The organism is Flavobacterium tibetense (assembly GCF_003293845.1).
In the GTDB taxonomy this organism is placed as follows: domain Bacteria; phylum Bacteroidota; class Bacteroidia; order Flavobacteriales; family Flavobacteriaceae; genus Flavobacterium; species Flavobacterium tibetense.
This window is the reverse complement of record NZ_QLST01000011.1, coordinates 1-115,343: the sequence shown is the minus strand read 5'-3', so window position 1 is coordinate 115,343 and position 115,343 is coordinate 1. Positions and strand designations below refer to the sequence as shown.

116 protein-coding genes, 1 tRNA gene and 1 pseudogene are annotated in these 115,343 nt (G+C 33.6%); 91 read left to right on the top strand and 27 right to left on the bottom strand.

Features of this window, described 5'->3' with window-relative positions:
• Nucleotides 1-209: 209 nt before the first annotated feature.
• Nucleotides 210-1,352, bottom strand: a complete 1,143-nt coding sequence (locus DPN68_RS09865; RefSeq protein WP_113989495.1) for an acyl-CoA dehydrogenase — start codon at nt 1,350-1,352, stop codon at nt 210-212.
• Between the two features lie 96 nt (nt 1,353-1,448).
• Between DPN68_RS09865 and DPN68_RS09860 the strand changes: the two genes are divergently transcribed.
• The 8 genes from DPN68_RS09860 to DPN68_RS09825 all read left to right on the top strand — a co-directional run bounded on the left by DPN68_RS09860 (nt 1,449) and on the right by DPN68_RS09825 (nt 8,908).
• Nucleotides 1,449-2,519 (top strand): anhydro-N-acetylmuramic acid kinase, encoded by a 1,071-nt coding sequence (locus tag DPN68_RS09860; RefSeq protein WP_113989487.1) that lies wholly within the window; start codon nt 1,449-1,451, stop codon nt 2,517-2,519.
• Between the two features lie 80 nt (nt 2,520-2,599).
• The gene (locus tag DPN68_RS09855) at nt 2,600-3,826 is read left to right on the top strand and encodes a Glu/Leu/Phe/Val dehydrogenase dimerization domain-containing protein (RefSeq protein ID WP_113989486.1); all 1,227 of its coding nucleotides are present in this window, start codon (nt 2,600-2,602) and stop codon (nt 3,824-3,826) included.
• 24 nt (nt 3,827-3,850) lie between these two features.
• Nucleotides 3,851-5,197, top strand: coding sequence for a sodium:proton antiporter NhaD (nhaD, locus tag DPN68_RS09850; protein WP_113989485.1), 1,347 nt, complete (start codon nt 3,851-3,853; stop codon nt 5,195-5,197).
• Nucleotides 5,198-5,252: 55 nt separating this feature from the next.
• A complete protein-coding gene (locus tag DPN68_RS09845; RefSeq protein WP_113989484.1) occupies nt 5,253-5,957 on the top strand; it encodes a MotA/TolQ/ExbB proton channel family protein in 705 nt (234 codons plus the stop codon).
• Complete coding sequence (locus DPN68_RS09840) at nt 5,957-6,352, top strand: ExbD/TolR family protein (protein WP_113989483.1); 396 nt, start codon at nt 5,957-5,959, stop codon at nt 6,350-6,352. Before DPN68_RS09845 ends, DPN68_RS09840 begins: the two co-directional genes overlap by 1 nt.
• 230 nt (nt 6,353-6,582) lie before the next feature.
• Nucleotides 6,583-7,386 carry an energy transducer TonB gene (locus DPN68_RS09835; protein WP_113989482.1) on the top strand — a complete coding sequence of 268 codons (804 nt, stop codon included), beginning with the start codon at nt 6,583-6,585 and terminating at the stop codon, nt 7,384-7,386.
• 148 nt (nt 7,387-7,534) lie between these two features.
• Entirely contained in the window at nt 7,535-8,749 is a 1,215-nt protein-coding gene (locus DPN68_RS09830; protein ID WP_113989494.1) for a bifunctional folylpolyglutamate synthase/dihydrofolate synthase, read from the top strand.
• Between the two features lie 81 nt (nt 8,750-8,830).
• Nucleotides 8,831-8,908 (top strand) — tRNA-Val (locus DPN68_RS09825).
• Between the two features lie 320 nt (nt 8,909-9,228).
• On the opposite strand, the gene DPN68_RS09815 is transcribed toward DPN68_RS09825, so the two are convergent.
• Nucleotides 9,229-10,509 carry a UDP-N-acetylmuramoyl-tripeptide--D-alanyl-D-alanine ligase gene (locus DPN68_RS09815; protein WP_113989481.1) on the bottom strand — a complete coding sequence of 427 codons (1,281 nt, stop codon included), beginning with the start codon at nt 10,507-10,509 and terminating at the stop codon, nt 9,229-9,231.
• Nucleotides 10,510-10,573: 64 nt separating this feature from the next.
• Nucleotides 10,574-12,268 carry a gliding motility lipoprotein GldJ gene (gldJ, locus tag DPN68_RS09810; RefSeq protein WP_113989480.1) on the bottom strand — a complete coding sequence of 565 codons (1,695 nt, stop codon included), beginning with the start codon at nt 12,266-12,268 and terminating at the stop codon, nt 10,574-10,576.
• A 209-nt stretch (nt 12,269-12,477) separates the two neighbouring features.
• On the opposite strand from gldJ, the gene porU reads away from it, so the two are divergent.
• The 10 genes from porU to DPN68_RS09760 all read left to right on the top strand — a co-directional run bounded on the left by porU (nt 12,478) and on the right by DPN68_RS09760 (nt 25,776).
• Nucleotides 12,478-16,398 (top strand): type IX secretion system sortase PorU, encoded by a 3,921-nt coding sequence (gene porU, locus DPN68_RS09805; protein ID WP_113989479.1) that lies wholly within the window; start codon nt 12,478-12,480, stop codon nt 16,396-16,398.
• Between the two features lie 37 nt (nt 16,399-16,435).
• Nucleotides 16,436-17,647, top strand: a complete 1,212-nt coding sequence (porV, locus tag DPN68_RS09800) for a type IX secretion system outer membrane channel protein PorV (RefSeq protein WP_113989478.1) — start codon at nt 16,436-16,438, stop codon at nt 17,645-17,647.
• Between the two features lie 67 nt (nt 17,648-17,714).
• Nucleotides 17,715-18,197 (top strand): cytidine deaminase, encoded by a 483-nt coding sequence (gene cdd / locus DPN68_RS09795; protein ID WP_113989477.1) that lies wholly within the window; start codon nt 17,715-17,717, stop codon nt 18,195-18,197.
• A 156-nt stretch (nt 18,198-18,353) separates the two neighbouring features.
• On the top strand, nt 18,354-19,352 hold the full coding sequence (pdhA, locus tag DPN68_RS09790) for a pyruvate dehydrogenase (acetyl-transferring) E1 component subunit alpha (RefSeq protein WP_113989476.1): 999 nt from the start codon (nt 18,354-18,356) through the stop codon (nt 19,350-19,352).
• A 5-nt stretch (nt 19,353-19,357) separates the two neighbouring features.
• Nucleotides 19,358-20,971, top strand: a complete 1,614-nt coding sequence (locus DPN68_RS09785) for a pyruvate dehydrogenase complex dihydrolipoamide acetyltransferase (RefSeq protein WP_113989475.1) — start codon at nt 19,358-19,360, stop codon at nt 20,969-20,971.
• A gap of 71 nt (nt 20,972-21,042) precedes the next feature.
• A complete protein-coding gene (locus DPN68_RS09780) occupies nt 21,043-22,002 on the top strand; it encodes a M28 family peptidase (protein ID WP_113989474.1) in 960 nt (319 codons plus the stop codon).
• Nucleotides 21,992-22,678: an SDR family NAD(P)-dependent oxidoreductase gene (locus DPN68_RS09775; RefSeq protein ID WP_113989473.1), complete on the top strand. Its 687-nt coding sequence runs from the start codon at nt 21,992-21,994 to the stop codon at nt 22,676-22,678. Before DPN68_RS09780 ends, DPN68_RS09775 begins: the two co-directional genes overlap by 11 nt.
• Before the next feature lie 52 nt (nt 22,679-22,730).
• On the top strand, nt 22,731-23,333 hold the full coding sequence (locus tag DPN68_RS09770) for a SprT-like domain-containing protein (protein ID WP_113989472.1): 603 nt from the start codon (nt 22,731-22,733) through the stop codon (nt 23,331-23,333).
• 59 nt (nt 23,334-23,392) lie between these two features.
• On the top strand, nt 23,393-24,445 hold the full coding sequence (locus DPN68_RS09765; RefSeq protein WP_113989471.1) for a mannose-1-phosphate guanylyltransferase: 1,053 nt from the start codon (nt 23,393-23,395) through the stop codon (nt 24,443-24,445).
• A 5-nt stretch (nt 24,446-24,450) separates the two neighbouring features.
• Entirely contained in the window at nt 24,451-25,776 is a 1,326-nt protein-coding gene (locus tag DPN68_RS09760; RefSeq protein WP_113989470.1) for a DUF389 domain-containing protein, read from the top strand.
• Nucleotides 25,777-25,780: 4 nt separating this feature from the next.
• On the opposite strand, the gene DPN68_RS09755 is transcribed toward DPN68_RS09760, so the two are convergent.
• From DPN68_RS09755 to DPN68_RS09740, 4 genes are all read right to left on the bottom strand, one after another.
• Complete coding sequence (locus DPN68_RS09755; protein ID WP_113989469.1) at nt 25,781-26,551, bottom strand: ABC transporter ATP-binding protein; 771 nt, start codon at nt 26,549-26,551, stop codon at nt 25,781-25,783.
• On the bottom strand, nt 26,551-27,297 hold the full coding sequence (locus tag DPN68_RS09750; RefSeq protein WP_113989468.1) for an MlaE family ABC transporter permease: 747 nt from the start codon (nt 27,295-27,297) through the stop codon (nt 26,551-26,553). The genes DPN68_RS09755 and DPN68_RS09750 overlap by 1 nt, the downstream gene beginning before the upstream one ends.
• Nucleotides 27,298-27,364: 67 nt before the next feature.
• The gene (locus tag DPN68_RS09745; RefSeq protein ID WP_113989467.1) at nt 27,365-28,276 is read right to left on the bottom strand and encodes a hypothetical protein; all 912 of its coding nucleotides are present in this window, start codon (nt 28,274-28,276) and stop codon (nt 27,365-27,367) included.
• 2 nt (nt 28,277-28,278) lie between these two features.
• Nucleotides 28,279-29,127 (bottom strand): glycosyltransferase, encoded by an 849-nt coding sequence (locus DPN68_RS09740; RefSeq protein ID WP_113989466.1) that lies wholly within the window; start codon nt 29,125-29,127, stop codon nt 28,279-28,281.
• Nucleotides 29,128-29,206: 79 nt separating this feature from the next.
• Here DPN68_RS09740 and DPN68_RS09735 point away from each other — a divergent pair, with 79 nt between their 5' ends.
• Both DPN68_RS09735 and DPN68_RS09730 read left to right on the top strand, forming a co-directional pair.
• Complete coding sequence (locus tag DPN68_RS09735) at nt 29,207-29,731, top strand: methyltransferase domain-containing protein (RefSeq protein ID WP_113989465.1); 525 nt, start codon at nt 29,207-29,209, stop codon at nt 29,729-29,731.
• A gap of 58 nt (nt 29,732-29,789) precedes the next feature.
• On the top strand, nt 29,790-31,208 hold the full coding sequence (locus DPN68_RS09730; protein ID WP_113989464.1) for an MATE family efflux transporter: 1,419 nt from the start codon (nt 29,790-29,792) through the stop codon (nt 31,206-31,208).
• Here DPN68_RS09730 and DPN68_RS09725 read toward each other — a convergent pair.
• The 10 genes from DPN68_RS09725 to DPN68_RS09675 form a co-directional block, all read right to left on the bottom strand.
• On the bottom strand, nt 31,192-32,250 hold the full coding sequence (locus tag DPN68_RS09725) for a 3-oxoacyl-ACP synthase III family protein (RefSeq protein WP_113989463.1): 1,059 nt from the start codon (nt 32,248-32,250) through the stop codon (nt 31,192-31,194). The genes DPN68_RS09730 and DPN68_RS09725 overlap by 17 nt on opposite strands.
• Before the next feature lie 133 nt (nt 32,251-32,383).
• A complete protein-coding gene (locus tag DPN68_RS09720; RefSeq protein ID WP_113989462.1) occupies nt 32,384-32,758 on the bottom strand; it encodes a group III truncated hemoglobin in 375 nt (124 codons plus the stop codon).
• 119 nt (nt 32,759-32,877) lie between these two features.
• A complete protein-coding gene (gene gcvP, locus DPN68_RS09715) occupies nt 32,878-35,721 on the bottom strand; it encodes an aminomethyl-transferring glycine dehydrogenase (protein WP_113989461.1) in 2,844 nt (947 codons plus the stop codon).
• 910 nt (nt 35,722-36,631) lie between these two features.
• Entirely contained in the window at nt 36,632-37,114 is a 483-nt protein-coding gene (locus DPN68_RS09705; protein ID WP_113989459.1) for an SRPBCC family protein, read from the bottom strand.
• Nucleotides 37,115-37,162: 48 nt separating this feature from the next.
• On the bottom strand, nt 37,163-38,068 hold the full coding sequence (locus DPN68_RS09700; protein WP_113989458.1) for a TIGR01777 family oxidoreductase: 906 nt from the start codon (nt 38,066-38,068) through the stop codon (nt 37,163-37,165).
• A 144-nt stretch (nt 38,069-38,212) separates the two neighbouring features.
• The gene (locus DPN68_RS09695) at nt 38,213-38,716 is read right to left on the bottom strand and encodes a GbsR/MarR family transcriptional regulator (protein WP_113989457.1); all 504 of its coding nucleotides are present in this window, start codon (nt 38,714-38,716) and stop codon (nt 38,213-38,215) included.
• 111 nt (nt 38,717-38,827) lie between these two features.
• Nucleotides 38,828-40,852, bottom strand: coding sequence for a M3 family metallopeptidase (locus DPN68_RS09690; protein ID WP_113989456.1), 2,025 nt, complete (start codon nt 40,850-40,852; stop codon nt 38,828-38,830).
• 160 nt (nt 40,853-41,012) lie between these two features.
• Nucleotides 41,013-41,495 (bottom strand): 5-(carboxyamino)imidazole ribonucleotide mutase, encoded by a 483-nt coding sequence (purE, locus tag DPN68_RS09685; RefSeq protein ID WP_113989455.1) that lies wholly within the window; start codon nt 41,493-41,495, stop codon nt 41,013-41,015.
• 74 nt (nt 41,496-41,569) lie between these two features.
• Complete coding sequence (locus tag DPN68_RS09680; protein ID WP_113989454.1) at nt 41,570-42,730, bottom strand: 5-(carboxyamino)imidazole ribonucleotide synthase; 1,161 nt, start codon at nt 42,728-42,730, stop codon at nt 41,570-41,572.
• A gap of 74 nt (nt 42,731-42,804) precedes the next feature.
• Complete coding sequence (locus tag DPN68_RS09675) at nt 42,805-43,341, bottom strand: hypothetical protein (protein WP_133256591.1); 537 nt, start codon at nt 43,339-43,341, stop codon at nt 42,805-42,807.
• Nucleotides 43,342-43,449: 108 nt separating this feature from the next.
• On the opposite strand from DPN68_RS09675, the gene hpt reads away from it, so the two are divergent.
• The 6 genes from hpt to DPN68_RS09645 all read left to right on the top strand — a co-directional run bounded on the left by hpt (nt 43,450) and on the right by DPN68_RS09645 (nt 50,511).
• Complete coding sequence (gene hpt / locus DPN68_RS09670) at nt 43,450-43,980, top strand: hypoxanthine phosphoribosyltransferase (RefSeq protein ID WP_113989452.1); 531 nt, start codon at nt 43,450-43,452, stop codon at nt 43,978-43,980.
• A gap of 65 nt (nt 43,981-44,045) precedes the next feature.
• Nucleotides 44,046-44,618 (top strand): adenylate kinase, encoded by a 573-nt coding sequence (locus DPN68_RS09665; protein WP_113989451.1) that lies wholly within the window; start codon nt 44,046-44,048, stop codon nt 44,616-44,618.
• Between the two features lie 368 nt (nt 44,619-44,986).
• On the top strand, nt 44,987-45,988 hold the full coding sequence (gene obgE, locus DPN68_RS09660) for a GTPase ObgE (RefSeq protein ID WP_113989450.1): 1,002 nt from the start codon (nt 44,987-44,989) through the stop codon (nt 45,986-45,988).
• A gap of 148 nt (nt 45,989-46,136) precedes the next feature.
• A complete protein-coding gene (locus DPN68_RS09655; RefSeq protein ID WP_113989449.1) occupies nt 46,137-48,287 on the top strand; it encodes a S46 family peptidase in 2,151 nt (716 codons plus the stop codon).
• A 111-nt stretch (nt 48,288-48,398) separates the two neighbouring features.
• Entirely contained in the window at nt 48,399-49,085 is a 687-nt protein-coding gene (locus DPN68_RS09650) for a tetratricopeptide repeat protein (protein WP_164496745.1), read from the top strand.
• 70 nt (nt 49,086-49,155) lie between these two features.
• Nucleotides 49,156-50,511 (top strand): UDP-N-acetylmuramate--L-alanine ligase, encoded by a 1,356-nt coding sequence (locus DPN68_RS09645; RefSeq protein WP_113989448.1) that lies wholly within the window; start codon nt 49,156-49,158, stop codon nt 50,509-50,511.
• 116 nt (nt 50,512-50,627) lie between these two features.
• On the opposite strand, the gene DPN68_RS09640 is transcribed toward DPN68_RS09645, so the two are convergent.
• Nucleotides 50,628-51,233: a hypothetical protein gene (locus tag DPN68_RS09640; RefSeq protein WP_113989447.1), complete on the bottom strand. Its 606-nt coding sequence runs from the start codon at nt 51,231-51,233 to the stop codon at nt 50,628-50,630.
• 53 nt (nt 51,234-51,286) lie between these two features.
• Nucleotides 51,287-51,922: a DUF1287 domain-containing protein gene (locus DPN68_RS09635; protein WP_113989446.1), complete on the bottom strand. Its 636-nt coding sequence runs from the start codon at nt 51,920-51,922 to the stop codon at nt 51,287-51,289.
• A 327-nt stretch (nt 51,923-52,249) separates the two neighbouring features.
• Here DPN68_RS09635 and radC point away from each other — a divergent pair, with 327 nt between their 5' ends.
• The 6 genes from radC to DPN68_RS09605 all read left to right on the top strand — a co-directional run bounded on the left by radC (nt 52,250) and on the right by DPN68_RS09605 (nt 56,840).
• Complete coding sequence (gene radC, locus DPN68_RS09630) at nt 52,250-52,933, top strand: RadC family protein (protein ID WP_113989445.1); 684 nt, start codon at nt 52,250-52,252, stop codon at nt 52,931-52,933.
• Between the two features lie 95 nt (nt 52,934-53,028).
• The gene (locus DPN68_RS09625) at nt 53,029-53,658 is read left to right on the top strand and encodes an ABC transporter ATP-binding protein (RefSeq protein WP_113989444.1); all 630 of its coding nucleotides are present in this window, start codon (nt 53,029-53,031) and stop codon (nt 53,656-53,658) included.
• Nucleotides 53,655-54,920, top strand: a complete 1,266-nt coding sequence (locus tag DPN68_RS09620; RefSeq protein ID WP_113989443.1) for an ABC transporter permease — start codon at nt 53,655-53,657, stop codon at nt 54,918-54,920. The genes DPN68_RS09625 and DPN68_RS09620 overlap by 4 nt, the downstream gene beginning before the upstream one ends.
• On the top strand, nt 54,913-55,404 hold the full coding sequence (locus DPN68_RS09615) for a hypothetical protein (RefSeq protein WP_113989442.1): 492 nt from the start codon (nt 54,913-54,915) through the stop codon (nt 55,402-55,404). The genes DPN68_RS09620 and DPN68_RS09615 overlap by 8 nt, the downstream gene beginning before the upstream one ends.
• A 30-nt stretch (nt 55,405-55,434) precedes the next feature.
• Nucleotides 55,435-56,124: a YjjG family noncanonical pyrimidine nucleotidase gene (locus tag DPN68_RS09610; RefSeq protein WP_113989441.1), complete on the top strand. Its 690-nt coding sequence runs from the start codon at nt 55,435-55,437 to the stop codon at nt 56,122-56,124.
• Complete coding sequence (locus DPN68_RS09605; RefSeq protein WP_113989440.1) at nt 56,124-56,840, top strand: hypothetical protein; 717 nt, start codon at nt 56,124-56,126, stop codon at nt 56,838-56,840. Before DPN68_RS09610 ends, DPN68_RS09605 begins: the two co-directional genes overlap by 1 nt.
• A 10-nt stretch (nt 56,841-56,850) precedes the next feature.
• On the opposite strand, the gene DPN68_RS09600 is transcribed toward DPN68_RS09605, so the two are convergent.
• Nucleotides 56,851-58,128 carry a replication-associated recombination protein A gene (locus DPN68_RS09600; RefSeq protein WP_113989439.1) on the bottom strand — a complete coding sequence of 426 codons (1,278 nt, stop codon included), beginning with the start codon at nt 58,126-58,128 and terminating at the stop codon, nt 56,851-56,853.
• 306 nt (nt 58,129-58,434) lie between these two features.
• On the opposite strand from DPN68_RS09600, the gene DPN68_RS09595 reads away from it, so the two are divergent.
• A complete protein-coding gene (locus tag DPN68_RS09595; RefSeq protein ID WP_113989438.1) occupies nt 58,435-59,187 on the top strand; it encodes a rhomboid family intramembrane serine protease in 753 nt (250 codons plus the stop codon).
• 18 nt (nt 59,188-59,205) lie between these two features.
• Here the strand turns inward: DPN68_RS09595 and DPN68_RS09590 are convergent, their stop codons facing one another.
• The 3 genes from DPN68_RS09590 to DPN68_RS09580 form a co-directional block, all read right to left on the bottom strand.
• Nucleotides 59,206-59,826, bottom strand: a complete 621-nt coding sequence (locus DPN68_RS09590) for a hypothetical protein (protein WP_113989437.1) — start codon at nt 59,824-59,826, stop codon at nt 59,206-59,208.
• A 45-nt stretch (nt 59,827-59,871) separates the two neighbouring features.
• Nucleotides 59,872-60,606 (bottom strand): 23S rRNA (guanosine(2251)-2'-O)-methyltransferase RlmB, encoded by a 735-nt coding sequence (gene rlmB / locus DPN68_RS09585; RefSeq protein ID WP_113989436.1) that lies wholly within the window; start codon nt 60,604-60,606, stop codon nt 59,872-59,874.
• Between the two features lie 126 nt (nt 60,607-60,732).
• Nucleotides 60,733-62,328, bottom strand: a complete 1,596-nt coding sequence (locus DPN68_RS09580) for a BamA/TamA family outer membrane protein (protein ID WP_239987076.1) — start codon at nt 62,326-62,328, stop codon at nt 60,733-60,735.
• A gap of 355 nt (nt 62,329-62,683) precedes the next feature.
• Here DPN68_RS09580 and rpsL point away from each other — a divergent pair, with 355 nt between their 5' ends.
• The 38 genes from rpsL (at nt 62,684) to ctlX (ending at nt 86,557) form a co-directional block, all read left to right on the top strand.
• Nucleotides 62,684-63,091, top strand: coding sequence for a 30S ribosomal protein S12 (rpsL, locus tag DPN68_RS09575; protein ID WP_113989434.1), 408 nt, complete (start codon nt 62,684-62,686; stop codon nt 63,089-63,091).
• A gap of 24 nt (nt 63,092-63,115) precedes the next feature.
• A complete protein-coding gene (rpsG, locus tag DPN68_RS09570) occupies nt 63,116-63,592 on the top strand; it encodes a 30S ribosomal protein S7 (RefSeq protein ID WP_113989433.1) in 477 nt (158 codons plus the stop codon).
• A 10-nt stretch (nt 63,593-63,602) separates the two neighbouring features.
• Nucleotides 63,603-65,759 (top strand): elongation factor G, encoded by a 2,157-nt coding sequence (gene fusA / locus DPN68_RS09565; protein ID WP_113989432.1) that lies wholly within the window; start codon nt 63,603-63,605, stop codon nt 65,757-65,759.
• Nucleotides 65,760-65,770: 11 nt separating this feature from the next.
• Nucleotides 65,771-66,076, top strand: a complete 306-nt coding sequence (rpsJ, locus tag DPN68_RS09560; protein WP_010251699.1) for a 30S ribosomal protein S10 — start codon at nt 65,771-65,773, stop codon at nt 66,074-66,076.
• Between the two features lie 234 nt (nt 66,077-66,310).
• Nucleotides 66,311-66,928: a 50S ribosomal protein L3 gene (rplC, locus tag DPN68_RS09555; RefSeq protein ID WP_113989431.1), complete on the top strand. Its 618-nt coding sequence runs from the start codon at nt 66,311-66,313 to the stop codon at nt 66,926-66,928.
• On the top strand, nt 66,928-67,557 hold the full coding sequence (rplD, locus tag DPN68_RS09550; protein ID WP_113989430.1) for a 50S ribosomal protein L4: 630 nt from the start codon (nt 66,928-66,930) through the stop codon (nt 67,555-67,557). The genes rplC and rplD overlap by 1 nt, the downstream gene beginning before the upstream one ends.
• 7 nt (nt 67,558-67,564) lie before the next feature.
• Nucleotides 67,565-67,855: a 50S ribosomal protein L23 gene (gene rplW / locus DPN68_RS09545; protein WP_113989429.1), complete on the top strand. Its 291-nt coding sequence runs from the start codon at nt 67,565-67,567 to the stop codon at nt 67,853-67,855.
• Between the two features lie 6 nt (nt 67,856-67,861).
• Complete coding sequence (gene rplB, locus DPN68_RS09540; protein ID WP_113989428.1) at nt 67,862-68,686, top strand: 50S ribosomal protein L2; 825 nt, start codon at nt 67,862-67,864, stop codon at nt 68,684-68,686.
• Nucleotides 68,687-68,696: 10 nt separating this feature from the next.
• Nucleotides 68,697-68,975 (top strand): 30S ribosomal protein S19, encoded by a 279-nt coding sequence (gene rpsS / locus DPN68_RS09535; protein WP_113989427.1) that lies wholly within the window; start codon nt 68,697-68,699, stop codon nt 68,973-68,975.
• A gap of 9 nt (nt 68,976-68,984) precedes the next feature.
• Entirely contained in the window at nt 68,985-69,395 is a 411-nt protein-coding gene (gene rplV / locus DPN68_RS09530; protein WP_113989426.1) for a 50S ribosomal protein L22, read from the top strand.
• 8 nt (nt 69,396-69,403) lie between these two features.
• On the top strand, nt 69,404-70,132 hold the full coding sequence (gene rpsC / locus DPN68_RS09525) for a 30S ribosomal protein S3 (RefSeq protein ID WP_113989425.1): 729 nt from the start codon (nt 69,404-69,406) through the stop codon (nt 70,130-70,132).
• Nucleotides 70,133-70,151: 19 nt separating this feature from the next.
• Entirely contained in the window at nt 70,152-70,571 is a 420-nt protein-coding gene (rplP, locus tag DPN68_RS09520) for a 50S ribosomal protein L16 (RefSeq protein WP_113989424.1), read from the top strand.
• A 12-nt stretch (nt 70,572-70,583) separates the two neighbouring features.
• Nucleotides 70,584-70,775 carry a 50S ribosomal protein L29 gene (gene rpmC, locus DPN68_RS09515; RefSeq protein ID WP_113989423.1) on the top strand — a complete coding sequence of 64 codons (192 nt, stop codon included), beginning with the start codon at nt 70,584-70,586 and terminating at the stop codon, nt 70,773-70,775.
• A 17-nt stretch (nt 70,776-70,792) separates the two neighbouring features.
• Nucleotides 70,793-71,050, top strand: coding sequence for a 30S ribosomal protein S17 (rpsQ, locus tag DPN68_RS09510; RefSeq protein ID WP_113989422.1), 258 nt, complete (start codon nt 70,793-70,795; stop codon nt 71,048-71,050).
• A gap of 2 nt (nt 71,051-71,052) precedes the next feature.
• Entirely contained in the window at nt 71,053-71,421 is a 369-nt protein-coding gene (rplN, locus tag DPN68_RS09505; RefSeq protein ID WP_007803649.1) for a 50S ribosomal protein L14, read from the top strand.
• Nucleotides 71,422-71,432: 11 nt separating this feature from the next.
• Nucleotides 71,433-71,747 (top strand): 50S ribosomal protein L24, encoded by a 315-nt coding sequence (gene rplX, locus DPN68_RS09500; RefSeq protein ID WP_113989421.1) that lies wholly within the window; start codon nt 71,433-71,435, stop codon nt 71,745-71,747.
• A gap of 2 nt (nt 71,748-71,749) precedes the next feature.
• On the top strand, nt 71,750-72,301 hold the full coding sequence (rplE, locus tag DPN68_RS09495) for a 50S ribosomal protein L5 (protein WP_113989420.1): 552 nt from the start codon (nt 71,750-71,752) through the stop codon (nt 72,299-72,301).
• Nucleotides 72,302-72,304: 3 nt separating this feature from the next.
• Nucleotides 72,305-72,574: a 30S ribosomal protein S14 gene (gene rpsN / locus DPN68_RS09490; RefSeq protein WP_113989419.1), complete on the top strand. Its 270-nt coding sequence runs from the start codon at nt 72,305-72,307 to the stop codon at nt 72,572-72,574.
• Nucleotides 72,575-72,682: 108 nt separating this feature from the next.
• On the top strand, nt 72,683-73,081 hold the full coding sequence (gene rpsH / locus DPN68_RS09485; protein WP_113989418.1) for a 30S ribosomal protein S8: 399 nt from the start codon (nt 72,683-72,685) through the stop codon (nt 73,079-73,081).
• A 15-nt stretch (nt 73,082-73,096) separates the two neighbouring features.
• Nucleotides 73,097-73,639, top strand: a complete 543-nt coding sequence (gene rplF, locus DPN68_RS09480; protein ID WP_113989417.1) for a 50S ribosomal protein L6 — start codon at nt 73,097-73,099, stop codon at nt 73,637-73,639.
• Nucleotides 73,640-73,650: 11 nt separating this feature from the next.
• Complete coding sequence (gene rplR, locus DPN68_RS09475; protein ID WP_113989416.1) at nt 73,651-74,001, top strand: 50S ribosomal protein L18; 351 nt, start codon at nt 73,651-73,653, stop codon at nt 73,999-74,001.
• Nucleotides 74,002-74,007: 6 nt separating this feature from the next.
• A complete protein-coding gene (rpsE, locus tag DPN68_RS09470) occupies nt 74,008-74,532 on the top strand; it encodes a 30S ribosomal protein S5 (protein ID WP_113989415.1) in 525 nt (174 codons plus the stop codon).
• A 13-nt stretch (nt 74,533-74,545) separates the two neighbouring features.
• Nucleotides 74,546-74,728 carry a 50S ribosomal protein L30 gene (gene rpmD, locus DPN68_RS09465; protein WP_113989414.1) on the top strand — a complete coding sequence of 61 codons (183 nt, stop codon included), beginning with the start codon at nt 74,546-74,548 and terminating at the stop codon, nt 74,726-74,728.
• A gap of 11 nt (nt 74,729-74,739) precedes the next feature.
• Entirely contained in the window at nt 74,740-75,192 is a 453-nt protein-coding gene (gene rplO / locus DPN68_RS09460) for a 50S ribosomal protein L15 (RefSeq protein WP_113989413.1), read from the top strand.
• Between the two features lie 13 nt (nt 75,193-75,205).
• Nucleotides 75,206-76,552: a preprotein translocase subunit SecY gene (gene secY, locus DPN68_RS09455; RefSeq protein WP_113989412.1), complete on the top strand. Its 1,347-nt coding sequence runs from the start codon at nt 75,206-75,208 to the stop codon at nt 76,550-76,552.
• Between the two features lie 5 nt (nt 76,553-76,557).
• The gene (gene infA / locus DPN68_RS09450) at nt 76,558-76,773 is read left to right on the top strand and encodes a translation initiation factor IF-1 (protein WP_113989411.1); all 216 of its coding nucleotides are present in this window, start codon (nt 76,558-76,560) and stop codon (nt 76,771-76,773) included.
• Between the two features lie 10 nt (nt 76,774-76,783).
• Complete coding sequence (gene ykgO, locus DPN68_RS09445; RefSeq protein WP_002987490.1) at nt 76,784-76,900, top strand: type B 50S ribosomal protein L36; 117 nt, start codon at nt 76,784-76,786, stop codon at nt 76,898-76,900.
• Between the two features lie 2 nt (nt 76,901-76,902).
• Nucleotides 76,903-77,277: a 30S ribosomal protein S13 gene (rpsM, locus tag DPN68_RS09440; protein ID WP_113989410.1), complete on the top strand. Its 375-nt coding sequence runs from the start codon at nt 76,903-76,905 to the stop codon at nt 77,275-77,277.
• A gap of 11 nt (nt 77,278-77,288) precedes the next feature.
• The gene (rpsK, locus tag DPN68_RS09435; RefSeq protein ID WP_113989409.1) at nt 77,289-77,672 is read left to right on the top strand and encodes a 30S ribosomal protein S11; all 384 of its coding nucleotides are present in this window, start codon (nt 77,289-77,291) and stop codon (nt 77,670-77,672) included.
• Nucleotides 77,673-77,758: 86 nt separating this feature from the next.
• Nucleotides 77,759-78,364, top strand: coding sequence for a 30S ribosomal protein S4 (rpsD, locus tag DPN68_RS09430; protein ID WP_113989408.1), 606 nt, complete (start codon nt 77,759-77,761; stop codon nt 78,362-78,364).
• 20 nt (nt 78,365-78,384) lie between these two features.
• Nucleotides 78,385-79,377, top strand: coding sequence for a DNA-directed RNA polymerase subunit alpha (locus DPN68_RS09425; RefSeq protein WP_113989407.1), 993 nt, complete (start codon nt 78,385-78,387; stop codon nt 79,375-79,377).
• A 62-nt stretch (nt 79,378-79,439) separates the two neighbouring features.
• Nucleotides 79,440-79,928 (top strand): 50S ribosomal protein L17, encoded by a 489-nt coding sequence (rplQ, locus tag DPN68_RS09420; protein ID WP_113989406.1) that lies wholly within the window; start codon nt 79,440-79,442, stop codon nt 79,926-79,928.
• Between the two features lie 128 nt (nt 79,929-80,056).
• A complete protein-coding gene (gene carA, locus DPN68_RS09415; protein WP_113989405.1) occupies nt 80,057-81,166 on the top strand; it encodes a glutamine-hydrolyzing carbamoyl-phosphate synthase small subunit in 1,110 nt (369 codons plus the stop codon).
• A 7-nt stretch (nt 81,167-81,173) separates the two neighbouring features.
• A complete protein-coding gene (gene eno / locus DPN68_RS09410; protein ID WP_113989404.1) occupies nt 81,174-82,466 on the top strand; it encodes a phosphopyruvate hydratase in 1,293 nt (430 codons plus the stop codon).
• Nucleotides 82,467-82,633: 167 nt separating this feature from the next.
• A complete protein-coding gene (locus tag DPN68_RS09405) occupies nt 82,634-83,917 on the top strand; it encodes a citrate synthase (protein ID WP_113989403.1) in 1,284 nt (427 codons plus the stop codon).
• A 292-nt stretch (nt 83,918-84,209) separates the two neighbouring features.
• Entirely contained in the window at nt 84,210-85,124 is a 915-nt protein-coding gene (locus tag DPN68_RS09400; RefSeq protein ID WP_113989492.1) for a dimethylarginine dimethylaminohydrolase family protein, read from the top strand.
• Nucleotides 85,125-85,173: 49 nt separating this feature from the next.
• Nucleotides 85,174-85,542, top strand: a complete 369-nt coding sequence (locus DPN68_RS09395) for a four helix bundle protein (protein ID WP_113989402.1) — start codon at nt 85,174-85,176, stop codon at nt 85,540-85,542.
• A gap of 79 nt (nt 85,543-85,621) precedes the next feature.
• Nucleotides 85,622-86,557 (top strand): citrulline utilization hydrolase CtlX, encoded by a 936-nt coding sequence (ctlX, locus tag DPN68_RS09390; protein WP_113989401.1) that lies wholly within the window; start codon nt 85,622-85,624, stop codon nt 86,555-86,557.
• 45 nt (nt 86,558-86,602) lie between these two features.
• Here ctlX and DPN68_RS09385 read toward each other — a convergent pair whose 3' ends face one another.
• Together DPN68_RS09385 and DPN68_RS09380 are read right to left on the bottom strand one after the other, a co-directional pair.
• On the bottom strand, nt 86,603-88,024 hold the full coding sequence (locus DPN68_RS09385; protein WP_113989400.1) for an SDR family oxidoreductase: 1,422 nt from the start codon (nt 88,022-88,024) through the stop codon (nt 86,603-86,605).
• A 73-nt stretch (nt 88,025-88,097) separates the two neighbouring features.
• The gene (locus DPN68_RS09380; protein ID WP_113989399.1) at nt 88,098-88,721 is read right to left on the bottom strand and encodes a MarC family NAAT transporter; all 624 of its coding nucleotides are present in this window, start codon (nt 88,719-88,721) and stop codon (nt 88,098-88,100) included.
• A 167-nt stretch (nt 88,722-88,888) separates the two neighbouring features.
• On the opposite strand from DPN68_RS09380, the gene DPN68_RS09375 reads away from it, so the two are divergent.
• On the top strand, nt 88,889-89,245 hold the full coding sequence (locus DPN68_RS09375) for a CoA-binding protein (RefSeq protein ID WP_113989491.1): 357 nt from the start codon (nt 88,889-88,891) through the stop codon (nt 89,243-89,245).
• Here the strand turns inward: DPN68_RS09375 and DPN68_RS09370 are convergent.
• The gene (locus DPN68_RS09370; RefSeq protein WP_113989398.1) at nt 89,222-90,664 is read right to left on the bottom strand and encodes a sodium:solute symporter; all 1,443 of its coding nucleotides are present in this window, start codon (nt 90,662-90,664) and stop codon (nt 89,222-89,224) included. The genes DPN68_RS09375 and DPN68_RS09370 overlap by 24 nt on opposite strands.
• Nucleotides 90,665-90,743: 79 nt before the next feature.
• Between DPN68_RS09370 and recR the strand changes: the two genes are divergently transcribed.
• The 19 genes and pseudogenes from recR (at nt 90,744) to DPN68_RS09280 (ending at nt 113,717) form a co-directional block, all read left to right on the top strand.
• Complete coding sequence (gene recR, locus DPN68_RS09365; protein WP_113989397.1) at nt 90,744-91,364, top strand: recombination mediator RecR; 621 nt, start codon at nt 90,744-90,746, stop codon at nt 91,362-91,364.
• Between the two features lie 82 nt (nt 91,365-91,446).
• Nucleotides 91,447-92,238 (top strand): polysaccharide biosynthesis/export family protein, encoded by a 792-nt coding sequence (locus tag DPN68_RS09360; RefSeq protein ID WP_113989396.1) that lies wholly within the window; start codon nt 91,447-91,449, stop codon nt 92,236-92,238.
• 10 nt (nt 92,239-92,248) lie between these two features.
• Nucleotides 92,249-94,705 (top strand): polysaccharide biosynthesis tyrosine autokinase, encoded by a 2,457-nt coding sequence (locus DPN68_RS09355; RefSeq protein ID WP_113989395.1) that lies wholly within the window; start codon nt 92,249-92,251, stop codon nt 94,703-94,705.
• A complete protein-coding gene (locus DPN68_RS09350; RefSeq protein ID WP_113989394.1) occupies nt 94,690-95,667 on the top strand; it encodes an SDR family oxidoreductase in 978 nt (325 codons plus the stop codon). The genes DPN68_RS09355 and DPN68_RS09350 overlap by 16 nt, the downstream gene beginning before the upstream one ends.
• A 3-nt stretch (nt 95,668-95,670) precedes the next feature.
• Nucleotides 95,671-97,059 carry a UDP-glucose 6-dehydrogenase gene (locus DPN68_RS09345; protein ID WP_113989393.1) on the top strand — a complete coding sequence of 463 codons (1,389 nt, stop codon included), beginning with the start codon at nt 95,671-95,673 and terminating at the stop codon, nt 97,057-97,059.
• Between the two features lie 10 nt (nt 97,060-97,069).
• On the top strand, nt 97,070-98,368 hold the full coding sequence (locus DPN68_RS09340; protein WP_113989392.1) for a nucleotide sugar dehydrogenase: 1,299 nt from the start codon (nt 97,070-97,072) through the stop codon (nt 98,366-98,368).
• Nucleotides 98,369-98,378: 10 nt separating this feature from the next.
• Nucleotides 98,379-99,785 carry an oligosaccharide flippase family protein gene (locus DPN68_RS09335; RefSeq protein ID WP_113989391.1) on the top strand — a complete coding sequence of 469 codons (1,407 nt, stop codon included), beginning with the start codon at nt 98,379-98,381 and terminating at the stop codon, nt 99,783-99,785.
• Nucleotides 99,773-100,891: a glycosyltransferase gene (locus tag DPN68_RS09330; RefSeq protein ID WP_113989390.1), complete on the top strand. Its 1,119-nt coding sequence runs from the start codon at nt 99,773-99,775 to the stop codon at nt 100,889-100,891. The genes DPN68_RS09335 and DPN68_RS09330 overlap by 13 nt, the downstream gene beginning before the upstream one ends.
• Nucleotides 100,892-100,893: 2 nt before the next feature.
• Nucleotides 100,894-101,895 carry a glycosyltransferase family 2 protein gene (locus DPN68_RS09325; RefSeq protein WP_113989389.1) on the top strand — a complete coding sequence of 334 codons (1,002 nt, stop codon included), beginning with the start codon at nt 100,894-100,896 and terminating at the stop codon, nt 101,893-101,895.
• Between the two features lie 72 nt (nt 101,896-101,967).
• Nucleotides 101,968-102,957, top strand: coding sequence for a polysaccharide pyruvyl transferase family protein (locus DPN68_RS09320; protein WP_162298410.1), 990 nt, complete (start codon nt 101,968-101,970; stop codon nt 102,955-102,957).
• The gene (locus DPN68_RS09315) at nt 102,958-104,049 is read left to right on the top strand and encodes an EpsG family protein (protein WP_113989387.1); all 1,092 of its coding nucleotides are present in this window, start codon (nt 102,958-102,960) and stop codon (nt 104,047-104,049) included.
• A 1-nt stretch (nt 104,050) separates the two neighbouring features.
• Complete coding sequence (locus DPN68_RS09310) at nt 104,051-105,031, top strand: glycosyltransferase family 2 protein (protein WP_113989386.1); 981 nt, start codon at nt 104,051-104,053, stop codon at nt 105,029-105,031.
• Complete coding sequence (locus tag DPN68_RS09305; RefSeq protein WP_113989385.1) at nt 105,031-106,158, top strand: glycosyltransferase family 4 protein; 1,128 nt, start codon at nt 105,031-105,033, stop codon at nt 106,156-106,158. Before DPN68_RS09310 ends, DPN68_RS09305 begins: the two co-directional genes overlap by 1 nt.
• Nucleotides 106,151-106,747 (top strand): annotated as a pseudogene (locus DPN68_RS13310) (sugar transferase); the annotation flags it as partial. The gene DPN68_RS09305 and the pseudogene DPN68_RS13310, both read left to right, overlap by 8 nt.
• The gene (locus tag DPN68_RS09300; RefSeq protein WP_262510107.1) at nt 106,730-107,365 is read left to right on the top strand and encodes an acetyltransferase; all 636 of its coding nucleotides are present in this window, start codon (nt 106,730-106,732) and stop codon (nt 107,363-107,365) included. The pseudogene DPN68_RS13310 and the gene DPN68_RS09300, both read left to right, overlap by 18 nt.
• Before the next feature lies 1 nt (nt 107,366).
• Nucleotides 107,367-108,491, top strand: coding sequence for a DegT/DnrJ/EryC1/StrS family aminotransferase (locus DPN68_RS09295; protein WP_113989490.1), 1,125 nt, complete (start codon nt 107,367-107,369; stop codon nt 108,489-108,491).
• Between the two features lie 156 nt (nt 108,492-108,647).
• Entirely contained in the window at nt 108,648-110,522 is a 1,875-nt protein-coding gene (locus DPN68_RS09290; protein ID WP_239987072.1) for a polysaccharide biosynthesis protein, read from the top strand.
• 112 nt (nt 110,523-110,634) lie between these two features.
• Nucleotides 110,635-111,375 (top strand): polysaccharide biosynthesis/export family protein, encoded by a 741-nt coding sequence (locus DPN68_RS09285; RefSeq protein ID WP_239987069.1) that lies wholly within the window; start codon nt 110,635-110,637, stop codon nt 111,373-111,375.
• A 2-nt stretch (nt 111,376-111,377) separates the two neighbouring features.
• The gene (locus tag DPN68_RS09280) at nt 111,378-113,717 is read left to right on the top strand and encodes a GumC family protein (protein ID WP_113989382.1); all 2,340 of its coding nucleotides are present in this window, start codon (nt 111,378-111,380) and stop codon (nt 113,715-113,717) included.
• A 475-nt stretch (nt 113,718-114,192) separates the two neighbouring features.
• On the opposite strand, the gene DPN68_RS09275 is transcribed toward DPN68_RS09280, so the two are convergent.
• Nucleotides 114,193-114,918, bottom strand: coding sequence for a tyrosine-protein phosphatase (locus tag DPN68_RS09275; RefSeq protein ID WP_113989381.1), 726 nt, complete (start codon nt 114,916-114,918; stop codon nt 114,193-114,195).
• Nucleotides 114,919-115,343 lie beyond the last annotated feature (425 nt).

Sequence of the window (115,343 nt, the reverse complement as noted above, 5' to 3'; positions counted from 1 at the left end):
AAATATTTTTCCAATAAAATTCAACTGAAAACCAATTTCCGCGTTAGGGATAGGAGTATCTGTTTGAGCTCTTACTTAAAATTCCTATGGATTTTAAGTAAAGCGAGTGCGGATAGCCCGTCCTGTAATTGCGAGGCACGAAGCAAACAGGAACGCCCCAAAAAAAAATCCGACTCTTGTGAAGCCGGATTTCTATTGAATTTGTTTGTTTATTTTTTAACTAAACCCCTTGAAATTACAATGCGTTGAATTTCTGAAGTTCCTTCGTAAATTTGAGTGATTTTGGAATCACGCATCATTCTTTCTACGTGGTATTCGCTTACGTAACCGTTTCCACCGTGAATTTGTACGGCTTCGTTTGCTACTTCTAATGCAATTTCTGAAGCGTATAATTTTGCCATAGCGCCAGAATGTGCAATGTCTTCTCCGTTATCTTTTTCTGTTGCAGCTTTGTGGATTAACAATCTAGCACAAGTGATTTTTACGTGCATATCCGCTAATTTGAAAGCAATGGCTTGGTGGTTGAAAATTGGTTTTCCAAACGCTACACGCTCTTGTGAATATTTTAACGCTAATTCGTAAGCGCCTTGGGCAATTCCTAATGCTTGAGAGGCAATTCCGATTCTTCCTCCGTTTAATGTTGACATGGCAAATGCAAAACCAAAACCGTCTTCACCAATTCTGTTTTCTTTTGGAACTTTTACATCATTAAATAATAACGTATGAGTGTCAGAACCACGGATTCCCATTTTCTTTTCTTTTGGTCCTACTTCAAATCCTGGCATTCCTTTTTCAACGATAAGAACGTTAATTCCTTTGTGTCCTTTTGAAGCATCGGTTTGAGCTATTACTAAATATGTTGAAGCTGTTCCACCATTCGTAATCCAGTTTTTTGTACCGTTTAGCAAATAATGGTCGCCCATGTCAATTGCGGTAGTTTTTTGTGAGGTTGCATCGGATCCTGCTTCTGGCTCAGACAAACAGAAAGCTCCGATTACATCTCCTTTTGCAAGTGGCGTTAAATATTTTACTTTTTGTTCTTCAGAACCATATTTTTCTAAACCTGCACAAACTAATGAGTTGTTTACCGACATGATTACAGCTGCAGAAGCATCTACTTTTGCAATTTCTTCCATGGCTAAAACATACGATAAGCTATCTAAACCAGCACCACCATATTTAGGATCAACCATCATTCCTAAGAACCCAAGTTCTCCCATCATTTTCACTTGCTCAGTTGGAAATTTTGAATGTTCGTCTCTTTCAATAACTCCAGGTAATAATTCTGTTTGAGCAAAATCTCTAGCAGCTTGCTGAATCATTAAATGCTCTTCGGTTAATTTAAAATCCATATTCTTTGAATAAATAGTTTGAGTTTTTCTTAAAATAATTTTCCAAAAGTAACTATTAATTATCATATTTTCAATAACTATTTGTAATTTTAACCCATGTTTAAAGATAGCTATAAGGTAATAGGAGTAATGTCTGGCACTTCGTTAGACGGAATTGACTTAGCGTATCTTTTTTTTGATTACACCAACCAATGGAATTTTCAAATTTCGCATACAGCAACCATTCCTTATTCCGAAAAATGGAAACAAAAATTACAAGCGGCTATTCATTTTAACAAGAAAGAATTAGACGAATTAAATGTTGCTTACACACAATATTTAGCTGATGTAATCCAAAATTTTATTGTTTCAAACCAAATTGATGCCATTGATGCTATTTGCAGTCACGGTCACACGATTTTACATCAACCACAAAATGGATTTACGTTACAAATTGGAAATCTTCCAATGTTAAGCCAACTTTTAAATCAAAATATCGTTTGTGATTTTCGAGTACAAGACGTTGAACTAGGAGGACAAGGAGCGCCATTGGTTCCAATTGGAGATGAATTGTTATTTAAGGAATATGATTATTGTTTGAACTTGGGTGGATTTTCAAATGTTTCTTTTAATGAAAATGGAACTCGTCTTGCCTTTGATATTTCTCCTGTCAATACCGTTTTGAATTTTTATGCCAATACCTTAGGATTGGAATACGATGACGCTGGAAAAATTGCAAAATCTGGGAAAATTCATGAAGCGTTATTTCAAGAATTGAATGCTGTTGAGTTTTATTTCAAATCGTATCCAAAATCATTGGGAATGGAGTTTGTAAACCAAAGTATTTTACCAATTATTCAATCAAAGACAATTGAAACAGATAGTGTTTTATACACTTTTGTAGAGCATATTGCTTTTCAAATTGCCAAAGCACTTCCAAATAAAACAGGAAAATTGCTAGTAACTGGCGGAGGTGCTTATAATTCATATTTATTAGAACGAATACAATTTTATTTACCAAAAACGGAAATTATAGTTCCTGATACTAAAGTAATTGAATTTAAAGAAGCGCTAATTTTTGGATTTTTAGGTGTTTTGCGCTTGCGAAATGAGGTCAATGTTTTGTCAAGTGTTACAGGTGCAAAAGAGAACCATTCGTCGGGTAAAATATTTTTTAAAACTGTCTAATTTAACCTTTTAATTTAAGTAGCAATTCGATAGATTATGTATATTTGTGCTGCAAAAAAAAAACAACAACAAACAACAGAATGAAAGATTTACTTCAAAAATTTGAAAATAAAGAACCCGAAATAGTATTTAATTGGAAAGATCCTGAAACAGAAGCCGAAGGTTGGACGGTAATTAACTCGTTAAGAGGAGGTGCTGCTGGTGGTGGAACGAGAATGCGTAAGGGATTAGATATGAATGAAGTTTTGTCATTGGCAAAAACTATGGAAGTGAAGTTTTCTGTTTCTGGCCCAGCTATTGGTGGCGCTAAATCAGGAATCAATTTTGATCCAAACGATCCAAGAAAAAAAGGTGTTTTAGAGCGTTGGTATAAAGCAGTTTCGCCTTTGTTGAAAAATTACTATGGAACGGGTGGTGATTTAAATGTGGATGAAATTCATGAAGTAATTCCAATGACTGAAGATTGTGGGGTTTGGCATCCGCAAGAAGGTGTTTTTAATGGTCATTTTAGACCAACAGAAGCTGATAAAATTAACCGAATTGGCCAATTGCGTCAAGGCGTTATTAAAGTAATTGAAAATCCAAATTTTTCTCCTGATGTAAATCGCAAATATACCGTAGCCGATATGATTACAGGTTATGGTGTTGCGGAAGCAGTACGTCATTATTACACTATTTTTGGTGGTGATGTAAAAGGAAAGAAAGCAATAGTTCAAGGATTTGGAAATGTAGGTTCTGCCGCTGCTTTTTATTTGGCTCAAATGGGTGCAAAAGTAGTTGGGATCATCGATAGAGATGGCGGATTAATCAACGAAAATGGTTTTACTTTTGAAGAGATTACTAATTTGTTCCTAAACAAAGATGGGAATAAATTGGTAGCAGAAAATATGATTCCTTTCGAAGAAATTAATGCTAAAATTTGGTCTATAGAAGCGCAAATTTTTGCTCCTTGTGCAGCGTCAAGATTGGTAACAAAAGACCAAGTGGATCAAATGATTGCTTCTGGTTTAGAAGTAATTTCAAGTGGAGCTAATGTGCCTTTTGCCGACACAGCTATTTTCTTCGGACCTATTATGGAAGCAACTGATGCAAAAGTAAGCTTGATTCCAGATTTTATTGCAAATTGTGGAATGGCTCGTGTTTTTGCCTATTTCATGGAGAAAAAAGTACAAATGACAGACGAAGCTATTTTTTCGGATACTTCCAATACAATCAAAAATGCAATTCAAAAAGTGTATAATTTAAGTGCTGATAAGAAAAATATTAGCGAAAGAGCTTTTGAAATTGCACTAAAACAACTCGTTTAAATTTAAAACCCCAATCAAATCACAATGGAAATTTTATTAGTCACAATCTTTATCCTTGGTTATTTAGGAATTGCTTTTGAGCACACTTTTAAAATTGATAAATTAATTCCTGCTTTAGCCATGATGGCTATCTTGTGGGCATTAATTGCGGTTAATCATTTAGAAGTTTTTGAAATTGTTTCCGGTCAAGGAAAAGTAGCCCATCATGTGGAGCCTGTTTTATTGCATCATCTAGGTAAAACTGCCGAGATTTTATTTTTCTTAATGGGAGCCATGACCATCGTTGAAATTATTGATTATTTCGATGGCTTTTCAACTATCAAATCATTTATTAAAGCTAAAAGTAAAGTAAAACTTTTGTGGTTATTTACCGCATTAGCCTTTGTTTTATCAGCTGTAATTGATAACTTAACTGCTACTATTGTATTAATTACTATTTTACAAAAAATCATTAAAGACAAGGAAACAAGATTGTGGTTTGCTGGTTTGATTGTAATTGCTGCAAATGCTGGTGGAGCTTGGTCTCCAATTGGTGATGTTACTACAACAATGTTGTGGATTGCGAATAAAGTTTCTGCAGATCAATTAGTAGTTAATGTATTGATTCCTTCTATTTTGTGTTTTGTAGTTCCAACTTTAATTGCATCAAGAATGTCTGTATTTAAAGGGGAAATTGAAGGAGAGATTGCAGCAGTAAAAGAAAAGTCAAAATACAGTGCTATTATGTTTTATTTAGGACTTGGAGCTATTTTATTTGTTCCTGTTTTTAAAACAGTTACGCACTTACCACCTTATGTAGGAATGATGTTGTCATTGGCAATTGTTGCAGCTGTTGCTGAATATTTAAGTAACTTTAAATTTAGTGTGGCTGGTGCATTGCAAGACGACAAAACTGGACATCACAGTCCAATTCATAAGTCACTTTCAAAAATTGAAATGCCAAGTTTATTATTCTTTTTAGGAATTTTAATGGCAGTAGCGGCTTTGGAATCATTGGGAATGTTATTTGATTTTGCAGGTATTCTTGAAAAATCGGTACCAATGGTTGGAACAGAATCAGCTACTAGAATTTCTGATTTAGTGGTTGTGTTACTTGGTGTAGGTTCGGCAGTTATTGATAACGTTCCTTTAGTAGCAGCCAGTATTGGTATGTTTGATTTACCTTTGAATGAACCAGCTTGGCATTTTATTGCCTATGCAGCAGGAACAGGTGGAAGTATTTTAATTATTGGTTCGGCAGCTGGAGTAGTGGCTATGGGAATGGAAAAAATTGACTTTTTCTGGTATTTAAAGAAAATTGGTGGTTTAGCATTTTTAGGTTTTGTTGCCGGTGCAATTGGCTTTATTGTATTAAGAGGTCTTATTCATTAATACGGCACAATTTTTGACATTAAAAATCGTTAATTAATAGTAAACAATATAATTTATGAGTATTTTTCTTCAAGTTGATAGTTTAGCAGTTGCTAGTCAAATGGCAGCAGAAGATGCGCCAGTTGAAAAAACACTTTCTATATGGGAATTGTTAACCAGTGGTGGCGTTGGAGGTCAAGCGATAATTTTAGTGCTTTTCATCTTGTTGTTCATGGCGTTGTTCCTTTATTTTGAGCGACTAATGGCTATTAATAAAGCTAGTAAAATTGATGCTAACTTCATGAACAACATCAAAATGAATATCCTATCGGGGAAAATTGACTCAGCTAAAATGTTGTGTGCGCAAACCAATTCTCCAGTAGCACGATTAATCGAAAAAGGAATTTCTCGTATCGGAAAGCCATTGGAAGATATCAACACGGCCATCGAAAATGCTGGAAATTTAGAGTTATATAAATTAGAGAAAAATACGAGTATGCTAGCAACTATTTCTGGAGCTGGACCTATGATTGGTTTCTTGGGTACGGTTTTAGGTATGATTCTTGCCTTTCATAAAATGGCAAGTGGTGGCGGACAAATCGAAGTGGGTGCTTTAGCAGAAGGAATTTATACTGCAATGACAACTACCGTAATCGGACTTATTGTTGGTATTACAGCTTACATTGGGTACAATCACTTGGTAGTAAAAACCAATAAAGTGGTAAACCAAATGGAAGCAAATGCAGTAGATTTTCTAGACTTATTAAACGATCCAGTATAATGAGGTTAGGAAAAGATAAAAATAAAGTTTCAACAGAATTCAACATGTCGTCTATGACGGATATTGTTTTCTTGCTGTTGATTTTCTTTATGATTACTTCCACTATGGTAACTACCAATGCATTAGATTTGGTATTACCAAAAGGAAAAGGTAAAACCGATAGCAACAAAAGTTTATCGGTAAGTATTGATAAGGATTTGCAATTTTTTATCGATAAAAACGCAGTCGATGAAACCCAATTGGAAACCCTATTATTGGCATTAATGGCTAATAACGAGAATAAAGCTATTGTGTTGCGCGCCGAAAAATCAGTACCGCACGAAAAAGTAGTTTATGTGATGGATATCGCGTATCGCAATCAGTTAAAAATGGTTGTGGCAGTTAGTCCTAAGTAAGAGGATAGATTTTCGGATTTTCAGATATTTGATTATTTTGCCACAAAGGCACAAAGATTTTTTTAATTTTTTAATTTCTTAAATCTGTGTTCCGAAATAGAGAATAGAAGTAAGAGAATAGAAATTAGATTTTGGAATTTGGAATTTTTGATATTGGAATTTGCCCTTGAATTTGATTTTTGCCCTTGTTCTTGAATTTGTCCTTGAACTTGATTTATAAAACACAGCGTATGCAATTTTTAGAAACACCAGAAGAAAAAAAATCCTTTGCTATCACTAGTGGTATCTTTGCTATACTGTTGTTGATAGTTATTTTCTTTGGACTTACTTATATGGATCCGCCGCCAGAAAATGGTATCGCCATTAACTTTGGAACTAGCGATGTAGGTCAAGGCGAAATTCAGCCAACAGAACCTATAAAATCATCACCACAACAACCCGTGCAACCTGAAACTTCTCAAAATGAGGATGTGCTTTCTCAGGATGATGAATCGCCTGTTGTAGTTCCACCAAAAAAGGAAACCACTAAACCAAAGGAGACACCTAAAGAAACGCCAAAACCAAAAGTTGAAACACCAAAACCATCAAAAGAAACTTCTAATGCTTTAGATGCTTTATTGAATGGACCAAAAACCGACGGAAAAACGGATGGCGGACACGGAAATGATGGTTTGCCAGGCGATAAAGGTGATCCGTCTGGAAGTATTTATTCCAATAGTTTTTACGGTTCAGGAACTGGTGATGGTATCGGAACTGGAAAAGGAACAGTTTGGGGATTAGCGGGAAGAAGATTAGCTGGGAACTCCAAAAAAGTACAAGATTGTAACGAATCTGGGAAAGTGGTGGTTAAAATTTGGGTAAACCGTCAAGGAAATGTAACGCGTGCCGAAAGAGCGCAAGGAACTACCAATACAAATCCATGTTTGGTTAATCCTGCATTAGAGACGGCTAAAAGCTTTAAATGGCAACCGGATTCAAATGCTCCAGAAACGCAAATTGGTTTTGTTGTTGTGAATTTTACTGTAGGAGAATAAAGTTCCAAGAATTCCAAAAAATAACTTCATAGCCCCGATAGGAGTGAAAATCCTTTTTAAACTCTGACAGAGTTTAAAAAAGATTGTAACGGATAGCGGGAAAATGGATTACAAGAAAGCCCAAGCCATCCGCTCAAAAAATCAAAAAATGACGTATCAAGAAACTACGGAATGGATGTTTAACCAACTTCCCATGTTCCAAAATCAAGGCGCCACTGCTTATAAAAAAGACTTGACCAATACGCTGTTGTTAATGGATGTTTTACAACACCCTGAAAATAAGTTTAAGAGCATTCATGTTGCTGGAACTAATGGCAAAGGTTCAACATCTTCTATGTTGGCATCTATTCTGCAAGAAGCGGGTTATAAAGTTGGGTTATATACTTCACCACATTTAAAAGATTTTCGGGAGCGCATTCGTATAAATGGCGAAATGATTTCAGAGGAATTTGTGGTTGATTTTATTGTTTCCAATAAAGTTTTTTTTGAGGTAAATCAGTTGAGTTTTTTTGAAATGACCGTTGGTTTAGCCTTTGATTATTTTGCCAAAGAACAAGTTGATGTTGCGGTAATTGAAGTTGGAATGGGAGGTCGATTAGATTCTACCAATGTGATTACGCCTTTGGTTAGTGTGATTACGAATATTGGATTGGATCATACGCAGTTTTTGGGAGATACATTAGCGCAAATTGCCTCAGAAAAAGCTGGAATAATCAAATCTGATGTTCCAGTGGTCATTGGTGAATTTGTTTCAGAAACTAAACCAGTTTTTGAATCGATTGCCAAGAAATCAAATGCTCCCATTTATTTTGCTCAAGAATTACCAGAGGTTACTTATGAATCGGATTTAATGGGTTTTTACCAGAAACATAATAAAAAAACGGTTCTTCAAACGGTTCAATTGTTAGCGCCGCATTTTACTATTTCTGAAACTCATATTGTATCAGGATTAAAAAATGTAATAAAAAATACGGGTTTGTTAGGAAGATGGCACATTTTGCAATCACAACCTAAAGTGATTTGTGATACCGCTCATAACAGTCATGGATTAGCAATTGTGATGGAGCAACTGAAAAATGAATTTTTTGATCAACTTTTCATAGTTTTAGGAGTTGTAAATGATAAAGATTTAGGTTCTATTTTGCCTTTATTTCCAAAAAATGCCAAATATTTTTTCTGTAAACCCAATGTGCCAAGAGGTTTAGAAGCAAGTATTCTTCAAGAGAAAGCATTAAGTTTTGGGCTTTTTGGAGAAGTATTTAATTCTGTTTCAGAAGCTTATGCTTTCGCTTTGCAGGAGGCTGGTACTAATGATTTAATTTACGTTGGAGGAAGTACTTTTGTAGTTGCAGAAATTGTGTAATTTTTTTTCAAAAACACTTGTAAATATAAATATTCAGTGTATATTTGCACTCGCAATACGGTAATAGTGTCGCATTTATTGGGGCGATTAGCTCAGCTGGTTCAGAGCACCTCGTTTACACCGAGGGGGTCGGGGGTTCGAACCCCTCATCGCCCACCATTTTAAAATCCTACATGAGAATGTAGGATTTTTGTTTTATATATGATTAGCTAAGTTGGTTAAGAGCATCCCGATTTCTTCGGGAGGATCGGGGGTTCGAACCCCTTTTCGAATTTCGGAACGAGCAATCGCCCACCATTTTAAAATCTTACATGAGAATGTAGGATTTTTTTATTTTATATGATTAGTTCAGTTGGTTTAGCGCATTCCGATTTCTTCGGGAGGGTCTTGGGTTCGGATTCTCTTTCCGATTTTTGAAACAAGTAATCATCAATCATTTTTAAGCCCTACATAAAAACATAGGGTTTATTATACGGATTTTATAGAGATTCTAAAGTTCTTTCTAGTGCCATTCCTCTTGAGCCTTTGATTAAGATTAAGCTATTGGTTATTCGAATACCTTGTAAGTAGGTTGCAAAAGATGCGAAGTCTTCGAAAAAGAGAAGATGTTCCTTTTCTATACTATTCAAATAAAAATCTTTTCCGATGAAATAAGTTGTAATTTTTGGTTCCTCGCTTAGTAATGCAATTGTTTTTTTATGTTCTTCTAGACTTTCTTCACCTAACTCAAACATATCACCTAAAATTGCTATTTTTTTGTTATGGTTGAGTTGTTTGAAGTTTTCAATTGCTACTTGCATGCTGCTTGGATTGGCATTGTAAGCGTCTAAAATAATCTCGTTTGTTCCTTTTTTAATTAACTGAGAACGATTGTTCTCTGGAATGTAATTTTCTATTGCTTCTTTAATTTGAGTATTTGCTACTTCAAAATACTTTCCAATTGCTATTGCGGCATTAATGTTATTGGCATTGTATAATCCAATTAAGTGCGATTGAATTGTTGTATCCTCGAAGCTTATTTTAACCATTGGGTTAGCTTCTATTGAATCAATCTTTATGTTAGCTCCTTTTTCCTTTGAAAAGGTATAACGGTTTATATGATTGGTCTTTTCTTCTTGAATAGCATCATCTAGGTTGACAAAAACAAGTTTGTTGTTATCTTGCAAAAAGGTATACATTTCACTTTTTCCTTTAATTACGCCTTTAATACCACCAAAACCTTCTAAATGTGCTTTTCCAAAGTTTGTTATGTAACCAAAATCTGGTTCGGCAATTTCACATAAAAATTCAATTTCCTTTTGGTGATTAGCTCCCATTTCAATAATTCCAAACTCTGTTTCTTTTGTTAGTCGAAGAAGTGTTAGTGGGACACCAATATGATTGTTTAAGTTGCCAATGGTAGCAATGGTGTTGTATTTTTTACTTAAAATGATATGAATTAATTCTTTTGTAGTGGTTTTTCCGTTGCTTCCTGTTAATGCAATAATTTTGGCGGTTAGCTCTTTTCTATGGTGGTTAGCTAATTTTTGTAGTGCTACTAAAGTGTCTTCAACTAAAAGAGTTTTTCCTTCAATTTGATAATTTGGATTATCAATAACAACATACTTAGCACCTTTTACAAGTGCTTCATTAGTGAATGTGTTTGCGTCAAAATTATCGCCTTTTAGTGCGAAGAAAATACAGTTTTCGGAAATTTTTCGAGTATCTGTGCAAACAGAATTGCATGCTAAATAATGTTGGTATAAAAGTGCTGTTTTCATGGAAACGAAGGTAATAAAAAAAGCCCTTTCGAAAAAGGGCTTTTAAAATATTACTTGTATGAAATTATTGTTTTGGATTTCCTCTAACCGATTTCTTGTTAGATTTTGGTCCTACTTTAGACATTGCATTTCTAAATCCAATGTAATCAGTAGCCATATCTTGTGGGAAATATCTTCTTGAAGCTGGATCTAGCCAATACGCTCTATCTCTCCAAGAGCCTCCTTTGTAAACTCTAACATCATCATTAACTAATGTAGTACGGTTGTTAGATTTGTCGTATTTTTTAACCATAACACCAGTACTATCATCTACCGTGATAGAATGTTTAGGAGATTCATACATTCTAAATTTATCATCCTTACCTTCGCTTTCTTCTTCAGAAGATCCAAAGTTAAAGTATCTAGTAGAAGATCTATCACCGTCTCTGTAGTTTCTGTTATCAGAAGTAGAGAATTGTGTTCTTAAATAAGTTTCATTGTCATCAACAGGAACTTGCGCAATTTGACCTGGCATGTTTCTAGCGATAATTTTACCATTACTTAAAGTATCATATTTGATATTATCAGTAGTAACAATTTCTACTAATCCATCTTCGCCGATTTTATTTTTCATGTAAACGTTACCTCTGAAATAGTTGAAGTCATTTGCTTCATCATCAACCATTGGTCTGTAAACATCCTGAACCCATTCTGCAACGTTTCCAGCCATATCATATAAACCAAAATCATTTGGAGGATAAGATTTTACTTTGTTAGTAATATCAGCACCGTCATCAGACCATCCTGCAATTCCGCCGTAATCTCCTTTTCCTTGCTTGAAGTTAGCTAATTGGTCACCTCTGTATTGTCTTTTTCCAGAACGTGTATATTGTCCACTCCAAGGGTATTTTTTTTGTCCTTTGTAAATGTTGTATTCTCTATTTCCTACAAGGGCTACAGCTGCATATTCCCACTCTGCTTCAGTTGGAAGTCTGAATTCTGGTAAAATTAAACCTGAATTTCTTTGAGCGTAAACGTTTTTAGCTGTGTCAGCAGGAACTCTTCTTCCTCCGTTTAATTCTTTTTTCAAAACTACATCCTCTTTTCCTCCAAAAGTTTGTGTTGGAGCAGCTAAGTAGGTGTCAGTATTAAAAGAAGTTTCAGCAGTTACATCTTTAATTTTAGCGTCTTTTTTCAAGTAGCCACTTTTTTCTAAAATGTTTTCGTTTACACGATCCGTTCTCCATTTACTAAATTCAGTTGCCTGAATCCAGTTCACACCTACAACAGGGTATTCTGAATAAGCAGGATGTCTTAAATAGTTATTGGTCATCGTTTCGTTGTAACCTAAACGATTTCTCCATACCAAAGTATCAGGAATAGCTCCAGTATATATGTTTTTATAATTTTCATCTTCTGGTGGGAAAACAGTCTTTAACCAAAATAAGTATTCTGTATACATTAAATTAGTTACCTCGGTTTCATCCATAAAGAACGACTGTACGTGCTGTTGATTTGGAGAGTTATTCCAATCATGCATAGGGTCGTCCTGTACTTTACCCATTGTAAACGTTCCACCTTCAACAGGAACCATTCCTGGAGGAGTTTCTTGCTTCTTAAACTTAGAATTGTGTTGAAATCCACCTTTCTTGTCGTTAATTTTCCATCCTGTAGCTCTAGAGCCTCCTTTGGTTCCAGAATCCTTGCTACAGCTTGTAAAACCTATTGCCACTGTTAATGCAAGTAACAATTTTAAAGTCATAATGTTCTTAAGTTTCATACTTTAGTAGGTAATAATTTTAGTGTCGCAAGATAATAATTAACTATTAAAATGCAACATGTTTTTAAAAAAATGTAAAAAAAATTAATTTTTTGTTAAAACTCATAACTCTAAAACGATTTTTAATTTTTTTTATTGTATTAATTAGTTAATAATAATTTTTTTTTCTCTCTTTGTAATATATGTATTTAATGTACGTTTAATTGTTGATGAAAAAGTTTTATTTGTTTTGTCTGTGTTTGATTTCGTTTGCGCTTTTTTCACAAAACGCAAGAAATGTCTCATTGGAGTGGAATGGTTCAGACCAATACACTAATGAGGATTTTACTTTTAAATACCCCGTTTTTTCTAGTTTGCATTTTTCTGTAGACGTTACTTCCAAAAAAATACAGTACAAAGAAGTTTTTAACGTCAATGGAAAAATTGATGTTTCTTCTTTACGAATAGAGAATATTCGATACCAAAATATTTCAGAAAGCGATTTATTCAATCTAGAAAAAAAGCAAATCCCATCTTCTATTGGAGCAACAATTGAAAGTTTTCTAGCTCGGGGTGAACATAAAGCCATGTTGATTTTTTTCCCAATTATCAAAGAAGGAAATATTTACAAGAAAGTGGTATCACTCCAATATAGTTTTACTTACCAAGGGAATGCCGGAAGATCTTCATTTTCTAATCAAACATTGGCAATTACTAATTCGGTTTTGTCTTCTGGAAATTGGCATCGTTTTTATGTTGAAAAATCTGGAATTTATCGCGTTTCGAAGCAATTTCTTCAGTCGTTAGGAATGAATGTTAATGTTGATCCAAGAAATATTAAAATATATGGTGCTGGTGGAAGAATGGTTCTGTTGTTAAATAGCACACCGTATCCTATTGATTTGGAAGAAAACGCGATTCAGTTTATAGGAGAATCTGATGGGGTTTTTAACGACAATGATTACATTCTGTTTTATGCCGAAGGAGTCGATGTTTGGAATAGAGAAAGTTTAACTAGTGTTAATTTATTTTCTGATAGAGCTTACTATTATGTAACCAGTTCGGGTGGTTCAGGAAAAAGAATTCAAGAGGCAATTCAACCTGTAGCTTCTCCAACTTTGTCGTTTACTGCTTTTGATCAAATGTTCACTTATGAAAAAGATTTGGTGAATGTTGGAAAGGTCGGGAGAAGATGGTTTGGGGAACAATTCAATATCAATCCAAGTCAAATTTTCACCTTTGAATTTCCTAATTTAATTACTTCCGAACCAATTATTGCGAAAATAAATTTAGCTTCAAAATCTTTTGGAAATACCTCGTTCACGGTTCGTGCAAATAATCAAGTGATTGGTAATGTTCCATTTTTAGCGTTAACACCAGGAAGCGGAATTGAAGGTTTTGAATCAGCATTGAATACTAATTTTAATGTTACTAGTCCAACTGTTACTATTTCATTGGAATATGCAAATGGCGGAGTTCCTTCTTCAAACGGTTACTTGGATTTTATTCAATTGAATGTAAAGCGAAATTTGAGAGGTTATGGGAAACAATTTGAATTTTACAACAATGAACAAGAAACAAATATTGGAGTTGGTGAATATGTTATTTCTAATGCTAATGCCATTTCTCAAGTTTGGGATGTAACCGATATTTTTAATGTACAAAGGTATCTCAATGCAAATCAAGCTAATTTTTCTTTTAAAGTTCCGCTTGGGGCTCCAAAAAAATATATTGCTGTTGATGAATCGGATGCTTTTTTGCCTTTGAAAGAAGCCAATGCTGTAGTTCAAAATCAGAATTTGAAAGGGACTATTTTTACTAATGCGAACAATACTTTTCAAGATGTTGATTATTTAATAATAACGCCATTTGCCTTTAGAAATCAAGCTGAAACTTTAGCTAATTTTCACAGAAATAATTCGGGTTTAGTGGTTAAAGTGGTTACAACGGAATCGATTTATCATGAATTTAGTTCAGGAAAACAAGATGTTGGTGCTATTAGGAATTTCATTCGTTATGTATATTGGAACGCGTCTGTTCCTGAGAAAAGGGTGAAATATGTTAATCTTTTTGGTGATGCTTCCTATGATTATAAAAGTAGAATATTCAATAATAACAATATAGTCCCAATTTTCCATGGATTTAACCCCAATGCATCGGAAACGAATAACGTCTCGAACATGTCGTTGTTCAGTTCTTTTATGTCGGATGATTTTTATGGATTAATGGATGATGATGAAGGGCCAATGCTTAGTGGTATCGACGGAATTGATATTGCCGTTGGGCGAATGTTGGTTTCAACAGCACAACAAGCGCAAGAAATGGTAAACAAAGTCATTGAATACCATGCGGAACCTTCATACGGTCGATGGCGAAATAATTATGTGATTTATTCTGATGATGCTGACAATTTAACCGATGCAACTTTGCAATTTCGATTGGATGATTTGGCTGATAATTTGGTAAACCAAAAACCATTTGTAAATGTAAAGAAAATTCATACTGATGCTTATGTACAACAAGTTGCTGCTGGTGGAGACCGTTATCCACAGGCTAAAAATGAGTTCTTAGATGCATTGGAATTAGGGGCTTTAGTTTTTAATTATTTCGGACATGGAAATGAAGAGTTTTTGGCAAGAGAGCGCTTATTCGAAAAATTAGATGCTCAAAATTTAAAAAACCGGTATCGTTATCCGCTTTTTATCACCATTACATGTGAATTTACTCGTTTTGATGATCCAAATCGACAAACAGGTGGTGAATTTATGTATTGGAATAAAGAAGGAGGAGCAATTGCATTAATTGCTACTACTCGTCAAATTGGAGTTAGTACAGGATTAATCATGAATAACTATTTGAGTGAGCAACTGTATGCTTTTGGGTCATTTGATTATCCAACAATTGCAGAAGCATTGCGAAGAGCTAAATTAATGCCAGGAACTTCAGACAATAGAAGAGTGGTTTCGTTTATTGGCGATCCAGCAATGAAGCTAGCTATTCCTAAACAAAAAGTAATTCTAACGGCTGTTAATGATATTCCAATTACAGATCCTTTGCCAGTTTTTCAGGCACTAAGTTTAATGAAAATTAGCGGACAAGTGGTTGATGAGAGTGATAACCTGATTTCTAATTATAACGGAGATTTAGCAATTCAAATTTTCGATAAGGATATCAATAGAACAACATTAGCTAATGATTTTGTAACGGCTCCGAGTCCAGGAGGTTTTTCTATAATGGGAAATTTTTTCCCGGCGGGACAATTAATTCGCATGAATTTCGTTACATTAGGAGAGACTGTTTTTAGAGGTAATGCTTCTGTTAATAATGGTCAGTTTGAGCTTAGTTTTGTTGTGCCTCAAGATATTAGAATTCCTATTGGTAATGGAAAAATTAGTTTCTATGCAAAAAGACCTGGAACTCAACTTGAAGACCAAACGGGTTATGATAGAACAATCCAAATTGGAGGCGTTAACGTAAATGCTCCTGTAGACAATACACCGCCAAGAGTTCGATTGTATATGAACGATGAAAGTTTTGTTTTTGGAGGAATTACGAATTGTTCGCCAATTCTTTTGGCTTTTTTAGAAGACGAAAATGGAATAAATACAGCTAGTGGTATTGGACATGATATTGTAGCAATATTAGATGGAGATGAAGCAAATCCGTATGTTTTGAATGATTATTATGAAACTGAAAATGATGATTACACTAGAGGAAGAGTGCGGTTTCCGTTCCGAGATTTAACTCCAGGAATTCATACTATTTTGTTTAAAGCATGGGATGTTTATAATAATTTAGTAACTGCTGAAATTCAGTTTAATGCGGTTTGTTCAGATGAAGGCTTACGATTAGAGCGCGTTTTGAATTACCCAAATCCTTTCGTGAGTTATACCGAATTTTGGTTCAATCACAATCGACCTTTTGAACCATTGGATGTGCAGGTTCAAATTTTAACCGTAACAGGTAAAGTTGTAAAAACAATTAACCAACAAGTGATAACAGATGGTTTCTTATGTAGAGAAATTACTTGGGACGGACTAGATGATTTTGGAGATAAAATTGGGAAAGGCGTTTATGTTTACAAGTTAACTGTTCGTTCTAGCTTAACAGGAAATAAAGCAGAAAAATACGAGAAACTTGTAATACTTTAATAAAATAGTATATTTGTCAAATTAATTAAATACCCTAATGAAGAAGATTGCTTTATTGATAGCATTTATAATTGTAAGCCAAAACACATTTGCTCAGGAAGATAATAGTAGAACGATTACAACAGGAGTTCCCTTTTTATTAATTGCTGCTGATGCGCGTTCTGCAGGTTTGGCAGATATGGGAGTGGCAACTTCTGCGGATGCGTTTTCTCAACAATATAACCCTGCAAAATATGCTTTTGCTTTGCAAGAACACGGTTTTTCTGTGAGTTATACCCCTTATTTAACTAGTATTGCCAATGATATTTCGTTGGGTCAATTGACTTACTACAACAAATTAAACGAGAGAAGTGCCTTTGCTGGTTCGTTTCGTTATTTTGGTTTAGGTGATATAGAATTAAGAGAAACAGGAGATCCAAATGAAGTTCCAAGAGTTGTTAACCCTAATGAGTTGGCAGTTGATTTATCTTATTCTCTAAAATTGAGTGAACGTTTTGCAATGGCTGTTGGAGGGCGATTTATTCGTTCCGCTCTAAGAATTCCTGATGGAACCACTGATGCTTCTGCGGCAACAACTTTTGCAGTAGATATTGCAGGATATTATCAGTCAGAAGAAATTGCTTATGATGATTTTAATGGTAGATGGAGACTTGGTTTTAACTTGCAAAACATGGGGCCGAAAATCAGTTATGATAACGATGAATTCAATGATAATTTTTTACCAGCTAATTTGCGTTTGGGTGGTGGTTTTGATTTTATCTTTGATGAATATAATAAAATTGGTCTAACGGCTGAAGTTACAAAGTTAATGGTGCCAACACCGCCAGCAAGAGTACAACCAACAGATTTAGACGGAGATGGTGTTATTTCGCCTTCTGAAGTTGCGGCAGCAAATGACGCAAATACACAAGCACAAAATGATTACCGTAAAACATCTTGGACAAGTGGAATTTTTAAATCTTTTGGTGATGCACCAGATGGTTTTGCTGAAGAGTTAAAAGAGTTTACTTGGGCTTTGGGAGCGGAATATTGGTACCAAGATTCGTTTGCTTTACGAATGGGATATTTCAATGAGCACGAATTAAAAGGAGCAAGAAAATTTTTTACACTTGGAGCTGGTTTTAAATACAACATCGTTAAAATTGATGTTTCGTATTTGTTCTCTGCTTCTAAAGTTAGAAATCCATTAGAGAATACCTTGCGTTTCTCTTTAACATTTAATTTTGGTGATTCTTACGATGAACTTTAGAGATAAATAAATAAATTAATAAACATCCAAATTCGTTTTAATGAGTTTGGATTTTTTTTCCTTACATATGAAGCAAATTTCACTTACAACCACGTTTACTGTTTTTGATTCTATCGATGATTTGAAAACAGCAGACAAAGAATTAATGCAACAAGCTATAGCTGCTAGAAAGAAAGCTTATGCTCCTTATTCTAAATTCACCGTTGGTGCAGCAATACTTTTAGATAATGGACAAGTGGTTTTGGGATCTAACCAAGAAAACGCTGCTTATCCATCGGGTTTATGTGCGGAACGAGTGGCTATTTTTTACGCTGGAGCCAATTATCCTGAGGCTAAAATTGTAAAGCTGTACATTACGGCTTCTCCAGAAGATAGAGATTTAGATCAGCCAATTCCACCATGTGGTTCCTGTCGACAATCTATTGCGGAATACGAAATTAAACAAGAGGCACCAATAGAAATTTTATTTATGGGAGGAAAAGGAAAAATATACCAATCCGACTCCTTGAAAAATTTACTGCCTTTCATGTTTGATAAAAATTATTTGTAGATTGCTGTGATTTTGATAAATCGTCACAAAAAAACGCAAAATTGATAACAATTAATTTTTTCAATACGGTTCTATGTAGTATTTTTGCTTTTTGTAAAAAAAATACAAGTTTTAGTTTTTGCTCGATAGGAGTATTTCAACTTAATTAACAAACGAATGAAGCCAATAACAAAAGAAGTTTACCTAAAATGGTACGAAGACATGCAGCTTTGGAGAAAATTTGAAGACAGATTAGCTGCTTTATATATCCAACAAAAAGTAAGAGGATTTCTTCATTTATATAACGGTCAAGAAGCGGTTTTAGCTGGGGCTTTACATGCAATGGATTTGTCTAAAGACAAAATGATTACGGCTTATAGAAATCACGTACAACCTATTGGTATGGGTGTGGATCCAAGAAGAGTAATGGCTGAATTATTAGGAAAAGCAACAGGAACATCTCAAGGTTTAGGAGGTTCGATGCATATTTTTTCTAAAGAACACGGTTTTTATGGAGGTCACGGAATTGTTGGAGGTCAAATTCCATTAGGTGCTGGTTTAGCATTTGCAGATAAATATTTTGAAACTGGTGGAGTTACCATGACATATTTTGGTGATGGTGCAGCACGTCAAGGTTCTTTGCATGAAACGTTTAATATGGCTATGTTGTGGAAATTACCAGTAGTTTTCATCGTTGAAAATAACGGTTATGCTATGGGAACTTCAGTTGAAAGAACTGCCAATCATAGCGATATTTGGAAATTAGGTTTAGGTTACGAAATGCCTTGTGGACCAGTTGATGGAATGAATCCAATCAAAGTAGCTGAAGCTATGCATGAAGCTATCGAAAGAGCGCGTCGTGGTGATGGACCAACATTCTTAGAAATGAAAACGTATCGTTACAGAGGTCACTCTATGTCAGATGCGCAACATTACAGAACTAAAGAAGAAGTAGAAGAATACAAAAAAATAGATCCAATTACACAAGTTTTGGATATCATTAAAGAGAACAATTACGCAACAGAAGCAGAAATTGAAGCAATTGACCAAAGAGTGAAAGATTTGGTTGATGAGTGCGAAAAATTTGCTGAAGAATCACCATATCCAGAATTAAGTGTGATGTATGATGTAGTGTACGAACAAGAAAATTATCCATTTTTACCTCATAAATTATAAGCAATATGGCAACAGTAATTACAATGCCGCGTTTGAGCGATACCATGACAGAAGGTACCGTAGCAACATGGCTTAAAAAAGTAGGAGATAAAATCAAAGAAGGCGATATTTTAGCTGAAATTGAAACGGATAAAGCTACAATGGAGTTCGAATCATTTAACGAAGGAACTTTATTGCATATTGGTATACAAGAAGGCGAAACAGCTTCAGTAGATTCTTTATTAGCCATCATTGGAAAAGAAGGAGAAGATATTTCTTCATTGTTAAATGGAGGAAGTGCTCCAGCTGAAACTCAAGAAGAAAAAGTTGAAGTAGAGCCTCAGTCTGTCAAATCGAACGCAGTCGAGATTCCATCCAATGTAAAAGTAGTAACAATGCCTCGTTTGAGCGATACCATGACTGATGGAACTGTGGCAACTTGGTTGAAGAAAGTAGGAGATAAAGTAAGCGAAGGAGATATTTTAGCTGAAATCGAAACGGATAAAGCTACCATGGAATTCGAATCTTTCAATGAAGGAACTTTATTATACGTAGGAATCAATGAAGGTGAATCAGCACCAGTAGATAGTATTTTAGCAATCTTAGGTCCAGAAGGAACAGATGTTTCTGGAATTATTGCCAATTTTAAATCAGGTGGAACTGCTACAGCTCCAAAACAAGAAGAAAAAGCAGTTGCTAAAACAGAAACTACTTCCAACTCCCAACTTCCAACTTCTAACTCAGATAGCAGAATATTCGCATCGCCATTGGCTAAGAAAATTGCTCAAGATAAAGGAATAAACCTTGCTCAAGTAAAAGGTTCAGGTGAAAATGGAAGAATTGTAAAAAGCGATGTTGAAAACTTTACACCTTCTACAGTTTCTAATGCTGTTACTTCGAGTGGAGTAGAGGGTTCTCAAGCTTCATCAACTGTAAAACCATTTGTTCCTGCTGGAGAAACTTTCCAAGAAGAAATCAAAAACTCGCAAATGCGTAAAACCATTGCGCGTCGCTTAGGAGAATCTAAATTTACAGCACCACACTACTACTTAACAATTGAAGTAGCAATGGATGAAGCTATGAAATCTAGAGCTGTAATCAATACCGTTCCAGATACTAAAGTTTCTTTCAATGATATGGTAGTGAAAGCTTGTGCTATGGCATTGAAAAAACATCCGCAAGTAAATTCGCAATGGAGAGAAGATGCGATGATAATCAATCACCATGTAAATATTGGTGTTGCAGTAGCTGTGGAGGATGGTTTGGTAGTTCCAGTTTTAAACTTTACAGACCAAATGAGTTTATCTCAAATTGGTGCTGCGGTTAAAGATTTGGCTGGAAAAGCTAAAAACAAAAAACTAACACCAGCCGAAATGGAAGGTAGTACTTTTACAGTTTCTAATTTAGGAATGTTTGGTATTCAATCGTTTACTTCGATTATTAATCAACCTAACTCCGCTATTTTATCTGTTGGTGCAATCGAAGAAAAACCAGTAGTAAAAAACGGTCAAATTGTTGTTGGTAACACAATGACAGTTACATTAGCTTGTGATCACAGAACAGTAGATGGTGCAACAGGCGCTCAGTTTTTACAAACATTAAGACAGTTTTTAGAAAACCCAGTTACTATGTTAGCATAATTAACAAAATATAACATTCTAAAATCCCGATATTGTCGGGATTTTTTTATTTTTACTAAAAACTTAAAGGTATGAGAATTTACAGTTATTTGTTGGTGTTTTTGTTGGTCGCTTGTGGAGCCCCAAAAAGTAGTATTACTGCAGAAAATGCTAAAGTAGAGGTTTCATCTGCTGACGTATCCAAAACGCTAAAATTTTTAACTTCCGATGACTTACAAGGAAGAGATACGGGAAGCGAAGGAATTGAAACCGCCGCAGTTTATTTAGAAAACATTCTAAAAGAAAATGGAATTAAACCGTATTTCAAAACCTATCGCGACACACTATCTAATTTCTCAAAACCAGCATATAATGTCGTTGGATTTATAGAAGGAACGGATCCAAAATTAAAGAACGAATTTGTAATTATTGGTGCGCATTACGACCATATTGGTCTAGCTCAAAATGCCGTTGATGGCGATAATATTGTTAATGGAGCGAATGATAACGCAACAGGAACAACTGCAGTTACAGAAGTAGCAAAATATTTTTCGAAAATCAAAAACAACAAAAGAAGTTTGCTGTTTGTGTTCTTTTCAGCTGAGGAAAAAGGATTGTTGGGTTCAAAACATTTGGCAAAAAAACTAAAAGATCAAAACATGAATTTGTATTTTATGTTTAATTTTGAAATGATTGGTGTGCCAATGAAAGACCGTGGAATGGATTTCTATCTTACAGGTTTTGGGAAATCAAATATGGCTGTAAAAATGAATGAATATGCTGGAGAAAAGTTAGTAGGTTATTTGCCAGTTGAAACTCAATATATGTTGTTTAGAGCTTCAGATAATTATCCATTTTTTACTGAATTTGAAGTGCCTGCGCAAACTGTTTCTACTTTCGATTTTGAAAACTTTGATTATTACCACCATCCAAAAGATGAATTTGAATTAATGGATACGAATCATATGGCAAAAGTAATTTCGAAAACTATTCCTGTTTTAGAAAAAATGATTAACGCACCAACTAAAGAAATTCAGCTAAATGGAAAATAAAAATATCATCATCACAGGAACTTCTCGTGGTATTGGTTTTGAATTAGCTTTGCAATTTGCCAATGCTGGTCACCAAGTACTAGCTATTTCTAGAAACACCAAAAAAGAATTGCTAGAACACAGCCATATTTCTTGTTTACCAATTGATATTGCTAACGAAAACGATTTGCTTCAAGTGGCAGATTTTGTGAAAGAAACTTGGCAAAATAAAGTCGATATTCTGATTCACAACGCGGGTCTATTGGTCAACAAACCTTTCGAAAATCTTTCTTTTTCGGATTTTGAACAAGTGTATAAAGTCAATGTTTTTGCAGTAGCTGAACTGACTCGAATTTGCATTCCGTTCATGAAAAAAGGAAGTCATGTAGTAACTATAAGTTCTATGGGTGGCATTCAAGGTAGTATGAAATTCGCAGGATTAGCGGCATATTCGTCAAGTAAAGGAGCTGTAATTACGCTTTCAGAATTACTAGCAGAAGAATACAAAGAGCGAGGAATTGCATTCAATGTTTTAGCACTAGGAGCAGTAAATACCGAAATGTTACAAGAAGCATTTCCAGGTTACGAAGCGCCACTTTCAGCCAAAGAAATGGCTGATTATATGTTTAATTTTGCATTGACTGGAAACAAATATTTCAACGGGAAAGTGCTGCAAGTCAGCTCTTCAACGCCTTAATTGAAATGTCCGACAAATTCGGACAAATGAAATAATGAGTAAGTAATAATTAATGTCAGAAGTTTTACAAAAATATTTGCCTGAACACGCGGTTCAACCTGTTTTTGAGCTAATCAAAGCCAATCACGTGCATTTAAAAATTGTAAATGAACGAGTAACACGTCATGGTGATTATCGAAAAGATGCACAAGGGTATCATTTGATTACGGTAAATGCCAATTTGAATAAATACCGTTTTATGATTACGCTGATTCATGAAATTGCGCATTTAGTAGCTTTTGAAAAATACGGACGATTTATAAAGCCGCATGGTGACGAATGGAAATTAACATTCCAACATTTGATGATTCCTTTTATTCGACCAGAAATTTTCCCTAATCAGTTGTTGCCATTAATAGCTCGACATTTCAAAAATCCAAAAGCTAGTAGCGATACCGATGCCACTTTGTCTTTGGCATTAAAACAATACGACGAAAAAGAATCCGATAAAAGTTATATCTTTGAAATACCGTATGGAAGTCATTTTAGAATTCACAACGGCAAAGTATTTAGAAAAATTGCATTACGAGTCAAACGCTACGAATGCATGGAAATAGCTTCTGGAAGGTTATATTTATTTCAACCTAATGCAGAAGTAGAAGTAGTGCCAAGTTGATTTATTTAAGTAAAAAAATCTTTGCGACTTAGTGACTTAGTGGCAAAAAAAACATAAAAATGAATAAAAATTATTACGCTATATTGATGGCTGGTGGAGTAGGTTCTCGCTTTTGGCCAGTAAGTACAACTGATTTTCCTAAGCAATTTCACGATATGTTGGGAACCGGTGAAACTTTGATTCAAAAAACTTTCAGTCGTTTGTCGCAGTTAATTCCAAAGGAAAATATTTTGATATTGACTAATGAAAGCTATAACGATTTGATTTTGGAACAATTGCCATTGGTAAAACAAGAGCAAATTATTTTAGAACCTGCCATGCGAAACACAGCGCCATGTATTTTGTATGCATCGTTAAAAATAAAAAAACAGAATCCAGATGCACTTATGGTGGTAGCGCCAAGTGATCATTGGATTGAAGATGAGGTGCAATTTTGTGCCAACTTACAACTAGCTTTCGATTTTTGTGAACGTGATGAAAATTTGATGACTTTGGGAATTTTACCAACGTTTCCAAATACGGGTTACGGCTACATTGAATTCGATAAATTGGATTCTCGTCCAATAAAAAAAGTGAAACAATTTAGAGAAAAACCGGATTATCCAACGGCACGTAAATTCATTCAAAGTAGAAATTATTTATGGAATGCAGGAATTTTTATTTGGAGTGTAAAAGCTATTGTACAATCATTTGAACAGTTTCAACCTAAAATGTACGAACATTTCATGAAGGGTTATGAAGTGTACAATACCGAAAAAGAAAAACAATTTATTAAAGAAAATTATCCATTAGCCGAAAATATTTCAATTGATTATGCGGTAATGGAAAAAGCAGAAAATGTATTTGTTTTACCAGCAACTTTCGATTGGAACGATTTAGGAACTTGGGGTTCGTTGTACGATAAATTACCAAAAGACGAACAAGATAACGCTGTTGTAAATGCAAAAGTGCTATTAGAAAACGCCTCAAACAACATCATAAGAACTGACGGAAAAAAACTAGTAGTGATTGATGGAATTTCAGATTATATTATAGTGGATAGAGATAATGTGCTTTTGATTTATCCCAAAAATAAAGAACAAGATATTAAAAAGATAACTGCAAAACTTTAAGTTTTATGGAGAACAATAAAGGCACATTTAAGGAAGTAGTATTGTCTGTAAAGAGATTTTTAGGTGAAATTTTTAATATTTCAGAAGATACTGATGTGCAAGCAACAATTTTAGATGTAAAAGCAGGAATTCCAATAAAGGGACAAACGGCTTGGGTACTAATTTTCTCCATTTTAATTGCGTCTGCGGGTTTAAACACCAGTTCTCCAGCAGTAGTTATTGGAGCCATGTTAATTTCACCATTAATGGGGCCAATTATGGGAGTTGGGCTTTCGTTAGGAATTAACGATATTTATTTATTACGTAAAGCGCTTAAGAATTTTGGTATTATGGTTGCACTTAGTATTGCTACTTCGTTCCTTTACTTTAGTATTCCAGTTTTTCAACATGAAACGCCTGAGTTAATTGCAAGAACAGGACCTGATGTTCGTGATGTAATTATTGCTTTCGCTGGAGGTTTGGCCTTAATCATTGCTTTTAGTAGAAGAGCTAAACAATATACAACAATCGCTGGAGTTGCTATTGCAACAGCTCTTATGCCACCATTATGTACCGCAGGATATGGATTAGCCACTGCAAAATGGGAATTCTTTGGTGGCGCCATTTTTTTATTTTCAATCAATACCATTTTTATTGCATCTGCTACTTTTCTAATTGTTAGATTTTTAAAATTCCCAATGGAAGAGTATTTGGATTCCAAACGAGAAAAGTTTATTTCTAATATCGTCTATATTGCTTCATTTATAATTTTAATTCCAAGTATTTTTTTCTTTTATAAACTGTATAAAAAAACGGAATATGAGCAAACTATATCTACATTTATTGAAAAGCAAAAAGAAACTAAAGGCGTGTTGATTTTTGATATAGATAAGGATTACAATAAGAACGAAGTTTCGTTTGCTGTTATTGGTAATAAAATTAGTCAAGCAGATTTAGATAGTTTAAAAACTGCTTTGAACAAAAAAGGTTATTCAGATGTTAAAATAAATATTTTGAAGGATTATCATGAAGGAGAAACTTTAAAAAAACTAAATGAGATTGAAAAAGTGTACATGGCTTCGCAACAAATAATGGAAGATAAATTCCCAATTTTAAATTCTTTTGATCAAATTGTAAATGAAGTAAAAGTACTTAACTCGGATATCGAATCGATTTCTTATGGAAGAATATTAAAATCTAATTTTAGTAAAACCGATACTATTCCAACGTTTTTTGTTAAGTGGAAAGCTAATATAACATCAGAAATGACAATTGAAAAAAAGAAAACTTTAGAGAATTGGCTACGAGTTAAAACCAACAATAATAATGTTTTAGTTAAAATCGAAGAGTAATTTTTTACAAATTATCTTCTTCCAAATACATTTTTCGTACTTTTTTGAATAACTCTGATGAATATACAAAGTCGGTTACAGCGGCATTATCCGTTTTAAAGATTTCTCTTTTGGAGCCTTCCCATTCCAATAAACCATTTTTAAGAAATACGATTTTCTCGCCAATCTCCATCACCGAGTTCATGTCGTGTGTGTTGATAACCGTTGTGATGTTATACTCTTCAGTAATTTCTTGAATCAAATTATCAATTACAATAGCTGTTTTTGGGTCTAATCCCGAATTAGGTTCGTCACAAAACAAATATTTTGGATTATTCACAATAGCTCTAGCAATTGCCACACGTTTTTGCATTCCTCCTGAAATTTCCGAAGGTTTTTTATGGTTGGCATCCACTAAATTTACACGATTAATTACAATATTTACGCGTTCTTTAATTTCTTCCGTAGTTTTATTGGTAAACATTTTTAATGGAAAACCCACGTTTTCCTCTACAGTCATGGAATCAAACAAAGCACTTCCTTGAAAAACCATACCAATTTCAGTACGTAATTCTCTTTTTTCGTCTTTGTCTAATTCAGAATAAATCCTGCCATCAAAAGAAATGGTTCCAACTTCTGGCGTATGAATGCCTAATAAGCTCTTCAGAAAAACCGTTTTTCCTGAACCACTTTGACCAATAATCAAATTGGTTTTTCCAGCTTCAAATAAGGTAGAGATTCCTTTTAACACTTTTTGATCTCCAAATGTTTTTTCTAAGTTTTTTACTTCTATCATTAGCTTAAAAGGAGTTGCGTTAATATATAATTCACTAAAATAATCACTACCGATGTCCAAACAAAAGAAACCGTACTTGCTTTACCTACTTCCAATGCACCACCTTTCATATAAAATCCATGAAATGACGGAATAGTAGCCAAAATCATAGCAAAAGAAATCGTTTTTATAAAAGCATATGCAATATGAAACGGAATGAAATCTTCTTGTAATCCCGTGATAAACTCCGGACTTGAAGCAAAACCACCATAAACAGCAGCAATCCAACCGCCCAAAATTCCAAGAAACATACTTAAACTAATAACAAACGGATATAAAAGTAAGGCAATTATTTTCGGAAAAACTAAATAATTTACAGCATTCACTCCCATAACTTCCAATGCATCAATTTGTTCCGTAACGCGCATGGTGCCAATACTTGATGTAATGAACGAACCCATTTTTCCCGCCATGATGATGGAAATGAACGTTGGAGCAAACTCTAAAACAACCGATTGTCTGGTAGCAAACCCAATTAAATACTTTGGAATTAACGGATTGGTTAAGTTTAAAGCCGTTTGAATCGCCACAACGCCGCCCACGAAAAAGGAAATAAAAGAAACAATACCGAGGGAATCAATGATTAAATCATCAATTTCTTTTAAGATTAATTGTTTCATCATGCTCCATTTTGTAGGCTTGCTAAAAACTTCTTTTAGCATAATGAAATAGCGACCAATTTGTGATAAATAGCGAATGAGCATCATATTTTTAGTGTTCAGTGAACAGTTTATAGTAGACAGTAAAAGTACTATTTTTTATGCAAACATTAATTTAATTTTTAAATTCTATACCAATTTTAAAAGCATTTTGTCTTTCAATTAAGTAATTATATAGATTCCAAATTGCTGTTTCGCCTTGATGTAAATACCTGAAATAAGGAATAATTGGATTGTTTTTTGATACACCAATGGTTGTGATTCCTGGCGGATTATTAAATCCTAAAGTATCATAATCTTCTGTACTTAAATTCTTTATTGTAACGAAAATCCCGTTTGACGGAAATTCAAATTGCTCTGCTTCTGAAAGCTCTAAAACAGCATAATCGTTATTTTTTTGGCACGAAATAATAAAGCTTTCCTGAAATATTTTCTCTTTGGGAACGCCGTAAACAGCATCAACCGTGTAAAAATTCACTTCTATTGGACTGTATTTAGCATTTTTTCTTCGATTTGACTTTTTTGTTTCAAAACTTTCAATTACTTTATAATCATTGGTATACACTTTTACTCTTTTAATAATTTCAGCTGCTTTCTTTTCATTTGGAAAATAAAGCGCAATTTCTACATTTCTTCCAATGGGGCTACTTTTGCCAAAATTTTCCGGTAAAATATTTCGTAAATTGCTTTTCGGAAATAAAGTATGGGTTAGCTTTTCATGTTTTTTATTTCCAATTAACTCAATATTGTTAAGCTCATTAATTGTTTCTTCTAAAAACAAAGTGTCTTTCTCTATCCAATTTTCAAAGGTTTTTTTGTTGAAATTTAAATGTCTAATGGAAATGGTTTTGTTCCAATCTTCTTTTTGAATGTAAACGTGTCCCAAACTATCAGAAATATATCTTGGTAAATTTTCTATAAGAAGAATCGCATCCTCAATTGGTTGTTTTGATTCAGAAGCAATTGTTAGTTTTTTCTGAGCTACTATTGGAATTGAAAATAGAAATAGTAATAGCAGTTTTTTCATTATCAAAATAGTTTTTCTTTAATTTTTCTCCAGCGATACTTCCTAACAAATATCGCTTGCTCCGGAGTAACTAACATAGTTTTGTTTTCTCTTTTCGCTTTCCAAAAACCTTTGATGTAATCTAGGAATAATAAAGGTTTTCCTTTTCGCATGGCTAGTTTTAATGAAGCAATGGCGGTGATTAAAAAGCCGTAACCTAAAGTGTAAAATGCTTCGCCTTGTTTGTAACGAGCTATTTTATTGTAGTTGGCTCCTGTTGGTTTTAAGTGTTTTATATGTAAACTTTCGTCGGTTTTTATTTTCCAATGGTAGAATTTGCAAAGTAATTCGTCTACAGTGTCCCAACCCATTTGTGCTTGCAATCCACCAATTTGTTGGAAGGTTTCTTTTCGGTAAGCTTTCAAAGCACCACGAATATGGTCTTTATCGGTTAAGTTTTCTAAAATCCAATGACCATTTTGCTCCACATAACAAAAACCACCCGCCATTCCAATTTTTTCATCAGATTCAAAATGTTTGATTATGGTTTCAATATAATTGGAAGGAAAAATTAAATCGGCATCAAATTTGGCAATGAAATCATAATCGTCATTAATATGCTGTAAACCTTCTTGAAACGCTTGAATAACCTTGCTTCCAGGTAAATGAATAGCATCGGATTTTTTGGTAACCAAAGAGATAAATTCGTGTTTTTCAGCATAATTTTGAACAATTGCAGCCGTTTCATCTGTAGAATTGTCATCCACTACAATGATTTTGGAAGGCAACAAACTTTGGTTCACAAGCGACTCTAAAGTGAGTCCAAGGAATTGCGCTTCGTTATGAGCTGGAATTATTATATAAAATTTCATGCGAATTCGAATATTTACATACAAATATCTTTATTTTTGTTGGGGAAAATGCTTTTTCCCTAAAATAAATTTTACAATCATGTACGAGAACACCTATCCAGACAAGCGCTTTCAAATTACTATGGATTTTTTGCAAAAACACGTTTCTAAATCGGAACGCATTTTAGATTTGGGCGTGAGTAATCCGTTGTCAAAAATCATGGAGAAAGAAGGTTTTTCAGTGCAAAATACTTCTGGAGAAGATTTGGATTTGGATCAATCGGCGTTGCAAAACGAATCGTATGAGGTTTTTACAGGATTTGAAATTTTCGAACATTTATTAAATCCTTTCACGGTTTTGAATGCCGTAACTTGCGATAAATTGCTGATTTCTGTTCCGTTAAAATTGTGGTTTGCTAATGCTTATCGAAGCAAAACCGACAAATGGGATCGTCATTATCACGAATTTGAAGATTGGCAATTGGATTGGTTGTTAGAAAAAACAGGTTGGAAAATTGTCGACAGTGTGCAATTCACGCATCCAGTAAAGAAAATTGGTTTTAGACCTTTATTGCGTTATTTTACACCACGATATTATTTGGTTTATGCTGAAAAAATAAAATAAACGCATCGATACAAAAAACACATACAAGCAAACGTTTTGGTTTACCTTAATTAATTATTTGGGTATAGCTATTGGTGTGGTTTCTACACTTTTTATTTATCCCAAAGACACTGAATTTCTAGGAATTATCCGTTATATCGATGGAGCGGCTCAGTTGTTGTATCCGGTTTTGGTTTTTGGAGCGGCACAAACTATGATTCATTTTTATCCCATTGTAAGCAATTCCAATAAACATTTATTGTTCAAATACGGATTATTCACCATTTTAATCATGGGTTTATTGGTTAGTTCGTTGTTGATTTCGGGCTATTTTTTGTTGGATTACGAGAATTATATGTATTTGCTTTTGGCTTTACCACTAACAGTTATGCTAGCTTTGGTAGAACTTTTTAAGCGACAAGCTACGAATTTGCAAAAATTAGCGGTTCCCACTTTTTACGAAAAAATTATTCCAAAAGTAGCTTTGCCATTGGTTTTTCTTTTGTTTTTGAGTCACTATTTGTCGCTTTTTGGAAGTATTTGGGTTTATATATTTTCCTATATTTTCTTGATGGTTTTGATGGGGATTTATGTGTTTAAAAACATGCAATTCACTTTTGATTTCAACTTCAAACCTTTGTTTGCTGAGGTTTCTAAAAAATCGTATTACCAATACAGTTTGTATGTTTTTGCAGGAAGTTTTGGTTCGTTTTTTGCTTTCAGAGTAGATTCGTTGATGATTCCAGAGTTTCTGTCTTTTGATTCGGCTGGAATTTATAATATTGGTGTTACTTTGGCATCGTCTATCGCCATTCCTGCAACGGGATTATTTGCGCTTTATGCTCCAGTGGTTTCCAATTATATTAAAACCAATGATATTACAGCATTAGGAATGAAATACCGAGAAACTTCCAAATTGTTGTTTTTTATTGGAGCCGTTTTCTTTGGAAGTGTTGTGGTTGGAGTAGAATCGCTTTTTGAATTGATGCCGAGCAAGGAAAAATTGGTTCAAGCTATTCCAATTATTTATGTTTTGGGAGCCAATGTTTTAGTGAATATGGCAACAGGTTTTAACACCGAAATCATCAATTATTCCAATTATTTCAAGTTCAATTTGCAAGCGATTTTGACTTTGGTTTTTGTGAATGTGGGACTGAATTTATTCTTCTTAACTCAAACCGAATTAGGAATTTTAGGTGTTGCTTATGCTTCGTTAATCGCTATGACCATTTTTAACATAGCCAAAACGTATTTCATTTATACCAAATTTCAAATATTGCCATTCGACAACAGTTTCTTTAAACTTTTTCTGTTATTAACCGTCTTGGTTTTGGTTATTTATTTCCTTCCAAATACTTCCAATTTATGGTTGAACGTTTGTGCTAAAACGATTTCCTTTGGATTATTGGCAGTGATTTTAACATACCAATTTAAACTGGTTTTCAGTGTGAATGAATGGGTTGATAAACTGCTTCGAAAATTTAATATTGGTAGATAAATGCATTAATATTCATTCCCGCACCAACTGAAGCAAACAAAAGAATATCCCCTTTTTCAATTTTATGATTTTCTACTTCATCATTTAAAATTAAATCATAAAGAGTTGGAACCGTTGCCACGCTTGAGTTTCCTAGTTTATGAATACTCATTGGCATAATATCTTTCGGCGTGTCCATTTTGTAGCGTTTGTAAAAGCGATTTACGATAGCTTCATCCATTTTTTCATTGGCTTGATGAATTAAAATTTTCTTCAAACTAGTTATGGGAATACCACTTTTTTCTAAACAAGATGCCATCGCTTGGGGAACGTTGCTCAAAGCAAATTCGTAAATTTTTCTACCATACATTTTGATATAGCGAATGTTTTCATCTTCATCTTTGTTGAATGAATTTCCGAAATACAAGTATTTGGCCTCATCAAAAGAATACGTTGCAGATTCATGTGCTAAAATTCCGCCAGGTTCATCAGTTGCTTCGATGATGGCAGCACCAGCACCATCCGAATAAATCATAGAGTCTCTATCGTGTTTGTCTACTACTCTAGACAAGGTTTCGGAACCAATAACCAAGCATTTTTTTGCCATACCAGCTCTAATAAAAGCTTGGGCTTGAATGACGCCTTCAATCCAACCAGGACAACCAAATAATACGTCATAAGCAACGCATTTTGGGTTTTTAATTTGTAATAAATATTTAACTCTAGTGGCTAAACTTGGAACTGTATCTGATTGAATAGTATGACTTTTAATATCGCCATAATTGTGAGCAAAAATGATATAATCTAAAGTTTCTGGATCAATTTTTGAAGATGCAATAGCTTTTTTAGCAGCAATAAATGCCATGTCTGAATTTACCATGTCATCGGAAGCATAACGACGCTCTAAGATTCCGGTAATTTCAACAAACTTTTCTGCAATAATATCGTTGGATAAATTAAAATTACTTCCATCTTCATTCAAAAACTCGTGCTTAGCAAAATCGGAATTGGTCACTTTTTCCGTTGGGATGTAACTTCCAGTTCCAGTTATCTTGATATTCATAGTATTCAGGTTTTAATAACGAAATTATTAATTATTTTTTAACATTTGCCTTAATTCTCCTAATTATTTCTTCAAATTATTGAAATGTTAGTTTCTGACTTGAAATTTGCGAAATTATACTTTTTTTGTTGTTTTATTGCGAAAACTTTATTTGCATAATGGTTGCCATACTTAGAGCTTGCGTTTTCATTTGTTCGGCATATTTTCCTGCAAAATGGTTATCAATTGTTGCGTTGAAATGATTTAACCATGTTTCAAAATGTTCTTTTTTGAAAGCATGTTTTTCATGAACCTCTTTGTGAATCGAAAACATATTATTAAAGTAACCCCCTTTTAAAAATAACGATTGCTCCCAAAACGTAGCCAATATTTCAAAGTGCTCTTCTAAATGTTGGTCAACGGTAGTGACTTTCGTAAAGAAAAAATTAATGGAAGCATCGGCTAAAAGTTTATCGTAAAACTTGCGCATGATTAATAAGATGTCTTCTCTTGTTTCGATGTCGTTCATTTTTTTTGGGTAATGGGTTAAAGGTGATTGGTAATAGGAGAAAAAAAGGTTCCAAATTAAAAAATTTGAAACCTTCTATATCAACTTTGTATTTTCAACTTTGTACTTCGTACTTTGAATTACATGTAAGCTTCAATCGGCGCACAAGAACAAACTAAATTTCTATCTCCATACGCTTCATCTACACGACGAACCGTTGGCCAGAATTTGTTTTCAGCAATATATTCCAATGGGAAAGCAGCTTGTTCTCTTGTATATGGGAAATTCCAATCGTTTGCTGTTGCCATAGCCAAAGTGTGCGGTGCATTTCTTAAAATATTGTTTGCATCTTCTTTACTTGAAGCTTCAATTTCTTTACGAATTGAAATCATAGCGTCACAAAAACGATCTAATTCTGCTAAATCTTCCGATTCTGTTGGTTCAATCATTAATGTCCCGGCTACTGGGAAAGAAACCGTTGGAGCATGGAAACCATAATCCATTAAACGTTTTGCAATATCGGTTACTTTGATTCCTTTTTCTTCGAAAGCTCTACAATCTAAAATCATTTCGTGAGCCGCTCTTCCCATTTCTCCAGAATATAAAACTGGATAATGTGCTTCTAGACGCGCTTTCATGTAGTTTGCATTTAAGATAGCGTATTTAGTAGCATTGGTTAAACCTTCAGCTCCTAACATGGTGATGTAACCATAAGAAATCAAACAAACTAATGCCGAACCATAAGGAGCTGATGAAATAGCAGTAATTGCTTGATTTCCTCCTGTTGGTATAATTGGATTGGTTGGTAAGAAAGGAACTAATTTTTCGTTTACACAAATTGGTCCAACACCAGGTCCTCCGCCACCGTGAGGAATAGCGAAAGTTTTGTGTAAGTTCAAGTGACAAACATCAGCACCAATAGTGGCTGGATTAGTTAAACCAACTTGTGCATTCATATTCGCACCATCCATATAAACCAAACCACCATTATCGTGAATGATTTTTGTGATTTCGATAATAGCACTTTCAAAAACTCCGTGTGTTGATGGATACGTTACCATCAAAGCCGATAAGTTATCTTTGTGTAAGATTGCTTTAGCTCTTAAATCTTCTACATCGATATTTCCATTATCCATGGTTTTTGTTACGATGATTTCCATTCCTGCCATAGCTGCAGAAGCTGGGTTAGTTCCGTGAGCAGAAGCTGGAATTAAACATACATTTCTGTGGTTATCGCCTCTTGATAAATGGTAAGCACGAATCGCCATTAAACCTGCGTATTCACCTTGAGCACCTGAATTTGGTTGTAACGTTGTTCCTTGGAAACCTGTTACTACATTCAATTGCTGCTCTAATTTTTTCAACATGATTTGGTAACCTTCTGCTTGTTCAATAGGAGCAAAAGGGTGAATGCTGTTCCAATTTGCCATTGATAAAGGTAACATTTCAGCAGCAGCATTTAATTTCATGGTACAAGAACCTAATGAAATCATCGAGTGATTCAACGATAAATCTTTACGTTCTAATTTTTTGATATAACGCATCAATTGCGATTCTGAATGATGGTTGTTGAAAACCTCATGTTGTAAGAAAGTTGAGGTTCTTACTAAGTTTTCAGGAACCATTACGTCATTCGCTAATTGACTAACAGTAATTTTGTCTTTTCCAATAGCTTCAGCAAAAATAGCGATGATTTGGTTGATGTCATTTACAGAAGTCGTTTCGTTAAATGAAATCGAAACCGTTTCTGCATCTGGATAGAAGAAGTTTACTTCATGTTTCTCAGCAATTGCTTTTACTTTAGCTGCATCTGATTTTACCAAAATTGTATCAAAGAAAGCAGAATTCGTTTGGTAAACACCCAATTTATTTAAAGCATCGGCAGTTGTAACCGCAGAAGCATGTACTTTGTTAGCAATATATTGTAAACCTTTTGGTCCGTGAAAAACAGCGTACATTCCAGCCATAACGGCTAATAAAACTTGTGCTGTACAAATGTTAGAAGTTGCTTTTTCACGTTTGATATGTTGCTCACGAGTTCCTAATGCCATGCGTAACGCACGGTTTCCGTTTACATCGATAGAAACACCGATGATTCTTCCAGGCATTGAACGTTTGTATTCTTCTTTCGTTGCGAAATAGCCAGCGTGTGGACCACCATAACCCATTGGAATTCCAAAACGTTGTGTAGTACCAACAACAACCGCAGCTCCCATTTCACCTGGAGAAGTTAATTTTGCTAACGATAAAATATCTGCAGCAACCGCTACTTTAATTTCATTTTCTGCTGCTTTTGCAATAAATCCTGCATAGTCATAAACTTGACCATATTTTCCTGGATATTGTAAAATTGCACCGAAGAAATCCGTTGAAAAATCAAATGTTTCGTGATTTCCAACTACTAATTCTATGTTTAATGGAGTGGAACGTGTTTGTAAAACCGATAAGGTTTGTGGTAAAATTTCTTCCGAAACGAAGAATTTCTTCACGTTATTTTTCTTTTGATCGCGCGTTCTTACATCAAAAAGTAATGCCATTGCTTCTGCAGCAGCTGTTCCTTCATCTAGCAAAGACGCGTTGGCGATTTCCATTCCTGTTAATTCGATAACGGTTGTTTGGAAATTCAAAATCGCTTCTAAACGACCTTGTGCAATTTCTGCTTGATACGGTGTGTAAGCCGTGTACCATCCTGGGTTTTCAAAAATATTTCTTTGAATAACCGCTGGAACAATTGCTGGGTGATAACCCAATCCAATGTATGATTTGAATACTTTATTTTTCTTTCCTAATTCTTGAATGTGATTTAGGTACTCGTATTCGGTCATAGGAGCATCTAAATTTAATTCATTTTTTAGACGAATGTCATTTGGAATGGTTTCGAAAATTAATTGGTCGAAAGATTCTACACCAACCGTTTTAAACATGTGATTTAAGTCACTCTCACGAGGCCCTAAATGTCTCAAAGCGAATGCATCTGTTCTCATTTACTAAAAAGTGTATAAGTGGATTTTTATGTGTTGTTTTGGACAACAAAAGTAATTATTAATCTTGTAATTTTTTATTTTTATAATGGGATTTTTTGTGATTTTATCAACTAATTTGAAGTCTTATTAACAGATTGATTAATTTTGTTGAATGTATTATTTCAAACGTTTTGCCGATTTTTGTATTGATAGTAGTATTCTAGTGGCTTTTGCTGCTTTTGCATTTCTGCAACTCACGGTTTTAAGGTTAAACATAAGTATTTCTAGTGAATTGCAATTTTTTGTTTTTTTTGGAACGCAAGCTTCTTATACATTTATAAAGTATTTTAGCTTTTTTAGTCGCGGTATTGAAAAGTGGAACTCATTCAAACGATTTTTGTTCGCATTCAGTTTTTTTTCCTTTTGTATAGCTGGATATTGCTTTTTTGATTTAAATGGATCAATGCGAATAATTGCAGTCTTTAGTTTACTTGTAATATTGCTTTACACTTTTCCTTTCTCTATTGGTTATAATTCGGGTCGGGAATGGGTTGGTTTAAAAGTGTTTTTGGTTGTTTTGAGTTGGACATTAGTAACTTATGTTCTACCGGTTTTTACATTGGAACAAGAATTTTCACTTGAAATCTTTTTTCTTGGATGCCAACGATTTTTCTTAATTTATGGCTTAATGTGTATTTTTGAAATTGTTGATTTACAGTTTGATAATCAATTATTACAAACCTTACCCCAGCGAATAGGAGTGAAGTGGACAAAACTTTTTTCTTTCTTTTGGTTGTCTCTTTTTCTTATTATCGAGATTTATTTTTACTCCAATCAGTTTTCATGGATCAATCTTTCTTTTTTATTTATTATTTTACTTTTTCTGTTTTTTGTAAAGGAAAATAGTTCTAGATATTTTTCTGATTTTTGGTTAGAAAGCGTGCCGATTTTGTGGTGGTTGGTGTTGGTTTTCTGATAATTCTTTTAAAATCGAATTTCTATAAATTATGAAATTTGATAGATGACTTTTCAAGATAATTTTATCAAATAGTTTCCCAATAAAACCAAAAGGCGTTTCATATTCCAAAATATCAGTCATTATCGTTTGATTTTCTTTTTGTTGAAAAATATGTTGGTGTTTGAAACTTTTAAAATGACCTTTTAATTGTTCGTCAACGAAATAGTTTGGAAAATCCATTTCAGAAATAATGCTTTCATGTTGAATGTATATACCAAAATGTTTTCCTTTCCAAGTCACGGTTTCTCCTTTATTAATTAATCCTGAAGTTCTTCCAGCAATTGCTTTCTCGTTTGTTTTACTTGCTGAATATTGGTGGATGTCTATATTTCTTGAATTATTGAAAACAATTTCAATGGGTGCGTTGATTGTTGTTGTGATTTTTATTTGTGTCATTGTTTTCGATTTAAATCCTAACAGGTTTCAAAAACCTGTTAGGATTGTTTAAATTAAATTTTCAAAAGTTTTATCTAAATCACCAAATTCAAACTCAAAACCATTTTCAGTTAATCGTTTTGGAACAACATTTCTACTTTTTAATACTAATTCTGTTTCTGTTTTGATGATTTTTGCTCCCAATTCTAACATTGATTTTGAAATGGGTAGTCCAAATGGAATTCCAATTGCTTTTTGAAGTTTTTTCATGAAAGCTTCATTTTGAATGGGTTTTGGAGAAACAACATTAATGCTTCCAGAAAGTTCCTTTTCGATTATAAATTCGATTGCTCTTGCGTAATCTTTTTCGTGAATCCAGCTTATGAATTGTTTTCCGTTCCCATTTTTTCCTCCTAATCCAAATTGTGTTAACTTTTTTAAAGGAATAAAAGCGCCTCCATCTTTTCCAAGAACAATCGAAGTTCTAATCGCTGTTTTTATTGTTTTTGGAGTTTCGACTTCATAAAATGTTTTTTCCCATGATTTGGCTACATTCATTGAAAAATCATTACCAATTTCTCCTGTATATTCATCCATTTCTTTATCTTTCGAATGGCGATAAATGGTTGCAGTTGATGAGTTTATGAAATGTTTTGGGGGATTTTCACATTGTAAAATGGCTTCGTTTAAAATTTTAGTACTATCAATTCTTGAAGCTAAAATTTCGGCTTTATTTTTTTCTGTATATCTACAATCAACCGATTTTCCAGCTAAGTTTATGACAACATCTGCGTTTTCCACTTCTTTTTCCCAACCCGAAAATGTTTTCGCATCCCAATTTACATATTTGATTTGTTTCTTAATTTCAGATTTTCCTCTGGTAAGAATTACAATTTCTTCAAATTTGTTCTTGAAATGTTGCATTAAAACGTTTCCTAAAAAGCCTGTTCCTGCTGCGATGATTAACTTTCTCATATTATTTATTATTTTAAACTTTCAGAAATAATTGAAAGTTTTAGTTAAATTTTTTTAATTCTATTTAATTCGTTCTTTGTTATTGTTTTTTATTGGTCTCATTGAATAGTTTTTTATAGTGTTGTTTTTAAGATGTTTAAAAAACTATTTCATTATTTTAACCACTAATTTTGCCAACCAATTGTCTTTGTATTCTGTGATTTTATCCAAAACGTTATCGGCTTTTAATACGAAATCGTATAATTTTGTGGTTTGGTCTACAAAATGTTTTTCGGCTTCTGTGTTGTCTGATTGAATAGAAGAAACTTCTTTTAAAACTTTCAATGCTGGTTTAATTTCGCGTTTGCTTCGTTCTCTTGAAATTTTTACGGCCAATTCGTCTAAATCTTTTTCAGCTGTGAAAAATTCACGTCTTTCGCCCGCTTTGTATTCTTTGTAAACGATTCCCCAATCCATTAACGCTCTCAAATTCATAGAAGCATTACCGCGCGAAATTTGTAATTCTTCCATAATGTCTTCCATAGAAACAGCTTCGTGCGAAACCATCAACAACGCATGAATCTGTGCCATGGTTTTGTTAATGCCCCATTGAGAACCTAAAGCTCCCCATGTTTGTACGAATTTATTTTTTGCTTCTTTGAATTCCATGAGACAAATGTACAACAAAGTTTTTAAAGTTTCAAAAAAAAATGAAAGTTTATTTTTAAAAGAAACCGAAGTGATTAATTTCGGTTTCTAAATATCTAAAATTCTGACAATCTAAATCAACCCAGCCCTTTTCAATAACGCCTCCACTTTCGGTTCCTGACCTCTAAATTTTTTATACAATTCCATTGGTAATTCCGTGCCGCCTTTTGAAAGTACGTTTTCTTTGAATTTGGTTGCTACTTCTTTATTGAAAATGCCATTTTCTTGGAAATAAGCAAACGCATCAGCATCCAAAACTTCCGCCCATTTGTAACTATAATATCCCGATGAATAACCGCCTTGGAAAATATGTGAAAACGAAGTACTCATGCAATTTTCAGCTACATCTGGATATAAATTGGTGCCTTCCATCGCTTGTTTTTCAAAAGCTTTTACATCATCAATAGTTTGCGATTTTCCATGATACGTCATGTCTAAAATTCCGAAACTTAATTGGCGTAATGTTGCCATTCCTTCTAAGAAACTGGCACTTTCTTTGATTTTTTCTACATATTGTTGCGGAATAATTTCACCCGTTTCGTAATGTTTGGCAAATAAAGCCAACGCTTCGGGTTCGTAACACCAGTTTTCCATCACTTGACTTGGTAATTCCACAAAATCCCAATAAACAGAGGTTCCTGATAAACTTGGATAAGTCGTATTGGCTAACATACCATGTAACGCGTGCCCAAATTCGTGAAACAATGTTGTTACTTCGTTAAAAGTCAATAACGATGGTTTCGTTTCCGTTGGCGGTGTAAAATTACAAACGATTGAAACATGTGGTCTTTCGTTAATTCCGTCCTTTATATATTGTGGTTTGTAGGAAGTCATCCAAGCGCCGTTTCGTTTTCCTTTTCTAGGGAAGAAATCCGAATAGAAAACAGCCACTAATTGTCCTTCGAAATCCAATACTTCAAAGGTTTGCACATCTTCGTGGTATTTGTCAATATCAAAAACTTCTTTAAATGTAATTCCGAATAATTTTTCAGCGATTGTGAATGCTCCGTTCAACACGTTTTCCAATTTGAAATAGGGTTTCAATAACTCATCATCCAAACTGAATAATTTTTGTTTCAATTTTTCCGAATAATAAGCGCCATCCCATTTTTCTAATTTGTCAATACCATCCAACTCTTTTGCGAAAGCAGTTAATTCAGCAAATTCTTTTTCAGCAGCAGGTTTTGCTTTTTCCAACAAATCATTCAAAAACGATTGTACTTTTTCAGGATTTTGCGCCATTCGTTCTTCCAAAACAAAATGCGAATGCGATTGATAACCTAATAAATTCGCACGTTTGTGACGCAATTCTACAATGCGTTTTACGTTTTCTTTATTGTCGAATTCATTATCTTGAAACGCTTTTTTTCCAGCAGCAATTGCAATTTCTTTTCTTAATTCACGATTTTCAACATAGGTTACAAAAGGCAAATAACTTGGGAAATCCAAAGTAAAAACCCAACCATCTAAATTCTTAGATTTTGCCAAACTCGCCGCCATTTCTTTGGCACCATCAGGTAAACCTTTTAAATCAGCTTCGTTGGTGATGTGCAATTGATATTTATTGGTTTCTGCCAAAACATTTTCTCCGAAAGTCAGTTTTAGTTTGGCTAATTCGGTATCAATTTCGCGTAGTTTTAATTTGTCTTCTTCATTAAGTAAGGCTCCATTTCTAGAAAAACCTTTAAATTTTTTATCTAATAAAGTAGCTTGTTCGGTAGTTAAATTCAAAGTGTCTTTTTGATCATAAACGGCTTTTACTCGTTTAAACAAATCTTCATTTAAAGCAATATCGTTACTGAATGCAGTAATCAATGGAGAAACTTCCTGTGCGATTTTTTGCATTTCATCACAAGTTTCGGCCGAATTCAAATTGAAGAAAATCGATGACAATCTATCCAATTTTTCACCTGAAAAATCCAAAGCTTCAATTGTATTAGAAAAAGTTGGTAATTCGGAGTTGTTTACGATGCTATCGATTTCAGTACGAGCAAGTTCGATCGTTTTTTCGAATGCTTCCTTGTAATCTGTAAGTTTTATTTGATTAAATGGCGCGGAATTGTGTTTTGTTTCAAATTTTTCCAAAAAAAGTTGCATATAATTTTGTATTTATCGGTAAAGTGTATATTTTTGTCGACGAAATGATGTAAAAACATCCTTTTTGTCCCAAATCAGAAAGAGTAGAATTTTTTTTATAGTTGTCACTTAATTGTGAGTGGAAATCCCGAGCTTGTATTAGTTCGGGATTTTCTGCTTTTTATTTCAATCCTTCAGAAGCTTTTAAAACCACTTGTTTTAATCCTTCTTTGTAAGCGATAATTTTATCCAAAACGCACTTATCATGACTTCCAATAATTTGTGCGGCTAAGATGCCAGCATTTTTAGCTCCGTTTAAAGCTACGGTTGCTACAGGAACACCACCAGGCATTTGTAAAATAGATAAAACTGAATCCCAACCATCAATAGAATTACTAGATTTCACTGGAACGCCAATCACAGGAAGTGGTGACATTGAAGCAACCATTCCAGGTAAATGAGCCGCACCACCAGCACCAGCAATAATTACTGAAATGCCTCTTTCGTGCGCATTTTTACTGAAATCAAATAATTTTTCAGGTGTTCGGTGTGCCGAAACAATATCAACTTCAGTTTCAATATCAAATCCTTTTAATATGTCAATGGCTTCCTGCATTACTGGCATATCCGAAATACTTCCCATGATGATGGCTACTTTACTCATACGTCTTATTTTTTTGAACACAGATTTCACAGATTATCACAGATTTAATTTATGCTAATCTGTGAAATCTGTGTTTATTTTACTTCACTAATTACTCTTATACTATTCTTCACTTCCTCCGCAATTCTTCTCGCTTCCGTCATATCTTCATTTACAATCGTAACGTGTCCCATTTTTCGGAAAGGTCTTGTTTCTCTTTTTCCGTAAATGTGAGGTGTTACGCCGTCGATTGCCATAATTTTTTCTATGTTTTCGTAAATAACTTGTCCGGAATAACCTTCTTCACCAACCAAATTTACCATAATTCCAGCAACTTTGCTATCGGTATTTCCTAAAGGTAAATCTAAAATTGTACGAATATGATTTTCAAATTGGGAAGTATAACTTGCTTCAATTGAATAATGTCCAGAATTATGGGGTCTTGGTGCCACTTCATTAACCAAAATTTCATCATCTTCAGTTTGGAACATTTCCACAGCCAATAAACCAACATGATTAAAAGCTTGTGAAACTTTTAAGGCAATTTCTGTAGCTTTTTTTGCTACTTTTTCATCAATTCGAGCGGGACAAACAACATATTCCACTTGATTGGCTTCAGGATGAAATTCCATCTCGACTACAGGATAGGTTTTTACTTCACCTGAAACCGAACGTGCCACAATTATGGCCAATTCATTTTTGAATGGAACCAATTGTTCGGCAATACATTCCACTTCAGGTAATTTTACCAAATCTAATGCAGAGCGACAAATTTTTACGCCATTGCCATCATAGCCAAATTGTGCCGATTTCCATACAAACGGAAAATTCAATTCGTCTTTTTCAAGTGATTTTCTTAAATCGAAAATATCTACAAATCGTTGGTGAGCAGATGTTGGTATACCGTTGGCTACATAAAAGTCTTTTTGACGTCCTTTGTTTTGAATCAAACGCAACGTTTTTGGTGACGGATAAATAGGTAAACCTTCTTCTTCTAATTTATCTAAAGCGTCTAAATTTACATTTTCAATTTCGATGGTTAACAAATCGACCATATTGCCAAATTCGTAAACGGTGTCAAAATCTAGCAAAGCACCTTTAAAAAAACCGTTACAACCATATCTTGCTGGGGCTTCTTCGTTTGGTTCTAAAACCAAGGTTTGGATATCAAATTTTCTGGTTTCGGTCAGGAGCATTTTTCCTAATTGACCGCCACCTAAAATCCCTAATTTAAAATCAGATGAAAAATAGTTCATTTGTGTTGTGTTGTTGTTCGTGTCGCAAAGATACTCAGACAATTGATAATTAACAATTGATAATTAACAATTTGTTACTTGTTCAGTTTTTTCAGCAAATTTCGAGTTGCGGCTTGGTAAGCTGCGGAATGATTGGAATAATCTTGTGAAATAATCGTTTTTAATTCTTCGTGCACCCAATCGTATTTCTTTCCTAAAATAAAAAGTGCCTTCATAGCATAGACTTTTGAAGCCACTTTTTCGTCTTGGATTAATCGGTCAATCAAAGCTTCGATTAAATTGTGTTCTTGTTCTTGCGTTAATGAAATGCCGTTTTTCCGATGATTGCTTTTGGTGAGAAAATAAGCAATCTTAGTTGCCGGTCGTAAGGCAGAATCATCTTTGATCTTTGGAAGAATTTCACAGAATCCCTCAATAAATGGAACAAATTGTTTCAATTTCTTTTCACAAACCAAATCCAAACTCCAAAAGGCTTTTACATGTAATTCATGTTTGATGTCAAAAGCAAGTTGTATCATTTCATTGAGATGGTTTTCGGCTTTCATGGCAAAATTACTGACCATCTTTCTACTAGCTACATGGCAAGTGCTCGATTCGATTTTCTGATACATTTGGCTTTTCATTCGGTAAATATATCAAATTTGCAAAAAAGTTGAAATACTTTGTAGCTATTCATTTGACTTTCTTAAATTTGTTGTTTATTTCTAAATCTAACCAAAGTGATACAACTACACGATAAAAAATTTGAAGTTTTTATCTCGGGAGAGGAAATTAACTTCGCCATTGAAAATATGGTGCGACAAATTGAGGACGATTTTTGCGATGAAGTTCCAGTTTTTATAGGTGTTTTGAATGGTTCTTTTATGGTTGTTGCCGATTTATTAAAAAAATACAAACACAATTGTGAAGTTTCGTTTGTAAAAATGGCATCGTACGAAGGAACGCAAACCACAAATGAAGTAAAGCAATTGATTGGAGTAAATCAAAATTTAGAAGGTCGTTCAGTGATTATCGTAGAAGATATTGTAGATACAGGAAATACAATCGAAGAATTAAAAACAATTTTAAAGCAACATAATGTAAAGCATTTTAAAATTGCGACTTTATTTTTAAAACCTGAAGCTTATAAAAAAGACATTAAATTGGATTATGTAGGTATTCGAATTCCAAATCGTTTCATCGTTGGTTACGGTCTTGATTATGATGGATTGGGAAGAAATTTGAAAGATGTTTATCAGCTTTCAGAATAAAGAAGTTAGAGATTAGAAAATAGATTTTAGAATATTTAAACTACAAACCACAAACATAAAAAAAAATGATTAATATCGTATTATTTGGGAAACCAGGAGCAGGAAAAGGAACGCAAGCCGAATTTTTGAAGGAAAAGTACAATTTAACACATTTATCAACGGGCGATATTTTTCGTTACAACATGAAATACGATACGCCACTAGGTAAAGAAGCTAAAGGCTATATCGAAAATGGCGATTTAGTTCCTGATAGCTTAACTATTAAAATGTTGCAAGACGAAGTAGAAAAAAATCTTACTTCAAAAGGTTTTTTGTTTGACGGTTTTCCAAGAACTATTCCGCAAGCGGATGCGTTAGATGCTTTTTTAAAATCAAAAAATTGGGAAGTTACCGCAACAATCGCGTTGGAAGCTGATGACGAAATTTTGGTGCAACGTTTACTTGAAAGAGGAAAAACTTCTGGTAGAGCCGATGATCAGGACGAAGAGAAAATTCGTAATCGCTACCAAGAATACAACGAAAAAACCGCTCCATTAATGGATTATTATAAAGTACAAGGAAAGTTTCATTCAGTAAATGGTATCGGAAAAATTAAAGAAATTACAGAACGTTTAGCTAAAGTAATCGATAATTTATAGGAGCTAATCCTGCTATTCATTACAAGTCCGCATAAAAAACAATCATTTTGTAAGTTACACAATGTGCTTCTTAGGTCGCAATTGTATAACAACAAAATTAGGTTGTTTTTTATTTGCGCGCTTTTCATTCCTATCAGGGCTATTCATAATCAAAATCCAAAAGTCAAATTCAAAATTGAAACAAAAAACATAGTAGACTTTGTGAAAAACATTGTAAAACTTTGTGCTACCAAACCTGAAACAAATTTCAAACTTAAAAAATCTTCCAACTTCCAACTTCTAACTTCCAACTTTCCCTATCTTTGCAAAATGTTTAATTCTAGTTTTAAGTTACTTCTAACTTTTAACTTCCAACTTCTAACTTCAAAATGACAGAAGGAAATTTCGTAGATTACGTAAAAATATATGTTGCATCGGGTAAAGGCGGAAAAGGTTCTACCCATTTACACAGAGAAAAATTCATTGAAAAAGGTGGGCCAGATGGTGGTGATGGTGGTCGCGGTGGTCACGTATATATAAAAGGAAATAAAAATCTTTGGACACTTTTTCACTTAAAATTTGTGCGTCACGTAAAAGCAGGTCACGGTGGCGATGGTGGTAGTGCCAGAAGTACAGGTGCTGATGGTGAAGATAAATATTTAGAAGTGCCATTAGGAACTGTAGTAAAAGACAAAGAAACGGGAGAAGTTTTATTTGAAATTACTGAACATGATGAGGTTAAAATCCTTGCAAAAGGAGGAAAAGGCGGATTAGGAAACTGGCATTTTAGAAGTTCAACTAATCAAACACCTCGTTATTCACAACCTGGAATGCCGATTCAAGAAGTGGATATTATTTTAGAATTAAAAGTATTAGCTGATGTAGGTCTAGTAGGTTTTCCAAATGCTGGTAAATCAACTTTATTATCGGTGTTAACTTCAGCTAAACCAAAAATTGCAGATTATCCGTTTACAACCTTAAAACCCAATTTAGGAATTGTAGCCTATCGAGATTTTCAATCTTTTGTAATGGCAGATATTCCCGGTATTATTGAAGGCGCTGCGGAAGGCAAAGGGCTTGGTCATTATTTTTTACGCCATATTGAAAGAAATTCAACTTTGTTGTTTTTAGTTCCAGCGGATGCTACAGATGTTAAAAAGGAGTATGAGATTTTGTTAGACGAATTACGTCGTTATAATCCTGAAATGTTAGACAAAGACCGTTTAATAGTGATTTCAAAATCCGATATGCTAGACGAAGAACTAAAAGCTGAAATGAAAGTAGAGCTAGACAAAGCTTTCAAAGGAACACCTTATATGTTTATCTCATCGGTAGCCCAACAAGGTTTACAAGAGTTAAAAGATAAATTATGGAAAATGTTGAATTCATAATTCAAAAATAAAAATAGTAAAAAAGCACCTCCATCGAGGTGCTTTTTTCGTTAAAATTAAATTAAAAGTGCGACTTTTCTTTTCCGAAATTTTATTCAAAATTAATTTTGAGTATCTTCGCCTTATCAAATCAAAAATTAGATTTTCAATGAAAAAATTAGTACTATTCGTTGTTACTGCTATGCTAATGTTACCAGCATCAGTAAAAGCTAACGAAGGAATGTGGTTTTTAATGTTCTTAGAGCGTTTGAATCACCGCGACATGCAAAAAATGGGCTTGCAATTAACAGCCGATGAAATTTACAGCATCAACAACCACAGTTTGAAAGATGCAATCGTTCAATTTAATGGAGGTTGTACTGCTGAAATGATTTCAAAAGATGGTTTAGTTTTAACGAATCACCACTGTGGTTACGATAAAATTGCTGAATTATCAACTCCAGAAAACAACTACTTAAAAGATGGTTTTTGGGCTGCTGATAGAAGCAAAGAATTAAAACCAAAGAATTTATTCGTTCGTTTCTTCGTTCGTATGGATGATGTTACCAAAAGAATTTTATCAAAAGTAAATCCTTCCATGACAGAAGCTGAAAGAGAAGCAGCTATCAACAAAGAAATTGCTTTAATTCAAAAAGAAAATGACGAAGGCGGAAAATATACGGTTTCTGTTCGTCCTTTCTTCCAAGGAAATGAATATTACTATTTTGTTTACCAAGATTATACTGATGTTCGTTTGGTAGGAACTCCAGAAGAAAGTTTAGGTAAATTTGGTGGCGACACAGACAACTGGGAATGGCCTCGTCATACTGCAGACTTCTCTTTATTCAGAGTTTATGCTGATGCAAACGGACAACCAGCGGAGTATTCTACTAATAATGTTCCTTTAAAACCAAAACATTACTTGCCAGTTAACATTGGTGGAGTGAAAGAAAATGATTTCGCTATGATTTTAGGTTATCCAGGTAGAACTAACCGTTGGATGCCAGCTAGTGGAATTGATCAAAACGTAAAATTTGCTTATCCAGCTTGGGTTGAAGGTTCTAAAATGGGAATGGACAAGTTAAAAGTGCACATGAACCAAAGCGCTGAAGTAAATTTAATGTATGCTTCAAAATACGCTTCTATCGCGAATTATTGGAAAAACCGTCAAGGAATGATTGATGCGTTAACGCAATTTGGTACTGCTAAAACAAAAGCCGCTCAAGAAGCAAAATTCAACAAATGGGCAAACAAAAAAGAAAACAAAGCAAAATACGGAAACGTTGTTGCAACTATCAATAATTATTATGCTTTAACTAATGAAAAAGCGAAACACGATAATTATTTAATGACATTATTGCGTTCTAGTTCTTACGGCACAATTGCAAGAAGCTTAGGTCGTCAATTAGAGGCTTATGCTAATGCTAACGAAGAAAAGAGAAAACAAATGGCTCCTGCATTAGCTCAAATGGCGGATGAGTTTTTCACAGAAGTTTATATTCCAGCTGAAAAAGATGTTTTAGCAGGTCAATTGAACTTATATGCTACAAAAGCAACGGGTCATGGAATTGCTCCTTTTGTTGCTGAAATTGGAAAAGCTAATAATAATGATTTCACAGCTTATGTAAATGCAGCATTTGAATTGAGTATGTTCTCTTCGGCAGATAAAGTAAAAGCATTTTTATTGGTTCCAAATCAAGCAGCAGTTACTAACGATCCATTAGTTAAATTATCTAATGAGTTATTGAACCACTACAATGCAAAATCAGACGAAATTGCAAAAGCGCAAAACGATTACAGTGCGGCATTCCGTTTATTAGTGGAAGGTTTAAGAGAATCTAAAATTGCAACTATTTTGTATCCAGATGCAAATTCAACGTTACGTTTAACTTACGGAAAAGTTCGTGCTTTACCTGCTGACAAACGCAACGATGCAAAAGTGAACAACTATACTACTATGGAAGGTTTGGTAAAAAAATACAAAAAAGGCGATGCTGAATTTGATTTACCAACCAAAATTTTAGACATGCAAAAAGCACGTAACTACGGTCGTTATGCTGATAAAGACGGAACGTTACATGTAAATTTCTTAACCGATAACGATATCACTGGAGGAAATTCAGGTTCGCCAGTTTTAAACGGAAAAGGAGAATTAATTGGTTTAGCTTTCGACGGAAACATCGAAGCTATGGCTGGTGACGTAATTTTTGATCCAAAATTACAAAGAACAATCAACGTAGATATTCGTTTTGTACTTTGGGTTATTGATACGTATGCTGGTGCTAAACACTTAGTTGATGAAATGACAATTGTGAAGTAATTTACAAATTCATAAATATATTGAAATCCGACTTAATTAATTTTAAGTCGGATTTTTTTATTTTCCAATTAGAATAGAAATCATTTTCCTATTTTTGAAGAATATTTCCTTATGCGACAACTATTTTTGATTTTTTTATTTCCAATGTTTCTTTTCTCACAATCCAATTTTGAGAAAGGCGAACGCTTATATGCCGAAAACAAATTGTCAGAAGCTAGAAGGATTTTTAAAAATGAATCCCAAAATTCGACAAATTACTATAAATCTATTGAATATTTAGGCGATATAGAAGGTAGAAACAAAAACTGGGATGAAGCTATTTCGTACTATAAAATTTTAAAAACCAAATTCCCTAAAAACGCCAATTATTGGTACAAATACGGTGGCGCATTGGGAATGAAAGCTAAAGAATCCAATAAATTTAAAGCTTTAGGAATGATTGACGAGGTAGAAGAAACCTTTTTAAACGCAGCAAAATTAGATGCAAAACATATCGATACGCGTTGGGCATTGGTGATGCTTTATATCGAATTACCAGGAATTGTTGGCGGAAGCGAAAAAAAAGCTCAAAAATATGCCGATGAACTAATGGCGCTTTCAAAAGTCGATGGTTATTTAGCAAAAGGGTATATTGACGAGTATTTCAATCGCTATACAAAAGCAGAAAACCATTATAAAAAAGCACATGAAATTGGCAATTCAAAAACCACTTTCGAAAAATTATATGACTTATATTTGAAAAAGTTGAAAGACAAAACAAAAGCAAATAAGTTAAAAATAGAATTTGAAAACAAATAGTGTAATTGTTGAAATGTTTAGTCGTTTAATCGATTTGACAAATTAACAGTTTAACAATTCAACATAAAAAATGAGAACACATTTTATAGCAATCGGCGGAGCTGCCATGCACAATTTAGCATTAGCCTTACACAACAAAGGATATCATGTAACGGGTAGCGATGACGCTATTTTTGAACCATCCAAATCACGTTTGGAGAAAAAAGGTTTGTTGCCAAAGGAAGAAGGTTGGTTTCCTGAAAAAATCACAACTGATATCGAAGCGATTATTTTGGGAATGCATGCAAAAGCTGATAATCCAGAATTGTTAAAAGCACAAGAATTAGGCTTGAAGATTTATTCGTATCCCGAATTTTTATACGAACAATCAAAAAATAAAACTCGAGTAGTTATTTGTGGTTCGCACGGAAAAACTACGATTACTTCCATGATTTTACACGTGATGCATTATCATAATATCGAAGTAGATTATATGGTAGGAGCACAGTTGGAAGGTTTCGATACGATGGTGCATTTAACCGAAAACAATGATTTTATCGTGTTAGAAGGCGATGAATATTTAACTTCACCAATCGATTTGCGACCAAAATTCCATTTGTACCAACCCAATATTGCCTTGTTATCAGGAATTGCTTGGGATCATATCAATGTGTTTCCTACGTTTGATAATTATGTGGAACAGTTTAGAATTTTTGCTAACCAAATCACTCGTGGTGGCATTTTAGTATACAACGAAGAAGACGAAGCCGTAAAATCAGTGGCCGAAGAAACTGAAAATCAAATCCGAAAAATTGCCTACCAAACACCAAGTTACACAGTTGAAAACGGAACGACTTTGTTAGACACACCGGAAGGTCCAATGCCAATTGAAGTTTTTGGAGCACATAATCTTAGTAATTTAGCCGGTGCCAAATGGATTTGCCAATGTATGGGCGTGGATGAAGCCGAATTTTACGAAGCCATCGCAAGTTTCAAAGGTGCTTCCAAAAGATTAGAAAAAATTGCCGAAAGTGCTAATAAAGTCGCGTATAAAGATTTTGCACATTCGCCAAGTAAAGTTTCAGCTACTACTAAAGCAGTAAAAGCACAATATCCCGATAGAAAATTAATCGCTTGTTTAGAATTGCACACGTATAGTAGCTTAAATGCCCAATTTTTAAAAGAATACCAAGGCGCTTTAGACGCAGCAGATGTTGCCGTAGTTTTCTATTCACCTGATGCAGTAAAAATCAAACGTTTGGAAGAAGTAACGTATGATCAAATCGCACAATCGTTCCAAAGAGAAGATTTAATTATTTACACCAATCCAACAGAATTCAAAGACTTTTTATTCAGCCAAAATTTAGAAAATTCGGCCTTATTGTTAATGAGCTCAGGAAATTATGGTGGATTGAATTTTGATGAGGTGAAAGGTTTGATTGGTTAATGTAATGATTTGAAAATTTCATAATGAATAAAATGATCCGAGTTTAATTCGGATTTTTTTATTTGTCACATCGAGCAATATCAAGAAATTTCATAATTATTGTTTAATGAAGAAGTTTAAATTAATTTGTTTACTTTCAATATTGAATAAATTATTACTGATAAAAAAATATAAGTTAAAATCATCATTTCAAATCTCAATTCAACATTTCTTTTAATAAAAGCATAAGGGAGAATTATTAAACCTAATCCTAAGAAAAAAAAAGCAATTTTAGTATCTTCACCTTTGAGTTTTTTGGTTTTTTCTAAATCAATAAACTGACTATTGTTTTTTGCTAATCCATAAACATAAGTGAAATTATTTACAATGGTTTCTCTGTTGAGTTTGTATTTATCTGAACTGTCAATCTTAATTTGAATTCTATCGTTTTTATTAATGGATTTTTTAAATAATTCTAAATCAATGGTTTTATATTCAAAATTCGATATATGAAAATCCTTTTTGTATTCCTTTGAAGTAATGATTATATGTGCAGGTGTTTTTCCTTGTCTTTCAATAAATTTTGGGTTTTCTTTTAAAGTTAAATGTATTACTACAAGATTACTTTCAATAATTGAATTGTCTTTTTTTAAAAAGAATATAGAAAGAATAATAATTGAGACAGAAATGATAAAAATTGCAATTCTGTCTTTTTTTAATTCTTGATTAAAATGATAAGCCATTTGGTTTTAAACTTTTTTCAAATATAACTTTTTCTTACTTTATTATTAACAAATTATTCCCCATACATATAATGCCCCACAATTTTCCAACTCAGCAAACAATCTTCTAAAACTTGACCGCTTCCTACGTTGTGTACAATCATTGGGTTGCCATTGCTTGATTTTATGTGTGTTACAATACCAATATGCGGTAATTTATCACCAATCATCCAAGTGACTAAATCGCCTGTTTTGTAATCGTTTGGATTTTGGGTAATAGGTAAATTTTTTCCTTTTCGAGCAAAGAAAACTTCTAAATTTGGCACTCTTCTGTGGTCAATGTTTTTATCAGTAGATTTTAATCCCCAAGTTTTTGGATATAATGAAAAGTTGGCTTTCATGTCTTCATGCACTTCTTTTTGCAAATCAATTCCTAATTTTCGATACGCACGAATCACTACATCTGTACAAACACCCGTTTTTGCAGGAACATCACCATTTGGATATTGTATTCCAACATATGCCGGCGTGTAAACCACTTCAGGATCAATGATTGAAATCGCTGCATTGGATAGTTTTTGATAAAAATCTGTTGGGGTTTCAATGTGTTGAGTTGCTGGTTTTGATTCAGATATGTTTTCTGCAATAGTTTCAGATTTCCAGCATCCAAAAGAAAAACAGATTAAAAGTAAAGGAAGAAATATTTTCATGTTTTACACTTTTTGTCAGACTGAGCGAAGTCGAAGTCAATACTTTTTAAAAATTCTCGACTGCGCTCGAAATGACATATTGTAATTTCAAACGCAATTTTCAAGCCATTTATTTTGAAGATTTTTTAAAACCGCATAGAAACATAGAAAAAGAAGAATTTAATAGTCAATAAATTGATTCACCTAGCTTCTTTGTAACCTATCTAAAATAAAATGCCTAATTAAATGAAAAGTAAACCTATGTTTCTATGTGGTAAAAATTTAGTTTTTTTCATTTTTAAGATTTTTTAATTAACTTTGTTCTTATAAACGCCAAAATAACATCTTATGTACACGCCAATCAACCAATGGGCAGAAGACGATCGCCCTCGTGAAAAATTTCTTCTAAAGGGTAAAGCTACCTTATCTGATTCCGAATTATTAGCTATTTTAATTGGTTCCGGTTCTCGAAATGAGAGTGCCGTTCAATTATGCCAACGTATTTTAGCTTCCTCCGAAAACAACTTGAATACACTCGGAAAAATGTCGGTTTCCCAGCTCATGCAATTTAAAGGAATTGGTGAAGCAAAAGCCATTTCCATCGCTGCTGCATTGGAATTAGGAAGAAGACGAAGAGCTGAAGAAGCCGTAGAACTCAAAAAAATCACATCCAGCAAAGCGGTTTTTGATATTATGCAACCCATTATTGGGGAATTGCCTCATGAAGAATTTTGGGTATTGTATCTCAATAATTCCAATAAAGTCATCTACAAAGCCCAACTCTCAAAAGGCGGAATCACAGGAACAGTTGTAGATGTTCGCTTAATTTTCAAAACGGCTTTTGAGCAAAACGCAACAGGTTTAATTCTTTCCCACAACCATCCATCAGGAAAATTAATTGCCAGTGAAGCCGATTTGAAAATAACCAAACGCATCAAAGAAGCAGGTCAAACCTTAGAAATCCAAGTTTTAGATCATCTCATTATCACCGAAAATGGGTATTTGAGTTTTCAAGACGAAGGGATTTTTTGATTAATTTCAAAGCCTAATTTTTTGCAAAAAATTAAGAAAGAATTCTTTTCTAATTAGCTATATTGCAAACCTATTCGTATAAAGTTTAGATAAAAATGATTAGTACAAACAAAATCACATTTTCCTATAATAAAGATCAAGTATTTCATATGCCTGATTTGTATTGTGAAGCAGGAAGCACTATTTTAATTACAGGCGATTCTGGAAAAGGAAAAACGACTTATTTGCATATTTTAGGAGGTTTGTTAAAACCAACTTCTGGCGCTATCGAAATTGATAAAGAAAATATGCTCGCTCTTTCGGAAAAGAAATTAGATAAATTTCGAGGAAAAAACATTGGTATTGTTTTTCAAAAGTCTCACTTTGTAAGTGCGTTGACAGTTTTAGAAAATCTAGAAATGGCTTCATGGTTAGCAACTGGTAAAAAGAATTCAGCAAGAGCTAAAAAACTTTTAGAACAATTAGATGTTGCCAACCAAGCAAATAAATTACCTTCTCAATTGAGTATCGGTCAACAACAACGTGTTTCTATTGCAAGAGCTTTAATAAACGAACCAAAAGTGCTTTTGGCAGACGAACCTACATCAAGTTTAGATGATAAAAATGCTGAAAAAGTTATCGAATTACTAACTTCTTTATCGAAAGAATACAAAGCGGCTTTAGTAATTGTTACGCACGATAGCCGAATTAAAGAAAAGTTTATAAATAAAATTACTTTGATATGATAGCAAAATTAGCTTGGAAAAATATATGGTTCAAACCATTAAATACCATTTTGAGTGTTATTTTGTTAATATCGAGTGTGGCGATCATAACGACATTGATATTGGTAGAAAAACAATTTGAAGAAAAATTTACCAAAAATATTGACGGTGTTGATTTAGTGATGGGTGCTCAGGGGAGTCCGTTGCAATTAATTTTGTCTTCGGTTTATCATGTGGATGCTCCAACAGGAAATATTAGTTATGATTCTGCAAAAGTTTGGATGCAACATCCGTTTGTGGAAAAAGCTATTCCATTGGCATTTGGAGACAATTACCGCGGATTCAAAATCCTTGGAACCACAGCTGATTATTTAGAAAAATATGAAGCGAAAATAGCAGATGGTAAAATCTTCGAAAATAACTTTGAAGTAGTTTTGGGAAGTGAAATTGCTCAAAAGCTGAGTTTAAGTGTTGGTGATGAATTTTACGGTTCGCATGGCGATGCTGCTGAAGGTCATGTTCATGAAGAATACATATACAAAATTGTGGGAATTGCTTCGCCAACAGGTAAAGTTGTTGATAATCTTATTTTGTGTACTATCCCAAGTGTTTGGCAAATGCACGGAGACCATGGTGCAACAGAAAGCGAAAATCTATCTCACGGAGAAGAAGGTCATGTTCATGTGGAAGGTGACGACCACGATCATCATCAAGATGTTACAATAGACGAGCCAGGAATGGAAATCACTGCTGTTTTGCTCAAATTTAGAAACAAAATGGGAATTGTAACTTGGCCTAGAATCATTGCTCAAAATACTAAAATGCAAGTAGCTTCGCCAGCTTTAGAAGTGAATCGTTTGTTTTCATTGTTTGGTATTGGAATTCAAGCGTTACAATATTTAGCTTATGGAATCATGCTGATTTCAGGAATTTCAATTTTCATTGCTTTATACAATACTTTGAAAGAACGTAAGAACGAATTTGCGTTACTTCGTGTCAATGGTGCCAAAAGAATGCAGTTAACCCAATTGGTTTTAATAGAAAGTTTGTTACTTTGCATCGTCGGATTCATCTTTGGTACGATTTTGGGTAGAGTTGCACTAGTATTGATTTCTAACTCAGCCGAACAAGATTTTAAAATGAGTTTCAATCCATACGAATTCCTTTGGAATAAAGAAGGTGTTTTGTTCTTACTTACTATTGGAGTTGGAATAATAGCCGCCTTAATTCCAGCCATAAAAGCATATAAATTAAACATATCAAAAACATTAGCAAATGCATAATTACAGTAAATTTTTCATCGCACTTTTAGTCGCTGTTTCGTTTTTTAGTTTTCAAAAACCGGAGGTAAAAACAGTTAGTAGCAATAAATCAACAAATGCAGTTCTAGCTGATACGCTAACTTGGACTTTATTAGGAAAAATTGATTACAACAAAAAAGCGGATAAAGTTTACGGCGAAGTCATGTTTCCAGTAATCAATCCAAAATTAAAAACCAAGCAAGGCAAACCAATTGTAATCAGTGGATTTATTATTCCAATTGATAATAAAAGTTATGCATTGAGTAAAAATGTATTCGCAGCTTGTTTCTTCTGTGGAAAATCAGGCCCAGAAACTATTATGGGTATCAAGTTCAAAGGTGGCGCATTTCCAAAATTAAAAACGGATCAATACGTAACTTTAACCGGAACATTTCGCTACAACCATAACGATGTAGAAGATTGGATTTACCATATCGAAAATGCCGTAATTACTGCTGGAAAATAATTTTTGCTCCAAAAATTGGCAAAATAATTAATGAATTTTCAAAACAAAAAACATATTTTCTTCGATTTAGATCATACCCTTTGGGATTTTGATAAAAATTCTGCGTTTGCATTCGAACTCATTTTTGAAAAACATCAAATTCCAGTTTCAGTAAATGCTTTTATTCAACATTATCTTCCTATTAATCAAGAGTATTGGAGATTGTATCAAACCAATCAAGTGTCACACGAACACCTTCGTTACTACCGATTAAAAGATAGTTTTGATGCGTTAAATTATGTAGTGGATAGCACTTTAATTAATCAACTTTCCGAAGATTATATTCAGTATTTACCAGAAAATAATCATCTTTTTGATGGAGCCATTGAGGTTTTGGATTATTTGTCAAATCATTACAAATTGCACATCATCACAAACGGATTTAGTCAAGTGCAAACTCGAAAGTTGCAAAATGCCAATATCGCCCATTATTTTGCTACCGTTACCAATTCAGAAATGGCTGGTGTGAAAAAACCACATCCTAATATATTCAATTTTGCCTTATCTTTGGCAAATGCAACCATTCAAGAAAGCATCATGATAGGTGATAGTATAGAAGCAGACATACAAGGTGCATTGTCCGTTGGAATGGATGCGATTTTTTTTAACGAACTAGTAATCAATCATTCACATCCAGTAATGCAAATTCAGCATTTATTGGAACTTAAGAAGTTTTTATAATGAAAAGAATTATATTTGTACTAATATTCACGTTGTTTTTCTCATACGTAAAAAGTCAAGAAAAAATCCAAAATATAATTATACCTGAAAAATTTGATTTTTTTAAAGAAGCCAATCAATACAATTTAAATTATTTATTAAAAGCATTTTTTGATAAAGAAGGTTTCTTTACTATTTATGATAGTGAATTATCAGAAGATTCCCCAATTGATTCATGTGCTTTTGTATATCCAACCTTAAAACATGAAAAAAACTTTTTTATTACAAAGATTTTAGTTGAAATCAAAGATTGTAATGGCAATATTTTACTAAAAAGTGTAGAAGGTACAAGTAGAGATAAGTCATACAAGAAAGCAAATAATGAGTCTTTGCGCATAGCTTTAAACTCTTTAAGAGGAAAGCTAAATTTTAAAGCAAAAACTTCAACTAAGCCTGTTGTAACTGTTATTGCTAAAAAAGCAGATGAACCTCAAATAATAAAAAATAATGAAAAGAGTTTACTTCGTCTATATTCAATCCCAACACAAACAGGATATAAATTAGTAGATGAAGTTCCAAATGTAATTTTTGAACTAACCAAATCATCATCACCTGATATTTTCATTGCAAAAAAAGGAAACCTTCAAGGACTTTTTGTGAAAAAAGAAAACAATTGGCTCTTTGAGTACAATGATGGTAATCAATTAATTTCAGAAAAAGTCGATGTGAAATTTTAATTTTTACAGCCTAATAATCATATTTGTTTTTCCAACGATTTTTTAAAAACTGACGTAATTCTTTTTCGCGCGCATTTTCGCCAGGTTCAAAGAATTTCGTTTCAGAAATCTCGTTTGGTAGAAATTCTTGTTCGGCAAAGTTGTTTGGGAAATCGTGTGAATATTTGTATTCTTCTCCGTAACCTAATTCTTTCATTAATTTAGTTGGTGCATTTCGCAAGTGAATCGGAACAGGTAAATCTCCCGTTTGTTTTACTAGTTGTTGCGCTTTTCCAATGGCTAGATAACTGGCATTACTTTTTGCTGAAGTAGCCAAATAAATCGCACACTGACTCAAGATAATCCGACTTTCAGGATAACCAATGGTTGTAACTGCTTGGAACGTATTATTTGCCATAATCAAAGCCGTTGGATTAGCATTTCCAATGTCTTCGCTGGCTAAAATTAACATTCTTCTTGCTATAAATTTTACATCTTCACCACCTTCAATCATTCGAGCTAACCAATAAACCGCACCATTTGGATCACTTCCACGAATGGATTTTATAAAAGCAGAAACAATATCGTAATGTTGTTCGCCAGTTTTGTCATACAACACCGTGTTTTTTTGCACCAATTGCATCACTTTTTCATTCGTAATTTCAATGGTATTACTTTCATTGGAATTAATAACCAATTCGAAAATATTCAATAATTTCCGACCATCACCACCTGAAAGTCGTAATAGTGCTTCTGTTTCTTTTAATTCGATGTTTTTATTTTGAAGTTCTGTATCGGTTTTCATGGCGCGATGTAATAAGGCTTCCAAATCTTCTTTGGTAAACGCGTTTAAAACATAAACCTGACATCTTGACAATAAAGCGGGAATGACTTCAAAACTCGGATTTTCAGTTGTGGCTCCAATTAAAGTTATCCAACCTTTTTCAACTGCTGCCAACAAAGAATCTTGCTGTGATTTCGAAAAACGGTGAATTTCATCAATAAATAAAATGGGATTTTTGGTAGTGAAAATACCGCCACTTTGCTTCGCTTTTTCAATGACTTCACGAATGTCTTTAACACCCGAATGTATCGCGCTCAATTGGTAAAACGGACGCTTACTTTCCTGCGCCATAATTTGTGCCAATGTCGTTTTTCCTGTTCCTGGTGGCCCCCATAAAATTAAACTTGGAATTAATCCTTTAGCAATTTGTTGGGTCAACGAACCTTCAGGGCCAACTAAATGTAATTGGCTAATATAATCCGATAATTGTTGCGGACGAATGCGTTCGGCTAGTGGTTGATTCATGACGTAAAATTACGTATTTTTTCTTTTTTGTCATTTCGACGAAGGAGAAATCGTATAAAAGTTATTTTTTAATTTACGCAACACCCCTGAAGTCCCCTCAAGGGGACAATTCCTTCTATAAACTTTTTACTTTATAGGTTTTTTTAATAGATTGTTATAACTTTTTCAAATGAACTTTTGTATACTTTGCGAAAAGCTTTGCAACTTTGCGTCGAAATTAATATGTAATGTAAAAATCTGTTTCAATGTATATCTGCCATAATTTCCGAAATATCTTTTTGGCGTTATCTTTGAAATCATTTATTTATGGAAAAACAACACGACAATCCTTTTCAGTTTTCACTTTCAGTGATTCTTTTACCGTTGCTTTTTGTAATGGCGTTATGGTTCGTTTTTGCTTATGAAAATCATTTTGGTGTTCGTTTTTCGCATTTGGGAATTTATCCTCGACAATGGTTTGGCGTTAAAGGCATTCTTTTTAGTCCGTTTTTGCATAGCGATTTTCAGCATTTGGTTAACAATTCCATTGCTTTGTTCATTTTACTTCCCATTTTGCGGTTTTTTTATCGCGAACAAACTTTTGTGGTTTTGGTTTTTGGAATACTGTTTTCAGGATTAGGAACTTGGCTGTTAGGAAGACCGAGTTACCATATTGGCGCAAGTGGTTTGGTTTATACTTTGGTGAGTTTTATCTTTTTTAAAGGGATATTTACCAAATATTACCGCCTAGTAGCTTTGTCGTTTGTGATTGTATTGTTGTACGGCGGAACCGTTTGGTATATGTTTCCAGAAGTAGATAATTCCATTTCTTGGGAAGGACATTTAAGCGGATTTCTAACGGGATTAGCTTTTGCATTGGTACTAAAAACACCTCAATTTGCAAAACCCATTTTCTACGAATGGGAAAAACCCGATTTCAACCCTGAACAAGATCCCTTTATCCGAAATTTTGATGAAAAAGGAAATTTCAATCCGCCACCAAAACCTGAAGAAACCATAAAGGAATACTTCAATTCTTCAATGAAAGTGATTTATGAGTTTTTGGGCGGGAAGAAGTAGTTTTGATGTTATTATTAATCAGTTTAATTTCTCAATTACCATCCAGTGATTTGGTTTTTCCTTTTTTAATTCTCTATATAATTTTTGTTTTTCTGTTTCGTCATCTGAAAGCAAATAACAATAAACTTTTAAAGGTATTGATTTTGGAAAAAATTCAAATGACATTTTAAAGTGATTTTTCGCTAAATCAATTTTATTTCCACTCAATAAAGCTTCTCCCATGTAAATTAAAATAATTGGTGGAATTGTATTATAAACTTCTATTAATTCACCCGATAATAATTTCATGACACCAATTTGAAAATTCGCATTTGTCGGGATGTTTAAATTTTGGCTTTCGGTGATATGATTTTGATAAATATTAAACAAATAGAAAATATGCCAATTTGGAATATCTTTATTGTTTTCAAATTCTTTCAGCTCTGAAATAGTTTTTTCAGAAAGAAAGCCATCATCAGACTGCAAGGTTTCATAATATAAGTTGTCTAACAACTTTAAAACTCTTTTATTGTTGTTTTTAATTTTAGAGTTTAATTTTATTTTTGATAGTTCGTTTTTTATACTATCAAAAGAAACTTGTGATTGTCCAATAATTTTAAATGTTGTGAATAAAATTAATATGAATAATGATTTTTTCATAAGAGTATTTCAACTAATAATAAAAACTGAACACTGCAAACTGAACTACATTCTCTGTCTTAAAGTTTCATACAAAAACGCACCACATGCCACAGAAACATTTAAAGATTCGATAGTTCCAAACATGGGTAGTTTAGCTTTTTCATCTACAATTTTCAATACTGAAGGATTCACGCCTCTGTCTTCGCTTCCCATAATGATGGCAACGGGTTCGTTGAAGTTGATGTCGTAGATATGTTGGTCTGTTTTTTCAGTTGCAGCAACCGTTTTAATTCCTGAACCTTGTAAGTAGAAAATAGCATCTTTAATGTGGTCTACTTTGCAAATTGGCACATTAAAAACCGCACCAGCTGAAGTTTTAACTGTATCGCCATTCACAGGAGCAGAACCTTGTTTTTGAATAATAATACCATCAACGCCAGTACATTCAGCTGTTCTGATGATAGCGCCAAAGTTTCTAGCATCGGACAATTGGTCTAAAATTAAAAGTAATGGCATTTTACCTGATTCGGTTACTTTTTCTACCAAATTTTCTAAAGAAACAAAAGAAATAGGAGCAATAGTTGCCACCGCACCTTGATGGTTATTCGGCGTCAATCGGTTCAATTTTTCAACAGGAACGTATGAAAAGTTAATATTATTTCTTTTCATCGTTTTCATCAAATCTTGCATCAAGTCGCCTTGTGCATCTTTTTGAACGAATACTTTATCGATTTCTTTTTTGGCATTAATAGCTTCAATAATGGCTCTAATTCCGAAAATTTGATTGTCTTTTTCCATGGCGCAAAGATAGGATTTTTGTTTGATTTTATATGTTTTGTTTTTAACCGCAGATTCGCAGATTTTTTTTAATAATTTACAAAGGTTTTTTGTAATCTGCGAATCTGCGGTAATACTATATGAATCTTAAAAAATGGTCTTAAAGCTGATTTGCACAATCGAGTTGGCTAGTTTTATGCCTTGGTCACTTGTGGTGCCATTAGCATAAACTAAGTTGAAAATACCGTTATTGGTAAATAATCCAAACCCAAAACCTAATCCCAATAAATTTTCAGTCAAATTACTGGTTTTGTCTTGAAAGTAGCCATAATCCGTAATAGAATGAATGTAAATTGTTGGAGCTAAAAGATAACGATATTCTAATAAAATGCCAGAATACAAATTCGCTTGCAAGCTATTTTCTCTAAAACCTCGAATCGAATTGATACCACCAAAACGATGCAATTCATTCACTAAATACGAATCACTTTGCAAATAAAACGATTGGTTTTTGAGGTTGATGCTGTTTTTGGAATTCAAATACAAATTATGACTCAATTCCAATTGTCCAAATAACTGAGGATTTTTATCTGAATCGACAGTTCGATTTCCGTAGCCCAGTTTCACTCTTAGGTTTGTTTTCTCTGGAAAGAAAAAATCGGTCAAGTTTCTTTTTAAATAATCAAAACCAACCGTGTAAAACCGACTTTTAAAATCGTTTAAATTGGAATTATTTACATTTTGAATATCTGCTGAAGTGGTGCTTTTTATTCCAACAAATAATTTCTTATTATATGAAAAATAATAGCCTAAATTCAATTCTGATTGCGTGTTTTGAAAGGTGCTATCTTGTTTAAAAATCCTCAAATTAGCCTGAATTCCTATTGGAGATTTAAACAAATAAGGAACTTCGCCACCTAAATTAAATGTCGATTGCTGGTTACCATCATTTTTCCAATACAAAGCTATTTTTTCACCTGAATTAAATATGTTTTGCAAAGCTAAGTCCAAATAGCCATTGAAGGTTAATTTACTGTTTTCGTCATTTGAAAAACCAATAAAACCATCAAAACGATTGGGTTTCGCTTTTTCTAAATAGGCATAAATTTTGGTTTCATCATTGGTAAATAAAATTTCAGGATATTTCGTTTGACTCACAAAAGGGAAATCAGTTAAAGTAGTATAAACTTCCGTAACTAAATCTTGGTTAAATGTTCTGTTTTTCAAATTTCGCTTCAGTTGGTGTTTGATGTTTTTCGGAAATTTATCGTAGCCTAAAATCACCAAGTCATCTGCGATTCGTTTTTTATTGGTAGTTAAAGTAAGTTCGGTAAAAAGTTGGTTTTCTTTTTGAGTCAGATTAGTAAGTTGTAATTTGGCGAGCGAAAATCCTTTAATTTCTAATAGCTTCGACTTCATCTGCATCCAGTTTTCGGTTTGATTAGTAGCAATTACAATCGAATCTTTGGTTTCTTCCATAAGCAACTTTTCGTCTTCCGAAAGTTTACCTATATATATGTTTACATTTTTAAGTGCATTTCCTAATTGGTAAGTAAAAACAAAACTACTATCATTTACTTTTTTTTGGGAGAGCAATTCGTAGCTAACAAAACCAGAGTAGGAGAGCCTTTTCTCAAAATCTTTCTGAGTTTCTAGTATGGAGGCTACGGTTTCGTGTTTTTTGGTGTATCCAATGCTATCAATTACTTGAGTTTCGGCAACAGATTCCCCTTCAATTGACAAGCTAAATTTTTGAGCAAAAGTCAATTGAAAACAGCAAACAAATAGAAAAATAAGTAATTTTTGCATCGGTATCAAAGTAACGCAAAAAAACAGAATAAATTTTAATTTGGAGCCAATCCCTTGCGAACTTTTTACACGAATTTCCCGCTGTCCGCTATATCCGCTAAGGCAGGATGTCGCTCCCATCGGGGCTAAAAGAACGCTTTTGGGAACTTTTTAAACTTCGGGATTTTTCAAAAAATTACAATCCAATTGAAAATTAACGGCTTATGGTTTGTTTTTTGAAAAATATTACATACATTTGCAACCCCTAAAAATAGGGAGTTTAATTTTTTAGTAATAATTATAAACAATTATGCCAACAATTCAACAATTAGTAAGAACAGGAAGAGCCAAAATAACTAAGAAGAGTAAATCGGCTGCTTTAGATTCTTGTCCTCAAAGAAGAGGGGTTTGTACGCGTGTTTATACCACAACACCAAAGAAACCAAACTCGGCAATGCGTAAAGTTGCTCGTGTGCGTTTAACAAATGGTAATGAGGTAAATGCTTACATCCCTGGAGAAGGACACAATCTACAAGAGCACTCGATAGTATTAGTTAGAGGTGGAAGAGTAAAAGATTTACCAGGTGTACGATACCATATCGTACGTGGAGCATTAGACACAGCGGGTGTTGCAGGAAGAACACAACGTAGATCTAAGTATGGGGCTAAACGTCCAAAACCAGGACAAGCACCTGCTGCAGCTGGAAAGAAAAAGTAATTTAAAATCTTTTAAAGAAAAGACATGAGAAAAAGACAGGCCAAAAAAAGACCGCTTTTACCAGATCCAAGATTTAACGATCAATTGGTAACACGTTTTGTGAATAACTTAATGTGGGATGGTAAAAAATCAACCGCTTTTAAAGTATTCTATGATGCAATGGACATTATTGAAACTAAAAAGCAAGACGAAGAAAAAACGTCATTAGAAGTATGGAAAGACGCATTAACAAATGTTATGCCTCACGTAGAAGTTCGTTCACGTAGAGTGGGTGGAGCTACGTTCCAAATTCCAATGCAAATTCGTCCAGATAGAAAAATCTCTTATGCTATGAAATGGATGATTTTATATGCAAGAAGAAGAAACGAAAAATCAATGGCTGCAAAATTAGCTTCTGAAATTTTAGCTGCGGCTAAAGAAGAAGGTGCTGCTGTTAAGAAAAGAATGGATACTCACAAAATGGCAGATGCTAATAAAGCATTCTCTCACTTTAGATTTTAATTCATAAGAAATGGCTAGAGATTTAAAATTTACAAGAAACATTGGAATTGCTGCTCACATTGATGCTGGTAAAACAACAACAACAGAGCGTATTTTATTCTATACAGGAAAATCACACAAAATTGGTGAAGTACACGATGGTGCTGCAACAATGGACTGGATGGCACAAGAGCAAGAAAGAGGTATTACAATTACTTCTGCTGCTACAACTTGTGAATGGAATTTTCCAACTGAGCAAGGTAAACTTATACCTGAATCTAAACCGTACCACTTTAATATTATCGATACCCCAGGTCACGTTGACTTTACAGTAGAGGTAAACCGTTCGTTACGTGTATTAGATGGTTTAGTGTTTTTGTTTAGTGCTGTTGATGGTGTTGAGCCTCAATCAGAAACTAACTGGAGATTAGCAGATCAATATAGAGTTCCACGTATGGGATTCGTAAATAAAATGGACCGTCAAGGTTCTAACTTCTTAGCAGTATGTCAACAAGTTAGAGATATGTTAAAATCTAACGCTGTTGCTATTACGTTACCAATCGGCGAAGAGATTGATTTCAAAGGAGTAGTTGACTTAGTGAAAAATCAAGCTATTATTTGGCATGATGAAACACAAGGAGCTACTTTTGATATCGTGCCTATTCCAGAAGATATGGTTGAAGAAGTTAAACAATACAGATCAATTCTTATTGAAGCAGTTGCTGATTATGATGAAAATTTACTTGACAAGTATATGGAAGATGAAAATTCTATTACTGAAGAGGAAATTAATAATGCATTAAGAGCAGCTACTATGGATATGGCTATCATCCCTATGATTGCTGGTTCTTCTTTCAAAAACAAAGGAGTTCAATTCATGTTAGATGCAGTATGTAAATACTTGCCATCTCCAATGGATAAAGAAGGTATTGAAGGAATTCATCCTGATGATGCTGATTTGTTAGAAGAAGATCAAAAGAAAATTTTACGTCGTCCTGATCCAAAGGAGCCTTTTGCTGCTTTAGCATTTAAAATTGCTACTGACCCTTATGTTGGTCGTTTAGCTTTCTTCCGTGCTTATTCAGGTCGTTTAGATGCTGGTTCTTATATCTTGAACACACGTTCAGGAAACAAAGAGCGTATATCTCGTATTTACCAAATGCACGCGAACAAGCAAAATCCAATCGATTTTATCGAAGCTGGAGATATTGGAGCGGCTGTAGGATTTAAAGATATCAAGACTGGAGATACTATGTGTGATGAAAAACACCCAATTATTCTTGAGTCTATGAAATTCCCTGATCCAGTAATTGGTATTGCAATTGAGCCTAAAACAAAAGCTGACGTAGATAAAATGGGTATGGCTTTAGCTAAATTAGCTGAAGAAGATCCTACATTTACAGTTAGAACTGATGAGGCTTCAGGTCAAACGATTATTTCAGGTATGGGTGAGCTTCACTTAGATATCTTGGTAGATCGTATGAAACGTGAGTTCAAAGTTGAGGTAAACCAAGGTGAGCCACAAGTTGAATACAAAGAAGCTTTCACAAAATCAGCACAACACAGAGAGGTTTACAAAAAACAATCTGGAGGTCGTGGTAAATTTGGTGATATCGTATTCCGTTTGGAGCCTGCTCAAGATGTAGATGGTAAGCCAGCTGTTGGATTGCAATTTATTAATGAGGTTAAAGGTGGTAACGTACCGAAAGAATATATTCCATCTGTAGAAAAAGGTTTTAAAGAAGCTATGAAATCAGGTCCTTTAGCAGGATATGCTGTGGATAGTTTAAGAGTAACTTTATTAGATGGATCTTTCCACCCTGTTGACTCGGATGCTCTTTCTTTTGAATTAGCTGCAAAAATGGGTTACAAAGAAGTAGCAAAAGCTGCTGGAGCTGTAATTCTTGAGCCAATTATGAAAATTGAAGTTATTACTCCAGAAGAAAATATGGGGGATATTGTAGGTGACTTGAATCGTCGTAGAGGTCAGGTGAATGATATGGGAGACAGAAACGGTGCTAAAACTATTAAAGCTGATGTGCCTTTGTCTGAAATGTTTGGTTATGTTACTACATTAAGAACATTGTCTTCGGGTAGAGCAACTTCTACAATGGAGTTTTCTCACTATGCTGAAACACCTTCTAATGTTTCAGAAGCAGTAATCAAAAAAGCAAAAGGTAACGCCTAATTTTTAAGAAAATGAGTCAAAAAATCAGAATAAAACTAAAATCTTACGATCACATGTTGGTAGATAAGTCTGCTGAGAAGATTGTAAAAACGGTAAAAAGTACTGGTGCTGTTGTAACAGGTCCAATTCCATTACCTACAAACAAAAAGATTTTCACAGTTTTACGTTCTCCACACGTAAACAAGAAAGCTAGAGAGCAGTTTGAATTAAGTTCATACAAAAGATTATTAGATATCTATAGCTCATCATCAAAAACTATTGATGCTTTAATGAAATTAGAGCTTCCTAGTGGTGTTGAAGTAGAAATCAAAGTATAATTTTTACGACTGTTCAAAAGTCAAAATAATTAAAAAACCGTAAGTGATGTACTCACTACGGTTTTTTTAATATCCAAAAACAGGTTAGTTGTGTGTGTTTTTAATAAAAAACAGATGTAACTAATTTAATTTGCGGTATTTAAAAAATAATTATATATTTGCACCCTCAAAAAAAGAGGAATGTGCAGTATTGTGCGTTTTTAAAAATAGAGTTTAATTAATAATTAGTTTAATATGTCTGGGTTAATCGGAAGAAAAATTGGCATGACTAGTATCTTTGACGAGAACGGGAAAAATATTCCTTGTACTGTTATTGAGGTAGGTCCATGCGTAGTTACCCAAGTCAGAACCATGGAGGTTGACGGGTATGAGGCTCTTCAGCTTGGTTTCGATGACAAAACTGAAAAACACTCGATTAAAGCTGAGTTAGGTCACTTTAAGAAAGCGGGAACAGTTGCGAAGAAAAAAGTCGTTGAAATCCAAGATTTTGAAAATGAGCACAAATTAGGTGATGTTATCACCGTTGACTTATTCGCTGAAGGTGAATTTGTTGATGTACAAGGGGTTTCTAAAGGTAAAGGTTTTCAAGGGGTTGTTAAACGTCACGGATTTGGTGGTGTTGGACAAGCAACTCACGGTCAACACAACCGTTTAAGAGCGCCAGGATCTGTTGGAGCTTCATCTTATCCATCTAGAGTATTCAAAGGAATGCGTATGGCTGGAAGAATGGGTGGAGACAACGTAACGATTCAAAACCTTAAAGTTTTGAAAGTAGTTGCTGAGAAAAATCTTTTAGTTGTTAAAGGGTGTGTTCCAGGACATAAAAACTCTTATGTAATCGTTCAGAAGTAATGGAAGTAAAAGTATTAGATTTTAACGGAAAAGATACTGGAAGAAAAGTACAACTTTCTGATTCAGTATTCGCAATTGAGCCAAGTAAGCATGCAGTTTACTTAGACGTAAAACAGTATTTAGCTAATCAAAGACAAGGTACACACAAGTCTAAAGAGAGAGCTGAAGTTACTGGAAGTACGCGTAAGATAAAAAAACAAAAGGGTACTGGTACTGCACGTGCAGGAAGTATTAAAAATCCTTTGTTTAAAGGTGGAGGTACAGTTTTTGGTCCAAGACCAAGAAGTTATTCTTTCAAATTGAATAAGAACTTGAAAAGATTAGCTAGAAAATCAGCTTTAGCAATGAAAGTTCAAGATTCAAATTTGATTGTTGTAGAAGACTTTACTTTTGACACGCCAAACACTAAAAATTTCATTAACGTATTGAAAGCTTTAGGGTTAGAAAATAAAAAATCATTATTCGTGTTGGGCGATACAAATAAAAATGTATATTTGTCGTCACGTAATTTAAAATCATCTTCTGTTGTAACTACTTCTGAATTAAACACTTATGGTATTTTAAATGCTAAAAGTTTAGTTCTTTTAGAGGGATCTTTAGGAGAGATTGAAGCTAATTTAAGTAAATAATAAGGTTATGAGTATCATTATTAAGCCAATTATAACTGAAAAAATAACTAAAGATGGTGAAATTTTTAACCGTTTTGGTTTTATCGTTCAAAAAACGGCAAACAAAATTCAAATCAAAAATGCAGTTGAGGCTGCTTATGGTGTGAATGTAGTTGAAGTAAATACGATGAATTACAGACCAAATAGAAGTGTTAAATATACCAAGAGTGGTTTGATCAGTGGAAAAACAAATGCTTACAAAAAAGCAATTGTTCAAGTACAAGAAGGAGAAACAATAGATTTTTATAACAATATCTAATAGAAAATGTCAGTTAGAAAATTAAAACCTATTACCCCAGGTCAGCGTTTTAGAGTTGTTAATAGCTTTGACACTATTACAACTGATAAGCCGGAGCGTTCATTGATTGCACCGAAAAAAAACTCTGGAGGTAGAAATAGTCAAGGAAAAATGACCATGCGTTACACAGGTGGTGGTCATAAGCAAAGATATCGTATGATCGATTTTAAAAGAACTAAAACTGGAATTCCAGCGGTAGTTAAAACAATCGAATACGATCCGAATCGTTCTGCTTTTATTTCGTTATTAGCTTATGCTGATGGTGCTAAAACTTATGTTATTGCACAAAACGGTTTAGAAGTTGGACAAACTTTAGTTTCAGGTCCAGATGCAGCTCCAGAAATTGGAAACGCAATGCCTTTAAGTAAAATTCCTCTTGGTACTGTTATATCATGTATCGAATTGAGACCAGGTCAAGGAGCTATTATTGCTCGTTCTGCTGGAACTTTTGCTCAATTAATGGCTAGAGATGGAAAGTATGCTACAATTAAAATGCCTTCAGGTGAAACAAGATTAATCTTGTTAACATGTATGGCTACAATTGGAGCGGTTTCTAACTCTGATCACCAATTAGTAGTATCAGGTAAAGCTGGTAGAACTAGATGGTTAGGAAGAAGACCAAGAACTAGACCAGTAGCAATGAACCCAGTTGATCACCCAATGGGTGGTGGTGAAGGACGTTCTTCAGGAGGTCACCCACGTTCAAGAAAAGGTTTACCTGCTAAAGGTTATAGAACTCGTTCTAAAGTTAACCCGAGTAATAAGTATATCGTAGAACGTAGAAAGAAATAATAAGTAAGATATGGCACGTTCATTAAAAAAAGGACCTTTTGTTCACTTTAAATTAGAGAAGAAAGTTCAAGAAAATATCGAGAAAGGAAACAAAGCTGTTGTTAAGACATGGTCTAGAGCATCTATGATTACTCCTGACTTCGTTGGACAAACTATCGCTGTGCACAATGGTCGTCAATTTGTACCAGTTTACGTTACTGAAAACATGGTAGGACATAAATTAGGAGAATTTTCGCCAACAAGATCTTTTAGAGGTCATGCTGGTGCAAAAAATAAAGGTAAAAAATAATAAGAAGCTATGGGAGTTCGTAAAAGAGAAAGAGCAGAGCAGATTAAAGAAGCTAAAAGCCAAGTTGCTTTTGCTAAATTAAATAACTGCCCTACTTCACCTAGAAAAATGCGCTTAGTGGCAGATTTAGTTAGAGGTCAGAAAGTAGAATTAGCTCTTAATATATTAAGATTTAGTAGTAAAGAAGCTTCAAGAAAATTAGAAAAACTATTATTGTCAGCTATTGCTAACTGGCAAGCTAAGAATAGTGAAGCTAGTTTAGAAGAAGCAGGCTTAATCGTAAAAGAGATCCGTGTAGATGGTGGTATGATGTTGAAAAGACTTCGTCCAGCTCCACAAGGTCGTGCACACAGAATTAGAAAACGTTCTAACCACGTAACTATCGTGTTAGGAGCTAATAATAACACACAAAGCAATTAATAAACAGTATGGGACAAAAGACAAATCCAATCGGAAATAGACTTGGTATCATCAGAGGATGGGACTCAAACTGGTATGGAGGTAATGACTACGGTGATAAAATCGCTGAAGATTACAAAATCAGAAAGTATATCCATGCACGTTTATCAAAAGCTAGTGTTTCGAAGATAATTATCGAGAGAACTTTGAAACTTGTAACCGTTACTATCACTACTGCTAGACCTGGTATCATTATCGGAAAAGGTGGTCAAGAGGTAGACAAGTTAAAAGAAGAACTTAAGAAAATTACCGACAAAGAGGTTCAAATCAACATCTTTGAAATCAAAAGACCAGAATTAGATGCTTATTTAGTAGCTAACAGTATCTGTCGTCAAATTGAAAGCAGAATTTCTTACAGAAGAGCTATTAAAATGGCTATCGCTGCTGCAATGCGTATGAATGCTGAAGGTATTAAAGTAATGATCTCAGGTCGTTTGAATGGTGCTGAAATGGCTCGTTCAGAGCACTTCAAAGAAGGTAGAATTCCTTTGTCAACTTTCAGAGCTGACATTGATTATGCATTAGCAGAAGCTCATACTACTTATGGTAGAATGGGAATCAAAGTATGGATAATGAAAGGTGAAGTTTACGGTAAAAGAGATCTTTCTCCGTTAGTTGGAATTGACAAAAAACAGTCTAAGCCATCAGGATCTACTGGAGCTGGAAAAGGTAAACCAAACGCACGCAAAAGAAAGTAATTTTTTAAACTAAAGAAAAATGTTACAGCCTAAAAGAACAAAATACCGTAAGGTACAGAAAGGTAGAATGAAAGGCGTTTCTCAAAGAGGTCACGAACTTTCTAATGGAATGTTTGGAATTAAATCTTTAGATTCATGCTTTTTAACTTCTCGTCAAATTGAGGCAGCTCGTATTGCTGCAACTCGTTATATGAAAAGAGAGGGTCAATTATGGATCAAGATTTTCCCAGATAAGCCTATTACTAAGAAGCCTCTTGAAGTACGTATGGGTAAAGGTAAAGGTGCAGTTGAATATTGGGCTGCAGTTGTGAAACCTGGAAGAATCATGTTTGAAGTTGGTGGTGTTCCACTATCTGTTGCAAAAGAGGCGTTACGTCTTGCTGCTCAAAAGCTTCCAGTTAAAACTAAGTTTGTCGTTGCTAGAGATTTCGAAGCATAATCAAAAAATATTATGAAACAATCAGAAATAAAAAATCTATCTGCAGCTGAGTTACAAGAAAAACTTAGTCAGTTAAAGAAAACGTATGCTGACCTAAAAGCAGCTCATACTATTTCTCCAATAGAGAATCCTCTTCAAATCAGATCGGTAAGAAGAGCCGTTGCGAGAATTGCTACAGAGTTAACTAAAAGAGAGTTACAATAATTGTATTCTGCTGAAAGATGGAAAAAAGAAATTTAAGAAAAGAGAGAATTGGTGTTGTTACAAGTAACAAAATGGAGAAATCTATTGTTGTGTCTGAAACAAGAAAAGTAAAACACCCATTATACGGTAAGTTCGTGTTAAAAACTAAGAAATATGTTGCACACGACGAAACAAACGACTGTAACATTGGAGATACAGTAAAGATCATGGAAACAAGACCTTTATCAAAATCTAAATGTTGGAGATTAGTTGAAATCATTGAAAGAGCTAAGTAATTATGGTACAACAAGAATCAAGATTAAAAGTAGCAGATAACACGGGAGCTAAAGAAGTTTTAACTATTCGTGTTTTAGGAGGAACGAAACGTCGTTATGCCTCTGTTGGAGATAAAATTGTAGTTTCTATTAAAGATGCAACTCCTAACGGAAACGTTAAAAAAGGAGCGGTATCAACTGCAGTTGTTGTACGTACCAAAAAAGAAGTGAGAAGAGCTGATGGATCTTACATCCGTTTTGACGATAACGCATGTGTATTGTTAAACGCTGCAGGTGAAATGAGAGGAACTCGTGTTTTTGGTCCAGTTGCCAGAGAACTTCGTGAGAAACAATTCATGAAAATTGTATCATTAGCACCAGAGGTGCTTTAATTCTAAAAATGATGACAAAGCTAAAAATCAAATCGGGAGACGTAGTAAGAGTAATCGCTGGTGACCATAAAGGTTCAGAAGGTACTGTTTTACGTGTTATCCGTGATAAAAACAAAGCGGTAGTTGAAGGAATAAACATGGTTTCGAAACATACAAAACCAAGTGCTAAAAACCCTCAAGGTGGTATCGTTAAAAAAGAAGCTCCTATACATATTTCTAACTTATCATTGATTGATCCAAAATCAAAAGCAGTGACTAAAGTTGGTTTCAAAGTAGAAGGAGAAAAGAAAGTGAGATTTTCAAAAAAATCTAATCAAGTATTATAGTAATGGCTTATATACCTAGATTAAAAGAAGAATATAAGAGCAGAGTTATTGCTGCTCTTAAAGAAGAGTTCGGTTACAAAAATGTAATGCAAGTTCCTAAACTTGAAAAAATTGTTGTAAGCCGTGGAGTTGGTGCAGCTGTATCTGACAAAAAGTTAGTTGATTACGCTGTAGAAGAAATTACGAAAATTACTGGTCAAAAAGCCGTAGGTACTATTTCTAAGAAAGACGTTGCGTCATTCAAATTAAGAAAAGGTATGCCGATTGGTGCTAAAGTAACTTTACGTGGTGATAGAATGTATGAATTCTTAGATAGATTGATTACTTCTTCATTACCTCGTGTAAGAGATTTTGGTGGAATCAAATCTACAGGTTTTGACGGTAGAGGTAACTATAACTTAGGAGTTTTAGAGCAAATCATTTTCCCAGAAATTGATATTGATAAAGTGAATAAAATTTCAGGTTTTGATATCACTTTTGTAACTTCTGCAGATACAGATAAAGAAGCAAAATCATTATTAGCGGAATTAGGTTTACCTTTTAAAAAGAATTAAGATATGGCTAAAGAATCAATGAAAGCCCGTGAGGCGAAAAGAGAAGCATTAGTAGCTAAATATGCTGAAAAAAGAAAAGCTTTGAAAGAAGCTGGTGATTATGAAGCATTACAAAAATTACCTAAAAATGCATCTCCAGTTCGTTTACACAATCGTTGTAAATTGACAGGTAGACCAAGAGGGTATATGCGTCAGTTTGGTCTTTCTCGTGTAACGTTCCGTGAAATGGCTAATCAAGGATTAATTCCAGGAGTTAAAAAAGCTTCTTGGTAATCTCGTAAAAAGTTTATACTTTTGCAATCCGAAATTATTTAAGTTTAATTGGTTAAAGGTTCTACGGAGAGAGTCTCTGTAGAAAACCATAACCGTAATTTTATACATATGTATACAGATCCTATTGCCGATTTCTTAACAAGAATTAGAAATGCTGTAAGAGCAAACCACAAAGTGGTTGAAATTCCAGCATCTAAATTGAAAAAAGAAATCACAAAAATTTTATTTGATCAAGGATATATCTTAAGTTACAAATTTGATGACAATGCTGTTCAAGGTACCATCAAAATTGCACTTAAATATGATAAAGACACGAAAGAGTCTGTAATCAAAGATATCCAAAGAATTAGTAAACCAGGTTTACGTAAATATTCTGGATCTTCAACTTTACCTAGAATCTTAAATGGTTTAGGTATTGCAATCGTTTCTACCTCTAAAGGGGTGATGACTGGCAAACAAGCTAAACAGCTTAATGTTGGAGGAGAAGTAATTTGTTACGTATACTAATTAAAAGACGAAAGAATGTCAAGAATAGGTAAAAATCCAATTGCAATTCCAGCTGGCGTAACTGTAGAGGTTAAAGATGCTGTGGTTACAGTAAAAGGAAAATTAGGCGAGCTTTTTCAAGAGTTTTCTGATGTAACAATCAAAATCGAAGATAACCAAGTTATCGTTGAGCGTTCATCTGATCACAAAAATGAAAGAGCGAAACATGGACTTTATCGTTCTCTTATAAACAATATGATTATAGGAGTTTCAGAAGGTTTTGCTAAGGAATTAGAATTAGTTGGGGTTGGTTACAGAGCTTCTAATCAAGGTCAAAAACTTGATTTAGCTTTAGGTTATTCTCACAACATTGTTCTAGAAATCGTTCCTGAAGTAAAAGTGGAAACAGTATCTGAAAAAGGTAAAAATCCAATAGTAAAATTATCATCATTTGACAAACAATTATTAGGTCAAGTATCTGCTAAAATCAGATCTTTCCGTAAGCCAGAACCATACAAAGGGAAAGGTGTTAAGTTTGTAGGTGAAGTATTAAGAAGAAAAGCAGGTAAATCAGCTTAAAAATTAAGACTATGTCATTAACAAAAACAGAAAGAAGACAAAGAATCAAATTCAGAATCAGAAAGATTGTTAGCGGAACAGCTTCTAATCCAAGATTGTCTGTATTTAGATCTAATAAAGAAATCTATGCTCAAATCATAGATGATGTTAACGGTGTAACACTAGTTGCTGCATCTTCTCGTGAAAAAGAAGTGGTTAAAGGTACAAAAATCGAAATTGCAAATGCAGTTGGAAAATTGGTAGCTGAAAGAGCTCTTAAGGCTGGTATAGCTAACATCTCTTTTGATAGAGGTGGTTATTTATACCATGGACGTGTTAAATCATTAGCTGAAGGTGCTAGAGAAGCTGGACTTAAATTCTAAGAAATTATGTATCAAAATTATAAAAATGTAGAGCTAGTAAAACCAGGAGGTCTTGAATTAAAAGATCGTTTGGTTAATGTAAATCGTGTAACTAAAGTTACTAAAGGTGGTAGAGCATTTGGTTTTTCTGCTATCGTGGTAGTTGGTGACGAGAATGGTGTTGTAGGACACGGATTAGGAAAATCTAAAGATGTTTCTGAAGCTATTGCAAAAGCAGTAGAAGATGCAAAGAAAAACTTAGTTAGAATTCCTTTGAATAGTGCTACAGTTCCTCACGAGCAAAAAGGTAAATTTGGTGGGGCTAGAGTGTATTTAATGCCAGCTTCTCACGGTACTGGAGTAATTGCCGGTGGTGCAGTTCGCGCCGTGTTGGAGTCAGTAGGTATACACGATGTATTATCAAAATCTCAAGGTTCATCAAACCCTCATAACGTTGTTAAAGCTACTTTTGATGCTTTATTGCAAATGAGAAGTGCAGCTACTGTTGCAAAACAAAGAGGTGTTTCTTTAGATAAAGTATTTAAAGGTTAAATTCAAGGAAATCATGACAAAAATTAAAGTAAAACAAGTAAGAAGTAAAATCAACTGTCCTCTTGATCAAAAGAGAACTTTGGAAGCTTTAGGTCTTCGTAAAATGGGACAAGTTGTTGAGCATGATGCAAATCCTGCTATCCTTGGAATGGTAAATAAAGTTAAACACTTAGTTTCTGTTGAAGAAACTAAATAACATCAATCGTTATGAATTTAAGTAACTTACAACCAGCTGAAGGTTCAGTTCACAACCAAAATAAAAGATTAGGTAGAGGAGAAGGTTCTGGTAAAGGTGGTACTGCAGCACGTGGTCACAAAGGAGCTAAATCTCGTTCTGGATACTCTAAGAAAATTGGTTTTGAAGGTGGTCAAATGCCACTTCAAAGACGTGTTCCTAAGTTCGGATTTAAGAATATAAACAGAGTGGAGTATCAAGGTGTAAACTTAGATACAATTCAATCATTAGTTGACAATGGTGTTATTACAGATACTTTGGATTTCGAAGTATTAGTAGACACGCGTTTAGCTACAAAAAATAGCTTGGTAAAGATTTTAGGAAGAGGTGAGCTAAAGGCTAAACTTAAAGTAAGTGCTCACAAATTTACTGCATCGGCAAAAGCGGCTATTGAAGCAGCTGGAGGTGAAGCGGTAACTTTATAAACTATTTAGTAACATGAAGAGATTTATAGATTCTTTTATCAATGTTTGGAAAATCGAGGAGTTAAAAAATCGTATTTTATTGACTCTTGGTTTGTTATTAGTGTATCGTTTTGGTGCGCAAGTAACGCTTCCTGGTATTGATGCTACTAAATTAAGTAATCTTACTGATCAAACTGACGGAGGTATTGGTTGGTTAATTAATGTATTTACAGGTGGTGCGTTTTCGCAAGCATCTGTATTTGCATTAGGTATTATGCCTTACATTTCTGCTTCTATTGTTGTGCAGTTGATGGGAATCGCGGTTCCTTATCTACAAAAACTTCAAAAAGATGGAGAAAGTGGTAGAAAGAAAATTAACCAAATTACAAGATGGTTAACCATTTTAATTACGCTAGTTCAAGGTCCTGGTTATATCTATAACCTATACAGAACCTTACCTACAGATGCGTTTTTATTAGGTGTTAGTTCATTTTCGTTCCTTTTCTCTTCAGTATTGATTTTAGTAACTGGTACTATCTTTGCAATGTGGTTAGGTGAAAAAATTACGGATAAAGGTATCGGTAATGGTATTTCATTATTAATCATGGTTGGTATTATCGCTAGTATGCCGCAAGCGTTTATTCAAGAGTTTTTATCTAGAACAACGCAAGCTAATGGTAGCTACATGATGATTGTTATTGAGTTAATCTTATGGTTCTTGGTAATTATCGCTTGTATCTTGTTGGTAATGGCTGTTAGAAAAATACCGGTTCAATATGCAAGAAGAACTGCTTCTGGTGATTTTGAACAAGACATGATGGGTTCTCGTCAATTTATTCCGTTAAAGCTTAATGCTTCTGGAGTAATGCCGATTATCTTTGCGCAAGCAATCATGTTTATTCCAGCAGCTGTTTCAGGTTTAGCAAAAGAATCTGATACGGCGCAATCTTTAGCTGGTATGTTCAATAATCCTTTCGGATTAGTATATAATATAGTATTTGCTTTGTTAATTATAATTTTTACGTATTTTTACACCGCAATTACTGTACCAACTAATAAAATGGCAGACGATCTAAAGAGAAGTGGTGGTTTTATTCCAGGTATCCGTCCAGGTGTTGAAACTGGAGATTATCTTGATAAAGTCATGTCTTTAATTACATTTCCAGGTTCTGTATTCTTGGCTTTAATAGCAGTTTTACCTGCTGTTGTAGTAAGTTTATTAAACGTTCAAGGTGCTTGGGGATATTTTTATGGAGGTACTTCTTTATTAATTATGGTTGGTGTTGCAATTGATACTATCCAACAGATTAATTCTTATTTATTGAATAAGCATTATGACGGTTTGATGAAATCAGGTAAAAATAGAAAAGCAGTAGCTTAATTTTTATGGCAAAACAATCAGCAATAGAACAAGACGGAACAATCATTGAAGCATTGTCAAATGCAATGTTCCGTGTAGAATTAGAAAATGGACATGTTGTAATTGCTCACATTTCAGGGAAGATGCGTATGCATTATATTAAATTACTTCCTGGAGACAAGGTTAAACTTGAGATGAGCCCTTACGACTTAACAAAAGCAAGAATTACATATAGATACTAAAGCTATTAAAATGAAAGTAAGAGCATCAGTAAAAAAGAGAAGTGCCGAGTGCATTATAGTGCGTAGAAAAGGAAGATTATACGTTATTAACAAAAAGAATCCTAGATTTAAACAAAGACAAGGATAATTATGGCTAGAATCGCAGGGGTAGATATACCTAAACAGAAAAGAGGAGTTATTGCATTAACCTATATCTTTGGTATTGGTAATAGCAGAGCTAAAGAAATTTTAGCTAAAGCTCAAGTAAGTGAAGATAAAAAAGTTCAAGATTGGAATGATGATGAAATCAGTGCAATTCGTGATGCTGTTTCATACTTCAAAATCGAAGGAGAATTACGTTCAGAAATTCAATTAAACATCAAACGTTTAATGGATATCGGATGTCAAAGAGGAATTCGTCATAGAGCTGGACTTCCATTAAGAGGTCAAAGAACTAAAAACAACTCTAGAACTAGAAAAGGTAAAAGAAAAACTGTTGCTAACAAGAAAAAAGCAACTAAATAATAAGTAATAATATGGCTAAGGCAACAACTAAAAAACGTAAAGTTATCGTTGAATCTACAGGAGAAGCGCATATTAATGCTACCTTTAATAATATCATCATTTCGTTGACAAACAAAAAAGGTGAAGTTATTTCTTGGTCTTCAGCAGGTAAAATGGGCTTTAGAGGTTCTAAAAAGAACACACCTTATGCAGCTCAAATGGCAGCAGAAGATTGTACTAAAGTAGCATTAGAGGCTGGACTTAAAAAAGTAAAAGTTTACGTTAAAGGGCCAGGTAACGGTAGAGAATCAGCAATTCGTTCAATCCATAATGGTGGTATTGAAGTTTCTGAAATTATTGACGTTACTCCAATCCCTCACAACGGATGTAGACCTCCTAAGAGAAGAAGAGTATAATTTAAGTATAACCAAGGTAGACTAACGATTATCGAAGGATTTTAAGACCTGAATTCATAATCACTACCTTAATTTAATTTTTTAAAATGGCAAGATATACTGGTCCAAAAACAAAAATTGCTCGTAAATTTGGCGAAGCAATATTCGGAGAAGACAAAGCCTTCGAAAAAAGAAATTACCCTCCAGGACAACATGGTTTGGCTAAAAAGAGAGGTAAAAAATCTGAGTACGCTGTTCAGTTAATGGAGAAGCAAAAAGCTAAATATACTTACGGTATTTTAGAAAAGCAATTCAGAAACTTATTTGAAAAAGCTTCGGCTGCTTCAGGTGTAACAGGTGAAATCTTACTTCAATTATGTGAGGCTCGTTTAGATAACGTAGTATACAGAATGGGTATCGCTCCTTCTCGTAGAGCTGCTCGTCAGATCGTTTCGCACAGACACATCACGGTAAACGGTGAATTGGTTAATGTACCATCTTATCACTTAAAACCAGGTGACAAAGTTGCGGTTCGTGAAAAATCAAAATCTCTTGAAGCTATTGAGCGTTCTTTATCTAATGCTTCTCAAGTTTATGAGTGGATTACATGGAATAATGATACTAAAGAGGGTACTTTCGTAGCTGCTCCTCAAAGACTTCAAATTCCTGAAAACATTAAAGAACAACTAATCGTTGAGTTGTATAACAAATAATAATTGACTTTAGTCGCAATATGGCATTATTTAATTTTCAAAAGCCCGATAAAGTTATCATGATCGATTCAACCGATTTTGAAGGTAAATTCGAATTTAGACCTTTAGAACCTGGTTACGGATTGACAGTTGGTAATGCATTAAGAAGAGTTTTACTTTCTTCTCTAGAAGGATACGCTATAACATCTGTAAGAATCGAAGGTGTAGAACATGAGTTCTCTACGATTTCTGGTGTTGTAGAAGATGTAACTGAAATTATCTTAAACTTAAAACAAGTACGTTTCAAAAGACAAATTGAAGACGTTGATAATGAATCTGTTTCTATCGCAATCTCTGGAAAAGATCAAATTACTGCTGGTGATTTTCAAAAATTCATCTCTGGTTTTCAAGTATTGAACCCAGACCTAGTAATTTGTAACTTAGATAGTAAAACAACTATCAACATGGAATTATCTATCGAAAAAGGTAGAGGGTATGTTCCTGCTGAAGAAAACAAAAAAGCTAACGCACCTATTGGAACTATCTATACAGATTCTATTTACACTCCAGTAAAGAATGTGAAGTATGCGATAGAAAATTTCCGTGTAGAACAAAAAACTGATTATGAAAAATTAGTTTTCGAAATCATCACTGATGGTTCTATTCACCCGAAAGATGCATTAACTGAAGCAGCTAAAACGTTGATTCACCACTTTATGTTGTTTTCTGATGAAAGAATTACACTTGAGGCTGATGAAATCGCTCAAACAGAATCGTATGATGAAGAGTCATTACACATGAGACAGTTGTTAAAAACTAAACTTGTGGACATGGACTTATCTGTTAGAGCTTTAAATTGTTTAAAAGCGGCAGAAGTTGACACATTAGGAGACTTAGTTTCTTTCAATAAAAACGATTTAATGAAATTCCGTAACTTCGGTAAAAAATCATTAACAGAATTAGATGAACTAGTTGCTGCTAAAGGTTTGAACTTTGGAATGGATTTAGGCAAATATAAATTAGATAAAGAATAAATTACTTCATATTTTGCTCTCCAAAGTGGATTGCAGCAAGATGAAGGCTAAATAGTAAGGTCATGAGACACGGAAAAAAATTCAATCATTTAAGTAGACAAAAAGGACATAGAAGAGCTATGTTAGCTAATATGGCTTGTTCTTTAATCGAACATAAACGTATCAATACAACTGTTGCCAAAGCAAAAGCTTTAAAGCAATTTGTTGAACCATTAGTTACAAAATCTAAAGAAGATACTACTCACAACCGTCGTACAGTTTTCTCTTATTTAAGAGATAAATATGCTGTTACTGAATTGTTCAGAGAAGTTGCTGCTAAAGTAGGTGACCGTCCAGGAGGATACACACGTATCATCAAATTAGGTAATCGTTTAGGAGATAACGCTGACATGGCAATGATCGAGTTAGTAGATTTTAACGAATTGTACAACGGAGGTAAAAAAGAAGTTAAGAAAGCGACTACTCGTCGTGGAAAAGCTAAAAAAGCAGAAGGAACAACTCCTGAAGCTCCAGCTGCTGAGACTTCTGAAAATACTGAAGTAACTGAATAATCATGAATGCATGATTTTACATAAAAGGATAAACTTTCTTAGTTTATCCTTTTTTTTATACATTTTTGTTTTGAAATTTATTTTTCAAATTTTTAGATTAAATTTGCACATTCAACAACACAACAATAATGAAATACACTAATCGTTCAAAAGCTGTTTTATTACTAAAAGACGGCACTATTTTTCATGGTAAATCAATTGGTATTGCAGGAACAACCTTTGGGGAAGTTGCTTTTAATACTGGAACTACTGGATATCAGGAAATTTTTACAGATCCGTCTTACTTTGGTCAAATTATGGTTACTACCAATGCACACATTGGTAATTATGGAGTAAATACTAACGAAGTAGAATCTGATGGTGTTAAAATATCAGGGCTGGTTTGTAAAAATTTTAGTTTCAACTATTCGCGTATCGATGCGGAAGGTAGCTTATTCGATTATTTACAAAAACAAAATTTAATTGTAATTTCTGACGTAGATACGCGCGCTTTGGTAAGTTATATCAGAGATAACGGCGCAATGAATGCTGTTATTTGTACAGATGGTACTCCAATTGAAGAACTGAAAGAAAAATTAGCGCAGGTTCCAGATATGAATGGTTTGGAATTGGCATCTAAAGTATCAACTAAAGAACCTTACTTTTTTGGTAACGAAAATGCTACATACAAAATTGCCGCATTGGATTTAGGTATCAAAACCAATATTCTTCGAAATTTAGCCAATAGAGATTGTTACATCAAGGTGTATCCATACAATGCTTCTTACGAAGATTTGAAATCGTTCAATCCTGATGGATATTTCTTATCAAACGGACCTGGTGACCCAGAGCCATTGGAATCCGCTCAAGAGGTAGCACGCCAAATTTTAAATGAAAATAATCCTTTATTTGGAATCTGTCTCGGACATCAAGTTATTGGCTTAGCTAATGGAATCCCAACCTATAAAATGTTTAACGGTCATAGAGGAATCAATCATCCAGTTAAAAATTTAGTTACAGGTAAAGGTGAAATCACCTCTCAAAACCACGGATTTGCTATTGTGAAAGAAGAATTAGAGAAACATCCTGATTTTGAATTAACACATATGCATTTAAATGACGGAACAGTGGCAGGAATGCGAATGAAATCTAAAAACTGTTTTTCTGTTCAATACCATCCAGAAGCTAGTCCTGGACCACATGATTCAAGCTATCTTTTTGACCAATTTATCGATAACATAAAAGCATCTAAAAATTAAAAATATCATGAGTATCATTTTAAAAATTCACGCAAGACAAATATTAGATTCAAGAGGAAATCCAACAGTTGAAGTGGATGTAATCACTGAAAATGGCGTTTTAGGAAGAGCAGCTGTGCCAAGTGGAGCATCAACAGGTGAACATGAAGCAGTTGAACTTCGTGATGGCGGAAAAGCTTTCATGGGAAAAGGTGTTTTAAAAGCAGTTGAAAATGTAAATACTAAAATTGCAGAAGCTATCGTTGGAATTTCAGTTTTCGAGCAAAATTTAATCGACAAAATGATGATTGAATTAGACGGAACAGCTAATAAATCGAATTTGGGTGCCAATGCTATTTTAGGTGTTTCTTTAGCGGTTGCAAAAGCAGCTGCCAATGAATTAGGATTGCCTTTATATCGTTATATTGGTGGTGTTTCTGCCAATACATTGCCAGTTCCAATGATGAATATCATCAACGGAGGTTCGCACTCTGATGCGCCAATTGCTTTCCAAGAATTTATGATTATGCCTGTGAAAGCAAAAGATTTTACTCATGCCATGCAAATGGGAACTGAAATTTTTCACCACTTGAAAAAAGTATTGCATGATAGAAAGTTGTCAACTGCTGTTGGTGATGAAGGTGGTTTTGCACCAAATTTAGCTGGTGGAACTGAAGATGCTTTAGATTCAATCAAATTAGCAGTAACTAACGCAGGTTATACTTTTGGAGATGATATTATGATTGCTTTAGATTGTGCCGCTTCAGAATTTTATGTAAACGGAAAATACGATTATACCAAATTTGAAGGCGAAACTGGAAAAGTAAGAACTTCTGAAGAGCAAGCTTCTTATTTGGCTGAATTAGCTGAAAAATATCCAATTATTTCTATCGAAGACGGAATGTATGAGGACGATTGGAATGGCTGGAAATTATTAACGGATAAAATTGGTAATAAAGTACAATTAGTTGGTGACGATTTATTCGTGACTAATGTAGAAAGATTATCTAGAGGAATCAATGAAGGAATTGCGAATTCCATTTTGATTAAAGTAAACCAAATTGGAACTTTAACAGAGACTATTGCAGCTGTAAATATGGCGCATAATGCAGGTTATACTTCAGTAATGAGTCACCGTTCAGGAGAAACAGAAGATAATACAATTGCTGATTTAGCAGTTGCTTTAAACTGTGGTCAAATCAAAACAGGTTCAGCTTCGCGTTCAGATCGTATGGCAAAATACAACCAACTTTTAAGAATTGAAGAAGAATTAGCTGATGTAGCTTATTTTCCTCAAGCAAAAGCTTTTAAGATAAAGTAGTTGTTCTTCTTTTAAAATTTATCCCAATAGCAAATCAAAGTTATTGGGATTTTTTTATGGTGTATATTAAATAAACATAAAATATTCTAAAATACTTTAGAATTCAAGTTAGATTCATTAAATTCGCATTATTCTTATTTATATACCCAAAAAAAATATTTTTACATATGTCAAAAACTGCAATATTAGAGCTTGATGGCCAAAAGTATGAGTTTCCTGTAATTGTAGGAACAGAAAACGAAGTAGCTATCGATATAGACAAGTTGCGTAGTGCAACTGGAGCTATTACTATCGATCCTGGATACAAAAATTCAGGTTCTTGCAAAAGTGAAATCACATTCTTAGATGGAGAAGAAGGAATTTTACGTTATAGAGGTTATGCTATCGAAGATTTAGCAGAAAAAGCAAACTTTTTAGAAGTTTCTTATTTGTTAATTTTCGGAGAATTGCCAACAGCTTCTCAATTAGAAAAATTTGAGAACGATATTCGTAAATATACTTTGGTAAACGAAGAAATGAAAACTATTTTAAAAGGTTTTCCAAAAACAGCTCACCCAATGGGCGTTTTATCTTCGTTAACAAGTGCTTTAACAGCGTTTAATCCAAAATCGGTTAATCCGCACAACGAAAAAGAAATGTATGAAGCAGTATGCAAAACCTTAGGTAAATTTATGGTTATTGCTACTTGGACCTACAGAAAAAGAATGGGATTCCCATTAAATTATTATGATAATACTAAAGGTTTCGTAGATAATTTTATGAACTTAATGTTCAAATTACCAACTGAACCATACAAAGTAGATCCAAAAGTTGTTGCAGCTTTAGATAAATTATTCATCTTACACGCAGATCACGAACAAAACTGTTCAACATCAACAGTAAGAATCGTTGGTTCTTCACATGCTGGATTGTTTGCTTCTATTTCTGCTGGTGTTTCTGCACTTTGGGGACCACTTCACGGTGGAGCTAACCAAGCTGTTTTAGAAATGTTGGAAGAAATTCATAACAATGGTGGTGATGTAGCGAAATTTGTATTAAAAGCAAAAGATAAAGACGATCCATTCCGTTTAATGGGATTCGGACACCGTGTTTACAAAAACTTTGACCCAAGAGCAACTATCATTAAAAAAGCAGCTGATGATGTATTAAATTCATTAGGTGTTGATGATCCGCTATTAGATATTGCAAAACAATTAGAAAAAGTAGCTCTTGAAGATGAATACTTCAAATCAAGAAACTTATATCCAAACGTAGATTTCTATTCAGGAATCATTTACCGTGCTATGGGAATTCCAGTGGAAATGTTCACTGTATTGTTCGCTATCGGACGTTTACCAGGTTGGATTGCACAATGGAAAGAAATGCGTGTTAATAAAGAACCAATTGGACGTCCAAGACAAGTTTACACTGGTTATACATTAAGACCTTTCAAAGAAATTAAAGACAGATAATACCAATAAAAAATCCTGAGCAATCAGGATTTTTTTGTTTAAAAGAAGTTTTTTTTCTCAAATTCCCTTTGCTATCTTTGTCGAAATGGCATTTTAAACCCAAATTACACATTAGACTTCGTTATGAAAGCTAAAAGTACAATAAAAATAGGTGCTCACGGACTTTTTTAAATTTTGGAATATAGTAATATTTTAAGATTTCAAAAAGGAGTCAGTGCTTATTTTTGAAGTAGTTTTAGTTTGTAATAGATTTCTAATGCGTAATTTGGGTTAAATGCAAAACCAACAAGTTATGTTACAATTAAATGTAAAAAACGAAACTTCAAGATTAAGAGCAGTTGTTTTAGGAACTGCAGAAAGTAACGGACCAACGCCAACAATAGAAGAAGCGTATGACCCAAAATCATTAGAACACATCAAAGCAGGAACGTATCCAATAGAAGCGGATATGGTTAAAGAAATGGAAGCTTTTCTTAAAGTTTTCCAGAAATACGATGTAAAAGTTTTTCGTCCGCAGATTATAGAAAATTACAACCAAATTTTCGCAAGAGACATCGGTTTCGTAATTGACGATATTTTTATCAAAGCCAATATTCTTCCAGATAGAGAACGCGAATTAGACGCTATTCAATACGTAATTGATCAAATTGATCCAAAGAAAGTCGTGCGTCCGCCAGAAGAAGTGCACATAGAGGGTGGCGATGTAATGCCTTGGAACGAATATATTTTCATTGGAACATACAAAGGTTCAGATTATAAAGATTACATTACAGCACGAACAAATATGCAAGGGGTTAACTTTATAAAAGAATTGTTTCCAAACAAGATTGTTAAGGAGTTTGATTTAGTAAAATCGAAAATCGAACCTCGTGATAATGCATTGCATTTGGATTGCTGTTTTCAACCAATAGGAACCAACAAAGGAATTATCTACAAAAGCGGTTTCCGTGAAGAAGCAGATTACATGTTCTTGGTGAATTTGTTTGGAAAAGAAAATTTATTTCACATTGAAAGAGAAGAAATGTATCATATGAATTCCAATGTATTCTCCATTGCACCAGATGTTGTGGTTTCTGAACGAAATTTCACCAGATTAAACAATTGGCTTCGCGAAAACGGATTCACAGTAGAAGAAATTCCATACGCCGAAATAGCAAAACAAGAAGGTTTGTTGAGATGTTCAACTTTGCCATTAATTAGAGATTAAATAAAAAGTTGTCTGTTTTCAGTTTTTTAGTGTAATTTGTATTTTTTTTATGAAGAGTTATGAAGATTTAGATATATACAAAATAAGTTTGTCTTTGTTTTATGAAGTTCATCCTGCATCGCTTTTATTACCAAAGTATGAACTATATGAACTAGGTAGCCAATTAAGAAGGTCATCAGATTCAGTTAATTCTAATGTAGTAGAAGGTTATGGAAGAAAACGATATAAAGCAGATTTTATTAAATTTTTAGTTTATTCACATTCAAGCTGCTTAGAAACAAAAGGACATTTATTGAAAATAAAGAATTTATATACAGGTTTGATTCCGGAAATTGAAAGATTTATAAATGATTATGATGTTTTAGGAGCTAAGATTTTTAACTTTATCAAATATGTTGACAACAATTGGCAAACCTAACGACTTCAATTACTAAAACTATTAACACAAAGTTGAAAACCGATAACAAATAACGGATAACCGATAACAAAAACAAACCATGAACCAAACCACAAATTCCATAGTAATGATTCGTCCGGTAGCATTCCGAATGAACGAACAAACAGCCGTAAATAATTACTACCAAAAAGTCTTAGATGGATTGCTTCCAGCAACGGTAAATGCCAAAGCACAAGCTGAATTTGATGCTTATGTAGAGAAATTAAGAGCCGCTGGAATTAATGTAATCGTAATTGATGATACATTAGAGCCCGATACGCCAGATAGTATTTTTCCAAATAATTGGATTTCTTTTCATGAAAATGGTGATATTGCGTTATACCCAATGTTTGCCGAAAATCGTCGATTAGAACGAAGAGAAGATGTTTTCGATATTCTAGAAGAAAAAGGTTTTGAAATCAATGACATCATGGATTATACTTCTGCTGAAGAAGACGGAATTTTCCTTGAAGGAACAGGAAGTATTATTTTGGATAGAGAAAATGAAATCGCTTACTGTGCTTTATCTCCAAGAGCAGATGAAGAGTTGTTTATCGAATTCTGTGAAGATTTTGAATACAATCCTGTAATTTTTGAAGCGTACCAAACCGTAAATGGGGAAAGAAAACACATTTATCATACCAATGTAATGATGTGCATCGCCGAAACTTTCGCCGTAATTTGTGCCGATTGTATTGACGACAAAGCAGAAAGAAAAATGGTATTGCAAAAGCTAAAAGAAAGCGGAAAAGAAATCATCTTAATCACCGAAGAGCAAGTGAATAATTTCGCAGGAAATATGTTACAAGTTCGTGGGGCAAATGATGAAAGATTCTTAATTATGAGTGATGCAGCTTATAATGTTCTAACTAAAGAACAAATCACTAAAATCGAAAAACACTGCAAAATTTTACACGCAAGTTTAGATATTATAGAAGCTTGTGGTGGGGGAAGCGCACGTTGTATGATGGCTGAAGTTTTCTTGCCAAAAAAATAATTACAAATATAATTTACTTAAGAAACCTGATTGTATCAGGTTTTTTTATTTTGTAATATTCCGAATCATACCACCAAAAATAAAATAATGAAACGGAACCAAACTGTACCAATACATTCTTCCTAGTAATCCTTTTGGTCTGAAAGTAGCAATTTGATGCAATTGATTCTCTTCATCGATTCTAAATTCCAACCAAGCTTCACCAGGTAAACGCATTTCTGCATATAAAAGTAGCCTTTTTTCTTCTTTATTCGCTACTAATACGCGCCAAAAATCCAAAGCATCTCCACTATCTAAATGCGAAGGATGTGTTCGGCCTCTTCGCAAACCAACACCACCAAAAAGTTTGTCGATAAACCCTCGAATTTTCCACATCCAATTACCATAATACCAACCTTTTTCTCCACCAATTGACCAAATATTATCTAATGTTTTAGCTACATGGGTAACTTTTTTAATTTGATGGTCTTTTAAACAACCATAAGTTGGAATTTGAATGAATTCTGAAAAATTATGATGAAACCTACTACTAACCAAGCTGTCTTTCCAACTTGATATTACTAAATTCTGTTCGATTTTTAAAAAAGCAAGTTGAATAGCCTCAACATAAGTAATGGGTTTGATTCCTAATGCTTTTTGAAGGTCATTGTTTTTACAAATCACTTCTAATTTCATACTATCAACAAGATTTACAGCTAGTTTATATGAAGTAGAGGTAACAAAGTACAACCAATAAGAAGAAAGCTTGGGCGACATTATTGGAAGAGTAAACATCCAAAGTTTTATACCTCTTGTCTTGGAATACAAAAGCATCATTTCTTTATATGTCATTACATCAGGACCACCAATATCATAAGATTGATTGTAGTGTTCTTTTTTTAGCAAAACTCCAGTCAAATAACGAATAACATCTCGTATTGCAATGGGCTGACATTTGGTTAAAACCCATTTTGGCGTAATCATTATAGGTAGTTTTTCACACAAATCGCGAATGATTTCAAAAGAAGCGCTCCCAGAACCCACAATAATTCCCGCTCGAAGTACCGTAGTGTTGTAATTACCTTCAAATAAAATATCTTCAACATTTTTTCTAGACTGCAAATGCTTTGATAGTTCATCATGGTTTACAATTCCGCTTAAATAAATAACTTGTTGCGCACCAATAGCATCCATGTAGTGATTGAAATTTGAAGCAGCTGTACTTTCCATAACATCAAAATCAGCAGTAGACGATGACATGGAATGAATCAAATAATAAGCAACATCAATATTTTTTGGAATACTTTCTAATTGTATTTCGTGCAAAAAATCGACTTCCCAAATACTGATTTTTTCCAATGTTGCCGTGTCTAATCCCAGTCTATTGGCATCACGAACACAACAAATCACTTCATGTCCTTGAGAAATCAACTCGGGAAGCAATCTGCGACCTACATAACCATTGGCACCCGTTAATAAAATTCGCATAGTTTTCAAATTTCATTAAATTTAGGCAAAAAAGAATGGAAGTTTGTGTTTTTTCTAAATAATTAGGATTTGTTTATACTATTTTAAAAATAGAAACCACACCATTTGAAATGTATTGAATTCCAATGGCAATTACAATAAATCCAATGACTCTCGAAATAGCTACAATTCCAGAAGAACCCAAAATTCTTGATAAATAATGCGCGCTTTTTAAAATCAAAAAGATACAAAAAGCAACGGCTAGAATGGCTAAACACGTAGTGATTTTTTGAGAAATTTCAGCGTGTTCTTGATACATGGCAATTAATAACGACATAGAACCCGGACCAGCTAACATTGGAATGGCTAATGGCGATAAGGCAATGTCATTGCGTTGCATAGCGTCAGAAGCTACTTTTTTATTTACGCCTCTTTTTTTACTGAAATTTCCAGTTAATAAGGCAAAACCAGAAGTTACAATTACAATTCCACCGGCAATTCGCAAGGAATCAATACTAATTCCAAAAAAAGCCAATGCATATTTTCCAACAAAATACGAAATCGTTAGAATGATGAAAACATTAATAGCTGCCCAAATAGAAATTCGAGAGCGTTCTTGTTTGGAATCGTCTTGAGTTAATCCTACAAAAATGGGAACAGCTCCAAGAGGATTCAATACAGAAAATAAGGCGGCGAAAACGTAAATAAATAAATCCATAGTTTTTTATGCAAAGAAATAAGGAGTTTCGAAACTTCCGATTAAAATAATGTTATTTCAAAGTTATAATTATTATTTAAATTGCTTAAATTTATACAATAATTTTTTACAAATTTTCATTGAATTTGTACTTGTAAGTGAATTAAAACTTGTCAAAAAATAATAACATGAAAACATTAGTTCTGGGCGCATCAACAAATAAAGAGCGCTATTCATACAAAGCCATTCACAATTTAGTAGATAAAAGCCATCAAGTGGTTGCCATTGGGGCCAAAAAAGGAATGGCGTTTGATATTCCAATAGAAACTGAAAAAACAGATTTCCACGGAATTGATACCGTTACACTATATTTGAATCCAAAAGCGCAACAAGAATATTACGACTACATTTTGTCCTTAAAACCAAGGCGCGTTATCTTCAATCCTGGAACTGAAAATCCTGAATTTTATGCTGTTTTAGATGCCAATGGTATTCAATATGAAGTAGCTTGTACGTTGGTATTATTGGCGACGAATCAATATTAATCCAATAAACGTCAGTAAACCATTGACAATTAAAATTTCAAATCCAAAAGCGAATCCAAACCAGGTTTCGCTTTTTAAGTTTAAAACAATTGAAGTTACAACAGATAGAATGGCAACTAATGGTACCAATTTGTCTTTTACATTCCATTTGGTAAACAAGCCAAAAGCGTAAAGTCCTAATAATGGACCATAAGTAAATCCAGCGAATTTCAATACTTTGTCAATAATACTAGCATCGTTAAAAGCGTATTTGAAAAATAAAATCACCAAAATCGAAATTCCAACAAACATAAGGTGAATACGTTTTCTAATCGCAACTTGTTTTTGGATGTCGTATTTTTTTTCAATTTCCAAAATATCAATACTGAATGAAGTGGTTAACGAAGTCAAAGCACTATCCGCACTAGAATAAGCTGATGCAATCAATCCCAAAATAAAACAGAAAGCAGCCACAATTCCTAAATGTTCATTGGCAAGAATGGGGAATAATTGGTCTTTGTGTGCGTCGATTCCATTTTTGATGGCGTATTCGGTGAAAAGTAATCCCATTACTAAAAACATAAAATTCACAAAAGTCAGCACAATGGTAAACCAAAACATATTTTTTTGTGCGTCTTTCAAACTTCTACAAGTTAAGTTTTTCTGCATCATATCTTGGTCTAAACCGGTCATTACAATGGCAATAAATATTCCAGAAAGGAATTGTTTCCAAAAATATGTTGGCAAACTTGCATCTTCAAAAAAGAAAGTTTTAGAAAAATCGCTTTCAGCAATAAAACTAGAGAAATTGTCAATGTTTAATCCCAAATCTTGCGAAACCACCACAATACAAACGCCAACGGCAACCAGCATAAACAAAGTTTGCAACGTATCCGTCCAAATAATGGTTTTAATTCCCGATTTGTGCGTGTAAACCCAAATCAACAAAATGGTAGCCGAAACCGTAATCCAATACGGAATTCCTAATGATTCAAAAACTAAGGTTTGCAATACATCAGCAACCAAAAGCAAGCGTAAATTAGAACCAACCGTTCTAGAAATAATGAAAAACCAAGCACCAGTTTTATAGGAATAGTTACCAAAACGATCTTGCAAATAGGTGTAAATCGAAGTTAAATTGAGCTTGTAATACAATGGCAACAAAACTGTTCCAATGACTAAATACCCAATAATATAACCCAATACCAACTGAAAATACACAAACTGAGAAGCTTCTACTTTTCCAGGAACTGAAATAAACGTTACGCCCGAAAGTGAAGCGCCAATCATTCCAAAAGCCACCAAATACCAAGGCGCTTGTTTATTGGCTTTGAAAAAAGAGTCGTTGGAATCATCGCCTTTTCTTCCTGTGAAATAGGAAAACAAAATCAATACACCAAAATAAGCTAAAATGGTAATGAGTATCGTAGTAGGTTGCATACGTTATTGGATTTCGGACAAAGATAAAAGAATTCCAAAAATAAAGCTCGTATTCACTTTGTTTTGTAAATTTGCCGTTATGGAATTACCTTCAAAATTATTGGAAAACGCGGTGAATGAATTCGCTCAATTGCCAGGAATTGGCAAACGAACGGCTTTGCGATTGGTTTTGCATTTGTTGCGCCAACCGGAATCGCAAACACAAACACTGAGTGCGAGTTTAACTAAAATGCGTGAAGAAATTCAATATTGTACTTCGTGTCACAACATTGCTGATGCGCCTATTTGTCAAATTTGTGCCAATACCAGCCGAGATGCTTCAACCATTTGCGTAGTGGAAGACGTTCGTGATGTCATGGCAATCGAAAATACAGGAACTTTCAAAGGTGTTTATCATGTTTTGGGAGGAAAAATCAATCCGATTGAAGGTGTTGGTCCTAGTCAATTGAACATTGGAACATTGGTAGAAAAAGTAAAATTGGGAGCCATTTCAGAAGTAATTTTTGCATTAAGTTCCACTATGGAAGGCGATACAACGAATTTCTATATTTTCAAACAAATCAAAGATTTTGGTATAAAAACTTCAACTATCGCAAGAGGAATTGCTATTGGCGACGAATTAGAATATGCAGATGAAGTAACTTTGGGAAGAAGTTTGTTGCATCGAATCCCGTTTGAAAGTTCAATGAAGCAAATGTGATGTGATTTTTGCATTAAAAAATCCCAATAAATTCTTAAATTTTAATTGTATAAACTATATTTGTTTCCTCAAACAGAGAAAAATGAAGAAAATAACTTTTATATATATACTATTGGTTGTTGTGGCAACATCTTGTGTGCCAAATAAAGAGTTGGTTTACCTGCAAAACAAAGGCGAAAACAAATCCACTATTGAAGTTCGCCAAACAGAATCTAAACCGTATCGTGTACAAACCAATGATATTTTGAGTATTAATTTAAAAGCGTTGGATCAGAAATTAGTTGAAATGTTTAATGTTTCTGCCAATACAAATCAATTACAAATGACACCACAAGCGATGTATTTTAATGGTTATGTGGTAGATGATCATGGAAATATTCGAATTCCTGTAATTGGTGAAGTAAACGTATTGGGTTATACCATAGAAGAAATTCGAGCTACTGTTGAAAAAAGACTTTTGGATGAATATTTTAAAACTGAAGCAAGAATTTTTGTTAATGTGAAATTAGCTGGTTTGCGCTATACAATGAATGGAGAAATTGGAAGTCCAGGAACCAATGTATTATATCAAGATAAGGTAACAATCATGGAAGCTATTGCGAATTCTGGAGACATTACCATAACGGGAAATCGTAAAGAAGTACAAATTATTAGAAAATTACCACACGGTTATGAAACGCATGTTTTGGATTTAACCGATGCAAAAGTGATGGATTCTCCGTATTTTTATTTGCAACCTAATGATTATATTTACGTGAAACCGTTACGTCAAAAATCTTGGGGAACAGGAATCACAGGAATGCAAACCGTGGGAACAATCATGACGGCAATTTCATTAATTACAACGGCAATACTTTTGTCGAGAAATTTCTAAACAACAACAAATGTTAGATACTAAAGATTTTAATTTTCTTGAATCCCAAGCTAGCTTTGATTTTAAAGGATTTCTTTTAAGATTGGTAGGGTTTTGGAAATGGTTTGTTTTAAGTTTGGTGGTTACTTTTTTAATTGCATACAATGTAAATATCAGAAAAGAGAAAATTTATGGTATGCAATCTTCAATTGTAGTTAAAGAAGAGAACAATCCGTTTTTTACTTCTAATACGAGTTTGGTTTTTAATTGGGGTGGCGTTTCCGATAAGGTGCAAACTATGATTACCACTTTAAAATCGCGTTCGCACAATGAAGTTGTAGTAGATAAGTTAGAGTATTACATCCAATATTTACAAAAAGGAAAATATTACTACGAAGATGTTTATGGAATTGCACCATTTTACATCCAAATTGATAAAAATAAAGGGCAATTAGCAGGAACTCCAATAAAAATCAAATTCATTTCAGAAAGTAAATTTGAATTGTCTGTTGACTTTGCACAAAATCCTTCAAAGACACTTATTCATTATGTTGACAATTCTAGGAGTCAAGCTCCGATTGATAATGTTGCCTTTACCAAAATCTTCAAGATTGATGAAGAATTAAATTTACCCTTTCTTAATGGGACGATTCATCTTAAACCGGATGCTTATGGTTATGCTGGAAAAGAATACTACATAAGATTTGACGATTTTAATGGAACTGTTGGTCGTTACCGAGGTATAGATGTTTCTGCTGATATGAAAGCGCAATCAGTAGTTACGTTGCAAATTCAAGGAAATAACATTCACCGCCTAGTGGAATATTTGAATGAAACCGTAAACGTGTTGAGAAAAACGCAATTGGACAGAAAAAATCAATTTGCTACCAATACGATTCGCTTTATTGATAGTACATTAGCTCAAATGGAAGGGCAAATTAAGGATGCAGAAAGTGAACTAAAAGATTTTCGAAGAGGGAAAAATGTCTTCGAAATCGAAGGTGGCGGCGAAATGCTAACGCAAAAATTATCAGGTTACGATATTCAAAAGGACGAGTTAGATAGAAAACTAAAATATTTGAATAATCTTCGTTCCTACTTAGTTAAGAATTCTGATTTTTCAAGATTACCAGCGCCAACAGTTGCGGGAATTGACGAGCCAAATATTATTGCCAACGTTTCCAATTTAATCCAACTTTCTACCAAGAGAGATGAGTTGAGTTATTCTGTGAAAAGTACCAAAATGTTTTCAGAATTCGATGTGGAAATGGAAGCTATCAAAAATGTGCTTCTAGAAAATATTGAAAGTTATAAAACTTTCTTGCAAGTTGATATGAATCAAATCACTAGAAATATTGCAAGAGCAGAGGGAGAAGTAAGTCAATTGCCAGAAATTCAGCAAGATTATATCAAAATTGCTAGAAAATACGATTTAAAAGATAAAATTTACAATTCCTTTTTACAAAAACGAAGTGAAGCCGAAATTGTAAAAGCGGCAAATGTTTCCGACGTTGAATTTATTGATCCTGCAAAAGATGTTGGTGGTGGTTTACGCGGACCAAAAACAAGTATCAATTATATTTTAGCTGCATTATTAGGTTTTTTAATTCCGTTATTAATTGTTTTTGTTTTAACGTTGTTAGATAATAACATCAACTCTTCAGATGATATTTTGAAGTTAACCAAAATTCCATTGATTGGAGTAGTGGGTAAGAAAAACACAGAAAATAATTTATCAGTCTTCGAAAAACCAAAATCACCTTTAGCAGAATCTTTCCGAGCTATTCGTTCGTCTTTGCAATATTTATACAAAAAGACCAATATAACGGGAGCCAAAACAGTAATGTTAACATCATCTGTGAGCGGCGAAGGAAAAACGTTTAACTCAATCAACTTAGCAACTGTTTTTGCTTTAAGTGAGAAGAAAACGGTTTTAGTAGGATTGGATTTAAGAAAACCAAGAATTTTTGGCGATTTTAAAATTGATAATGTTACTGGAGTTGTAAATTATCTTATTGGACAAAAATCATTGGATGAAGTAATTCAACAAACCCATATTCCTTATTTAGATGTAATTTCTTCTGGTCCAATTCCTCCAAATCCATCCGAATTATTGATGGGAGAAAGCATGGAAGAAATGATTAACGAGTTGAAATTGCGTTATGATTATATAATCTTAGATACACCGCCAGTTGGTTTAGTTTCAGATGCTTTAGAATTAGCAAAATTCTGTGATGCAACATTGTATGTGACTCGACAAGGTTTTACCAAAAAAGGGATGTTATCTGTGATTAACGAAAAGCATAAAAGAGGAGAGTTACATAATATTAGTATCATTTTGAATGGTTACCAAAATCAATCTAGATATGGTTACGGCTACGGTTATGGCTACGGTTATGGCTATGGAGCTTATGGTGAAGGGTATCATGATGATGCAGTAGAAGTAAAAGGTTGGAGAAAGTATTTAAAAAAATGGAGAAAAAAATAAAAATTGTCGTAACTGGAGGAGCTGGGTTTATTGGCTCTAATCTTTGCGAACATTTTTTAGCAAAAGGGTTTGAGGTGGTTTGCTTGGATAATTTTTCAACAGGGCATCAGAAAAACATTGCTTCATTTTTGACTAATGAAAATTTTCAATTGATTGAAGGCGATATTAGAGATTTGGCTACTTGTGAAAATGCTGTGAGCGGGGCTGATTATATACTGCATCAAGCAGCTTTAGGAAGTGTGCCGCGTTCTATAAATGATCCTTTGACTACCAATGAAGTAAATATTGTTGGTTTTTTAAACATGTTGGTTGCCGCTAGAGATGCTAAAGTAAAGCGCTTTGTTTACGCAGCTAGCTCATCAACCTACGGTGATTCTGAGGTTTTGCCAAAAGTGGAGGATGTGATTGGAAAACCTTTATCGCCTTATGCAATTACTAAATATGTGAATGAGTTGTATGCTGAAGTATTTGGTAAAACGTATGGAATAGCAACAATTGGTTTGCGTTATTTTAATGTTTTTGGTAGAAGACAAGATCCTAATGGCGCTTATGCTGCCGTTATTCCAAAGTTTGTGATGCAGTTGATGCGTGGTGAAAGTCCCGTTATTAATGGTGATGGCAACTATTCGCGTGATTTTACTTATATTGAAAATGTAATTCAAATGAATGAGTTGGCTTTGTTTACTGAAAATCCAAAAGCATTGCATACCGTTTTTAATACGGCTGTGGGCGACCAAACCACATTAAACGAATTGGTACAGAATTTAAAAAAGTATTTAGCAAAATACGATGCTACTATTGCTACAATTCATCCTGTTTATGGGCCAAATAGAATAGGAGATATTCCTCATTCTTTGGCTAGTGTAAAAAAAGCAGAAGAATTATTAGGATACATTCCGTCTCATTCATTTGAGAAAGGGTTAGAGGAAGCAGTAGATTGGTATTGGAAAAATTTAAAATAAGTTATGATTAAAAACATTTGTTGTATAGGAGCAGGATATGTTGGAGGGCCAACAATGGCAGTTATTGCTCAAAAATGTCCGCATATTAAAGTTACAGTTGTCGATTTAAACGAGAAAAGAATTGCGGCTTGGAATGATAAAGATGTAAATAATATTCCCATTTACGAACCAGGATTAAGCGACGTAGTAGCAGAAGCGCGTGGTAGAAATTTATTTTTTTCTACTGAAGTTGACAAAGCTATCGATGAAGCTGATATGATTTTTATTTCGGTAAATACACCAACCAAAACATACGGAGTTGGTAAAGGAATGGCAGCCGATTTAAAATATATTGAATTATGTGCACGTCAAATTGCACGAGTAGCAAAAAACGATAAAATTGTAGTTGAAAAGTCGACTTTACCGGTGAGAACGGCTCAAGCGATTAAAGATATTTTAGATCACACTGGAAACGGAGTGAATTTCCAAATTTTATCCAATCCAGAATTTTTAGCTGAAGGAACTGCTATTGAAGATTTGTTTGCTCCAGATAGAGTTTTAATTGGAGGTGATACAACAACAGAAGGTCAAAAAGCTATTCAAGCTTTAGTTGATATTTATGCGAATTGGGTTCCAAAAGATAAAATTTTAACCACTAATGTTTGGTCTTCCGAATTGTCAAAATTAACAGCAAATGCCTTTTTAGCACAACGTGTTTCTTCTATAAACGCAATGAGTGAATTGTGTGAAAAAACAGGTGCTGATGTAAATGAAGTGGCTAGAGCTATTGGAATGGATAGTCGTATTGGGCCAAAATTTTTAAAAGCATCAGTAGGTTTTGGAGGTTCATGTTTTCAAAAAGATATTTTAAACTTGGTCTATATTGCAAAAACTTACGGCTTAAATGAAGTGGCTGATTATTGGGAACAAGTCATCATTATGAATGACCACCAAAAGCGTCGTTTTGCTAAAAATATCATCAGTACCTTATACAACACTGTTTCAGGCAAGAAAATTGCTTTTTTGGGTTGGGCGTTCAAAAAAGACACAAACGATACAAGAGAGTCAGCTGCTATTTATGTAGCAGATGATTTGTTAAGTGAACAAGCTAATATTGCGGTTTTTGATCCAAAAGTGGAAGAAAAGCAAGTGTATTTTGATTTGGATTATTTGGAAACGAGAAAGTCTGAAGCAAATAAATCAGGTTTAGTTGTTGTTGATAATCCTTACGAAGCATGTAAAAACGCACATGCTATTGCCGTTTTAACAGAATGGGATGAGTTTGCAACCTACGATTGGCAAAAAATTTATGATGGGATGTTAAAACCAGCTTTTGTTTTTGACGGTAGAAATTTATTAAATAAAGCAGCATTAGAAAAAATAGGTTTTGTTTATCAAGCTATTGGTTCATAATTAAGAGATAATGAGTATAAAAATTGCAATAATAGGTTTGGGTTATGTTGGGCTTCCATTAGCAAGATTGTTTGCAACAAAATACCCAGTTATTGGTTTTGATATTAACCAACAGCGAATCAATGAATTAAATCAAGGAACTGATGTTACGTTAGAAGTGGAAGAAGATTTACTAAAATCAGTTTTGGTTGATGCTTCTGTCAAGCTGAGCGGAGTCGAAACTGTTTCGGGGTTATATTGTTCCAATCAACTGGCTGATATAGCTGATTGCAATTATTATATTATTACGGTTCCAACACCAGTTGATAAACACAATAAACCCGATTTAACGCCTCTTTATAAAGCGAGTGAAACTGTTGGTAAAGTGTTGAAGAAAGGCGATATTGTCATTTACGAATCTACGGTTTATCCTGGAGCAACAGAAGAAGATTGTGTTCCTGTGTTGGAGCGCGTTTCGGAATTGCAATTTAACGTCGATTTCTTTGCAGGTTATTCTCCTGAGCGAATCAATCCGGGAGATAAAGAACACACAGTAGAAAAAATATTAAAAGTAACGGCAGGTTCTACACCTGAAATTGGACAAAAAGTAGATGCTTTATATAAAAGTATAATTACAGCAGGAACACATTTAGCTCCAACAATTAAAGTAGCAGAAGCTGCTAAAGTAATTGAAAATTCACAACGCGATATCAATATTGCTTTTGTAAATGAATTGGCTAAAATTTTCAATCTTCTAGATATCAACACGCATGATGTTTTAGCAGCGGCTGGGACTAAATGGAATTTTTTGCCTTTTAAACCGGGTTTAGTAGGCGGACATTGCATCGGAGTGGATCCGTATTATTTGGCTCAAAAAGCGTTAGAAGTTGGCTACCATCCAGAAATTATTTTGGCGGGTCGTCGCATGAATGATAGCATGGGTGAATATGTGGCTTCGGAAGTGGTTAAAACGATGATTCGTAAAAATATTAAAGTTAATGGAGCTCAAGTACTTATGTTAGGTTTTACATTTAAGGAAAATTGTCCTGATGTTAGAAATACTAAAATTGTAGATGTAGTAAAATCGCTTGAAGCATATAGTACCAAAGTTACTATTTATGATCCATGGGCAAATCCAGAAGAAGTAAAACATGAATATGGTTTAACGTGTCATGCTGAACTTGTATCAGAAGTTAAATATGATGCTGTTGTTTTAGGTGTATCTCATAAAGCATTTGCCAGTTTAGACATAACCGCGCTAACAAAGGAAACGAATGTGGTTTATGATGTGAAGGGATTTCTTACTGGGAAAGTAGACCGAAGGTTGTAAAAATCTAATTTTGGAAACCAAATCAAATAGTTTATTAAAAAACACGCTATTATACTCCATTGGGAATTTAGCCTCAAAAGGACTTAGTTTTGTTTTGGTTTTTTTTACTACATTTTATCTTTCCAGAGAAGATGTGGGTATTTTTGATTTGTTTTTAACAACACTAGGTTTATTAACCCCTTTAGTAACGTTACAATTAACTGATGCTGTTTTAAGATGGTTAATAGCGAATAATGACCTTGAAAATAAATCGAAGGTTTTAACAACGGCAAGTTTTATTTTACTGATTTCTGTATTTACTACTATTGTTGTAATTTTAATTTTTCAAAGTTTTTATTCCTTTGCATATTATAAAGAACTTCTGTTCTTACTAGGGTTTCAATCTTTTTTTTTACTATTTCAGCAATTTCAAAGAGCAATTGCAGATAATAAAGGATACGTTTTGTCTAGTGTTTTTTACACTTTTATATATGTATTTTTTGCCATTCTTTTTTTGGTTTTTTACGATAAGAAAATAGAAGGATTACTTTATTCTAATATTATTGCGGCTTTTTTTTCAACGGTATTTATTGTGTTTAGAAATAAAGTGTTTAGCTATATTCATAGTAAATATTATAGTTTCCAAGTAGCAAGAGAATTACTCTGTTATTCCATTCCTTTAGTGCCAAATAGTTTGTCTTGGTGGGCAATATCTTCCGCAAATCGCTATTTAATTGTTCTTTTTTTAGGAGTGGCTTCAAATGGTATTTTTGCCATTGCATTTAAGTTTCCTACTATTGTTTTGCTAATTGTAAATGTATTTTATTTGGCTTGGCAGGAAAAAGCAATTGAAAATTATAATAGAGAAGATAAAGATGATTATTATAGTGATGTTTTTAATAAGTATATAAAATATTTATTTGTAATTTCTGTTAACTTATTGTGTATTAACCAGTTGTTTTTAACCTATTTTGTTGATGTACTGTTTTATGATTCATGGCGCTACACCTCGGTTTTATTATTAGCTATCTTATTTAATGCATTGAGTGGTTTTTATGGAACTATTTATTTAGGTGCAAAAAAAACAAAAAGTATTTTTTTAAGTAGCCTAATAAGTGGGATAATTGTATTATTACTTTCGTATTTTCTTATCCCAGTTTTAGAATTGTTTGGAGCAGCAATAGCTATATTTTTTGGTTATTTTTTCTTATTTCTTTTCCGATTTTTTGAGACCAAAAAGTATATTAAAATAGTATTTCCATTTGCTACATTTTTTGTTTTATTCGGAATTTTCATGGTTTTATCTGTGATAATGTTTTTGGAGTTACCCTACGGAATTTTTTGGCTACCTTTAGTGTCACTAGTAATAAGTTGTTTTTTGTTACTATCAGAATTGCAATTGTTTTACAATAACTATTTGAAGAAATGGATGCGTTAAAAAAAATATTATTCATTCATCCCGATTTAAAAGGTGGAGGTGCTGAAAAAGTGCTAGTTGACTTATTAAATTCTTTGTCTGAAGAAAAGTATGATATCACCTTATTTACTATTTTTGAAGAAGGAGTTAACAGGAAAAAATTAAAACCTAGAATTAAGCAATTCAGTTGGTTTAAAAAAGTTTTCAGAGGCTATTCTGTTTTACAAAAATTCATCCCCCCTGTTTTATTAGCTAGATGGATTGCTAAAAAAGAGCAGTATGATATTATTGTTGCCTATCTTGAACATGTGCCAACGCGAATTGCATCTGCTTTTCCCTCGAACACAAAAAAAATTTCTTGGTTACATCTTAATGCAAGTCCAGAATTATTGTCTAGGACATTCAAGAATTATAAAGAAATGAAAAGTGCGTATCTAGTTTTTGATGCAATTATATGTGTTTCTTCTTTAGCCAAACAAGCTATTTTGAATGCTGTTCCTGAATTAGATGAAAATAAAGTTCAAGTAATTGAAAATACTTTTGATATTGGTTTGATAGAAGAAAGTGCTGGTAGAAATACTGATATAGTGTTTTCTAAAGATTTTTTTAACTTAGTTAGCATTGGTCGATTGGTTGAAATGAAAGGTTACGATCGATTGTTGCGTGTTGTTGTAAAGTTAAAGAATGAAGGATTGAATTTTAAAATGTATATTCTGGGAGATGGAATTCAAAGGAATAAATTACAGCAATTTATTGCTGAAAATCAGTTGCAAAATAATGTTGTTTTATTGGGCTTCCAAGAAAACCCTTATGCTATTTTAAAACAAGCTGATTTGTATGTGTGTTCCTCGTACAATGAAGGATACAACACCGCAATTATTGAGGCTTTATTGTTAGAGATACCTGTTTTAACTACAGATTGTTCTGGTATGAGTGAGATACTAGATGAAGGAAAATATGGAATAATAACAGAAAACTGTGAAGAGGATTTATTTGATAAACTTCTAGAAATATTAAGTTCTGAAGAAAAGCTCAAGCAATTAAAAATTAAGGCTATTGAAAGGAGAGATTTTTTTGTAAATTTAAATGCTACAGCTAAAGTAGAACATTTATTTGATACAATTTAATCATGAGCACGAAATTAATATCCATTATTTTGCCCGTTTACAATGTGGAAAATTACATTGAAAAGGCGGTTTTGAGTGTTCTAAAACAGACCTATGTAAATTTTGAATTGTTAATCATTAATGATGGAACCAAAGATAACAGCATTCAAAAGATTGAAAAATACGCTTCCGATTCCCGATTGAAAATCTTTCATAAAGAAAATGGGGGTTTGTCTGACGCTCGTAATTTTGGATTAGAAAGAGTACAAGGCGATTATGTGTATTTTATGGATAGCGATGATTGGATTGAACCTAATTTGTTGACTTTGTGTATTGATAAAATAGAGAAAGAAAATGCAAATGTTGTTGTTTTTGGCTATTTTTTAGACACCGAAGATAAAAATGGAAATCTTATTTCATCAAAACCCATTATTCATGAAAGTGAAGTAGTCAATCATGAAAATAGAAATGAATCAGTAACCAATAACACCATAGGATTGTTAGGTTATGCTTGGAATAAATTTTATGCTACTAATTTTTTAAAGCAACATACCATTAAGTTTGAAAAAGGAGTCTCTCTTGTTGAAGATATTTTGTTTAACGCATCTGTTTTTTCTTCAGTAAATAGCATTCATTTTATAAATAAACCGCTGTATCATTACGCAAACCGACCCATAACAACATTGATAAAAACATTTCATGCCAATTCATTTGACTTGTATTTGAAAAAAAATGAAAGTTTAAAAAAGTTATTTAAAAAGTGGGAAATTGATCATTATAACGAATTACTTGCTAGTAGTTTATTGTTAGGAATCCGATATTGTGCTAATAATTTGTTTGCATTTAAAAATGATTTAACCGAAAAACAAAAATACAATCATTTAAAAGCTATGATTGTACATCCCGAAACACAACGATTAATACCGTTTTACAAACCAAATAGTAAAATTGATTCTATTTATAAAACTATTATTTCACAAAAAAGAGCTTTACTTTTGTATTTGATTTTAAAAATCATCAAATAAATGTTTTTAAAGAAATACATTCCTTACCATTTTAAAATTAGAATACTTCTTTTTTTGCAAAAGTTTAAAAGCGTGAACTTTTTCTCGTCTCAAGGCCTAAAAAAAGAAGACTCCAAAGTTTTTATTTTTTTAGCGGCTAATTATAGCAATCTCGGCGATGTGGCTATTACTTATGCCCAAGAAAAATTTATTCAAAACACATTACCCAATCATAAAGTAGTTCTTATTCCAATAAATAAAACAATTGAAGGAATCATCTTTGTGAAATCTATTTTGAATGTATCAGATTGTATTACCATTGTTGGAGGTGGTAACTTCGGAGATTTGTACAATCAAATTGAAGCATTACGCCAGTTAGTTATTGCGTCTTTTCCAAACAATAAGATTATTTCTTTTCCACAAACTTTTGATTTTTCTAATTCTCCTAAAGGGAAAAAAAGTTTAGAAAAAGCAATTTCTGTGTATAGTGAACATTCTAACTTGAGTTTTTTTGTTAGAGAACAGCAATCGTTTGAATTAATGCAACGTCATTTTCCAAAAGTCGAAGTGTTTTTAACACCCGATATTGTGTTGAGTTTAGATCAATCGCAACCTCAAATGAAACGCAATGGCGTTACATTAAGTTTACGAGCAGATGATGAAAAATTATTAACTTCTGAGCAGAATGAATCGTTAATTAATTGGGCCAAACAAACTTTTTCTAATGTTTCATTTTATGATACTCATATTAATAAGGGGAATTTGTCTGAGCAACAATTAGACGAAGAATTAAATAACATTTGGAAGCAATACAAATCTTCAGAACTTGTAATTACAGATAGATTACACGGAATGATTTTTGCCTACATTACCAATACGCCTTGTTTGGTTTTTTTGAACAACAACCATAAAATTAGCGCTTCCTACGAATGGATTAAAGAGCAAGCACCAATACTTTTAATCAAGAATTTCGATTTAAAAAGTATAGGAGAAGCTTATGAAACCTTAAATTCATCAAATACAACTGCATATAAAGATTTGATGGAAAAATATTTACCTTTGAAACAACAGCTATTATCTTAAATGTTTGATTTCATACCAATAGAGCACTATACTTTTTTTTACTATCAAATTTTATTGGTTTTTTTGATAGGGATTTTGCTACACGCTATTATTCTGGAGATTGATGACATAAGAAACACAAGATTTTTAAAAGTTTTTGGTTATGTATCATTAGTGTTCGTATTGCTTTATATGGGGCTTAGACCGATTCATAGTGTCTTTGTTGATATGACCATGTATGCTTATTCCTTTGAGCGTTATGTAGATGGTAATCCGTTAGAAGTTACAGAGGATTTTGGGTTTTATTGGTTTTTAGAGTTTAGCGCCAAGGTAATGAGCGTAGGACAATTTTTCTTCGTTTGTTCTTTACTATATGTTGTGCCGTTATACCTTTTATGCGTTCGATGGTTTAAAGCGTATTGGTTTTATGCTTTTTTTGCATTCATAGTATCTTTTTCTTTTTGGGCATACGGAACTAACGGAATTAGAAACGGATTGGCAACCTCTTTGTTTTTACTTGCTTTATCTTTTAAAGACAAAAAAGTCGTTTTGTGGACTTTACTGCTTATTTCATTATTGTTACATAAAACAATGATATTACCCTTGTTTGCTTTTATAGTTTCTTCTATTTATAATAAATCACAAACGTATTTATTCCTATGGGGGTTTTCAATTGTAGTTTCCTTAGTTGTGGGGAACTTTTTTGTTGAATATTTAGAGGCATTAGGAGTGAATGATCGAAGATTTGAACAATATTTTACCGATGAAATTGATGAAGCAATTACCAAAACGGGTTTCCGTTGGGACTTTTTATTGTATAGTGCTACAGGGGTTTTTGCAGGCTGGTATTATATTTATAAAAAGAAGTTTTTAGATGCTACATATGAACAACTATTTAACATGTACCTGATTGCTAATGCGTTTTGGATTTTAGTTATTCGCGCTAACTTCACCAACCGTTTTGCTTATTTATCATGGTTCATGTTGGCACTAATAATTTTTTACCCAATACTTAAAGAACAACTTTTTAAGCAACACCATCGAATGGTTAGTTCCATATTATTGTTGTATTTCATGTTTACTTATATTTTTAACGTAATACTAGTAAAGTAAAATGAAATTAAGCGTCATCATACCGGTTTATAATGTTGAAGAGTATGTAATTCGTTGCATTAACTCCGTTATTCAAAATGATTTGGAATCGTCAGTTTATGAAATTATTATTGTGGATGATGCATCGCCTGATGATAGTGTTAAAATCATACAATCACATTTTCATGAGGTGGCTAATCTCAAAATTATATCCCAAAAAAACAAGGGACTTGGTGGTGCCAGAAATACGGGAATTTCACATGCAAAAGGCACTTTTTTACTTTTTTTAGATGCCGATGATTACTTGGTTCCCAATACTTTAAATCAAATTGTAAATCAAGCTATTGCTAACCAACTTGATGTTTTGGAATTTGGGGCTCAAGGCGTTTTAGAAAATGGAACTATTTGTTATACACTTTCTAATTCTTCCAATTCCTTAGTGCTTGATGGTATGGACTATTATCAAAAAGTTCGTTATGCCAATTCGGCTTGTAATAAATTGTATAAGACGGAATTTTTAAAAGAGAACCAACTTTTCTTTGAAGAGCAACTTTATATCGAAGATTTCGAATTCAATACCCGAGTTTTTCTTCATGCCAAGCGAATGTTAGCAGTGGAAACCATCGTTGGACAATTTTTGCAATCGCCTAATTCCATTACTCGAAATGTTAGTTTGTCCAAAAAAGAGAAAATGCAAAATGACATTGAACGCGTAATGGTTATTACCAATAAAATGTACTTGAAATCTTCGAATCAGCACGCTTTTTTCAAAGAGCGTTTGGGCTTTTTAACCGCGACTTTAATCGTTCAAATGATTAAGAACCACTCAGATTATAAAACCATTCATTCAAAAATAGAAGATTTAAAAACCAAAAAGTTATTTTTTGTCAATCATCTACTGTTTGATCGTTCTAAAAATCTATTTCGAATCATATTTTTGCAGCAACTCGTACTATTAAAAATAGTTTTACCTTTATATCAATTTTTGAAGAACAAGTGTTAATGAAAAAAATCTGTTTTGTAGTTTCGGCACCTATTACTGCCCAAGCATTTTTATTGAAACATTTTGAATACCTTTCAAAAGAGTTTGATATTACTTTGGTAGCTAATTTTGAAACACAGGCTGATTTTGAAATTCCATTTGTAAAAAATACCAAACATATTGCAATTCAAAGAAGCATTCATCCAATTAAAGATTTATTGGCTTTGATTCAGTTGTTTTTCTTCTTCAGAAAAGAGTCGTTTCATGTGGTTCATTCTGTTACGCCAAAAGCGGGTTTGTTAGCTATGACTGCTGCTTGGTTGTCTAGAATTCCAATTCGAATTCATATTTTTACCGGACAAGTTTGGCATACGCAACTAGGTTTTAAAAAGCAATTTTTAAAGTTTTTAGATCGATTATTAGTTTTTTTTACGACTCATGTTTTGGTCGATGGTCAGTCGCAACGTCAATTTTTAATTGCCAATAAAATTATCACCGATAAAAATTCTAAAGTTTTAGGAAAAGGTTCCATAAGTGGAGTAGATGTGCAAAAGTTCAATCCTTCTTCAGCAATTAGAAATTTGTATCGTGCTCAACTGAACTTCCAACATAATGATATTGTATTTGCTTTTCTTGGGAGAATGAATACCGATAAAGGTATTTTGGATTTAGCCAAAGCATTCCAGATGTTAAGTGCTGATTTTCCGAATGTGAAATTGCTTTTAATCGGATTTGATGAAGAACATATGCAAGAGCAAATTCGTAAAACTCAAATTGATAATATCATTTACTTTGGACCCACTCCAAAACCACAGGAAGTTTTACAAGCCGCTGATGTGTTTTGCTTACCAAGTTATAGAGAAGGTTTCGGAACCAGCGTAATAGAAGCTTCTTTATTAGAGTTACCCATAATTTGCAGCGATACATATGGTTTAACAGAAACCATTATTGAAAATACAACAGGATTACGTCATGAAGTTAAAAACGTAAACCAACTTTACAATCAAATGCGACTTTTAACCGAAGACGCTACAACAAGAAGCTATTTAGGAAAGAACGGAAGACAATATGTATTAGATCATTTTTCAGCTGATGAAATTTCATTACATTGGCTCAAATTTTATAAGACCATTTTAAATAATGTATAAAAAAAGCATCAAACCTATATTAGATTTTGTTCTGGCATTAGTTGGGCTTATTGTGTTGTCCCCACTTTTTTTATGCATTACTCTTTTATTGTTCTGTGCTAATCAAGGCAAGCCCTTTTTTATACAAAAGCGTCCAGGTTTTCATGCTAAAATTTTTAGCATCATTAAGTTCAAAACGATGAACGATAAAAAAGATAGTAAAGGGAATTTGTTGTCAGATGCTGAGCGCTTAACAGCTGTTGGTAAATTCGTTAGAAAAACATCTTTAGATGAAATTCCACAGTTGCTCAATGTTTTAAAAGGCGACATGAGTTTAGTGGGGCCTCGTCCTTTATTAACGCAATACATGCATTTGTATTCACCTTACCAAAACCGACGTCATGAAGTAAAACCTGGGATTACTGGTTGGGCTCAGGTCAATGGTCGAAATGCTATAGATTGGGAAACCAAGTTTGAGTTGGACGTGTTTTACGTTGAAAACATCTCTTTTTTGTTGGATGTTAAAATTTTATTGAAAACCATAAAAAAGATTTTAGTTAAAGAAGGAATTAATGCTCAAAATGCAGCAACAATTGAGCCTTTTAGTGGAACTACTTCCGTATATTTATATGGTGCCGGTGGCCACGGGAAAGTAGTTTTAGATGTGCTTTTGGCAGAAAATAAATATGTGGTTAAAGGAATTTTAGATGACGCACCCAAATCGGATTCGATGTTTGCTATTCCAATAAAGGAAAATTTCAACAAGCAAAAATTACAAGCAAAAAATTGCATTGTTGCTATTGGAGATAATCAGATTAGAAAAAATATAGTTTCTTCATTAAATACCAATTTTGTTATGACCATTCATCCTAGTGCTGTAGTATCCAAATTTGCAAAAATAGGCGTTGGAACTCAAATTATGGCAGCAGTTGTAGTTAATCCTGATGTAATAATTGGTGATCATTGTATTATTAATACAGGAGCAATCGTAGAACATGATTGCAAGTTAGGTGATTATGTACATCTAGCACCCAATGCTTGTTTGGGAGGAAATGTAACGATTGGGGAAAACACTTTAATAGGAATTGGTGCCTCGGTTATCCCAAATGTTGTTATTGGAAAAAATGTAAGTGTAGGCGCTGGAGCTGTAGTTTTGGAGGATATCCCAGATTATGCAGTGGTTGTAGGAGTACCTGCCAAAATCATAAAATTTCAAGATGTTAAGTAGTATGAAAGAAAAAATTTGGCTCTCTTCGCCTCACATGGGAGGAAACGAGCAACATTACATAAATGAAGCATTTGAGACCAATTGGGTAGCACCATTAGGACCAAATGTTGTTGGTTTTGAAGCAGACTTAGCCCATTTTTTGGATAATGATGTGCATGTTGCCGCCTTAAGTTCAGGAACAGCTGCTTTGCATTTGGGATTAATTTTACTAGGTGTTCGACCTGGTGATGCTGTAATTTGTCAGACTTTTACTTTTTCAGCAAGTGCAAATCCAATAGCTTATTTGGGGGCAACTCCGATTTTTATTGATAGTGAAAGTGAAACTTGGAATATGTGTCCTCAAGCACTTGAAGAAGCTATAAAAGATCAAATGGTTTTAGGGAATAAACCTAAAGCTATACTGGTAGTGCATTTGTATGGTATGCCAGCAAAAATGGACGAAATTCTAACAGTTGCTAATCGTTATGAAATTCCGATTTTAGAAGATAGCGCGGAAGCTTTGGGTAGTTCGTATAAAGGACAAATGTGTGGTACTTTTGGTACGATGTCTGCCTTGTCTTTTAACGGAAATAAAATTATAACGACTTCTGGTGGCGGTGCTTTGGTAACAAAATCGGAAAGTATAAAAGACAGAGCCATATTTTTAGCTACACAAGCAAGGGATGATGCACCTCATTACCAACACAGTGAAATAGGGTACAATTACAGATTGAGTAATATTGCTGCCGGAATTGGTCGCGGGCAAATGGAAGTGCTATCAGAGCGAGTTGATGCAAGAAGGAAAATACATTCTTGGTACCAAACTATTTTTTCATCTATTTCAGAAGTTCAAGTTTTTACAGCGCCTAATGCTAGTTTTTATTCCAATTATTGGCTTACAACAATACTATTATCCTCTTTTGAACAGCGTGAATCTTTGCGTTTGGCATTGGAATCAGCTTGTATTGAATCGCGTCCGTTGTGGAAACCTATGCATTTGCAACCTGTCTTTGAATCTTCACCCTATTACGGCAAAACAGTTGCAGCAGACTTGTTTCAAGTAGGTTTGTGCTTGCCTTCAGGTTCTAATCTTACGGAAATTGAGAAAAACAGAATTGAGGAAGTACTTGTTTCATTTTTTAAATAATTACTTTTTAGTTAATAGGTGCTGAGTTTTGTATTAGATGTACTATTTTTGTTAGCCCAAATAATCTAAAAATACGTGTCAAAATTTAGTATTAATAACTTATACCACTCTTTATTTAAGGGGTTTTCCGAAAATAGATTTTCTAATCTCGGTTACTTGCCGCGTTGGATTATCGTATGTATCGATGTTGGTTTTTTGTTTTTAGCTAGTTATTTTACTTATCTAATTGTCACAAGCTTAACGTTACGCTATTACGATACGTATTCCGTATCAATACGATATGCCATTATTGTTTTTGCTAATGTATTCTGTTTCATAGTTTACAGAACCTATGCAGGGATTATTCGTCATTCTAGTTTTATTGATGCGCTTAAATTATTTTCCTCTACATTTTCTGCATTTGTAATTTTGGTTGTTCTTAATTATTTGCATTTCTTCATTACGGGGAATAAAATTTACCTTTTTCCAGCCCTTGTTATTCATTTTGTTATTTCATTTATCTTGCTTTTTTTGTTTCGTTTAGTAGTTAAGTTTTTATTTGAAAAATATTTGACGGGAATTACAGCAACTAACCTAACTAAAGTGCTTATTTATGGCGCAGATGCTAATGCAGTAGCGCTGGCCAATGCCATTACTTTAGAGCAACCTAAAAAGTACCAATTAATGGGTTTTATTGGAGATAAAAATTCAAGATTTGAGAAAGAAATGTTGGGAGTTCCCATTTTGAATAAGAAAAAGAGCATGGCAACTATTTTGGAATCTGTTGATGCAAAAGCTATTATTCTTGCGGACAAAAGTATATCCAAAGAAGATAAAATAAAATTAGTAGAGTCTTGTTTAGAACTTAATTGCAAAGTATTAACCGCTCCCGTGATAAAAGATTGGGAAGACCAAAAAGACATCTCCAAGACGATTAAAACTTTTGATATTCAAGATTTGTTGGAACGCCAACCGATTGTTTTAGATAACCAACAAATTGGAATACAAGTTAAGGATAAAACAATTTTAGTTACTGGTGCTGCGGGTTCTATAGGTTCGGAGATTGTATACCAACTTTTAGCTTATCACCCTAAAAAAGTGCTATTATTAGATCAAGCAGAAACTCCTTTGCATCATTTGTTTTTGGAACTTACGAAATTACAATTGCCAATTGAGATAGTGCCTCTAATTGCAGATATTAAGGACCAAAAAATAGTACAATTTATTTTTGAAACACATAAGCCCCAGTTGGTATATCATGCAGCGGCATATAAACACGTGCCTCTTATGGAGGAAAATCCGTACCAGGCGATTATGACCAATTGCATCGGCACTAAAAATTTAGCAGATACGGCGATTCTTCATCATGCTGAGCGCTTCGTTATGGTTTCAACGGATAAGGCCGTTAATCCAAGTAATGTGATGGGTGCTAGTAAACGTATTGCAGAAGTGTATGTGCAATCTTTGTATTTAGACTTTTTTCAAAGAGAGCAAATGGTAACTAAGTTTATTACCACTCGTTTTGGAAATGTTTTGGGTTCAAATGGCTCTGTTGTTCCTTTATTTACCAAACAAATTGAAGCAGGTGGTCCTGTTACCATTACTCATCCTGATATTATTCGCTATTTTATGACCATTCCAGAAGCATGCCAATTGGTATTAGAAGCTGGCGCAATGGGTAACGGAGGCGAAATCTATATTTTTGATATGGGAAAACCGGTTCGTATTATTGATTTAGCTACTAAAATGATTCGATTAGCTGGGTTAGTTCCCGAAAAAGATATTCCTATTGCCATAACGGGTTTACGTCCCGGAGAAAAGCTTTATGAGGAATTACTACATGATTCTTCGAAATCTTTAGTTACGCATCATGAAAAAATTTTAATCGCTAAAGAATTGAGTTCTTTTGATTACCCAACATTTAATCAATTAATGGATACGCTACAAACGACCGCAAATGAGTTGGAATTCGAGGAAGCTGTACGTGTCATGAAAAAAATGGTACCTGAGTTTAAAAGTCAGAATTCCATTTATGAAGAATTAGATAGCTAAAATTTAGTAATCCATTAGTTAAAAAAATAAAAGTTCTCTATTTTTACCAACATAAAACAAGAATTTGATTTACATTAAAGGCTATATGATACAATATATAAAATTTCTATTTTTGATAACAGCAGTTTCCCTTTTATTGGTTTCTTGTGTTGCCAAAGAAAATATAGTTTATCTACAACAGCATACTTCTAGTGCTACTGCTCGTTCATATGAACCTGTTTTACAAGCCGATGATGTATTGTTTATTTTGGTTTCTTCTGAGAATCCAGAAATTGCGGCTCCTTATAATTTAAGAAGTGTGACTTTGCAAACAGAAAGTGAGGAACAGGTAATCCAACAACGCCAGCAAACTTATCTTATTGATAAGCATGGCAATATAGAATTTCCAATTTTAGGTACTATTGCATTGGCTGGATTGAATAAAACAGAAGCGGTGTATAAAATGAAAACCCTTTTACAAGAACATGTTAAGGATGCTGTAGTTACTATTAGATTACTCAATTTTAAAGTGTCTGTTTTAGGAGAAGTTACAAAGCCAGGTAGTTATACTGTTAAAAGTGAGCGTATTACAATATTGGAGGCTTTGAGTTTAGCAGGAGATATGACCATTTATGGTAAACGAGACAACATTATGTTAGTGAGAGAAGTCAATGGGGTTACTACCATAAACAGAATTGATTTAACTCAAGGAGATTTTATGAATTCCCCTTATTATTATTTGTCACAAAATGATGTGCTTTATGTGGAGCCTAATAAAACCAAAATAAACGCTTCTGCAGTTGGCCCTAACTTGACCTTGGCTATTTCTGCATTATCACTAATTGTAACTATCATTGCATTAACCGTTAAATAAGCATGCAAAAAAGAGATTCGCATATTGTAGCTTCAAATAATTTTAATTTGAAAGAAGAAATTGAAAATTATGTCTTGCATTGGAAATGGTTTGCATTAGGAATCCTAGTGTTTTTAAGTATTGCTTATGTTTATTTGCGTTACTCCATTCCTCAATATAAAGCTACAGCAACTATTTTAGTAAAAGATGATAGAAAAGGAGGTTTAGCTTCTGAATTGTCTGCTTTTTCTGATTTGGGATTATTATCCAATGTCAAGAGCAATGTCGATAACGAAATAGAAGTAATCAAATCGCGAACCTTAATTGCGTCTACTATTAGCGATCTTACTTTGAATGTCTCTTATTTTAATTTGGGAAGAGTAAAATCGGAAGAATTATACAAAGGAAGTCCAATAAAAATTTTCTTTTCTAAAACTACACCCGCATTTCAAAATAGTTTTCAAAGTTTTAAAATTAGTTCAACTGCTATAGAACGATTTGATTTTTACGATGCTTCAGGAACTAAAATAGGAAATTTTGCCTATGGAAGCCCTTTTCAGCACCAAGAGCTTGAGTTGTTAGTAATGAAAGATGCTACATCCAATTTCCAAGGAGATTTTAGTATATTGGTAAATGTATATCCAATAGCGAATTTGGTAGAAAGTTTCAAATCTAGATTAACAGTTTCATCATTTGGAAAGAATACTAGCGTAATAGAATTATCTTTGATAGATCCTGTTCGAGCAAAAGCGGAAGATTTCTTAAATACATTGGTTGCCAATTACAATGAGGATGCTGTAGCAGATAAAAAGTATATTGCAGAAAACACCTCCAAGTTTATTGAACAACGACTTGTTTTAATCACAGAAGAACTTAAAGGCGTTGAAGAAGATGTGGAGTCATTTAAAAAACAAAATCAGGTAACCGATATTGTTTCAGAAGCCGGACTTTTTTTAGAAAATGCCAATGAATTTGATAAGAAAGAATTAGAAGTTATCACACAAATCAAAGTAGTTGAGTCTATTATGGATTATGTGAAGAATGATAATACCGCTAATTTAATTCCTGCTAATGTTTTACCATCAGAAGAAGGTGCTTCGCAATTAATTGCCCAATACAATCAGCTAGTTTTAGAAAAAAACAAGTTGTTGAAAACTGCTGGCGAAAAGAATAGCGTTGTAATTGCTTTAGATGCTAAAATCAATTCGTTAAAAAATACCATAGCAGCAAGTTTAAATCAATTACAAAGTAATTTGCAAATCAAGAAACGTGATGTTACCCGACAAAAAGCTGTTTTAGGAGGTAAAATTTCTCAGATTCCTACCCAAGAAAAATTGTTTCGCGATATTGATAGAAAACAAACCATTAAAGAAGCGTTGTACTTGTATTTGTTGCAAAAAAGAGAAGAAACAGAAATTTCTCTAGCTGTAACAGCACCTAATGCTAAAGTTATCGATACGGCCATTGCTTCTAAGAATCCAGTAGCTCCTAATCGTAAATTGATTTATTTAGGAAGTTTATTAGTAGGACTTTTATTGCCTTTTTCTGTTTTGTACGTGCGTCGTTTGTTAGATACTAAAGTGAAGTCTAGATTAGACATTGAAGCGGGTACTACGATTCCATTTTTGGGTGATGTCCCGAAATCTGAAAATAAAGACGAAATTATTGCTGTAAATAGTAGAACTAATGCAGCAGAAGCACTCAGAATTGTTCGTACTAATTTAGAATTTATGCTTCAAAAAGTGCCCGATGGCCAAGCAAAGACTATTTTTTTAACATCCACATTTCCCAAAGAAGGAAAAACATTTATATCGGTTAATCTAGCCGCCACAATTGCTTTATCCGATAAGAAAGTAATTTTAGTTGGCATGGATATTAGAAATCCTAAATTAGAAGAGTATTTAGATGTTCCAAAAAATGGTTTAACGAATTATTTAGCTTCTTCCGCAGTTGATTTGGATGCATTTATTAGTAAAGTTCCTGGTTACTCTAACTTATATGTATTACCTGCTGGAATTATTCCGCCCAACCCTGCTGAATTATTAATGGGAAAAAAAGTTGGCGATTTGTTTGAAAAATTAAAGCAAGAGTTCGATTATATCATCGTAGATACGGCACCTGTGAGTTTAGTTACGGATACTTTATTGATATCGAAATTTGCAGATGCTTTTGTATATGTCGTGAGAGCCAACTTCTTAGACAAACGAATGCTGTCATTACCGGAAAAGTTATACCAAGAAAAGAAATTACCAAATATGTCAATCCTAGTCAACGATACCGATTCTGCAAAAGGCTACGGCTACGGTTACGGCTATGGTGTTGTGGTTGAAAAAAAATCATTTTGGGAACGTATTTTTAGATAGTTTTTCGTTTCATATTTATGGTTTATAGTTTGTAGTTGATTTTTGAAGTTGTACTTGTTCTTGAAAAGTTATAGTACAAAGTTTTACACAAAGTCTCACAAAGTTTTACATAGAACTACACAGAGTTTTTTAAATTGGATTGTGTTGAGAAAGTTGCGCAGAGTCCGAAGCTTCGCACGTTTCACTTTGTTAGATTGAGAGACGTGGAGAAGGAGAGACTGGGCGATTGGGAGCGTTTAACCATCGTTTTGTCATTCCGCTAGGAATCTCTTGTACAACCGAATATTTTATTAACACTTATACAACTTTTTTCTTTTATGCTCTTTGTGAATTCTTTGTGGCCTTTGTGGTAAAATTTGAACGCAGATATTCACGGATTTTATCTGAGACTGAAAACTGAGACTGAAAACTAATTTTTGATTTTTTGTCCCGAAGCTTCGAGGTTGTATTTGACCTTGAAAGAATTCACAATATTCTACTTAAAAAACGCATTTCTCTTCATAACTTCCGTAATTTTATCCCCATTATTATAAACTATTTTACTGTGAAAAGCTTTGATATGTTTTTTATGGTGAATATCCGAACCTACAAAATCATACAAGTTGTTTTTTAGTAAATAATCAGCAGTTTTGGCAACTTCTTTTCCATAATATCCCACAGTTGACAATAGATTCAATTGGAATAAACATCCGGCTTTTTTTAGTTTTTGATATTCTTTTTTGTTTGAATGAAAATAAGAGTAACGTTCGGGGTGTGCTAAAACTACTTGATAACCATAAAGTTGTAACTGAAATAAAAAATCATATAACTGAAAAGGCGCATTCAAATACGATAATTCGACCAATACAAAATTACCCTTCAATGTAAGCAATGTCTTCTCTTTTGCTTTTGCAATTACCGATTCGTCTAATAAATATTCAGAAGCAGCCTTAATTTCAAAAGGCAACGCTAGTGATGTTTCTACTTTATTATGTGCAGCTGAAATGGTTTCTGGTGTATTGTCCCAAACATTATTCATGGTGTGTGGAGTGGTGATACATTTAGTAAAACCCAATTGTTTCATTTCTTCTAAAAGGAACTGAGTGTCATCTAAAGTTTTAGCACCATCATCTATTCCTGGCAGAATGTGAGAATGGATGTCTACATAGTTTGCAGGCAGTAATTCGACTAATTTAGGTTTAGATTTGAAAAGAGATAACATTATGAACTGTTTAGTGCAAAGATAAGATTTTTTTGCCTTGAGAAAGGTTGTTTGAAAAGGAAAAACTGTTATTTTTTGTAGGTGTTTTTTAGTTTATTTTTCATTCTTAATTGATGTCTCATGCATACACCATTCATACCTTATCTATACTTCTAGCATACACTCGGCATACATTATTGATACACTCGAGATACACTCGGCATACACTTACTTCGTTGTATTAATTATCCTTTTTTACCATAAATTAACTAAGAGTTAGGCTATTTTTCAAATTTTTTGGAATACGGATTGAATTGAGAAGGGAAAAGTAAAAAGTAAAAATATTTTTTAAATTGTTGTAATTTCTTCAATCAGTGTTCCTAAAATAGTTAAATTGGAATTGGATTGACACGATTGTCACCCTGAGCGTTTGCCTGTTCCGACTT

What these genes read in the sequence shown, in the direction of transcription:
- DPN68_RS09865 (WP_113989495.1), bottom strand. Translation starts at nt 1,352, where the DNA reads ATGGATTTTAAATTAACCGAAGAGCATTTAATGATTCAGCAAGCTGCT.
- DPN68_RS09860 (WP_113989487.1), top strand. Translation starts at nt 1,449, where the DNA reads ATGTTTAAAGATAGCTATAAGGTAATAGGAGTAATGTCTGGCACTTCG.
- DPN68_RS09855 (WP_113989486.1), top strand. Translation starts at nt 2,600, where the DNA reads ATGAAAGATTTACTTCAAAAATTTGAAAATAAAGAACCCGAAATAGTA.
- nhaD (WP_113989485.1), top strand. Translation starts at nt 3,851, where the DNA reads ATGGAAATTTTATTAGTCACAATCTTTATCCTTGGTTATTTAGGAATT.
- DPN68_RS09845 (WP_113989484.1), top strand. Translation starts at nt 5,253, where the DNA reads ATGAGTATTTTTCTTCAAGTTGATAGTTTAGCAGTTGCTAGTCAAATG.
- DPN68_RS09840 (WP_113989483.1), top strand. Translation starts at nt 5,957, where the DNA reads ATGAGGTTAGGAAAAGATAAAAATAAAGTTTCAACAGAATTCAACATG.
- DPN68_RS09835 (WP_113989482.1), top strand. Translation starts at nt 6,583, where the DNA reads ATGCAATTTTTAGAAACACCAGAAGAAAAAAAATCCTTTGCTATCACT.
- DPN68_RS09830 (WP_113989494.1), top strand. Translation starts at nt 7,535, where the DNA reads ATGACGTATCAAGAAACTACGGAATGGATGTTTAACCAACTTCCCATG.
- DPN68_RS09815 (WP_113989481.1), bottom strand. Translation starts at nt 10,509, where the DNA reads ATGAAAACAGCACTTTTATACCAACATTATTTAGCATGCAATTCTGTT.
- gldJ (WP_113989480.1), bottom strand. Translation starts at nt 12,268, where the DNA reads ATGAAACTTAAGAACATTATGACTTTAAAATTGTTACTTGCATTAACA.
- porU (WP_113989479.1), top strand. Translation starts at nt 12,478, where the DNA reads ATGAAAAAGTTTTATTTGTTTTGTCTGTGTTTGATTTCGTTTGCGCTT.
- porV (WP_113989478.1), top strand. Translation starts at nt 16,436, where the DNA reads ATGAAGAAGATTGCTTTATTGATAGCATTTATAATTGTAAGCCAAAAC.
- cdd (WP_113989477.1), top strand. Translation starts at nt 17,715, where the DNA reads ATGAAGCAAATTTCACTTACAACCACGTTTACTGTTTTTGATTCTATC.
- pdhA (WP_113989476.1), top strand. Translation starts at nt 18,354, where the DNA reads ATGAAGCCAATAACAAAAGAAGTTTACCTAAAATGGTACGAAGACATG.
- DPN68_RS09785 (WP_113989475.1), top strand. Translation starts at nt 19,358, where the DNA reads ATGGCAACAGTAATTACAATGCCGCGTTTGAGCGATACCATGACAGAA.
- DPN68_RS09780 (WP_113989474.1), top strand. Translation starts at nt 21,043, where the DNA reads ATGAGAATTTACAGTTATTTGTTGGTGTTTTTGTTGGTCGCTTGTGGA.
- DPN68_RS09775 (WP_113989473.1), top strand. Translation starts at nt 21,992, where the DNA reads ATGGAAAATAAAAATATCATCATCACAGGAACTTCTCGTGGTATTGGT.
- DPN68_RS09770 (WP_113989472.1), top strand. Translation starts at nt 22,731, where the DNA reads ATGTCAGAAGTTTTACAAAAATATTTGCCTGAACACGCGGTTCAACCT.
- DPN68_RS09765 (WP_113989471.1), top strand. Translation starts at nt 23,393, where the DNA reads ATGAATAAAAATTATTACGCTATATTGATGGCTGGTGGAGTAGGTTCT.
- DPN68_RS09760 (WP_113989470.1), top strand. Translation starts at nt 24,451, where the DNA reads ATGGAGAACAATAAAGGCACATTTAAGGAAGTAGTATTGTCTGTAAAG.
- DPN68_RS09755 (WP_113989469.1), bottom strand. Translation starts at nt 26,551, where the DNA reads ATGATAGAAGTAAAAAACTTAGAAAAAACATTTGGAGATCAAAAAGTG.
- DPN68_RS09750 (WP_113989468.1), bottom strand. Translation starts at nt 27,297, where the DNA reads ATGATGCTCATTCGCTATTTATCACAAATTGGTCGCTATTTCATTATG.
- DPN68_RS09745 (WP_113989467.1), bottom strand. Translation starts at nt 28,276, where the DNA reads ATGAAAAAACTGCTATTACTATTTCTATTTTCAATTCCAATAGTAGCT.
- DPN68_RS09740 (WP_113989466.1), bottom strand. Translation starts at nt 29,127, where the DNA reads ATGAAATTTTATATAATAATTCCAGCTCATAACGAAGCGCAATTCCTT.
- DPN68_RS09735 (WP_113989465.1), top strand. Translation starts at nt 29,207, where the DNA reads ATGTACGAGAACACCTATCCAGACAAGCGCTTTCAAATTACTATGGAT.
- DPN68_RS09725 (WP_113989463.1), bottom strand. Translation starts at nt 32,250, where the DNA reads ATGAATATCAAGATAACTGGAACTGGAAGTTACATCCCAACGGAAAAA.
- DPN68_RS09720 (WP_113989462.1), bottom strand. Translation starts at nt 32,758, where the DNA reads ATGAACGACATCGAAACAAGAGAAGACATCTTATTAATCATGCGCAAG.
- gcvP (WP_113989461.1), bottom strand. Translation starts at nt 35,721, where the DNA reads ATGAGAACAGATGCATTCGCTTTGAGACATTTAGGGCCTCGTGAGAGT.
- DPN68_RS09705 (WP_113989459.1), bottom strand. Translation starts at nt 37,114, where the DNA reads ATGACACAAATAAAAATCACAACAACAATCAACGCACCCATTGAAATT.
- DPN68_RS09700 (WP_113989458.1), bottom strand. Translation starts at nt 38,068, where the DNA reads ATGAGAAAGTTAATCATCGCAGCAGGAACAGGCTTTTTAGGAAACGTT.
- DPN68_RS09695 (WP_113989457.1), bottom strand. Translation starts at nt 38,716, where the DNA reads ATGGAATTCAAAGAAGCAAAAAATAAATTCGTACAAACATGGGGAGCT.
- DPN68_RS09690 (WP_113989456.1), bottom strand. Translation starts at nt 40,852, where the DNA reads ATGCAACTTTTTTTGGAAAAATTTGAAACAAAACACAATTCCGCGCCA.
- purE (WP_113989455.1), bottom strand. Translation starts at nt 41,495, where the DNA reads ATGAGTAAAGTAGCCATCATCATGGGAAGTATTTCGGATATGCCAGTA.
- DPN68_RS09680 (WP_113989454.1), bottom strand. Translation starts at nt 42,730, where the DNA reads ATGAACTATTTTTCATCTGATTTTAAATTAGGGATTTTAGGTGGCGGT.
- DPN68_RS09675 (WP_133256591.1), bottom strand. Translation starts at nt 43,341, where the DNA reads ATGTATCAGAAAATCGAATCGAGCACTTGCCATGTAGCTAGTAGAAAG.
- DPN68_RS09665 (WP_113989451.1), top strand. Translation starts at nt 44,046, where the DNA reads ATGATTAATATCGTATTATTTGGGAAACCAGGAGCAGGAAAAGGAACG.
- obgE (WP_113989450.1), top strand. Translation starts at nt 44,987, where the DNA reads ATGACAGAAGGAAATTTCGTAGATTACGTAAAAATATATGTTGCATCG.
- DPN68_RS09655 (WP_113989449.1), top strand. Translation starts at nt 46,137, where the DNA reads ATGAAAAAATTAGTACTATTCGTTGTTACTGCTATGCTAATGTTACCA.
- DPN68_RS09650 (WP_164496745.1), top strand. Translation starts at nt 48,399, where the DNA reads ATGCGACAACTATTTTTGATTTTTTTATTTCCAATGTTTCTTTTCTCA.
- DPN68_RS09645 (WP_113989448.1), top strand. Translation starts at nt 49,156, where the DNA reads ATGAGAACACATTTTATAGCAATCGGCGGAGCTGCCATGCACAATTTA.
- DPN68_RS09640 (WP_113989447.1), bottom strand. Translation starts at nt 51,233, where the DNA reads ATGGCTTATCATTTTAATCAAGAATTAAAAAAAGACAGAATTGCAATT.
- DPN68_RS09635 (WP_113989446.1), bottom strand. Translation starts at nt 51,922, where the DNA reads ATGAAAATATTTCTTCCTTTACTTTTAATCTGTTTTTCTTTTGGATGC.
- radC (WP_113989445.1), top strand. Translation starts at nt 52,250, where the DNA reads ATGTACACGCCAATCAACCAATGGGCAGAAGACGATCGCCCTCGTGAA.
- DPN68_RS09625 (WP_113989444.1), top strand. Translation starts at nt 53,029, where the DNA reads ATGATTAGTACAAACAAAATCACATTTTCCTATAATAAAGATCAAGTA.
- DPN68_RS09620 (WP_113989443.1), top strand. Translation starts at nt 53,655, where the DNA reads ATGATAGCAAAATTAGCTTGGAAAAATATATGGTTCAAACCATTAAAT.
- DPN68_RS09615 (WP_113989442.1), top strand. Translation starts at nt 54,913, where the DNA reads ATGCATAATTACAGTAAATTTTTCATCGCACTTTTAGTCGCTGTTTCG.
- DPN68_RS09610 (WP_113989441.1), top strand. Translation starts at nt 55,435, where the DNA reads ATGAATTTTCAAAACAAAAAACATATTTTCTTCGATTTAGATCATACC.
- DPN68_RS09605 (WP_113989440.1), top strand. Translation starts at nt 56,124, where the DNA reads ATGAAAAGAATTATATTTGTACTAATATTCACGTTGTTTTTCTCATAC.
- DPN68_RS09600 (WP_113989439.1), bottom strand. Translation starts at nt 58,128, where the DNA reads ATGAATCAACCACTAGCCGAACGCATTCGTCCGCAACAATTATCGGAT.
- DPN68_RS09595 (WP_113989438.1), top strand. Translation starts at nt 58,435, where the DNA reads ATGGAAAAACAACACGACAATCCTTTTCAGTTTTCACTTTCAGTGATT.
- DPN68_RS09590 (WP_113989437.1), bottom strand. Translation starts at nt 59,826, where the DNA reads ATGAAAAAATCATTATTCATATTAATTTTATTCACAACATTTAAAATT.
- rlmB (WP_113989436.1), bottom strand. Translation starts at nt 60,606, where the DNA reads ATGGAAAAAGACAATCAAATTTTCGGAATTAGAGCCATTATTGAAGCT.
- rpsL (WP_113989434.1), top strand. Translation starts at nt 62,684, where the DNA reads ATGCCAACAATTCAACAATTAGTAAGAACAGGAAGAGCCAAAATAACT.
- rpsG (WP_113989433.1), top strand. Translation starts at nt 63,116, where the DNA reads ATGAGAAAAAGACAGGCCAAAAAAAGACCGCTTTTACCAGATCCAAGA.
- fusA (WP_113989432.1), top strand. Translation starts at nt 63,603, where the DNA reads ATGGCTAGAGATTTAAAATTTACAAGAAACATTGGAATTGCTGCTCAC.
- rpsJ (WP_010251699.1), top strand. Translation starts at nt 65,771, where the DNA reads ATGAGTCAAAAAATCAGAATAAAACTAAAATCTTACGATCACATGTTG.
- rplC (WP_113989431.1), top strand. Translation starts at nt 66,311, where the DNA reads ATGTCTGGGTTAATCGGAAGAAAAATTGGCATGACTAGTATCTTTGAC.
- rplD (WP_113989430.1), top strand. Translation starts at nt 66,928, where the DNA reads ATGGAAGTAAAAGTATTAGATTTTAACGGAAAAGATACTGGAAGAAAA.
- rplW (WP_113989429.1), top strand. Translation starts at nt 67,565, where the DNA reads ATGAGTATCATTATTAAGCCAATTATAACTGAAAAAATAACTAAAGAT.
- rplB (WP_113989428.1), top strand. Translation starts at nt 67,862, where the DNA reads ATGTCAGTTAGAAAATTAAAACCTATTACCCCAGGTCAGCGTTTTAGA.
- rpsS (WP_113989427.1), top strand. Translation starts at nt 68,697, where the DNA reads ATGGCACGTTCATTAAAAAAAGGACCTTTTGTTCACTTTAAATTAGAG.
- rplV (WP_113989426.1), top strand. Translation starts at nt 68,985, where the DNA reads ATGGGAGTTCGTAAAAGAGAAAGAGCAGAGCAGATTAAAGAAGCTAAA.
- rpsC (WP_113989425.1), top strand. Translation starts at nt 69,404, where the DNA reads ATGGGACAAAAGACAAATCCAATCGGAAATAGACTTGGTATCATCAGA.
- rplP (WP_113989424.1), top strand. Translation starts at nt 70,152, where the DNA reads ATGTTACAGCCTAAAAGAACAAAATACCGTAAGGTACAGAAAGGTAGA.
- rpmC (WP_113989423.1), top strand. Translation starts at nt 70,584, where the DNA reads ATGAAACAATCAGAAATAAAAAATCTATCTGCAGCTGAGTTACAAGAA.
- rpsQ (WP_113989422.1), top strand. Translation starts at nt 70,793, where the DNA reads ATGGAAAAAAGAAATTTAAGAAAAGAGAGAATTGGTGTTGTTACAAGT.
- rplN (WP_007803649.1), top strand. Translation starts at nt 71,053, where the DNA reads ATGGTACAACAAGAATCAAGATTAAAAGTAGCAGATAACACGGGAGCT.
- rplX (WP_113989421.1), top strand. Translation starts at nt 71,433, where the DNA reads ATGACAAAGCTAAAAATCAAATCGGGAGACGTAGTAAGAGTAATCGCT.
- rplE (WP_113989420.1), top strand. Translation starts at nt 71,750, where the DNA reads ATGGCTTATATACCTAGATTAAAAGAAGAATATAAGAGCAGAGTTATT.
- rpsN (WP_113989419.1), top strand. Translation starts at nt 72,305, where the DNA reads ATGGCTAAAGAATCAATGAAAGCCCGTGAGGCGAAAAGAGAAGCATTA.
- rpsH (WP_113989418.1), top strand. Translation starts at nt 72,683, where the DNA reads ATGTATACAGATCCTATTGCCGATTTCTTAACAAGAATTAGAAATGCT.
- rplF (WP_113989417.1), top strand. Translation starts at nt 73,097, where the DNA reads ATGTCAAGAATAGGTAAAAATCCAATTGCAATTCCAGCTGGCGTAACT.
- rplR (WP_113989416.1), top strand. Translation starts at nt 73,651, where the DNA reads ATGTCATTAACAAAAACAGAAAGAAGACAAAGAATCAAATTCAGAATC.
- rpsE (WP_113989415.1), top strand. Translation starts at nt 74,008, where the DNA reads ATGTATCAAAATTATAAAAATGTAGAGCTAGTAAAACCAGGAGGTCTT.
- rpmD (WP_113989414.1), top strand. Translation starts at nt 74,546, where the DNA reads ATGACAAAAATTAAAGTAAAACAAGTAAGAAGTAAAATCAACTGTCCT.
- rplO (WP_113989413.1), top strand. Translation starts at nt 74,740, where the DNA reads ATGAATTTAAGTAACTTACAACCAGCTGAAGGTTCAGTTCACAACCAA.
- secY (WP_113989412.1), top strand. Translation starts at nt 75,206, where the DNA reads ATGAAGAGATTTATAGATTCTTTTATCAATGTTTGGAAAATCGAGGAG.
- infA (WP_113989411.1), top strand. Translation starts at nt 76,558, where the DNA reads ATGGCAAAACAATCAGCAATAGAACAAGACGGAACAATCATTGAAGCA.
- ykgO (WP_002987490.1), top strand. Translation starts at nt 76,784, where the DNA reads ATGAAAGTAAGAGCATCAGTAAAAAAGAGAAGTGCCGAGTGCATTATA.
- rpsM (WP_113989410.1), top strand. Translation starts at nt 76,903, where the DNA reads ATGGCTAGAATCGCAGGGGTAGATATACCTAAACAGAAAAGAGGAGTT.
- rpsK (WP_113989409.1), top strand. Translation starts at nt 77,289, where the DNA reads ATGGCTAAGGCAACAACTAAAAAACGTAAAGTTATCGTTGAATCTACA.
- rpsD (WP_113989408.1), top strand. Translation starts at nt 77,759, where the DNA reads ATGGCAAGATATACTGGTCCAAAAACAAAAATTGCTCGTAAATTTGGC.
- DPN68_RS09425 (WP_113989407.1), top strand. Translation starts at nt 78,385, where the DNA reads ATGGCATTATTTAATTTTCAAAAGCCCGATAAAGTTATCATGATCGAT.
- rplQ (WP_113989406.1), top strand. Translation starts at nt 79,440, where the DNA reads ATGAGACACGGAAAAAAATTCAATCATTTAAGTAGACAAAAAGGACAT.
- carA (WP_113989405.1), top strand. Translation starts at nt 80,057, where the DNA reads ATGAAATACACTAATCGTTCAAAAGCTGTTTTATTACTAAAAGACGGC.
- eno (WP_113989404.1), top strand. Translation starts at nt 81,174, where the DNA reads ATGAGTATCATTTTAAAAATTCACGCAAGACAAATATTAGATTCAAGA.
- DPN68_RS09405 (WP_113989403.1), top strand. Translation starts at nt 82,634, where the DNA reads ATGTCAAAAACTGCAATATTAGAGCTTGATGGCCAAAAGTATGAGTTT.
- DPN68_RS09400 (WP_113989492.1), top strand. Translation starts at nt 84,210, where the DNA reads ATGTTACAATTAAATGTAAAAAACGAAACTTCAAGATTAAGAGCAGTT.
- DPN68_RS09395 (WP_113989402.1), top strand. Translation starts at nt 85,174, where the DNA reads ATGAAGAGTTATGAAGATTTAGATATATACAAAATAAGTTTGTCTTTG.
- ctlX (WP_113989401.1), top strand. Translation starts at nt 85,622, where the DNA reads ATGAACCAAACCACAAATTCCATAGTAATGATTCGTCCGGTAGCATTC.
- DPN68_RS09385 (WP_113989400.1), bottom strand. Translation starts at nt 88,024, where the DNA reads ATGCGAATTTTATTAACGGGTGCCAATGGTTATGTAGGTCGCAGATTG.
- DPN68_RS09380 (WP_113989399.1), bottom strand. Translation starts at nt 88,721, where the DNA reads ATGGATTTATTTATTTACGTTTTCGCCGCCTTATTTTCTGTATTGAAT.
- DPN68_RS09375 (WP_113989491.1), top strand. Translation starts at nt 88,889, where the DNA reads ATGAAAACATTAGTTCTGGGCGCATCAACAAATAAAGAGCGCTATTCA.
- DPN68_RS09370 (WP_113989398.1), bottom strand. Translation starts at nt 90,664, where the DNA reads ATGCAACCTACTACGATACTCATTACCATTTTAGCTTATTTTGGTGTA.
- recR (WP_113989397.1), top strand. Translation starts at nt 90,744, where the DNA reads ATGGAATTACCTTCAAAATTATTGGAAAACGCGGTGAATGAATTCGCT.
- DPN68_RS09360 (WP_113989396.1), top strand. Translation starts at nt 91,447, where the DNA reads ATGAAGAAAATAACTTTTATATATATACTATTGGTTGTTGTGGCAACA.
- DPN68_RS09355 (WP_113989395.1), top strand. Translation starts at nt 92,249, where the DNA reads ATGTTAGATACTAAAGATTTTAATTTTCTTGAATCCCAAGCTAGCTTT.
- DPN68_RS09350 (WP_113989394.1), top strand. Translation starts at nt 94,690, where the DNA reads ATGGAGAAAAAAATAAAAATTGTCGTAACTGGAGGAGCTGGGTTTATT.
- DPN68_RS09345 (WP_113989393.1), top strand. Translation starts at nt 95,671, where the DNA reads ATGATTAAAAACATTTGTTGTATAGGAGCAGGATATGTTGGAGGGCCA.
- DPN68_RS09340 (WP_113989392.1), top strand. Translation starts at nt 97,070, where the DNA reads ATGAGTATAAAAATTGCAATAATAGGTTTGGGTTATGTTGGGCTTCCA.
- DPN68_RS09330 (WP_113989390.1), top strand. Translation starts at nt 99,773, where the DNA reads ATGGATGCGTTAAAAAAAATATTATTCATTCATCCCGATTTAAAAGGT.
- DPN68_RS09325 (WP_113989389.1), top strand. Translation starts at nt 100,894, where the DNA reads ATGAGCACGAAATTAATATCCATTATTTTGCCCGTTTACAATGTGGAA.
- DPN68_RS09315 (WP_113989387.1), top strand. Translation starts at nt 102,958, where the DNA reads ATGTTTGATTTCATACCAATAGAGCACTATACTTTTTTTTACTATCAA.
- DPN68_RS09310 (WP_113989386.1), top strand. Translation starts at nt 104,051, where the DNA reads ATGAAATTAAGCGTCATCATACCGGTTTATAATGTTGAAGAGTATGTA.
- DPN68_RS09305 (WP_113989385.1), top strand. Translation starts at nt 105,031, where the DNA reads ATGAAAAAAATCTGTTTTGTAGTTTCGGCACCTATTACTGCCCAAGCA.
- DPN68_RS09295 (WP_113989490.1), top strand. Translation starts at nt 107,367, where the DNA reads ATGAAAGAAAAAATTTGGCTCTCTTCGCCTCACATGGGAGGAAACGAG.
- DPN68_RS09280 (WP_113989382.1), top strand. Translation starts at nt 111,378, where the DNA reads ATGCAAAAAAGAGATTCGCATATTGTAGCTTCAAATAATTTTAATTTG.
- DPN68_RS09275 (WP_113989381.1), bottom strand. Translation starts at nt 114,918, where the DNA reads ATGTTATCTCTTTTCAAATCTAAACCTAAATTAGTCGAATTACTGCCT.